Source organism: Polymorphobacter megasporae (assembly GCF_018982885.2).
GTDB classification, from domain to species: Bacteria; Pseudomonadota; Alphaproteobacteria; order Sphingomonadales; family Sphingomonadaceae; genus Polymorphobacter_B; species Polymorphobacter_B megasporae.
This window is the reverse complement of sequence record NZ_CP081848.1, coordinates 3,697,378-3,812,720: the sequence shown is the minus strand read 5'-3', so window position 1 is coordinate 3,812,720 and position 115,343 is coordinate 3,697,378. Positions and strand designations below refer to the sequence as shown.

General features: G+C 66.6%; 97 protein-coding genes, 2 tRNA genes and 3 pseudogenes (2 of these 102 only partly in view). 42 read left to right on the top strand and 60 right to left on the bottom strand.

What is annotated here, in order from left to right; translation table 11 throughout:
- Positions 1-398, top strand: the 3' end of a protein-coding gene (locus tag KTC28_RS17720) for a Na+/H+ antiporter (RefSeq protein ID WP_216709165.1). Its footprint begins 1,237 nt before the window's first position; only the last 398 of its 1,635 coding nucleotides appear in the window; its start codon lies beyond the left edge, outside the window; it ends in the stop codon at positions 396-398.
- Positions 399-699: 301 nt separating this feature from the next.
- On the opposite strand, the gene KTC28_RS17715 is transcribed toward KTC28_RS17720, so the two are convergent.
- The 3 genes from KTC28_RS17715 to KTC28_RS17705 form a co-directional block, all read right to left on the bottom strand.
- A complete protein-coding gene (locus KTC28_RS17715; RefSeq protein ID WP_216709166.1) occupies positions 700-3,003 on the bottom strand; it encodes a TonB-dependent receptor in 2,304 nt (767 codons plus the stop codon).
- A gap of 256 nt (positions 3,004-3,259) precedes the next feature.
- A complete protein-coding gene (locus tag KTC28_RS17710) occupies positions 3,260-4,567 on the bottom strand; it encodes a PepSY-associated TM helix domain-containing protein (protein ID WP_216709167.1) in 1,308 nt (435 codons plus the stop codon).
- 60 nt (positions 4,568-4,627) lie between these two features.
- Positions 4,628-6,778 carry a TonB-dependent siderophore receptor gene (locus tag KTC28_RS17705; protein ID WP_255602139.1) on the bottom strand — a complete coding sequence of 717 codons (2,151 nt, stop codon included), beginning with the start codon at positions 6,776-6,778 and terminating at the stop codon, positions 4,628-4,630.
- A gap of 241 nt (positions 6,779-7,019) precedes the next feature.
- Here KTC28_RS17705 and KTC28_RS17700 point away from each other — a divergent pair, with 241 nt between their 5' ends.
- Entirely contained in the window at positions 7,020-7,709 is a 690-nt protein-coding gene (locus KTC28_RS17700; protein ID WP_216709168.1) for a PEPxxWA-CTERM sorting domain-containing protein, read from the top strand.
- Positions 7,710-7,802: 93 nt separating this feature from the next.
- On the opposite strand, the gene KTC28_RS17695 is transcribed toward KTC28_RS17700, so the two are convergent.
- Entirely contained in the window at positions 7,803-8,666 is an 864-nt protein-coding gene (locus KTC28_RS17695) for a YihY/virulence factor BrkB family protein (protein ID WP_216709169.1), read from the bottom strand.
- 54 nt (positions 8,667-8,720) lie between these two features.
- Between KTC28_RS17695 and KTC28_RS17690 the strand changes: the two genes are divergently transcribed.
- Entirely contained in the window at positions 8,721-11,372 is a 2,652-nt protein-coding gene (locus tag KTC28_RS17690; RefSeq protein WP_216709170.1) for a DUF3772 domain-containing protein, read from the top strand.
- Positions 11,373-11,434: 62 nt separating this feature from the next.
- Here the strand turns inward: KTC28_RS17690 and katG are convergent, their stop codons facing one another.
- The 4 genes from katG to KTC28_RS17670 all read right to left on the bottom strand — a co-directional run bounded on the left by katG (position 11,435) and on the right by KTC28_RS17670 (position 16,397).
- A complete protein-coding gene (gene katG / locus KTC28_RS17685) occupies positions 11,435-13,657 on the bottom strand; it encodes a catalase/peroxidase HPI (RefSeq protein ID WP_216709171.1) in 2,223 nt (740 codons plus the stop codon).
- Between the two features lie 189 nt (positions 13,658-13,846).
- Positions 13,847-14,257 carry an HIRAN domain-containing protein gene (locus KTC28_RS17680; protein ID WP_216709172.1) on the bottom strand — a complete coding sequence of 137 codons (411 nt, stop codon included), beginning with the start codon at positions 14,255-14,257 and terminating at the stop codon, positions 13,847-13,849.
- A 46-nt stretch (positions 14,258-14,303) separates the two neighbouring features.
- Positions 14,304-15,524, bottom strand: coding sequence for an NAD(P)/FAD-dependent oxidoreductase (locus KTC28_RS17675; protein WP_216709173.1), 1,221 nt, complete (start codon positions 15,522-15,524; stop codon positions 14,304-14,306).
- A gap of 3 nt (positions 15,525-15,527) precedes the next feature.
- Complete coding sequence (locus tag KTC28_RS17670) at positions 15,528-16,397, bottom strand: isoaspartyl peptidase/L-asparaginase family protein (RefSeq protein WP_369426562.1); 870 nt, start codon at positions 16,395-16,397, stop codon at positions 15,528-15,530.
- Between the two features lie 331 nt (positions 16,398-16,728).
- Here KTC28_RS17670 and KTC28_RS17665 point away from each other — a divergent pair.
- Both KTC28_RS17665 and KTC28_RS17660 read left to right on the top strand, forming a co-directional pair.
- Positions 16,729-16,802: transfer RNA gene (locus tag KTC28_RS17665), tRNA-Met, on the top strand.
- 21 nt (positions 16,803-16,823) lie between these two features.
- On the top strand, positions 16,824-17,747 hold the full coding sequence (locus KTC28_RS17660; protein WP_216709175.1) for an isopenicillin N synthase family dioxygenase: 924 nt from the start codon (positions 16,824-16,826) through the stop codon (positions 17,745-17,747).
- 257 nt (positions 17,748-18,004) lie between these two features.
- Here the strand turns inward: KTC28_RS17660 and truA are convergent, their stop codons facing one another.
- Genes truA through KTC28_RS17645 form a run of 3 tightly spaced genes read right to left on the bottom strand, consistent with a single transcriptional unit; the run spans position 18,005 to position 20,743 of the window.
- Positions 18,005-18,775 carry a tRNA pseudouridine(38-40) synthase TruA gene (truA, locus tag KTC28_RS17655; RefSeq protein WP_216709176.1) on the bottom strand — a complete coding sequence of 257 codons (771 nt, stop codon included), beginning with the start codon at positions 18,773-18,775 and terminating at the stop codon, positions 18,005-18,007.
- On the bottom strand, positions 18,772-19,707 hold the full coding sequence (gene fmt, locus KTC28_RS17650; protein WP_216709177.1) for a methionyl-tRNA formyltransferase: 936 nt from the start codon (positions 19,705-19,707) through the stop codon (positions 18,772-18,774). The genes truA and fmt overlap by 4 nt, the downstream gene beginning before the upstream one ends.
- 10 nt (positions 19,708-19,717) lie before the next feature.
- Positions 19,718-20,743 carry a competence protein CoiA family protein gene (locus KTC28_RS17645; RefSeq protein WP_216709178.1) on the bottom strand — a complete coding sequence of 342 codons (1,026 nt, stop codon included), beginning with the start codon at positions 20,741-20,743 and terminating at the stop codon, positions 19,718-19,720.
- Positions 20,744-20,814: 71 nt separating this feature from the next.
- On the opposite strand from KTC28_RS17645, the gene recR reads away from it, so the two are divergent.
- Positions 20,815-21,411, top strand: coding sequence for a recombination mediator RecR (recR, locus tag KTC28_RS17640; protein WP_216709179.1), 597 nt, complete (start codon positions 20,815-20,817; stop codon positions 21,409-21,411).
- Between the two features lie 43 nt (positions 21,412-21,454).
- On the top strand, positions 21,455-22,003 hold the full coding sequence (gene def, locus KTC28_RS17635) for a peptide deformylase (protein WP_216709180.1): 549 nt from the start codon (positions 21,455-21,457) through the stop codon (positions 22,001-22,003).
- A 12-nt stretch (positions 22,004-22,015) separates the two neighbouring features.
- On the opposite strand, the gene KTC28_RS17630 is transcribed toward def, so the two are convergent.
- The gene (locus KTC28_RS17630) at positions 22,016-22,717 is read right to left on the bottom strand and encodes an SDR family NAD(P)-dependent oxidoreductase (protein WP_216709181.1); all 702 of its coding nucleotides are present in this window, start codon (positions 22,715-22,717) and stop codon (positions 22,016-22,018) included.
- A 151-nt stretch (positions 22,718-22,868) separates the two neighbouring features.
- Complete coding sequence (gene purF, locus KTC28_RS17625; protein ID WP_216709182.1) at positions 22,869-24,332, bottom strand: amidophosphoribosyltransferase; 1,464 nt, start codon at positions 24,330-24,332, stop codon at positions 22,869-22,871.
- A gap of 96 nt (positions 24,333-24,428) precedes the next feature.
- Between purF and hisI the strand changes: the two genes are divergently transcribed.
- Complete coding sequence (hisI, locus tag KTC28_RS17620) at positions 24,429-24,794, top strand: phosphoribosyl-AMP cyclohydrolase (RefSeq protein ID WP_216709183.1); 366 nt, start codon at positions 24,429-24,431, stop codon at positions 24,792-24,794.
- A 4-nt stretch (positions 24,795-24,798) separates the two neighbouring features.
- Here the strand turns inward: hisI and KTC28_RS17615 are convergent, their stop codons facing one another.
- Positions 24,799-25,929 carry a calcium:cation antiporter gene (locus KTC28_RS17615; protein WP_216709184.1) on the bottom strand — a complete coding sequence of 377 codons (1,131 nt, stop codon included), beginning with the start codon at positions 25,927-25,929 and terminating at the stop codon, positions 24,799-24,801.
- A gap of 93 nt (positions 25,930-26,022) precedes the next feature.
- Between KTC28_RS17615 and KTC28_RS17610 the strand changes: the two genes are divergently transcribed.
- The 5 genes from KTC28_RS17610 (at position 26,023) to KTC28_RS17590 (ending at position 32,757) form a co-directional block, all read left to right on the top strand.
- Complete coding sequence (locus KTC28_RS17610) at positions 26,023-26,487, top strand: MerR family transcriptional regulator (protein WP_216709185.1); 465 nt, start codon at positions 26,023-26,025, stop codon at positions 26,485-26,487.
- The gene (locus tag KTC28_RS17605; RefSeq protein WP_216709186.1) at positions 26,487-28,313 is read left to right on the top strand and encodes an acyl-CoA dehydrogenase C-terminal domain-containing protein; all 1,827 of its coding nucleotides are present in this window, start codon (positions 26,487-26,489) and stop codon (positions 28,311-28,313) included. Before KTC28_RS17610 ends, KTC28_RS17605 begins: the two co-directional genes overlap by 1 nt.
- A 43-nt stretch (positions 28,314-28,356) precedes the next feature.
- Positions 28,357-29,568, top strand: a complete 1,212-nt coding sequence (locus tag KTC28_RS17600; RefSeq protein WP_216709187.1) for an acetyl-CoA C-acetyltransferase — start codon at positions 28,357-28,359, stop codon at positions 29,566-29,568.
- 106 nt (positions 29,569-29,674) lie between these two features.
- Positions 29,675-31,858, top strand: a complete 2,184-nt coding sequence (locus KTC28_RS17595) for a 3-hydroxyacyl-CoA dehydrogenase NAD-binding domain-containing protein (RefSeq protein WP_216709188.1) — start codon at positions 29,675-29,677, stop codon at positions 31,856-31,858.
- 23 nt (positions 31,859-31,881) lie between these two features.
- Positions 31,882-32,757: a metallophosphoesterase gene (locus KTC28_RS17590; protein WP_216709189.1), complete on the top strand. Its 876-nt coding sequence runs from the start codon at positions 31,882-31,884 to the stop codon at positions 32,755-32,757.
- Here the strand turns inward: KTC28_RS17590 and cysK are convergent.
- Both cysK and KTC28_RS17580 read right to left on the bottom strand, forming a co-directional pair.
- Entirely contained in the window at positions 32,699-33,619 is a 921-nt protein-coding gene (gene cysK / locus KTC28_RS17585; RefSeq protein ID WP_216709190.1) for a cysteine synthase A, read from the bottom strand. The genes KTC28_RS17590 and cysK overlap by 59 nt on opposite strands.
- Positions 33,616-34,947 carry an MFS transporter gene (locus tag KTC28_RS17580; RefSeq protein ID WP_216709191.1) on the bottom strand — a complete coding sequence of 444 codons (1,332 nt, stop codon included), beginning with the start codon at positions 34,945-34,947 and terminating at the stop codon, positions 33,616-33,618. Before KTC28_RS17580 ends, cysK begins: the two co-directional genes overlap by 4 nt.
- Positions 34,948-35,028: 81 nt before the next feature.
- Between KTC28_RS17580 and tgt the strand changes: the two genes are divergently transcribed.
- Positions 35,029-36,165: a tRNA guanosine(34) transglycosylase Tgt gene (tgt, locus tag KTC28_RS17575; protein ID WP_216709192.1), complete on the top strand. Its 1,137-nt coding sequence runs from the start codon at positions 35,029-35,031 to the stop codon at positions 36,163-36,165.
- A gap of 124 nt (positions 36,166-36,289) precedes the next feature.
- On the opposite strand, the gene KTC28_RS17570 is transcribed toward tgt, so the two are convergent.
- The 4 genes from KTC28_RS17570 to KTC28_RS17555 all read right to left on the bottom strand — a co-directional run bounded on the left by KTC28_RS17570 (position 36,290) and on the right by KTC28_RS17555 (position 42,810).
- Entirely contained in the window at positions 36,290-37,090 is an 801-nt protein-coding gene (locus tag KTC28_RS17570; RefSeq protein WP_216709193.1) for an enoyl-CoA hydratase-related protein, read from the bottom strand.
- 272 nt (positions 37,091-37,362) lie between these two features.
- Entirely contained in the window at positions 37,363-38,955 is a 1,593-nt protein-coding gene (locus KTC28_RS17565; RefSeq protein ID WP_216709194.1) for a DEAD/DEAH box helicase, read from the bottom strand.
- Between the two features lie 181 nt (positions 38,956-39,136).
- A complete protein-coding gene (locus KTC28_RS17560) occupies positions 39,137-42,214 on the bottom strand; it encodes a TonB-dependent receptor (RefSeq protein ID WP_216709195.1) in 3,078 nt (1,025 codons plus the stop codon).
- 191 nt (positions 42,215-42,405) lie between these two features.
- Positions 42,406-42,810 carry a DUF6491 family protein gene (locus tag KTC28_RS17555; RefSeq protein WP_216709196.1) on the bottom strand — a complete coding sequence of 135 codons (405 nt, stop codon included), beginning with the start codon at positions 42,808-42,810 and terminating at the stop codon, positions 42,406-42,408.
- A 142-nt stretch (positions 42,811-42,952) separates the two neighbouring features.
- On the opposite strand from KTC28_RS17555, the gene KTC28_RS17550 reads away from it, so the two are divergent.
- Both KTC28_RS17550 and KTC28_RS17545 read left to right on the top strand, forming a co-directional pair.
- The gene (locus KTC28_RS17550; protein ID WP_255602138.1) at positions 42,953-44,356 is read left to right on the top strand and encodes an FAD-binding oxidoreductase; all 1,404 of its coding nucleotides are present in this window, start codon (positions 42,953-42,955) and stop codon (positions 44,354-44,356) included.
- A 99-nt stretch (positions 44,357-44,455) separates the two neighbouring features.
- Positions 44,456-45,217 (top strand): SapC family protein, encoded by a 762-nt coding sequence (locus tag KTC28_RS17545; protein WP_216709198.1) that lies wholly within the window; start codon positions 44,456-44,458, stop codon positions 45,215-45,217.
- A 514-nt stretch (positions 45,218-45,731) separates the two neighbouring features.
- Here the strand turns inward: KTC28_RS17545 and KTC28_RS17540 are convergent.
- The 9 genes from KTC28_RS17540 to KTC28_RS17500 all read right to left on the bottom strand — a co-directional run bounded on the left by KTC28_RS17540 (position 45,732) and on the right by KTC28_RS17500 (position 58,986).
- Positions 45,732-47,663 carry an AI-2E family transporter gene (locus KTC28_RS17540; RefSeq protein ID WP_216709199.1) on the bottom strand — a complete coding sequence of 644 codons (1,932 nt, stop codon included), beginning with the start codon at positions 47,661-47,663 and terminating at the stop codon, positions 45,732-45,734.
- Between the two features lie 355 nt (positions 47,664-48,018).
- Positions 48,019-49,467, bottom strand: a complete 1,449-nt coding sequence (locus KTC28_RS17535) for a hypothetical protein (protein WP_216709200.1) — start codon at positions 49,465-49,467, stop codon at positions 48,019-48,021.
- A gap of 53 nt (positions 49,468-49,520) precedes the next feature.
- Positions 49,521-50,843 (bottom strand): LlaJI family restriction endonuclease, encoded by a 1,323-nt coding sequence (locus KTC28_RS17530; protein ID WP_216709201.1) that lies wholly within the window; start codon positions 50,841-50,843, stop codon positions 49,521-49,523.
- Positions 50,821-52,446: an AAA family ATPase gene (locus KTC28_RS17525; RefSeq protein WP_216709202.1), complete on the bottom strand. Its 1,626-nt coding sequence runs from the start codon at positions 52,444-52,446 to the stop codon at positions 50,821-50,823. The genes KTC28_RS17530 and KTC28_RS17525 overlap by 23 nt, the downstream gene beginning before the upstream one ends.
- A gap of 1 nt (position 52,447) precedes the next feature.
- The gene (locus tag KTC28_RS17520; protein WP_216709203.1) at positions 52,448-53,467 is read right to left on the bottom strand and encodes a DNA cytosine methyltransferase; all 1,020 of its coding nucleotides are present in this window, start codon (positions 53,465-53,467) and stop codon (positions 52,448-52,450) included.
- A 216-nt stretch (positions 53,468-53,683) separates the two neighbouring features.
- Positions 53,684-56,422, bottom strand: a complete 2,739-nt coding sequence (mobF, locus tag KTC28_RS17515; RefSeq protein WP_216709204.1) for a MobF family relaxase — start codon at positions 56,420-56,422, stop codon at positions 53,684-53,686.
- Between the two features lie 11 nt (positions 56,423-56,433).
- A complete protein-coding gene (locus KTC28_RS17510) occupies positions 56,434-58,284 on the bottom strand; it encodes a helicase HerA-like domain-containing protein (RefSeq protein ID WP_216709205.1) in 1,851 nt (616 codons plus the stop codon).
- Positions 58,281-58,622 (bottom strand): hypothetical protein, encoded by a 342-nt coding sequence (locus KTC28_RS17505; protein ID WP_216709206.1) that lies wholly within the window; start codon positions 58,620-58,622, stop codon positions 58,281-58,283. Before KTC28_RS17505 ends, KTC28_RS17510 begins: the two co-directional genes overlap by 4 nt.
- Before the next feature lie 109 nt (positions 58,623-58,731).
- Positions 58,732-58,986, bottom strand: a complete 255-nt coding sequence (locus tag KTC28_RS17500; RefSeq protein ID WP_216709207.1) for a hypothetical protein — start codon at positions 58,984-58,986, stop codon at positions 58,732-58,734.
- Between the two features lie 65 nt (positions 58,987-59,051).
- Between KTC28_RS17500 and KTC28_RS17495 the strand changes: the two genes are divergently transcribed.
- Both KTC28_RS17495 and KTC28_RS17490 read left to right on the top strand, forming a co-directional pair.
- Complete coding sequence (locus KTC28_RS17495) at positions 59,052-59,690, top strand: hypothetical protein (RefSeq protein ID WP_216709208.1); 639 nt, start codon at positions 59,052-59,054, stop codon at positions 59,688-59,690.
- A 162-nt stretch (positions 59,691-59,852) separates the two neighbouring features.
- Positions 59,853-61,172, top strand: coding sequence for a tyrosine-type recombinase/integrase (locus tag KTC28_RS17490; protein WP_216709209.1), 1,320 nt, complete (start codon positions 59,853-59,855; stop codon positions 61,170-61,172).
- Positions 61,173-61,210: 38 nt separating this feature from the next.
- Here the strand turns inward: KTC28_RS17490 and KTC28_RS17485 are convergent.
- Positions 61,211-61,285: transfer RNA gene (locus KTC28_RS17485), tRNA-Val, on the bottom strand.
- 114 nt (positions 61,286-61,399) lie between these two features.
- Here KTC28_RS17485 and KTC28_RS17480 point away from each other — a divergent pair.
- The 3 genes from KTC28_RS17480 (at position 61,400) to KTC28_RS17470 (ending at position 64,976) form a co-directional block, all read left to right on the top strand.
- Entirely contained in the window at positions 61,400-62,275 is an 876-nt protein-coding gene (locus tag KTC28_RS17480; RefSeq protein ID WP_216709210.1) for an N-formylglutamate amidohydrolase, read from the top strand.
- 120 nt (positions 62,276-62,395) lie between these two features.
- The gene (locus KTC28_RS17475) at positions 62,396-63,313 is read left to right on the top strand and encodes an oxygenase MpaB family protein (RefSeq protein ID WP_216709211.1); all 918 of its coding nucleotides are present in this window, start codon (positions 62,396-62,398) and stop codon (positions 63,311-63,313) included.
- A 10-nt stretch (positions 63,314-63,323) separates the two neighbouring features.
- Positions 63,324-64,976, top strand: coding sequence for a thiamine pyrophosphate-binding protein (locus KTC28_RS17470; protein WP_216709212.1), 1,653 nt, complete (start codon positions 63,324-63,326; stop codon positions 64,974-64,976).
- Positions 64,977-65,378: 402 nt separating this feature from the next.
- On the opposite strand, the gene KTC28_RS17465 is transcribed toward KTC28_RS17470, so the two are convergent.
- Positions 65,379-65,969 carry a phosphatase PAP2 family protein gene (locus KTC28_RS17465; RefSeq protein ID WP_216709213.1) on the bottom strand — a complete coding sequence of 197 codons (591 nt, stop codon included), beginning with the start codon at positions 65,967-65,969 and terminating at the stop codon, positions 65,379-65,381.
- A 123-nt stretch (positions 65,970-66,092) separates the two neighbouring features.
- Between KTC28_RS17465 and KTC28_RS17460 the strand changes: the two genes are divergently transcribed.
- Positions 66,093-67,394, top strand: coding sequence for an acetamidase/formamidase family protein (locus KTC28_RS17460; RefSeq protein ID WP_216709214.1), 1,302 nt, complete (start codon positions 66,093-66,095; stop codon positions 67,392-67,394).
- Here the strand turns inward: KTC28_RS17460 and KTC28_RS17455 are convergent.
- A complete protein-coding gene (locus KTC28_RS17455; RefSeq protein WP_216709215.1) occupies positions 67,391-68,245 on the bottom strand; it encodes a helix-turn-helix transcriptional regulator in 855 nt (284 codons plus the stop codon). The two genes, KTC28_RS17460 and KTC28_RS17455, sit on opposite strands and share 4 nt — an antisense overlap.
- Positions 68,246-68,343: 98 nt before the next feature.
- Between KTC28_RS17455 and KTC28_RS17450 the strand changes: the two genes are divergently transcribed.
- On the top strand, positions 68,344-69,246 hold the full coding sequence (locus KTC28_RS17450; protein ID WP_216709216.1) for an SDR family oxidoreductase: 903 nt from the start codon (positions 68,344-68,346) through the stop codon (positions 69,244-69,246).
- 2 nt (positions 69,247-69,248) lie between these two features.
- Here the strand turns inward: KTC28_RS17450 and KTC28_RS17445 are convergent, their stop codons facing one another.
- The gene (locus KTC28_RS17445) at positions 69,249-70,037 is read right to left on the bottom strand and encodes a M15 family metallopeptidase domain-containing protein (RefSeq protein WP_216709217.1); all 789 of its coding nucleotides are present in this window, start codon (positions 70,035-70,037) and stop codon (positions 69,249-69,251) included.
- Positions 70,038-70,086: 49 nt separating this feature from the next.
- On the opposite strand from KTC28_RS17445, the gene KTC28_RS17440 reads away from it, so the two are divergent.
- The gene (locus KTC28_RS17440; RefSeq protein WP_255602134.1) at positions 70,087-71,154 is read left to right on the top strand and encodes a L,D-transpeptidase; all 1,068 of its coding nucleotides are present in this window, start codon (positions 70,087-70,089) and stop codon (positions 71,152-71,154) included.
- On the opposite strand, the gene KTC28_RS17435 is transcribed toward KTC28_RS17440, so the two are convergent.
- From KTC28_RS17435 to KTC28_RS17410, 6 genes are all read right to left on the bottom strand, one after another.
- On the bottom strand, positions 71,151-73,160 hold the full coding sequence (locus KTC28_RS17435) for a protein-disulfide reductase DsbD family protein (RefSeq protein ID WP_216709218.1): 2,010 nt from the start codon (positions 73,158-73,160) through the stop codon (positions 71,151-71,153). The genes KTC28_RS17440 and KTC28_RS17435 overlap by 4 nt on opposite strands.
- Before the next feature lie 97 nt (positions 73,161-73,257).
- The gene (locus tag KTC28_RS17430) at positions 73,258-74,124 is read right to left on the bottom strand and encodes an alpha/beta hydrolase (RefSeq protein ID WP_216709219.1); all 867 of its coding nucleotides are present in this window, start codon (positions 74,122-74,124) and stop codon (positions 73,258-73,260) included.
- A gap of 439 nt (positions 74,125-74,563) precedes the next feature.
- Entirely contained in the window at positions 74,564-75,079 is a 516-nt protein-coding gene (gene rpsI, locus KTC28_RS17425) for a 30S ribosomal protein S9 (RefSeq protein WP_216709360.1), read from the bottom strand.
- Positions 75,079-75,600 (bottom strand): 50S ribosomal protein L13, encoded by a 522-nt coding sequence (rplM, locus tag KTC28_RS17420; RefSeq protein WP_216709220.1) that lies wholly within the window; start codon positions 75,598-75,600, stop codon positions 75,079-75,081. The genes rpsI and rplM overlap by 1 nt, the downstream gene beginning before the upstream one ends.
- Before the next feature lie 84 nt (positions 75,601-75,684).
- Entirely contained in the window at positions 75,685-76,056 is a 372-nt protein-coding gene (locus tag KTC28_RS17415) for a DUF2237 family protein (RefSeq protein WP_216709221.1), read from the bottom strand.
- Complete coding sequence (locus KTC28_RS17410; protein ID WP_216709222.1) at positions 76,053-77,120, bottom strand: COX15/CtaA family protein; 1,068 nt, start codon at positions 77,118-77,120, stop codon at positions 76,053-76,055. Before KTC28_RS17410 ends, KTC28_RS17415 begins: the two co-directional genes overlap by 4 nt.
- A 119-nt stretch (positions 77,121-77,239) precedes the next feature.
- Between KTC28_RS17410 and KTC28_RS17405 the strand changes: the two genes are divergently transcribed.
- Positions 77,240-77,713: a Fur family transcriptional regulator gene (locus KTC28_RS17405; protein WP_216709223.1), complete on the top strand. Its 474-nt coding sequence runs from the start codon at positions 77,240-77,242 to the stop codon at positions 77,711-77,713.
- Between the two features lie 111 nt (positions 77,714-77,824).
- Entirely contained in the window at positions 77,825-79,753 is a 1,929-nt protein-coding gene (dxs, locus tag KTC28_RS17400) for a 1-deoxy-D-xylulose-5-phosphate synthase (protein ID WP_216709224.1), read from the top strand.
- Positions 79,754-79,800: 47 nt separating this feature from the next.
- Here the strand turns inward: dxs and KTC28_RS17395 are convergent, their stop codons facing one another.
- Together KTC28_RS17395 and KTC28_RS17390 are read right to left on the bottom strand one after the other, a co-directional pair.
- Complete coding sequence (locus KTC28_RS17395) at positions 79,801-80,901, bottom strand: histidine kinase dimerization/phosphoacceptor domain -containing protein (protein WP_216709225.1); 1,101 nt, start codon at positions 80,899-80,901, stop codon at positions 79,801-79,803.
- A 104-nt stretch (positions 80,902-81,005) separates the two neighbouring features.
- Positions 81,006-81,572: a hypothetical protein gene (locus KTC28_RS17390; RefSeq protein WP_216709226.1), complete on the bottom strand. Its 567-nt coding sequence runs from the start codon at positions 81,570-81,572 to the stop codon at positions 81,006-81,008.
- Positions 81,573-81,595: 23 nt separating this feature from the next.
- Between KTC28_RS17390 and KTC28_RS17385 the strand changes: the two genes are divergently transcribed.
- The 5 genes from KTC28_RS17385 to KTC28_RS17365 all read left to right on the top strand — a co-directional run bounded on the left by KTC28_RS17385 (position 81,596) and on the right by KTC28_RS17365 (position 84,454).
- Entirely contained in the window at positions 81,596-81,916 is a 321-nt protein-coding gene (locus KTC28_RS17385; protein WP_216709227.1) for a hypothetical protein, read from the top strand.
- A gap of 117 nt (positions 81,917-82,033) precedes the next feature.
- On the top strand, positions 82,034-82,816 hold the full coding sequence (locus KTC28_RS17380; protein WP_216709228.1) for a TlyA family RNA methyltransferase: 783 nt from the start codon (positions 82,034-82,036) through the stop codon (positions 82,814-82,816).
- Between the two features lie 11 nt (positions 82,817-82,827).
- On the top strand, positions 82,828-83,127 hold the full coding sequence (locus KTC28_RS17375; protein ID WP_216709229.1) for an accessory factor UbiK family protein: 300 nt from the start codon (positions 82,828-82,830) through the stop codon (positions 83,125-83,127).
- Between the two features lie 99 nt (positions 83,128-83,226).
- Positions 83,227-83,745 carry a type III secretion system chaperone family protein gene (locus KTC28_RS17370; RefSeq protein ID WP_216709230.1) on the top strand — a complete coding sequence of 173 codons (519 nt, stop codon included), beginning with the start codon at positions 83,227-83,229 and terminating at the stop codon, positions 83,743-83,745.
- Between the two features lie 85 nt (positions 83,746-83,830).
- Positions 83,831-84,454, top strand: a complete 624-nt coding sequence (locus tag KTC28_RS17365) for a hypothetical protein (protein ID WP_216709231.1) — start codon at positions 83,831-83,833, stop codon at positions 84,452-84,454.
- On the opposite strand, the gene KTC28_RS17360 is transcribed toward KTC28_RS17365, so the two are convergent.
- Positions 84,402-84,914 carry a MarR family winged helix-turn-helix transcriptional regulator gene (locus KTC28_RS17360; protein WP_216709232.1) on the bottom strand — a complete coding sequence of 171 codons (513 nt, stop codon included), beginning with the start codon at positions 84,912-84,914 and terminating at the stop codon, positions 84,402-84,404. The two genes, KTC28_RS17365 and KTC28_RS17360, sit on opposite strands and share 53 nt — an antisense overlap.
- 78 nt (positions 84,915-84,992) lie before the next feature.
- Between KTC28_RS17360 and KTC28_RS17355 the strand changes: the two genes are divergently transcribed.
- From KTC28_RS17355 to KTC28_RS22940, 5 genes and pseudogenes are all read left to right on the top strand, one after another.
- Positions 84,993-85,919 (top strand): branched-chain amino acid aminotransferase, encoded by a 927-nt coding sequence (locus KTC28_RS17355; RefSeq protein WP_216709233.1) that lies wholly within the window; start codon positions 84,993-84,995, stop codon positions 85,917-85,919.
- A 126-nt stretch (positions 85,920-86,045) separates the two neighbouring features.
- The gene (locus tag KTC28_RS17350) at positions 86,046-86,270 is read left to right on the top strand and encodes a hypothetical protein (protein ID WP_216709234.1); all 225 of its coding nucleotides are present in this window, start codon (positions 86,046-86,048) and stop codon (positions 86,268-86,270) included.
- Positions 86,271-86,358: 88 nt separating this feature from the next.
- Complete coding sequence (locus tag KTC28_RS17345; protein WP_216709235.1) at positions 86,359-86,742, top strand: NADH:ubiquinone oxidoreductase subunit NDUFA12; 384 nt, start codon at positions 86,359-86,361, stop codon at positions 86,740-86,742.
- Positions 86,742-87,251 (top strand): outer membrane lipid asymmetry maintenance protein MlaD, encoded by a 510-nt coding sequence (mlaD, locus tag KTC28_RS17340; protein WP_216709236.1) that lies wholly within the window; start codon positions 86,742-86,744, stop codon positions 87,249-87,251. The genes KTC28_RS17345 and mlaD overlap by 1 nt, the downstream gene beginning before the upstream one ends.
- Positions 87,251-87,622, top strand: a pseudogene (locus KTC28_RS22940) (DUF2155 domain-containing protein); the annotation flags it as partial. The gene mlaD and the pseudogene KTC28_RS22940, both read left to right, overlap by 1 nt.
- Before the next feature lie 35 nt (positions 87,623-87,657).
- Here KTC28_RS22940 and aat read toward each other — a convergent pair.
- On the bottom strand, positions 87,658-88,347 hold the full coding sequence (gene aat, locus KTC28_RS17335; protein WP_500797306.1) for a leucyl/phenylalanyl-tRNA--protein transferase: 690 nt from the start codon (positions 88,345-88,347) through the stop codon (positions 87,658-87,660).
- 13 nt (positions 88,348-88,360) lie between these two features.
- Complete coding sequence (locus KTC28_RS17330; RefSeq protein WP_216709238.1) at positions 88,361-89,842, bottom strand: amidase; 1,482 nt, start codon at positions 89,840-89,842, stop codon at positions 88,361-88,363.
- Positions 89,843-89,939: 97 nt separating this feature from the next.
- Here KTC28_RS17330 and KTC28_RS17325 point away from each other — a divergent pair, with 97 nt between their 5' ends.
- The 3 genes from KTC28_RS17325 to KTC28_RS17315 all read left to right on the top strand — a co-directional run bounded on the left by KTC28_RS17325 (position 89,940) and on the right by KTC28_RS17315 (position 92,731).
- A complete protein-coding gene (locus tag KTC28_RS17325; RefSeq protein WP_216709239.1) occupies positions 89,940-91,046 on the top strand; it encodes an NADH:flavin oxidoreductase/NADH oxidase in 1,107 nt (368 codons plus the stop codon).
- A gap of 253 nt (positions 91,047-91,299) precedes the next feature.
- Positions 91,300-91,608 carry a hypothetical protein gene (locus KTC28_RS17320; protein WP_216709240.1) on the top strand — a complete coding sequence of 103 codons (309 nt, stop codon included), beginning with the start codon at positions 91,300-91,302 and terminating at the stop codon, positions 91,606-91,608.
- Between the two features lie 190 nt (positions 91,609-91,798).
- The gene (locus KTC28_RS17315) at positions 91,799-92,731 is read left to right on the top strand and encodes an alpha/beta hydrolase (RefSeq protein WP_216709241.1); all 933 of its coding nucleotides are present in this window, start codon (positions 91,799-91,801) and stop codon (positions 92,729-92,731) included.
- Between the two features lie 3 nt (positions 92,732-92,734).
- Here KTC28_RS17315 and KTC28_RS17310 read toward each other — a convergent pair whose 3' ends face one another.
- Genes KTC28_RS17310 through aroQ form a run of 5 tightly spaced genes read right to left on the bottom strand, consistent with a single transcriptional unit; the run spans position 92,735 to position 96,535 of the window.
- Positions 92,735-93,319 carry a peptidylprolyl isomerase gene (locus tag KTC28_RS17310; RefSeq protein ID WP_216709242.1) on the bottom strand — a complete coding sequence of 195 codons (585 nt, stop codon included), beginning with the start codon at positions 93,317-93,319 and terminating at the stop codon, positions 92,735-92,737.
- Positions 93,316-94,161 (bottom strand): NAD(P)-dependent oxidoreductase, encoded by an 846-nt coding sequence (locus tag KTC28_RS17305; protein WP_216709243.1) that lies wholly within the window; start codon positions 94,159-94,161, stop codon positions 93,316-93,318. The genes KTC28_RS17310 and KTC28_RS17305 overlap by 4 nt, the downstream gene beginning before the upstream one ends.
- Positions 94,162-94,217: 56 nt before the next feature.
- Positions 94,218-95,567, bottom strand: coding sequence for an acetyl-CoA carboxylase biotin carboxylase subunit (gene accC / locus KTC28_RS17300; protein ID WP_216709244.1), 1,350 nt, complete (start codon positions 95,565-95,567; stop codon positions 94,218-94,220).
- 5 nt (positions 95,568-95,572) lie between these two features.
- Positions 95,573-96,058 carry an acetyl-CoA carboxylase biotin carboxyl carrier protein gene (accB, locus tag KTC28_RS17295; protein ID WP_216709245.1) on the bottom strand — a complete coding sequence of 162 codons (486 nt, stop codon included), beginning with the start codon at positions 96,056-96,058 and terminating at the stop codon, positions 95,573-95,575.
- A gap of 33 nt (positions 96,059-96,091) precedes the next feature.
- The gene (gene aroQ / locus KTC28_RS17290) at positions 96,092-96,535 is read right to left on the bottom strand and encodes a type II 3-dehydroquinate dehydratase (RefSeq protein ID WP_216709246.1); all 444 of its coding nucleotides are present in this window, start codon (positions 96,533-96,535) and stop codon (positions 96,092-96,094) included.
- Between the two features lie 119 nt (positions 96,536-96,654).
- Between aroQ and thiS the strand changes: the two genes are divergently transcribed.
- Complete coding sequence (gene thiS, locus KTC28_RS17285) at positions 96,655-97,641, top strand: sulfur carrier protein ThiS (protein WP_216709247.1); 987 nt, start codon at positions 96,655-96,657, stop codon at positions 97,639-97,641.
- A 50-nt stretch (positions 97,642-97,691) separates the two neighbouring features.
- Here the strand turns inward: thiS and KTC28_RS17280 are convergent, their stop codons facing one another.
- From KTC28_RS17280 to KTC28_RS17235, 11 genes and pseudogenes are all read right to left on the bottom strand, one after another.
- A complete protein-coding gene (locus KTC28_RS17280) occupies positions 97,692-98,420 on the bottom strand; it encodes a hypothetical protein (protein WP_216709248.1) in 729 nt (242 codons plus the stop codon).
- 156 nt (positions 98,421-98,576) lie between these two features.
- On the bottom strand, positions 98,577-99,989 hold the full coding sequence (glnA, locus tag KTC28_RS17275) for a type I glutamate--ammonia ligase (protein WP_216709249.1): 1,413 nt from the start codon (positions 99,987-99,989) through the stop codon (positions 98,577-98,579).
- 41 nt (positions 99,990-100,030) lie between these two features.
- Positions 100,031-100,369 carry a P-II family nitrogen regulator gene (locus tag KTC28_RS17270; protein ID WP_216709250.1) on the bottom strand — a complete coding sequence of 113 codons (339 nt, stop codon included), beginning with the start codon at positions 100,367-100,369 and terminating at the stop codon, positions 100,031-100,033.
- A gap of 162 nt (positions 100,370-100,531) precedes the next feature.
- Positions 100,532-101,308, bottom strand: a complete 777-nt coding sequence (locus KTC28_RS17265; RefSeq protein WP_216709251.1) for an SDR family oxidoreductase — start codon at positions 101,306-101,308, stop codon at positions 100,532-100,534.
- Positions 101,309-101,321: 13 nt separating this feature from the next.
- Positions 101,322-102,965 carry an MFS transporter gene (locus KTC28_RS17260; protein ID WP_216709252.1) on the bottom strand — a complete coding sequence of 548 codons (1,644 nt, stop codon included), beginning with the start codon at positions 102,963-102,965 and terminating at the stop codon, positions 101,322-101,324.
- A 107-nt stretch (positions 102,966-103,072) separates the two neighbouring features.
- The gene (locus KTC28_RS17255) at positions 103,073-103,462 is read right to left on the bottom strand and encodes an FKBP-type peptidyl-prolyl cis-trans isomerase (RefSeq protein ID WP_255602127.1); all 390 of its coding nucleotides are present in this window, start codon (positions 103,460-103,462) and stop codon (positions 103,073-103,075) included.
- Positions 103,459-103,560: pseudogene (locus KTC28_RS23490) on the bottom strand (PEPxxWA-CTERM sorting domain-containing protein); the annotation flags it as partial. The pseudogene KTC28_RS23490 and the gene KTC28_RS17255, both read right to left, overlap by 4 nt.
- Positions 103,561-103,650: 90 nt before the next feature.
- Positions 103,651-104,391, bottom strand: a pseudogene (locus KTC28_RS22930) (SGNH/GDSL hydrolase family protein); the annotation flags it as partial.
- Positions 104,392-104,495: 104 nt separating this feature from the next.
- Positions 104,496-108,164, bottom strand: coding sequence for an SDR family NAD(P)-dependent oxidoreductase (locus tag KTC28_RS17245; RefSeq protein WP_216709253.1), 3,669 nt, complete (start codon positions 108,162-108,164; stop codon positions 104,496-104,498).
- 99 nt (positions 108,165-108,263) lie between these two features.
- Positions 108,264-113,723 (bottom strand): AMP-binding protein, encoded by a 5,460-nt coding sequence (locus KTC28_RS17240; RefSeq protein WP_216709254.1) that lies wholly within the window; start codon positions 113,721-113,723, stop codon positions 108,264-108,266.
- Between the two features lie 199 nt (positions 113,724-113,922).
- A complete protein-coding gene (locus KTC28_RS17235; protein ID WP_439650106.1) occupies positions 113,923-114,588 on the bottom strand; it encodes an arylesterase in 666 nt (221 codons plus the stop codon).
- Positions 114,589-114,609: 21 nt separating this feature from the next.
- On the opposite strand from KTC28_RS17235, the gene KTC28_RS17230 reads away from it, so the two are divergent.
- A complete protein-coding gene (locus KTC28_RS17230; RefSeq protein WP_216709255.1) occupies positions 114,610-115,281 on the top strand; it encodes an ABC transporter ATP-binding protein in 672 nt (223 codons plus the stop codon).
- Positions 115,278-115,343, top strand: partial view of an ABC transporter permease gene (locus KTC28_RS17225; protein WP_216709256.1) — the beginning only. It continues 2,415 nt past the right edge of the window; the window shows 66 of its 2,481 coding nt (coding positions 1-66); it begins with the start codon at positions 115,278-115,280; the stop codon falls past the right edge of the window. Before KTC28_RS17230 ends, KTC28_RS17225 begins: the two co-directional genes overlap by 4 nt.

Sequence of the window (115,343 nt, the reverse complement as noted above, 5' to 3'; positions counted from 1 at the left end):
GCGAGGCCGCCGACGCCAAGAAGGCCGAGGTCACGGCGCGACTGGCGGCGATCGATGCGGTCCTCGCCGAGATCGATCACCTCGATGCCACCGGCGAAGACCCGGCGGCGATCGAGGCGCTACGCCGCCGCCACGGCGACCGGCGCAAGGAATATGCCGGCACTGCCGACGACGCGGTCGAAGGCAGCCCGGTCGCGGTCGATGCGCGACTCCAGGCCAGACTGATCGAGGCCGAGCGTGACGCGATCGCCATCGCCTACCGCGACGATGCGATTACCGACGACGCCCGCCGCCGCATCGAGCGCGAGCTCGACCTCGAGGATGCGCGCAACCTGCACGCGCTCGAGAGCGCGACCGGGGATCGTCTCGCCGACCCCGAGTCCGAGGTCGAGGGCTAGCAAATCCGTCATCGCGACCGGCAGGCGGTCTCGAAGCCTCCGTCAGCGGTCGAGACTGTGTCTCAGGAAGTCACCGACCAGATCGAGTGAGAACCAGCCGCCGTCGCGCCATAGAGGATCGCGCTGCCTGCCACCGCGTCAACCGGCCGGCACCACCAGCCAGGGACTGCTGCCGACCGTTGCCGCTTCGTAGGTCACGCCGTCGGCCTGGGGTGTCTTGCCCATCAGGTCGTCGAACCGGCTGCCTTCCAGTCATCCTTGTGTCCGGGCCGGAGCGGCGCGTGATCAGGCCGCAGCGCCCCTAGAAGCGCGTCCGTATCCCGGCGAGCCAGCGGCGCGGTGCGCCTGGTCCGAGACTGCGGGGGTTGGTCGCCCCGGGCGCCTCGGCGAGCGCGACCTGGCTGGTCTCGGAGAAGGTCCCGAAGCTCGCGTAGCGCTTGTCGAAGACGTTGGTCAGCTCGCCGAACACCGAGACGGGTCCGAGTACGGCAACGCTGCCGCGCAGGTTGAGCAACGCAAATGCTCCGGTGGTGGGTTGGAGATTTGCTTCATCGCCGCTCAGATACTGACCGCTTTGCGCCTGCACATCGCCACCAAGGGTGAATTTGCGCCCGGTGAAGTCAACCGACACGAGCCCGCGATGCTGCGGGATGCCGGGCAAGCGGTCGCCGCGGCGGACTTGAATCTGTCCATCATCGTCGGCCGACGGGTTGTCGGGACTGTTGAGCAGCAGCGCGGTGCGGAAGGTCGCGTCGGTCAGGGCATAGCCGGCGTGAACGGTCCAGGGACCTTGTTTCGCGGTCAGGCTGGCGTCGACGCCCTGCCGCCGGGTCTGCCCGATGTTCTGGAAATAGGCCCGGCCGCGCGTGTCGGCGGCGATGAATTGGATGTCGTCATGATTGACGCCGCGGTACGTCGACACCAGCCAGCTCAGCTGCCAGGGACCGGCATCGAACTTGCCCGACGCGCCGGCTTCCCAGGTCTTGGCGACGACCTGCTTCAGCGGCGGGTCGCCGACGAAGAAGTTGGTGAGGCTGCACGGCGCGGCGGGATCGGCGCATGACAGCTCGGCAGGCGTCGGTGCGCGGTTGGTCTCGGCATAGCCGGCGCGCACGGCAATCGCCGGCACGATCTGGTACGCGAGCTCGACGCCGGGATTGACGCGGTGGAAGCTGTGCCGGCCGTTCAGCGCCGTGCCGAGCTGGTCGTCGAGTGCGACCTCGGCAACGTTCCAGCGCACGCCGATCTCGGCAGTAAGGCCGGGCAACAGCGGCAGCCGGTCGGACAGGAACACCCCGGTGTAGCGCGTTCGTGCCAGCAGCGCGACCGGAGCAATCGAGCCGTCGGGCTGGTCGATGATCGTGCCGAGCCCCTCGACGCTGCGGTCCTGGGTCAGCGCGCCGAGCTCGGTCGCCGACTCGAAGCTGGTCCGGCTGCGGTCGTGGCTGAAGCCGATCGTCAGTTCGTTGTTGCCGCCGAGCAAAGCGCGCGTGTCGACGAGCTGGACCAGCGCACCCGCGGACGTCGTCCGGGTCGTGCTGCGATTGAGGACGCCATAGGCACCATCGAGGGTGTCGGCCACCGCGGCACCGTTCGCGCCGATCAACGGGTTCTGGTTGCCCGCGGTATCCTCGAGGCACAGCTGCCCGGCCGCGTCGTCACAGCCTTCGACATCGGCGGCATCACCGTTGACGGTGCGCTGACGCAGATGCTGGAGGTACAGGCTCGCCTCGATGCGGATGGTCGACGACAGCTTTACCCACGGATGCAGGCTCACCCGGCCATATTGGTTGCGGGTGTTATCGGGGTAGGTGAACACTGCACGTCGGTCGGCGGCAAGCAGTTCGACCGGGGCCGACCCGTTGCCGGTCAGGTCGCTGTCGGCGCCGACGAGCTTAAGGTGGATGCCGGCGTGCTCGCCGTCGAAGCCGAGGTCGGCGTAGCCATTGTATAGCGTCGAGGGCGAGTGCCGCCGCCATCCGCCGTCATGATTTCCCTCGAGCGCGACATAGGCGCTGTACGGTCCGTCATTCCAGCCGGCCTCGACCGAGCCGTTGGCACGGTCATAGCGCCCGCCCGCTCCGGACATGGCGAACCCCGGCGCCGTCCGCCCGGTCTTCGTGGCGACGATGATCGCGCCGCCGAGCGCGTTCAGGCCATAGACAGGGCTGGCATCGCGGATCGACACGCTGTCGATCGCGACTTCGGGGAGGAGGTCGAAGTTGACGGTATCGCCGAACGGCTGGTTGAAGCGCCCGCCGTCGAGGTAGACCGCGAGGCCTTGCGCATTGCCCTGCAGCGGCGAGGCGACGAAGCCGCGATAGACAAGGTTTGGTTGGTACGGGTTGCTCTGCGCCTCTGACAGCGACAGGCCCGGCAGCGATCGCGCCAATCCGCCGAGCAAGTCGGCATGCCCGGCGCGCGCCAGGTCGGTCGACGTCACCATCAATGCGTCATCGTTATAGTCGCGGCCGCCGGGGGCGGTGACGATAATGTCTGCGACAAAACCAGCCACAGGCTGCGATGACTGCGCCAGCAGCGGTGCCGAGGCGGCGATCAGGCAGCCGGATGCGAGAAACTTGAGGCACGTCACGGAGAGCCTCATCGCGACACGACCATGGCGATGTCCTGCGGTCGCTGTCTCGCGGCGCGTCGCGCCAGCAGTTTCATCAAGGCGCTGGCTGAAGCAATGTCATGGAGTGAGGCGTTAACACTGTGGCCAGTCTTCGCAAACTCGGTTGACCAGCAAGACCTGCAGTCGCCTCGGGTCTGTTCGGGCGGCACGGCACTCCGTCCTGCGACGCTCAGGTCCGCGTCGGCCTTGTGCGCGGAGCCGACGGCGGATGCTACACGACTCGGGGTTACTCAACTGTCGATCGAGCAGCGTTGATCGGTCGCCTCTGGCGCGTCTGCCATCCGAAGTGAAGCACGCGCGCAGACCGCTTCTTCATCCAGATCAGGATGCCGGTGAAACTGAGCGCGACCACGGCGAGGCCGAGCACGGCCTCGAAGATGCGATACGGCAGCCCGATAATCGCGGCGCGGTGGATCATACCGAACCAGATCGTCGCGGCGTCCGCCGTCGTCGCGCCGAGCGGCGGCACGAATCGGATGAGCCGACCGTCGATACCGCTGAACCAGACTTGGGTCGATGCGTCCTTCGTCGACACGTCGAGGCTGGTCCATGCCGAATAGAGGTAGGTGGCTGATTCCGGGATATAATAAAGGAACCCGTCGCGGCGCACAGTGAAGCTGTGCCGTCCGGACTCGGCGGCGATCAGCGCGCGACCGCGCGCCGCTGCGGCAGAGAGGCCGATCGGCGGGTCGGCGATCGGAGCCGCCAGCGGCGCGGGATTTACGTCGGGCGACGCGCCGAGTGCCGCCATAACCGGTCGATGGACCGCCGGCAGGTTGAACCCGACGCTCGACCACGCGAACACGAGGAGCAACGGCCAAAGCCACAATCCTCCGGCCCGGTGCAGGTCGAAATGGAACCGGTAGCCGCGCGATGCTCCCTTGATCCGCCATGCCGCGCTCCATTTCTTCCCCCAGCCCTTGCCCGGACCGGGAGCGGTGGAGCGGGGGCGCCGGGCGGGTAGCGTCAGGTAGAAGCCGACGACACAATCGAGCGTCCAGATCAACGCCGCGCACCCCAGCGCGAACGTGCCCCATTGGCCGAGCGCGAGGCTGTGGTGGACCTTATAGAGGAACGGCATGATGTTCTCCGGCCCGTCGGCGAGGACGCCATCACGCGCGCGGAACTGGATGCTGCCGTCGTAAGGATTGGCCCAGACCGTGTCGTAGTCGAGCGCGGGGGCACCGGGACGTGCGCCGACAAAAAGCTGTAGCGGCCGATCGGCCTCGCGATCGAGCGGCACGAACGTCACCTTGGCGCCGGTCGCCGCCTCCACCCGCTCGGCGATGATCGTCCCATCGAGCATCAGCGTGCCGGGGCGATGCAGGGCAACCCGGGCGCTCGCCCGGCTCGTGGCGCGGGTCAGCTCCTCACGGAACGTCAGCAGTGATCCCGTCGTGCCGGCGACGATCAGGAATAGGGCGATCGTCAAGCCAGCCCAGCGATGCGCGACAACCCAGAACTGGCGGCCGGTCGGCACATAGCGCTGTGCATCCTGGCGCAGCCGCCCCCCGGCGACGACCGGCGCTGTCACGACGGACGTTCGACCGGATGTCGTGGTTCGGTTAGCCGACATGGTCTCGCCGCTTCGCGGTCAGAACTTGTAGCTGACTGTTCCCTGGACCGTGCGGCGATTGCCGTACCAGCACCAATTATAATTGACGTAGCAACCGGTGAGATAGCGTTTGTCGAACAGGTTGGTCGCGTTGACGGCGACCGTCATCCCCTTGAAGCGGTCCTTGAAGCTGCCAAGGTCGAACCGCATCAATGCATCGACCAGTGTGTAAGACGGCGAATTATTGTCGCCATAGGCGTAGACCTGATCGACGTGACGGACTGCGCCGCCGAGCGTCAAGCCCTTCAACGGTCCCGCCACCGGTGCCCAATTCAGGACCGCCGACGTGCCGCCGCGGCCGACGGTCGGCGGGCCGTGACCGACGTTCTGGGGATCCTGATCCTCGAGGATCCGCACGCCTTGCCGGCTGAAGGCGACATCGACGGAGAAACCATGCGGCAGCGGCGCCTTGGCTTCGATCTCGACGCCGCGCGACCGGACCTTGCCCGATTGATAGGCGAGGAACGACACCGGATCGTAGGTCAGGACATTGGTCTGTTCGATGTCGAAATACGCGCCGGTGAGCAGGATGTCGGTGCCGGGCACCTGATATTTCACGCCGCCTTCGATCTGCCGGCCGAGCGATGGCTTCGCGAGTGATCCGTCGGTAAGCGTCGCCGCCTGCGGCTGGAACGACGTCGAATAGGTGACGTACGGCGCGATGCCGAGCGCGGTCTTGTACAATGCGCCGACGCGGTAGGTGAACTTCTGGTCATTCTGCGCGCCTGTGCCGTTGACATCCTGACGCGCCCAGTCCTGCCGTCCGCTCAGTGTCAGCCGCAGTCCCTGCCACGAGATCTGGTCCTGAACGGAAACCCCCTGCTGGCGCTGGTGAGTTACCGTCCTGGAGGGAAAACCGCCGGGCACTTCGTCGGGTGTCTGCGGCGTCGGCATCGTGCCGTAGACCGGGTTGTAGGCGTCGATCGACGTCGCCGTGCCGAACGCGGCATTTTCGTCGAAATGGAGAACCTGCCGGTCCGCGCCGATCAGCACATCATGCTCAAACGGACCGGTCGTGAACTTGCCGGCCAGCTGGGTATCGTAAACCCAGTCGTTATTACTCTCGTCGGTCGAATACGAGCCGCGTGAATAGACCGTCGACGGCGCGACGGTCGGGTCGATTGCGGCACCCGAGATGTAGACGATGCCGAGGCGGCTTTTGACATACTGATAGCGGCCGGACGCCTTGAACGACCAGTTCGCGCCGAAGTCGTGCTTGAACAGGGCCGTGGCGCTGAGCTGGTCACGTTTGAAGAAATCGTTCGGTTCGCCGTTGTAGAAATTCGTCGAAATGCCCTTGCCGCCGGCCGCGGGGTTGGAGAACAGCGTGCCGACCGCCGGAAAGACGCCGTAATTGCCGTTGCGCGGATCGTGCGAATAATTGGCGAGCAGGGTGAGGGTGGTCGCCGTGCCTGCGCCGAGCGTCGTCGCGGCGGAGATCGTCTGGCGCGCCCGCGTGCCATATTGCTGCTGGTCGTGCCCGCCGTTGACGCTGCCATAGATGCGCCACAGTGCGGTGTCGGAAAACCGCCCGCCGAGATCGGCGTCGGCCCGGTAAAGATCATAGCTGCCATAAGTGCCGGAAATCGCTCCGTAGAGATCGCGGTCGAGCGGCAGCTTGCTGTTCTGGACGACGAGGCCGCCCGGACCCGATCGGCCGTACAGCGCCGACGACGGTCCCTTGATCACCTCGACACGGTCGATCCGCGAGATGTCGGCCTGCGCGGCAGCATAGCCGGTACCATCGGTCTGATAGACATAATATAGCCCATCGAGGAACACCGGCGCAGCGAACCCGCGCAGGGTGAAGAGGTCGTAGACGTCGGCAGAGGCACCGCGCTGTTCGGGCGTGACCCCGGCGACGAAGCGCAGCGCCTGATCGAGATTCTGCAGACCGAGCGTGTTGATCTGCTCGCTCGAAATGACGCTGATCGACTGCGGTGTTTCGGCGAGCGGCGTCAGCGTCTTGGTTGCGGCGAAGGCATCGTTTGGGGGCAGACGCCCGGTAACGATGATGTCGGACATGTCGGTTGCCGCGTCGCTCGCCACGTCGCCGGCCCACGCCGGACAAGCCAACGCGACTTGTCCCAAAATCATCGCGGTTCCCACCGCCTTCAACCTGAACATCATATTGATTCCCGCTTTCAAGCGAGCGCTTAGCAATGGTGATAATGTCTCGCAATAGCTATTAGCGCGGCGCTACGCGATGCCGAAGGTCATCATCGAGTCTTGATGGCCCCTGCCAGGCAGCAAGCGCGCGTCAGTGGCCAACGCGAACATCGTCACCAAGCCGTAACCTTCATCTGCAATCGTTAACCTCGACGGGGGTCGCACTTATCGCTGCCCTCCTCGCATCTGCAGAGGATAGATCATGAATCGCATCGTCAAAGCGACCTTCGCCGCGCTCACCTGTTTTGGAGCGGTCGTCGCTGCGCCAGCGTCTGCGGACACGATCGCCAACCCAGCGAACAGCTACGGCTCGCCCTATCTTTCCGGCAGCCTCACGGGAGGAAATCAGACCCAATATTTCGGCGAAACCTTCACCGCCCCGATCAGCGGCAACCTCACCGATTTCCAGTTCACGCTGAACACGTCTACGCTGCAATCGGTCTACGGCATCGTATTCGCCTGGGACGGGACCGGCCCCACGACAGAACTTTATCGCAGCGCGGTCCGCTCGGGAGCAGCGGGCCTATTCGACTTCGCCCCAACGGGTGTGTTGCTGACTCAGGGGAAGACCTATGTCGCTTTCCTCAGCACATTTGGGCTGACCGGCAATTCCGGTCTGGCCACGGTCGGATCGTGCCTTCCGTTCGTCGGGTGCGCTTCGAACTCGATCCCCAACCTCGGCACGCTGGTCATCGGCAACGTTCTCGGCGACGGACCCGTGTTCAACTCGCTGAGCTATCTGGATGCGACTTTTTCGGCGACCATCACCGCTGCAGCCGTTCCGGAGCCCGCGACTTGGGTATTGATGATCGTTGGGATGGGCGCGGTCGGCTACGCGTTGCGTCGCCGGCAGAGGCTTGAGACGCCCCAACGCCAACCGGCAAACGGCTAGCCCCTACCAACTTACAGCGTCCGATTTCGCGAACGGCGGGCAGGTCGAGTGTCGCCCTGTCAGCCGTTCACGAAGCAACTGGCCATGACGGGCTTAGTTGGCTTCCTTCTCGAGTGCGGCGTTGAGTTCGGCCCCGAGAAGCAAGACATAGGCTGATAGGTACAGCCACAGCAGCAGCACGACGACCGCGCCGAGCGAGCCGTAGGTCGCGCCGTAATGACCGAAGCTCTTGGCGTAGAGGCCGAACCCGAACGTCACCGCAAGGAAACCGATCATCGTCAACAGCGATCCCGGCGTAATCCATTGCCAGCGCGGCTGTTGTCGGGCGGGGGCGTAGCGGTACAGGAGCGCGACCGCCGTCAAGGCGATTGCCGCCGTAGCCAGCCATGACGCACCTTTGATCAAGGCGGTTGCTAGCGGGGTCAGCCCCGCAGCCGACGCGCCGAGCGCAGCAAAGACCGATCCCGACGCCAGCGCGACGACTGCGACCAACACAGCGCCAATGGTCACGGCAGCGTTGACCAGCGTCGTGCGGACGAAGCTGCGATTCTCGGGAGCTTCATAGGCGACGTTGAGCGCGATGACGACCGCTCCCGCCCCCTTCATCGCGCCGTACAGCGCCAGCACGAGCGCCAGCGCGAGGCCGAGGCCCTTCTTGCCGGTCGCACTCGCGACCACTCCGGTCAGCTGCTCGTCGATCAACTTGGCGGCGTCGGCCGGGACATGTTGGACGATCGCGCGCATCTGGGTCGCGACCTCCCCAGGATCGGTGACGAGGCCATAGGTTAGGACCAGTGCGCCGAGTGCCGGGATCAGCGTCAGGAAACCGTAATAAGCGACGCCAGCGGAGATCAGCCCAAGATTGTCCTTGTCCGACTCCTTGTAAACGCGGAGCAGCGTCCGGCCCCAGCCAGTCAGGCGCAATTTAGTGGTGGTCGGGGGTGCGCTCGTCGACATTGGGCCATCCTGTTGTCAATGCTATCCCAACGCACAAAGGTCGGCGATTGTACGGTGAGCCTCATTTTTATGGCAATGCGCGTGGTGAGTAACGTCGGAGCACATCCGCGGTTCGATGGCTGGCGTCCGCGACTGACGGCGATCGTCGTCGCAATGCTCGTGGCGTTGGGATCGCTCGCACCGCGCGAGGCGATAGCCACGACTTCTCCAAACACCATTCCGGTTGCAGCGGTGGGCGTGGCGCCAACGCCGACCGCGGCGGGCAACGGATTGCCGGCGGTGGTCCCGGCCGGCTTTGTCGCGCCGGTGCCGGCGTCGACGGTTGATGTCGATCGCGCAAACCTTGCGACGGTGATCCGCAATGTCGCGCTGCTGCAAAACCAGGCCGTCGGCGCGAGCACCGATGCGAGCATGGCGAGGCTTCGCGAGCAGACGACGTCGGCCCAGTCGGCCGCCGACAGCTTTGCCCATGCTCGCCAAGGCGAGATCGTGCAGATCGACGTCAAACTCCGCGCGCTTGGCACGCCGAACGGCAAGGCGCGACGACGACTGGACGCCGCCGATCAACGCGAACGGCATCTCCTGATGGAACGCCGTGCGCTTCTGGTCGCCGAGCTGGCGCAGGCGCGCGCTGCCGCAGTCGCCGCCAACCGCCTCTTTACCGAAGTATCGCAGCGGCGACGGACCGCGTTCGATGCGCGAACCCTCGACCGCACCGCGTCGCCGCTCGAAGCCGACTTCTGGAGTTCGCTGACGAAAGCCCTGCCGGGTGACATGCAGCGGCTCGGCGAGCTTGGCGACGAGGCGGTTGCGACGGCGCTGGCAGCAGCTGAGCCGGCGGCGGGGCTCACAATCATCCTGTCGCTGGTCATCGCGGTCGTCCTCGCGTGGCCGCTGCGGCGCATCGCCATGCGCTTCATCTACCGCTGGACCGTTAGGCCAGGCCAATCGGCGCGGTTCCATCATTCAGCCCGTGCGCTGGTGGCAGTCGTGGTCGGCACCGTGCTGCCCGGGGTCGGAGCGGTCGCTCTCAACCTCGGCCTGCAATGGGGTGGCGTGCTGTCCAGCAAGGCCACAGCACTCGCTCAGGCGGTCGTCGTCGCGGTGGTCTGGGGGGCGCTCGTCGTCAACCTCGGCCGCCAGCTAGCCGGGGGCAAGGGCGCCGATGATCGGCTGCTGACAGCCTCGGCAGCGCTCGCCAGCCGCATCCAACCGCTGTCGTGGCTGGTCGCATTGATCACCGGTGCGGGCTTTATCGTCACCCGGGTCAATAGCGTGGTCGGTGCCAGTCTTGCTGCGACGGTTGCGGCGAACTGCGTCAGCGCGGTCGCCTACGCCGCGGTGTTCGGCCTGATCCTGCTCGCGTTGAGCGAGGATCGGCCCGCGGTCGACGATACCGAAAGTGACCTGCCACCGGCGCGGGGAGCCACGATAACGCTCGTGGCCTTGACGCTCACACTGGCGATCATCGTCACGCTTGGTGCAGTCCTGACCGGCTATACGACGCTGGCGATACTCGTAGCGAGCCAGACGTTCTGGATCAGCGTCCTGGTTGCGACGACTTATCTGCTCCTGCGCTTCACCGACGACGCTCTCACCGAACTCTACAAACCCGGCGGCTGGGTTACCCGGCTGCTGGTCAATGTCATCAATTTGAGGACATCGACCGTCGAGCAGCTCGGTGTGATCACGTCAGCAGTCGTACAGGTGCTGATCGTCCTCGGTGCGCTCAGCCTTGCATTGACGCCATTCGGCCGGAACGGCGATGTCGTGGCGTCGAGCCTCGCCGGCACCAGCCACGCGATCCATCTCGGCTCGCTCGCGGTTTCGCCGCGCTCGCTTGCTGTCGGCGTGGGGTGTTTGCTGCTCGGGCTCGGCATCGTGCACCTTACCCAGCGCTGGCTCGACCAGCGTTTCCTTCCCGTCACCGAATGGGACGTCGGTGTCCGCAATTCGGTCAGCACTGGCGTCCGGTATCTCGGTGTCGGGCTGGTCTTGCTCTGGGCGCTGACCGCGGCTGGTCTTGGGTTCGGCCAGATCGCCCTCATCGCCAGCGCCCTGTCGGTCGGGATCGGCTTCGGCCTGCAGCAGATCGTCCAGAACTTCGTCTCGGGCATCATCCTGTTGATCGAGCGGCCGATCAAGGTCGGCGACCTCGTCACTGTCGGCGGGGTCGAGGGCGATATCCGCAACATCCGCGTCCGTGCGACCGAGATCATGCAGGCCGACCGGACGACGTTGATCGTGCCCAATTCGGATCTCATCACCAAGCCGGTCCAGAACAAGACGCTCGGTGACCCGCGGGGTCGCGTCCAGCTCCAGCTTACCATTGGCAGCGCGGCAGACACGACACGGGCAATCACGATCCTGCGCGAGGCGCTGGATGCCAATGTCGATGTGATCAAGAAGCCGGGTCCGACCGTGCTCGTCGACTCGCTGACGCCAAGCGGCTCGGTAAACCTGGTCGCCTTCGCCATCGTCGCGTCGCCGCGCGTCATTCCGCGGGTCCGCAGCGATCTTTATGTTGCGGTGATAGCCGCGCTCGGAGAGGCGAAGATCGGCTTCGATGGCTCGAGTGGCCAGAAAGTCGTGGTTGAGCCTGGACCGGAATTCAAGGCATTCACAGCGGCGCTAAGCGATCAGCTACCTGCGCGGCGTGATGAGACCGATCGCCACCCGGACGATGCGGCACCTGACGTAAATTAGACGGGGCTGTGCGGTGTTAGTCGGGGCGGGCAACGCTTTCACGTGCCCGCCCCGAACTTTCCTTACGAAGCGCGATCCGACGACAGCGGCTTCTTGGTGACGTCGAAGCGGTCGGCGTTCATCACCTTTACCCAGGCGGCGACGAAGTCGCGGACGAACTTCTCCTCGTGACCGTTCTCGGCATAGACCTCGGCAGTCGCCCGCAGCTGCGAGTTCGAGCCGAAGACCAGGTCGGTGCGGGTGGCGCGCCATTTCTCGACGCGTCCGCCGCGGGTGTAGCCGATGAACTCCTCGTCGCTCGACGGGTCGACGAGCTCCCAGAAGGTTTCCATGTCGAGCAGGTTGACGAAGAAGTCCGGCGTCAGCTGCCCCGGCCGCGTCGTCAGCACACCCTCGGGGATGCTGCCGTGGTTGACGCCGAGGACACGCAGGCCGCCGACCAGAACCGTCAGTTCGGGTGCCGACAGACCGAGCAAATGCGCCTTGTCGAGCAGCAGCTCCTCGGTCTTGATCGCCTGCCGGGTCTCCAGATAGTTGCGGAAACCATCAGCCTTGGGCTCCATTGGGGCGAAGCTGTCGACGTCGGTCCAGTCCTGCGTCGCGTCACCACGACCGCCGGTGAACGGCACGGTGATGTCGACGCCGGCGTCCTTCGCCGCCTTCTCGATGCCGACCGACCCGGCCAGCACGATCGCGTCGGCAAGCGAGAGGCTGCCGCGCAGTTCGCCGAGCTTGTCGAGCACGACCTTAAGCTGCTCGGGCTCGTTGACCTTCCAGTCCTTCTGCGGAGCCAGCGCGATGCGCGCGCCGTTGGCACCGCCCCGGTGGTCGGACTTGCGGTAGCTCGACGCCGACGCCCAGGCGGTCTTGACCAGCTGGCCGACGGTCAGCCCGCTTGAACGAACCTTGTCCTTGAACGCCGAGACTTCGGCCTCGGACGGCGCGGTGCCGACGGGGATCGGATCCTGCCAGATCAGGTCTTCGGCCGGAACCTCAGGCCCCATATAACGGGTTTTCGGCCCAAGGTCGCGGTGCGTTAGCTTGAACCAGGCACGCGCGAACGCATCGTCGAGTGCCGCCTGATCGTCGCGGAAGCGCTCGGAGATTGCCCGGAATTCGGGGTCCATCTTCAACGCCATGTCCGCCGTCGTCATCATCGTCGGCACGCGCTTGTTCGGGTCGCGCGCGTCGGGAGCCATGTCCTCCGGATCGGGATTGATCGGCTGCCACTGGCGAGCGCCAGCGGGGCTTTCGACGATCTCGAAGTCGTACTTGAACAAGAGCCGGAAATAGTCGCCGGTCCACTTGGTCGGGTTCGGCGACCATGCGCCCTCGATGCCCGAGGTCGTGATGTGGCCCTTGTCGATCTCCTCGGAGTCGGTCAGCCAGCCGAGGCCCTGCATGTGCACCGCCTCGCCCTCGGGACCATTGCCGAAGTTGTCGGCAGGCTTGGCACCATGGGCCTTGCCGAAGGCATGGCCGCCAGCGGTCAGCGCGACGGTCTCCTCATGGTTCATCGCCATGCGCTCGAACGTCACCTTCATGTCGTGCGCCGACTGCAGCGGATCCATGTTGCCGCCGCGACCCTCGGGATTGACGTAAATCAAGCCCATCTGGATCGCTGCCAGCGGCATTTCGAGGTCCATGCCCTTGTCCGGCTGGATGCGCGTCTCGACGTTCTGGTTGACCCACAATTCCTCGGCACCCCAATAGGTGTCGCGCTCGGCCTCGTAGACGTCCTTGCGGCCGCCGCTGAACCCGAAGATCGGGCCGCCCATCGACTCGATCGCGACGTTGCCGGCGAGGATGAACAGGTCGGCCCAGCTCAGCTGCGAGCCATACTTCTGCTTGATCGGCCACAGCAGGCGACGCGCCTTGTCGAGGTTGCCGTTATCCGGCCACGAGTTCAGCGGCGCAAAACGCTGCTGCCCCGAAGACGAGCCGCCGCGACCGTCGGCAGTGCGGTAGGTGCCCGCCGCGTGCCATGCCATGCGGATCATGAACGGCCCATAGTGCCCGTAATCCGCCGGCCACCACGACTTGCTGTCGGTCATCAGCGCGGTCAGGTCGGCCTTCAGCCCGGCATAATCGATTTTCGAGAATGCCTCGGCATAGTTGAAATCCGGCCCCATCGGGTCCGGCGATGCGCCACCCTGATGGAGAATTTCAACCGGCAGGCTGTCGGGCCACCAATCCTTGTTGGTCCGTCCAAGCAGTGAGCGCGCGGCGCCCGGTGCACCCATCGGGCACTTGCCCGCGGATTCGCCCTCTTCATAGTCAGCCATGGTCAGCAGTCCTTTCCCAAGATCTCGCACTTATACTCGTCCCCGCGCCGATTGCCGTCCAATCGATTTATTCGACTTTAGTGATCGGAGGCGCGGCTGCTCGGTTATATCAATCGTGCGCGGCAGGTTCGTCGGCGGGCACGGTAGCCAATGATATTCGCGTCACGATCGTCGTTAGCGGCGCTGCCATCAGGCGTAATAGTCGTCGTCAGGGATATCGTCGGGATAGAAACCGCTGTCATCGGTCGCCGGCTTCGCAGGGGTGGGCGACGAAGCGGGCAGCTCCGGCAGGTCGCCACCGAAGCTCACGCGGATGACGGCAACACCGCTGCTCGCAAATTGAAACACCGCGCGGATGTCGTCCCCTTGGGCAAGGCGGGCGCCAATCCAGCCACACCGCTCCGCCGACAAATAGCCGAGCTGAATGCCGCGCGCACTCAACACGGCGACGGCGGACGGATCGATCGGATTGCGCGGCTCCCGGACAAGCTGCACCGGCTCACCCGGGAGGCACAGGGCCATCTCGAACAAGCGGTTGCTTCCGTCCTTGTTGGGATGGAGGCCGCCGACCACGGTGAGACTCATGTCTGGGCGTGCCATGCCTGCCGTCTAACCGAGACGTTCGGATCATTCCAAGCGGTCCGCGTCAGGCCGCCAGCAGTGACTTGAGCGGCACTGTATTGTCGGCCAGCGATGCCGGGTCGGCAGCCAGCCCCGCCTCGACGAGCGCCTTGCCCTGGACGAAATCGCGCGCGCTGTTGATGCAGTCGAGCGCGATGACCCGCCCGCCGCGGAGATAGATCAGGCTCCACGACCGCGACTCGGGGGTGCCGCGAACGACGGTGGCGTCGTGGCCGGCGCTCAGCCCGACGGTCTGAAGCTTGAGGTCATACTGGTTCGACCAAAACCACGGCACCGCATGATATGGGCGCGGTGTACCAAGGATCACCCCGGCAACGACCTTCGCCTGGTCGATCGCGTTCTGCACCGATTCGAGCCGAATGCCGGCGCCGTCGGCGAAGGCGTTGGCGTGATGGGCACAGTCGCCGATCGCGAAGATGTCGGGCAGCGAGGTGCGGTTATGGTCGTCGACCTCGACGCCGTTGTGCGTCACCGCCCCGGCGGCAGCGAGCGCCGCGACCGATGGGACGAGGCCGATGCCGACGATGACGACACCGGCCGGAATCGTGCCGCCGGTCGTGCGGACCCCGGTGACGTGCGCGGTCCCCTCAAACGCCTCGATCCCCGCGCCGAGGCGGACGTCGACGCCGTGGGCGCGGTGCTCGGCCTCGTAGAAGCGCGACACGGGTTCGCCGGCGACGCGCGCAAGGACGCGGTCGAGCGCCTCGAGGATCGTCACGCGCTTGCGCGTCTTCGACAGCACCGCGGCGGCTTCGAGGCCGATATAGCCGCCGCCGACGATGACGACGTCGTCGGTCCGCGCGAGATCGGCGGTCAGCGCGTCGACGTCGGCGCGGCTTCGGATCGAGTGCACGCCCGCGAGCGTGCCGCCCGGGACCGGCAGCGCGCGGGCATGGCCCCCCGCCGCCCAGATGAGTTTGCCGTAGCCCATCGTCGAGCCCGATGCTGTCGCCACGCAATGTCGAACAGGGTCGACCGCGGTGACGTGCTGGCCGGGGAGGAGGGTGACGTTGCGCTCGCGCCAGAATGCCTGCGGGCGGAGCGCGAGGCGGTCGGCGGTCTTGTCGCCGGCGAGATAGTCCTTGCTCAGCGGCGGGCGTTCGTACGGCGGGTCGATCTCCTCGCCGACGATGGTGATCGAGCCTGTGAAGCCGCCTTGCCGCAGCGAGATCGCCGCCTGCGCCCCCGCTTGTCCGCCGCCGACGATCAGGACGTCATGGACCAACGGCTAGGCCTCGTCGGCGTAGATGGCGACGCGCGGCGGGGTCGTCGACGTGACCGAGCCGCGGTACATGCCGCTGGTGTTGCACGTCCAGGTCGCGTCGCCGGCGGGGGACATGGCGATGACCCCGCCGGCGCCGCCGACCGCGCCGACCTCGGCGATCAGCGTCCGCGCTGCATCGGCGACGCTCTCGCCGAGCAGCCGGACGCGGGCGCAAAGCTCGTGGGCGACGCCGAGGCGGATGAAGTCCTCGCCCGACCCGGTCGCCGATACCGCGGCGGCGCGGTCGTCGGCGTAGGTGCCCGCGCCGATCAGTGGCGAATCGCCGATCCGGCCCCAGCGCTTGCCAGTGACGCCGCCGGTCGAGGTTGCGGCGGCGACGTGGCCGTGAATGTCGCGGGCGACCGCGCCGACGGTGCCGTATTTCATCGCGCGGTCGAACGTCGTGCCCGCCTCGGCGAACTGGCGCGCGCGTTCAGGGGTGCGGAACCACGCCGGGTCGACCTGCTCAAGCCCGGTGGTCAGCGCGAACGCGTCGGCGCCGATCCCGGCGAGCATGACGTGCGGGGTCTGCTCCATCACCGCGCGGGCGAGCGCGACCGGCGAGCGCGTGCGTGTCACCCGCGCCACCGCCCCGGCGTGGCGGGTGGTGCCCTCCATGATCGCGGCGTCGAGCTCGACCGTGCCGTCGGCGGTGAACACCGCGCCGCGCCCGGCGTTGAATTCGGGCGCATCCTCAAGCGACTGGACCGCCGCCGCGACCGCATCGAGCGCCGTGCCACCGGCAGCGAGGACCGCCGCCCCGGCGTCGAGGGCGGCCGATAGCGCGGCGCGCGCGGCGGCATCAGCCTCGGGTGTCAGGTTGTCGCGGCTCATGCCGCCGGCCCCGCCGTGGATTGCGAGCGACCAGTCGGAGTGAGGAGCAGCGGACATCGGAAAGGGTGGTAGCGGCTGCATCCGGCGGCGGCAATCGGCGACGTATTCGCTGTCCTACAGGCGGCGGTTTACGATACGTTTGCCGAGTCGCCACTGGGCGGCACCTGTTCTTTCTCATCGGTGCACAATCGTCTCGCGTCCTGCAGAAAGGGCGACGCGAAAACACATGCTTTTGTGTGAACTTATTTTGAACTTAGCGCTCCGCGACCCGGCATTGACCCGCAGGGGCTCTCGCGACTATATCGCGCCTCCCGCACGTCGGGTCGGGCCGGGCGGGGTAGCTCAGCTGGTTAGAGCACGGGAATCATAATCCTGGGGTCGGGGGTTCAAGTCCCTCTCCCGCTACCGCCCGACAGGAACGCCGCCGTGACCCCTGGAACGACCGCCGACATCGCGCCGATCCCGCTCAGCCTCGTCGAGACCGACCCGGCAGCGGCCGCAGCGGCATTCGGCGACGCCTTCGGTCGGACCGGGTTCGCGGTCGTGTCCGACCACGGCATCGATGCCGCGCTGATCGACCGCGCGCTTGCCGCTACCAAGGCGTTCTTCGCACTGCCCGAGCCGGTCAAGCGGCGCTACCACATCCCCGGCGGCGGCGGGCAGCGCGGCCTGACGCCGTTCGGCATCGAGACCGCCAAGGGCGCGAGCGCCTCGGATCTCAAGGAATTCTGGCACATGGGGCGCGACCTGCCCCCCGGCGACCCGCTCCGGGCGACGATGCCCGATAACGTCTGGCCGAGCGAGGTCCCCGACTTCCACCCCGCCGTCGCTGCGCTGTTCGCCGCTCTCGACACCGCTGGCGGCCGCGTCCTCCGCGCGATCGCGCTCCACCTCGGGCTCGCGGCGGACTTCTTCGAAGGTCCGACCCATGATGGCAATTCGATCCTGCGGCTGCTGCATTATCCGCCGGTGACCGGCACCCCGGCGGCGGTCCGCGCGGGGGCGCACGAGGATATCAACGTCATCACGCTGTTGCTCGGAGCCGACGAGGCTGGGCTGCAACTGCTCGACCGCACGGGGGTGTGGCGCGACATCGAGGCTCCCGCGGGGACTCTGGTCTGCAACATCGGCGACATGCTCGACCGGCTGACCGGCGGGGCGCTGCCGTCGACGACGCACCGGGTGGTCAATCCAGCTCCCGAGCGGGCCCGCGTCGCGCGCTATTCGACGCCGTTCTTCCTGCACTTCCGGCCCGACTATCTGATCGAGCCGCTGGGTGGGGAGGGGGTTGAGCCGATCACTGCCGACGCCTTCCTGCGGCAGCGGCTTCGCGAAATCGGGTTGATCTAGCGCGAGGACGCGACCTCGGCGTTGCTGCTCATTACGCCGTACGCGACGACCCCACCGGCGACGACACCCGCTGCGATCCCCAGAACCCACACGAGGTTCATTCGGGCGAAACCGCGGCTCGGTCGGTTATGCAACACGGGTCTCCCAAGGACATGGACCCATCGGCGGAGCGGCTCCATCGTTAACCATCAAGCAAAGGTCATGCCAGTTGTTGACTGGTGGGTAAGTCACTGGAGTCGTGCAATGGCGTTCGAACTTTACCGCTCGGGTGTAAAGTCAGCCGACACTTTGGCGTAGGTGGCGGCGACGAAAGTTAGCCCTTCGGGGGGCGCGTTAACCCCAAGTGCGAGGCGGTTGCGTGCCGCCAATGCCGCAGCAAGGTCGCCCGCCGACCAGCGGCCTTCGCCAACGAGCCGCAGGCATCCGACCATTGACCGGACCTGATGGTGGAGGAAAGACCGCGCCGCCGCCGCGATCGTGATGACCGGTCCGTCGCGTTCGACCATCAGCAGGTCGAGCGTCTTGACCGGTGACCGCGCCTGGCAGCGGACCGAGCGGAAGGTGGTGAAGTCATGCCGCCCGACGAGCAGTTGTGCCGCGTCGTGCATCGCCGCCGCGTCGAGCGGGACCGCGACCTGCCACGCCCGCCCGCGGTCGAGCACCAGCGGCGCGCGGCGGTTGACGATACGGTAGCGGTAGCTGCGCCCGATGCAGTCGAAGCGCGCGTGGAACGCGGGGTCGGCGACTTCGCACGCGACGATCGCGACGGGCAGCGGCCGGAGGTGGGCGTTCACTGCCTCCATCAACCGGAAGGCGTCGATCGCCCGCTCGACATCGACATGCGCGACCTGGCCTTCGGCATGGACGCCGGCGTCGGTCCGGCCGCAGCCGGTAACGACGACGGTCTCGCCCGTCGTCTTGAGGATTGCCGCCTCTATCGCGCCCTGGACGCTCGGGCCGTGGTGCTGGCGCTGCCAGCCCATGAACGGGGCGCCGTCATATTCGACGGTCAGCCGGAAGCGGGTCATCCGAGCCGGGTGCCGGTGGGGAGCGGCCAGCCCCCAAGCGCCGTTCCCGGCGCGACTGGCCAACCGTTGAGCAGCGCCGCCGCCGCCATCGCCGGCTTGCCCGCGCGTTGAACAAGAGTCGGGCGGATCGCCCCGGTGCCGCAGGCGATCGTTAGCCGGTCGTCGAGGATCGTACCGGGAGGGCCGTCGCCGTGGACCACGTCCGCCGCAAGGAGCTTGAGCCGCTCGCCGCCGATCTCGATGAACGCGCCGGGGAAGGGGTTGAATGCTCGGATGCCGCGCTCGACTGCGGCGGCGGGGAGCGTCAGGTCGAGTCGCGCCTCGGCCTTGTCGATCTTGGCGGCGTAGGTCGCGCCCTCGGGCTGGACGATCGGCGCCAGCGCATCGAGCCGGGCGAGCGCGTCGACGATCAGCCGGGCACCGATCGCGGCAAGCTCGGCGGTCAGCTCGCCGGCGGTCTTGCGGTCGACCGGGGTCGCCTCGACGAGGAGCATCGGCCCGGTGTCGAGCCCGCGCTCCATGCCCATGATCGTCACGCCGGTCGCCTCGTCACCGGCGAGGATCGCGCGTTGGATCGGCGCGGCACCCCGCCAGCGCGGCAGCAGCGATGCATGGATGTTGAGGCATCCACAGCGCGGCGCATCGAGAACCGCCTGCGGCAGGATCAACCCGTAGGCGGCGACCACGGCGAGGTCGAGATCGAGCGCCGCGAACGCTGCACGGTCGGCATCGTCCTTGAAGTTGACCGGGGTCAGGACCGGAATCCCCAGCGCCTCGGCTCGGAGGTGGACCGGCGAGCGCGTCACCGCCCTGCCGCGCTGCGCCGGGCGCGGCGGCTGAGTATAGACCGCAACGACGTCGTGCCCCGCCGCAACGAGCGCGTCGAGCGCGGGCACGGCGAACGCCGGGGTTCCCATGAAAGCGATCCGCATCGGCGTGGGGCTAGGCGAAGGCGGGGTCGCGCGCAACCACCGACCAGACGGGATCGAACTCATGGACCGCAGCGATGGATGCCGCCCAAGCCTTGTCGATAACGATCGTCGTACTGGCGATCGTCCAGCGGCTGTTGAGATCGGTGAGATAGGCCTCGCCGAATGGCAGGCCGCAGGAGAAGCAAGTGTTGGCGAGATAGGTCCGCCCCTGCAATGTCCTCAATCGGATCGGCCCGCGCTGCTTGTCGCGGGGCAGAGTCGCGAGAACGGCCGCTCTCGGGCCTAAATGGTCACTAAGGTGCGACAGCGCCATGTGGCAGTCGTTGGTCCCGGCGCTGACGACGACGCGCTCGACCGCGCGGTTGAACGCGCCGCATCGCAGGCCGTAACAAGTGACGACGATCCCGCCGACCACGATCTTCGCGGCGACCCTGCTCGGGATGCCGAACTTGAGCCGCCGGTCGAACACCGCCGCGAGGAAGTCCGCAACTGGCAAGCCCTGTACCGTCAGTCCCGCCGCCAGCGTGCCGCGAACCCGAACCGCGGGGACGTCGGGGTCGATCGCGAAGCCAGGTCGCCGGAACAGCCACAAGGCGCGGACCCCGCTCGCGGCGTAGCGCGCCTGTCGTCGCGCGGTCTCGTCGTCGGCCTGCCCCGACCATTGGACCTCGACTGCGACGCGATGCTTCCCCCGCGTCGCCAGCACGTCGGCGCGCCACGGCTCACCGCCGGAAGTGGTTCCCGAAACCTCGGCTTCAGCGGTCCACCCGGCAGCGCGCGCAGCGGTGATCGCCAGCGCCTTGAGGTGAAGATGTTCGGGCGACTCGTCCCCCGAAGCGCAGCCGCCAAGTGCGAAATGCGCAAAGAAGCGCGTGCCGAGGCGCGACGTCTTCAGCGCAACCGGCGACCCGCAACAGTGCATCCGCAGGTGCCGGACATGGCGGTTGGTTGCGGTCAGCGCCGCCCACTCCAGGGGGGACAACGCCACTGCATCGAGGCTGCGATCGGCATCGTCGAGGCAGCGGAGCGGCATCATGCCACCGTAACGACCTGCGGCGCGACGTCGAGAGTTGCCGGACCGCACGTCCCCCGCCATATCGGTTAGCGATGGCCGCTCCCGAAATCGACGCGTTGACTCAGGCGCTCGCCCGCCTGCCGGGGCTCGGCCCGCGTTCGGCTCGGCGCGCGGTGCTCCACCTGCTGAAGCGCCGCGAAACCGCGCTGGTCCCGCTGATCGCCGCGCTGACGACGGTCGAGGCGCGGCTGGCGACGTGCTCGATCTGCGGCAACGTCGACACGCGCGACCCGTGCTCGGTCTGCACCGACCCGCGCCGCGACCAGACCAGCCTGTGCGTCGTCGAGGAGGTTGCCGACCTGTGGGCGCTCGACCGGGCGCGGCTGTTCCCGGGGCGTTACCACGTCCTCGGCGGCCGGCTGTCGGCGCTCGACGGCGTGCGCCCCGAGGACCTCAGCATCGACGCGCTCGTCGGGCGGGTCGCCGGCGGCGGGATCGACGAGGTCGTGCTGGCGATGAACGTCACGCTCGAGGGGCAGACGACGATGCACTTCATCGCCGACCGGCTCGCCAGCCTGCCGGTGCGGGTGACGCAGTTGGCCCACGGCATGCCGGTCGGCGGTGAGCTCGATTATCTCGACGAGGGGACGCTGGCGCAGGCGTTGCGGGCGCGGCGTCCGGTGCAATAGCGCGATTCTTGACCGGCTGGCCGCTCGATCCTATTTCAGCGCCATGACAATCATGCCGATCATCGAAGCCCCCGACCCGCGCCTCCGCGTCATCTCCGAACCTGTCGCCGTGGTCGACGATGCCTTGCGCGCTCTGATGGATGACATGCTCGAGACGATGTACGACGCGCCGGGTATCGGGCTCGCCGCAATTCAGGTCGGCGTGCCGAAGCGCGTGCTGGTGATCGACCTCCAGCGGCCCGGCGAAGTCGTCGAGGAGGGTGTCGAGCCTGCCGACGTCCGCAGCCCGCAATATTTCGTCAATCCCGAGATCGTCTGGGAGTCCGACGAGATCGGCCTGTACAACGAGGGCTGCCTGTCGGTGCCCGAGCTGTACGGCGATGTCGCGCGTCCGCTGCAGGTTCGCGTAAAGTGGCTCGATTACGACGGCGTCGCGCACGAGGAGGAACTCGACGGGCTGATGGCGACGTGCCTCCAGCACGAGATGGATCACCTCGAGGGCATCCTGTTCTTCGACCATCTGTCGAAGCTCAAGCGCGACATGATCGTCAAGAAGCTGACCAAGGCGAAGCGCGGCAAGATCGCGGCTTAGTCGCTCTCGATCCTAAGCCCGGTGGCGGCTGCCGGTGGCGAAGTCGGTCGCGAGCAGCCCGACGAGCATATCCGCGACCGCTGAGGGCGGCTTGAGCGTCGTCTGGTCCTCGCCCGGGAAGGCGCGCGCCCGCATCGTCGTCGCCGTCGCGCCGGGGTCGACGATCGCGACACGCACCGCGCTGACGTTGCGGACTTCCTCGCCATACGTCAGCACGAGGCTATCGAGCGCGGCCTTGGTCGCGGCATAGGTGCCCCAATAGGCGCGCGGAGTCGTCGCCACCGACGAGGTCAACGTCACCAGCCGCCCGGCATCGCTCGCGCGGAGCAACGGGTCGAACGCCCGGATCAGCCGCCAGTTTGCGGTGAGGTTGATCGCGACGACGAAGTCGAAATCCTTGGGCGAAATATGCGGCACCGGGGTTAGGGTGCCGAGGGTCGCCGCGTTGAGGATGAGCATATCGAGCTTGCCCCACCGCGCGTGGAGCGCCGCCGCGAGCCGGTCGACCGCATCGCCATCGGTCAGGTCGAACGGGGCGATCGTCGCGCTTCCGCCTGCCGCGTGGATCCGGTCGTCGACCTCGATCAACCCAGCTTCGGTCCGCGCGGTCAGGATCACATGCGCGCCCGCGGCCGCGAGTGCCTCGGCGGTGGCGGCGCCGATCCCGCGCGATGCGCCGGTGACAAGCGCGAGTTTGCCGGTGAGGGTGGTCATTTAGCTTTCTCCTCCCCTCCCCTTCAGGGGAGGGGCCGGGGGTGGGGAACGAGGGCGCGGCCGATTTCGTCTGCAGCAACGAAGGCCCCACCCCCGGGCCGTCGCAAGCGCGACGTCTCTCGCCCCTCCCCTGAAGGGGAGGGGAAGACGGTCAGATCATCCGCTCCGCCAGCATCGAGAGTTGGTCGGGCACCTCGATGTCCTCCTGGTCGGTCAGCCGGGTCGGGTAATCGCCGGTGAAACACGCGTCGCAGTGCTGCGGGGCCGAGTCGTCGCGCATGTCTTCGCCGAGCGCGCGGTACAGCCCGTCGATCGACAGGAAGGCGAGGCTGTCGACCTTGATGTATTCACGCATCCGCTCGACGTCCATGTTGGCGGCGAGCAGCTTCGAGCGTTCGGGGGTGTCGACGCCGTAATAGCAGCTGTGCCGCGTCGGCGGCGAAGCGATCCGCATATGGACTTCCTCGGCCCCGGCATCGCGGAGCATCTGGACGATCTTGAGGCTGGTCGTGCCGCGGACGATCGAGTCGTCGATCAGGACGATCTTCTTGCCGTCGATCAGCGCGCGGTTGGCATTATGCTTGAGCTTGACGCCGAGGTTGCGGATCTGGTCGCCGGGCTGAATGAATGTCCGCCCGACGTAGTGCGAGCGGATGATACCGAGCTCGAACGGGATGCCCGCTGCCTGGGCAAATCCAATTGCCGCGGGAGTTCCCGAGTCGGGGACGGGGACGACCATGTCGGCGACGCACGGGCTTTCGCGCGCCAGCTCGACGCCAATCTGCTTGCGGACCTGATAGACGCTGCGCCCGTCGACGACCGAATCGGGGCGCGAGAAATAGACGTGCTCGAAAATGCACGGGCGGGGGCGGGTGACACCGAACGGGCGGAGCGAGCGCAGGCCGCGCGCGGTGATGACGATCAGCTCGCCGGGTTCGACCGAGCGCAGGAAGGTCGCGCCAACGACATCGAGCGCGACGGTCTCCGAGGCGAGGATGTACGCGTCGTTGAGCCGGCCGAGGACGAGCGGGCGGACGCCGAGGGGGTCGCGGCAGGCGATCATGCCCTCGCCGGTCAGGCACAGCAGCGAGTAGGCACCCTCGACCTGCTTCAATGCGTCGATGAACTTGTCGAGCAGCGTACGGTAGGTGCTGGTGGCGACGAGGTGAATGATGACCTCGGTGTCGCTCGTCGACTGGAAGATCGACCCGCGCCGGACGAGGTCCTTGCGCAGCTTGACCGCGTTCGAGATGTTGCCGTTGTGACAGATCGCGAACCCGCCCGAGGCGAGTTCAGCGAACAGCGGCTGGACGTTGCGCAGCGCAGTCTCGCCGGTCGTGGCGTAGCGGTTGTGGCCGATCGCGACCTCACCCTTGAGCCGGGCGATGACGTCGTCGGAGTCGAAGTTGCCGGCGACATGCCCCATCGCGCGATGGGTGTGGAAGTCCTTGCTGTCGAAGCTGGTGATGCCGGCGGCTTCCTGCCCGCGATGCTGGAGCGCATGGAGGCCCAGCGCGCACAACGCCGCCGCGCCCTCGGCGCCATAAACGCCGATAACCCCGCATTCCTCGTGGAGATGGTCACCGTCGAAAGGGTCGGTCGTAAAGTCGTCCATCGGGACTCCCCAGGGCGGCAACTTGCGGCGCATATAGGACCGAGTGGCGCATCTGTCTCCCCTTCGCCGTCACTAAAGTGCCACAGGAGCAACGAATTGAGCGACGCGAGCCGCGAAACCGGAACAACCCTCGATCCGCGATGGGACGATCGCGGGCTGATCCAGACGGTGACGACCGACGCCGCGACGGGTGAAGTCCTGATGGTCGCGCATATGAACGCGACCGCGCTCGCCGCGACGCTCGCCACGGGAGAGGCGCATTACTGGAGCCGGTCGCGGCAGGAGATCTGGCACAAGGGCGCGACGTCGGGCAACACGCAGGCGGTGGTCGAGCTGCGGATCGACTGCGACCAGGACGCCTTGTGGCTGCGCGTGACCCCGGCAGGACCGGCGTGCCATACCGGGGAGCGGTCGTGCTTCTACCGCGCCGTGACCGGCGACGGGTCGCTGGCGCGAGACTGAGGCGTCAGGGGACGATCACGAGGAACAGGAACAGCGCGAGGATTGTCAGGTGGACCGCGCCCTGCAGGACCGTCGCCCGGCCGCTGCTCAGCGTCATCGTCGTCACGACGAAGGTCAGCGCGAGGAACACCAGCCCGGTGTCGCCGAGCCCGAGTTCGAGCGGCTGTCCCGTCCATAAGGCGACAGCGGCGACCGCCGGGATCGTCAGCGCGATCGATGCCAGCGCCGAGCCGAGCGCGAGATTGACGCTCGTCTGGAGCCGGTTGATCCGCGCCGCGCGGATCGCCGACACTGCCTCGGGCAGCAGGACGAGCGCGGCGACGATGACGCCAACCGCTGCGGCGGGCTGGGCGACATGCGCCGCGCGCATCGCCGCCTCGAGCTCGGGCGACAGTTTCTTCGCGAGGAGGACGACCGCGCCGAGCGCCACGACCAGGAGCAGTGCGGCAACGCCGGTCGCGGCACCCGATGGCGGCGGCGCGTGCGCGTCGGGGGTGACGTTGCCGCCGACGGGGAGGAAATAATCGCGGTGGCGAACGGTCTGGACGAACAGGAAGACGCCGTAGAGGACGACCGCGACAATCGCGACGAACACCAATTGCGCGGGTGAGTAGACCGGACCTGGCGCGGTGTGGGTGAACTCCGGCAGGACCAGCGCGGCGGTCGCGAGGACGGCGAGCACCGCGAGATACGACGACGCGGCGCGGGCGCGGAACAGCGGTTCACCGAAGCGGATGCCTGCGACGAGCAGGCAGATGCCGAGCACCCCGTTGCACGCCAGCATGACCGCCGCGAACACCGTGTCGCGCGCTAGGCTCGATTCCGCGCCTTTCGCCGACAGCATGATCGAGACGATTAGCGCGACCTCGATCACCGTCACCGCGAGCGCGAGGACAAGGGTACCGAATGGCTCGCCGATCCGGTGCGCGATGACCTCGGCGTGATGAACCGCGGCGAACACCGTTGCGAAAAGGACCGCGCCAAGCACCGCGACCCCCCAGCCCGCGAAGGCGGCCGGCGTGATGAGGGAAAGGCAGAGCCACGCCGTCGCCGGGACCGCCCACGACCAGATCGGGATGACACGCCTCAGGTCGGATGGAACGATCAGGTCGGGCAGGTCGGCATCGGTTGGCATGCCCGCCAGCCTATCCGCGTAAGACACGGCAGCGCAACTCGACGATGACGATATCGCCTTGCGGTTGACGCGCACGTCAACTACATCAAGGCCATGATCGAACCGCCGGTTTTCGCCCATGTCGTCGTGCCGCCGCCGCCGTGCGGAGCGGAGACGTTTACCATCACCGACCTTAGCACGGGGTTCAATGTCACGCCCCGGGCGATCCGCTTCTACGAGGATCAGGGGCTGATCGCGCCGACACGGAATGGCCAGAACCGCGTCTATTCGCGGCGCGACCGCAACCGGCTGGCGTGGATCCTGCGCGCGAAGAACGTCGGCTTCAGCCTTGCCGAAATCCGCGAGATGATCGACCTGTACGACCTTGGCGACGGGCGGGTGCAGCAGCGGCGGGTGACGCTCGAGAAATGCCGTAACCGGATCGCGCTGCTCGCCGAACAAAAGGCAGACATCGACGCGACGATCGACGAACTGCAATCATTTTGTGCGCTGGTCGAAGACGAGCTCGCCAATCCATCCGGCGAGCGCGAGCTCGGCAACCACGAGAACCACATTTAATGCCTAGCTATCGCGCCCCGGTCAAAGACACGCAGTTCGTGCTGAGCGCGGTCGTTGGCCTCGAGAAATACTCGAACCTGCCGGGCTTTGCCGACGCCACCCCCGACGTCGTCCAGGCGATCCTCGAGGAAGGGGCGAAGTTCTGCGAGGGCGTCCTCCAGCCGCTCAATCTCAGCGGTGATCAACAGGGCTGCACGCGCAACGCCGACGGATCGGTGACGACGCCCGCCGGGTTCAAGGCGGCGTACGACCAGTTCGTCGAGGCCGGGTGGGGGACATTGGTCGCCTCGCCCGAATACGGCGGGCAGGGGCTGCCGCATGTCGTTGGCACCGCGATCGCCGAATATCTGTCGAGCGCGAACATGGCGTTCTCGATGTACCCCGGACTCAACGACGGCGCGCAGGCGGCGATCGCCGCGGTCGGGTCCGACGAGCAGAAGCGCAAATATCTGCCGAAGATGGTCGAGGGCCGCTGGACCGGCACGATGAACCTGACCGAGCCGCAGTGCGGAACCGACCTCGGGCTGATCCGCACCCGCGCCGCGCCGCAGGCCGACGGCACCTACGCCGTCACCGGCACCAAGATCTTCATCTCGGCGGGCGAGCACGACCTGTCGGACAATATCATCCACCTCGTGCTGGCGAAGACGACCGGCGCGCCCGACAACGTCAAGGGCATCAGCCTGTTCATCGTGCCCAAGTTCATTGTCGGCGACGACGGCGCACTCGGCGCGCGTAACGGCGTCAAGTGCGGCTCGATCGAGCACAAGATGGGCATCCACGCCAACTCGACGTGCGTGATGAATTACGACGGCGCGACCGGCTATCTGATCGGCGAGGAGAACAAGGGCCTCCGCGCGATGTTCATCATGATGAATGCCGCGCGGCTCGGCGTCGGCGTGCAGGGGCTCGCGCAGGGCGAAGTCGCTTACCAGAACGCCGCGATCTATGCCCGCGACCGCGTTCAGGGCAAGGCGCTGACCGTCGCGGGTTCAGCGACCGTCGCACCGGCTCCCGGCCCCGTCGTCGTCGCGAGCAAGGCCGATCCGATCATCGTCCACGCCGACGTCCGCCGGATGCTGATGGACGGCCGTGCGTTCAACGAGGGCGCGCGTGCGCTGATCCTGTGGGGGGCGCTCCAGGTCGACCTCGCACACAAGGCGGCGACCCCCGACGAACGGCAGGTCGCCGACGACCTGATCGGGCTGCTGACGCCGGTGATCAAGGGCTATTGCACCGACAAGGGCTATGACATCGCAACTGCGTCGCAGCAGGTCTATGGCGGCCACGGCTACATCGCCGAATGGGGCATGGAGCAGTTCGTCCGTGACGCCCGCATCGCCCAGATCTACGAAGGCACCAACGGTATCCAGGCGATGGACCTCGTCGGGCGCAAGCTCGGGATGAACGGCGGCCGGGCGCTGCGGACTTATCTGGGCCTGCTGGCAGAGACCATCACCGACGCCAAGGGCGACGAGCGGCTGGCAAAAATTGCGGGCGGGCTCGAGAAGGCCAGCGGCGAGCTCCAGGCCTCGACGATGTGGCTGATGCAGAATGGGCTGTCGAACCCCGACAACGCCGGGGCGGCGGCGACCGCGTATCTCCACCTGATGGGCATCGTCGCGCTCGGCCAGATGTGGCTGATCATGGCGAAGGCAAGCCACGCAGCGCTCGACGCGGGCGCGAGCGACGCCGCCTTCTACGAGAACAAGCTGATCACCGCGCGCTATTTCGCCGAGCGCTTCTTCCCCGACGCGGGCGCGCTGCGGCGCAAGCTCGAGGCGGGGTCGGAGAGCCTGATGGCGCTGCCCGCCGAAGCTTTCTGATCGACCCACTAGACGCTGCGACAAAATCCTTGGGAGACGAGCCATGGCCGAAGCACTGATTTACGACGCGGTCCGTACCCCGCGCGGCAAGGGCCGCAAGGACGGCAAGCTCCACGAGATCACCCCGATCCAGCTCGCGACGCAGGTGCTCCAGAGCGTCCGCGACCGTACCGGCATCGACACCGCCGACGTCGACGACGTCGTTCTCGGTTGCGTCGCCCCGGTCGGCGAGCAGGGCAGCGACATCGCGCGCGCCGCAGTCCTCAACGCCGATTATGCCGAGTCGGTCGCGGGGGTCCAGATCAACCGCTTCTGCGCGAGCGGGCTCGAAGCGGTCAACATGGCCGCCGCCAAGGTCATCTCGGGCGAGGCGATGTTCGCGATCGGCGGCGGCGTCGAGAGCATGTCGCGCGTGCCGATGGGGGCCGACGGCGGCGCATGGCCGATGGATCCGGCGGTCGCCTACAAGACCTATTTTATGCCGCAGGGCATTGGTGCCGACCTGATCGCGACGAAGTATGGCTTCAGCCGCGCCGACGTCGACGCCTATGCGGTCGAAAGCCAGAAGCGCGCTGCCCGCGCATGGAGCGAAGGCCGCTTCAAGAACTCGGTGATCGGCGTCAAGGACGTGATCGGCGAGATCGTCCTCGACCGCGACGAACATATGCGCCCCGGCACCGACATGCAGTCGCTCGGCGGCCTCAACCCGGCATTCGAGGCGATCGGCGAGGGCATGCCCGGCTTCGACGCGATCGCGCTGCAGAAGTACCCCGAGGTCGAGAAGATCTTCCACGTCCACCACGGCGGCAATTCGAGCGGCATCGTCGACGGTGCGGCAGCGGTCCTCGTCGGCAACCGCGACATGGGCGCGAAATACGGCATCAAGCCGCGCGCGAAGATCCTCGGCATGGCGTCGATCGGATCGGAGCCCGCGATCATGCTGACCGGCCCGACGCCGGTGACCGAGAAATTGCTCAAGCGCCTCGGCATGACCGTCGCCGACATCGACCTGTTTGAGCTGAACGAGGCGTTCGCGAGCGTCGTCCTGCGCTACATGCAGGCGCTCAACATCGATCACGACAAGATAAACGTCAACGGCGGCGCGATCGCGATGGGGCACCCGCTGGGCGCGACCGGGGCGATGATCCTTGGGACGGTGCTCGACGAGCTCGAGCGGACGGGCAAGTCGACCGCGCTGGTGACGCTGTGCGTCGGGGCCGGGATGGGCACCGCGACGGTGATCGAGCGGATTTGATTTAGGTGCGTGTCATCCCCGCGAAGGCGAGGACCCAAAGTCACTGTCGGTGATCTTGGGTCTCCGCTTTCGCGGAGCTGACAGCAGAAATTTGGGGACTATCGCCATGACCACGCTCCACCACGACCTCGACGCCGACGGCATCCTGACCCTGACGATCGACCTGCCCGGCCAGTCGATGAACGTCATTAACGCCGATTTCACCACCGACCTCGCCGCCGCGATCGAGACGATCAAGTCCGATGCGGCGATCAAGGGCGTCGTCATCACCAGCGGCAAGGCATCGGGCTTCATGGCCGGGGCCGACCTCAAGGGGATGGGCGGGCTTGTCGGCGGTGCCCGTTCCGACGGCGGCAAATCGCGGATGGCCAAGCTGTTCGACAATGTCTTCCGCTTGAACCAGCTGTTCCGCAGCCTCGAAACATGCGGCAAGCCGGTCGCAGCGGCGATCAACGGTCTCGCGCTCGGCGGCGGGCTCGAACTGACGCTCGCGTGCCACTACCGCGTCTGCAGCGACAACCCGAAGGTCCAGCTCGGCCTGCCCGAAGTCCTCGTCGGGCTGTTCCCCGGCGCGGGCGGAACCCAGCGGCTGCCGCGCTTGATGGGCGTCCAGCCGGCGTTGATGTATTTGCTCCAGGGCAAGTCGATGAGCCCCCAAGAGGCGCTCGGCTTCGGTGTGGTCCACGCCCTTGCCCCCGCTGCCGACGTGGTTGCCAACGCGAAGGCGTGGGTCATGGCGAACCCGACCAAGTTCACCCAGCCGTGGGACGAGAAGAGCTTCAAGTTCCCCGGCGGCGTCGGCGCGATGAACCCGAACTTCGCCCAGACTTTCATGGCGGGCAATGCGATGGTGGCCAAGCAGACCAATCACAATATGAACGCCCCGATCGCGATGCTGTCGGCGGTGTACGAGGGCACGCAGTTGCCGATGGACACCGCGCTTCGCGTCGAGTCCAAATACATGGCGAAGGTCGTTTCCGACCCGCAGGCAGGAAACATGATCCGCTCGCTGTTCGTCTCGAAGCAGGCGGCTGAAAAGGGTGCGCGCCGCCCGAAGAACGTGGCCGCAATGCCGCCGAAGAAGATCGCGATGCTCGGTGCCGGGCTGATGGGCGCGGGCGTGGCGATGGTCGCCGCGCAGGCCGGGATCGACGTGGTCCTGCTCGACCGCGACATAGCGGCTGCCGAGAAGGGCAAGCAGTACACCGCCGACCGGCTGGCGAAGAAGCGCACCGACCCGGCCAAGATGGAGGCGTTGCTCGCGCGGATCCACCCGACCGCCGATTACGCCAACCTCGCGGGTTGCGACCTGATCATCGAGGCGGTGTTCGAGGATCGCGGGATCAAGGCCGAGGTGACCAAGCACGTCGAGGCGGTCGTCGGTGCCGACACGATCTTCGGTTCGAACACCTCGACGCTGCCGATCACCGGCCTCGCCGAGGCTTGGTCGAAGCCGGCGAACTTCATCGGGATCCACTTCTTCTCGCCGGTCGAGAAGATGCCGCTCGTCGAGATCATCGTCGGCAAGGAAACCGGCCCCGAGGCGATCGCTAAGGCGCTCGATTTCGTCGCGGCGATCCGCAAGACGCCGATCGTCGTCAACGATAGCCGCGGCTTCTACACCTCGCGCTGCTTTGGCACCTATGTGCAGGAAGGGCTGGCATTGCTCGCCGAGGGCGTTGGTCCGGCGCTGATCGAGAACGTCGGCAAGCACATGGGAATGCCGGTCGGCCCGCTCGCGGTCAACGACGAGGTCGGACTCGACCTGTCTTTGAAGGTCGCCAAGCAGACCCGCGCCGATCTCGGCGACGCCTACAAGTCGAGCCCGAGCGAGGAGGTCATCGCGACGATGAACGAGCTCGGCCGCTTCGGGCGCAAGAACGGCAAGGGCTTCTATGTTTATCCCGAAGCGCCGGCGAAGAAGTATCTGTGGCCCGAACTGTCGGCCACCGTCGCAACGCCAGGCGAGCATAGCGACGCGACCCCTGAGGCGATCCGCGAGCGACTGTTGTATCGCCAGATGGTCGAATGCGCACGGTGCTTCGCCGAGGGCGTGCTCGAGACGCCCGAGGACGGCGACCTCGGTGCGATCTTCGGCTGGGGCTTCGCGCCGTTCACCGGCGGTCCGTTCAGCCACATGGACACGCTCGGGCTGGAGACCGTCGTCGCGATCCTCGACGGGCTGACGCAGCGCCACGGCGACCGCTTCACCCCGCCGCAATTGCTCCGCGATATGGCGGCGAAGGGCGAAACATTCTACGGACGCGCGGCAGCGAAGCTTGCGGCGTAGCATCTGATCGGCGAGGAGGTGGCGTGCGCCGCCTCCTTGCCTGCCTCCTTCTCGCCATCCTGCTGCTCGCCGCGTTCGTCATTGCCGGATGGCACGAAGCGACGCGCGTGCCGGTCGTCGTCCGCTACGACGTCGCGGTTCCGAAATGGCCGGTCGGGCAAGCCCCGCTCCGCATCGTCCAGCTCAGCGACACCCACGCCGGGCTGCCCGACATGCCGATCGACCGGCTGTATGCGATCATCGCGCAGGCGAACGCGCTCAAGCCCGACCTGATCGTGCTGACCGGCGACTATCAGGGCGAGAAGCTGTTCGTCAGTACGCCGACCAACCTCGACAAGGTCGTCAAGCCGTTCCGCGCGCTGCGGTCGCGGCTTGGGACATTCGCGGTGCGCGGCAATCATGACGACGCCTTCTGGTCGCCGATCGTCCTGCCGCGCTATCGGATGACGTACCTCCGGAACCGCTGGGCCGATGCCGGTCCGATCATCATCGCGGGGGTCGACGACCTGACGACCGGCAGCCCGAACGTCGCCGCCGCGCTCGCGGGCATCCCGCCGGGCAAGCCGGTGATCCTGCTGATGCACGAGCCCGACAATTTCGTTCAGGTTCCAGCGTCGGTCGCGCTGACGCTTGCCGGGCACACCCACGGCGGCCAGATGAGCTGGCCGTTGATCGGCGCGCCGTGGATCGGGACCGAGTTCGGCCGGGAGCACCGCCGCGGACTATTCGTCGAGGGCGGACGGCGGCTGATCGTCTCGTCGGGCGTCGGCACGACGACGGTGCCGATCCGCCTCGGTGTACCCCCCGAGATCGTCCTCATCACCCTCCACGGGTGGAGCCTTACTCGGTCGGCAGGAAGTCCGGGACCGACAGATAACGCTCGCCGGTATCGTAATTGAAGCCGAGGACGCGCGACCCCGCCGGCAGTTCGGGGAGCTTCTGCGCGATCGCGCACAAGGTCGCCCCCGACGAGATGCCGACGAGCATGCCCTCTTCCTTCGCCGCCCGGACCGCCCACGCCTTCGCATCGTTAGGGTCGACCTGGATGACGCCGTCGAGGATCTGCGTGTGCAAATTCTCCGGGATGAAGCCCGCGCCGATGCCCTGGATCGCGTGCGGCCCCGGCTGGCCGCCCGAGATCACCGGCGACGTCGTCGGCTCGACCGCGAACACCTTGAGCTTCGGCCAGATCGGCTTGAGTGCCTCGGCAACGCCGGTGATGTGGCCGCCGGTGCCGACGCCGGTGATCATCGCGTCGATCGGCATTTCGTCGAAATCCTCGAGGATCTCGCGCGCGGTGGTGCGGACGTGGACCGCGACGTTCGCCGGGTTCTCGAACTGCCCCGGCATCCAGCTGTTCGGAGTCGAGGCGACGATCTCGTGCGCGCGTTCGATCGCGGCTTTTACGCCGCCCGCGCGCGGCGTCAGGTCGAAGGTCGCGCCGTACGCGAGCATCAGCCGCCGCCGCTCGATCGACATCGAATCGGGCATGACGAGGATGACCTTGTAGCCCTTGATCGCGCCGACGAGCGCGAGGCCGATGCCGGTGTTGCCGCTGGTCGGCTCGACGATCGTCCCGCCCGGCTTGAGCGAGCCGTCGGCTTCGGCGGCCTCGACCATCGCCAGTGCGATGCGGTCCTTGATCGACCCGCCGGGGTTCGACCGCTCGGACTTGATCCAGACTTCGTGGTCGGGAAACAGCCGCGCCATGCGGATGTGCGGCGTGTTGCCGATCGTGGCGAGGATCGAATCTGCTTTCATCGCGCTGTCTCCGCTTGCTCGGTTTCAATAGCAATTTCGATCGCCGCGGGCGAGGACGTTTCGGGGGCGACGAAGCGGTCGGCGCGGCGAAGCGCCGGGAATTGCCACGCCCAGATCAGCGTCACCGCGACCGCACCGACGCCGCCGGCAACGACCGCCTCGACCGGGCCGAGCCACGCCGCGGTCAGCCCGCTCTCGAACTCGCCAAGCTCGTTCGATGCCGAGATGAAGACCGACGACACCGCCGACACCCGCCCGCGCATCGCGTCGGGGGTGTGGAGCTGGATCAGCGACGAGCGGACATAGACCGAGATCATGTCGGCCGCACCGAGCACCGCCAGCGCGCCGAGCGATAGGTACAGGTCCTTCGACAGGCCGAAGACGATCGTCGAGATGCCGAAAAGCGCGACGCAGGCGAACATCTTGACCCCGACATGGCGCGTGATTGGCAGCCGCGTCAGCAGCAGCGCGGTGATCGCCGCGCCCGCCGCCGGGGCGGCGCGCAACGGCCCCAGCCCGGCGACACCGACATGGAGGACGTCGCGGGCATAAACCGGCAGCATCGCGGTCGCGCCGCCAAGCAGCACCGCGAACAGGTCGAGGCTGATCGCCCCGAGGACGATCTGGTTATGGCGGACATAGCCGAGCCCCTCGAGCGTCGCGCGCCACGGGCTCAGCAGCGACCGCGCAGGGCGCGGGACGGGGGTGATCATGAACAGCGCCACGAGCGCGATCGCGAATAGGACCGTGGCGAGAAGATATGGCGCGGCGGGGGAGGCCGCATACAGGAACGCGCCAAGCGGCGGCCCGACGACCCCGCCGCCCTGCCAGCCGATCGAATTCCACGCGATTGCGGTCGGCAGCATCTCGCGCGGGACCAAATTGGGGGCGAGCGCCGACAGCGCCGGGCCGATAAATGCGCGCCCAACGCCGAGCAGGACCGCGACGACGAACAACGCCGTCAGCGTGACGTTGTGCGCGAGTGCGAGCCCGCCGAGCAGCGCCGCACAGAACAACACCAGCGCGGTCGCGGCACGCGCGATGTACCGCCGGTCTACCCGGTCGGCGACGTAGCCGACGACGAGCGTCAAGGCGAACAGCGGCAGGAACTGCGCGAGCCCGATCATGCCGAGCAGGAACGCCGCGTCCTTGGTCGACATCGTCAGCCGCGCGATGTCGTAGACCTGCCAGCCGATGACGATGACGAGCATCGCGCTGGCGACGTTGGCGGCGACCCGCGCGGCGAAGAAGGCGCGGAAGTTGGGGATGGCGAAGGGGTTCACGCGGAGGGTGTTAAGGTAGCGACGGGCGATAGGGCAAGAAACCATTGCGTCCCGAACTCTCGTTCTCGTCCGAGCCCGATGGGCAGAGGAAGTGACGGACGCGCGCAACCTCGCTATCTCCCCGCAATGACTCCCCCTCGCTTCGCCTTCACCATTGCTGCAACCGACGGCGCGGCGCGCACCGGCTCGATCGCCCTGCGCCGCGGTACGGTCCGCACCCCTGCCTTCATGCCGGTCGGGACCGCTGCCACCGTCAAGGCGATGCGCCCGGCGGAGGTGCGCGCGTCGGGGGCCGACATCATCCTCGGCAACACCTATCACCTGATGCTTCGCCCGACCGCCGAGCGGATCGCGCGGCTCGGCGGCCTCCACAAGTTCATGGGCTGGGAGCACCCGATCCTGACCGACAGCGGCGGCTATCAGGTGATGAGCCTTGGGAGCCTGACCAAGATTACCGAGGAGGGGGTGACCTTCGCCTCGCACCGCGACGGATCGAAGCATGCGGTCACGCCTGAACGCTCGATCGAGATCCAGCGGCTGCTCGGCTCCGACATCGTCATGGCGTTCGACGAGCTAGTCGCGCTGCCCGGCACGCCCGAGGCGGTTGCTAACGCGATGCGGCGGTCGATGCGCTGGGCGAGACGCTCGCGCGACGGCTTCGATAGCGGCGGCGCGCACGCCGAGGCATCGGCGATCTTCGGCATCCAGCAAGGCGGACTCGACGAGGCGCTGCGCGGCGAGTCGGCGGCGGCGCTGACCGAGATCGGCTTCGATGGTTATGCGATTGGCGGGCTCGCGGTCGGGGAGGGGCAGGCGGCGATGCTCGGCGTGCTCGACTTCGCCTGCGCGCAGCTCCCCGCCGACCGCCCGCGCTATCTGATGGGCGTCGGCAAACCCGACGACATCGTCGGCGCGGTGCTACGCGGGGTCGACATGTTCGACTGCGTCCTGCCGACGCGCTCGGGGCGGACGGGGCAGGCGTTCACCCGCGACGGACCGCTCAACTTGCGGAACGCAAAGTATGTCGAGGATCAGGCGCCGCTCGACGCCGATTGCCCGTGCCCGGTGTGTGCGAGCGCGAGCCGGGCGTATCTGAGCCATTTAGTGCGAAGCGACGAGATCCTCGGGGCGATGCTGATGACCGAGCATAATATTTGGTTTTACGAGACGCTGATGGCGGATTTGCGGGGGGCGATCGGGGAGGAGCGGGTGAAGGCGTTCGCCGCTAAGTTTCTCGCGCGCTACTCTTCCCTCTCCCCTTGAGGGAGAGGGACGGCGCGCTTGCGCCAGGGTGAGGGTGAGTGGCTCGTAATACGGAGACCTCACCCTCACCCTGGTTGCGCGAAGGGCGCAACCGTCCCTCTCCCTCGAGGGGAGAGGGAGTAGTCTACTTCCCGCCGAAAACGGCTTTCCGCTTCTGCAGGAACGCCGCCACCCCCTCGCCGAAATCGGTCGACCGCCCGGCACTCCGCTGATTGCGCCGCTCGATCGCCAGCGCCCCGGTCAGCGATGCATCGAGGCTGTCGCGAATACCCTGCCGGATCAGCGCGTACGTCTTCGTCGGCCCTGCCGCGAGGCGCGTCGCCAGCGCGTTCGCCGTCGCCATCAGGTCGGCGTCGGGAACGACCTGCCAGATCATCCCCCAGTCGAGCGCGGTCGCTGCCGGGATTTTCTCGCCGAGCATCATCATCCCCTGCGCGCGCGCCTTGCCCGCGAGCCGCGGCAGCAGCCACGTCGAGCCGACGTCGGGAACGAGGCCGATGTTGACGAAGGCCTGGAGGAAATACGCGCTGTCCCCCGCAACGACGATGTCGCCCGCGAGCGCGAACGAGCAGCCCGCCCCCGCCGCCGGGCCGTTGATCGCGGTGACGAACGGGACCGGAAGCGCGAACAGCCGTTCGAGCAACGGATTGAAATGAGTTTCGAGGCGGTGACCGGCGTCGATCGGGCCGCGCCCCTGCGCCGATCCGGTTGCGCCGCCGGTGGCGAGGTCGGCGCCACTGCAAAACGCGCGGCCCGCGCCGGTCAGCAGCAACGCCCGCGCGGTCCCCTCGTCGCGGACGCGGTCGACCGCGTCGATCATCTCGGCGATCAGGTCGGTCGTCAGCGCGTTGAGCGCAGCAGGGCGGTTGAGCGTCAGCGTCGCGACGCCGTCGGCTTCGGTGAACAGGATATGCTCGTAGTCCATGGTCGCTCCCCGTGATTTTGTCGCGATCCTAGCCGCGAATCATCGCGCGAGAAACCGCTGTCCTACAGGGGGCGGACGCGACTAGCGTCCCGCCCCGAACGTCGACCGAAGGAGAGTTATGAATTCACCGCCGCTCACTACTCTCAATCGTCGCGCCGGGCGGCGGCGCGGACCTGCAGCTTTTCTACGGAATCGCCGAAGTCGCAAAACATCGACTTTAGTGTGAACTTAATTTGAACTTAGCGACCGAAGCGGCCTATTTGGTTAGCTGCTCAGCCGCGCGCCTTGACCAACATGAACGCCGGGACGTCGTTACCGAAGCCGATCTCGCTCGGGCCGTCGTCGTTCGAGTGGCGGCGGCCCTCATCACGGCGGCCCTCATCGCGACGTTTGTCGTCGCGGCGGGGTTCGCGAGACTGGCGCGGCTGCTCGCGGGGTGCGGTCGCGCGGGTGGGTTCGGCAGCGCGGGCAGGTTCGGCGCTACGGGGTTCGTTCGCACGCGGCTCGGCGGCCTTCGGTGCGGCGCTCGTCGGCTCGTTCGCCTCGGTCTCGGAGCGCTGGCCCTCGGGCTTGCGGCCTCGTCCGCCACGGCGGCGGCGCGGGCGTGGGGCGTCGCTGCTGCTTGGCACCGCGGCCTCGCCGGCAGCGTGTTCGGCTCCATCGACGTCGTGAGCGGCCTCGGCGACCGGGAGCGCGTCGACCGGGACCGCGATCGTCTCGGCGGCATCTTCGACCTCGTCGGGGACAGCGGCGTTGGCAGCATGACGCGGGACCTTGTGCCCGATCAGTTTCTCGACCTCGTGGAGATTATCGGCCTCCTCAGGTGTCGCGAGCGTATAGGCAATGCCGGTCAGCCCGGCGCGCCCGGTCCGCCCGATGCGGTGGACATAATCCTCGGCATGGTGCGGCACGTCGTAGTTGATGACGTGGCTGACGCCGGGCACATCGAGCCCGCGCGCGGCGACGTCGGAGGCGACGAGGACAAGGATCGCGCCCGACTTGAAGCGGTCGAGTTCGCGAATGCGGTCGCCCTGATCCATGTCGCCGTGGATCTGCCCAGCCGACAGCCCGGCCTTCTTGAGCACGTCGGCGAGCTCGCGAACGTCCTTCTTGCGGTTGCAGAAGACGATGGCATTCTTGACCTCGGGGTCGCTGAGCAGCTTGCGCAGCGCCGCGCGCTTACCGCGCGAACTCGTCTCGACGATGAACTGCGCGATCGAGGCATTGGTCGACGCGGGGCGAGCGACTTCGATCGTCTTCGGGTCCGACATGAAGCGGTCGGCGAGCTTCTTGATCGGCCCCGGCATCGTTGCCGAGAACAACAGCGTCTGGCGCACGGCGGGAAGCTTGGTGCAGATTTCCTCGATGTCGGGGATGAACCCCATGTCGAGCATCCGGTCGGCCTCGTCGATGACGAGCAAACCGCAGTTGTTGAGCATGATCTTGCCGCGGCCGAACAGATCCATCAGGCGGCCCGGGGTCGCGATCAGGACGTCGACGCCCTTCTCGAGCGCGGCGAGTTGGTCGCCCATCGACACGCCGCCAATGAGCAGCGCCATGTTGAGCTTGTGGTACTTTCCGTACTTGACGAAATTCTCGCTGACCTGCTGCGCCAGCTCGCGGGTCGGCTCAAGGATCAGCGATCGCGGCATCCGCGCGCGGCCGCGGCCCTGCGCAAGAATATCGATCATCGGCAGAACGAACGAGGCGGTCTTGCCGGTACCGGTCTGGGCGACACCTATGATGTCGCGCCCCATCAGCACGCTCGGAATCGCGCTCGCCTGAATCGGCGACGGGGTCGTATACCCGCTATCGCCGACCGCGCGGAGCAACTCCTCCGACAAGCCCAGTGCTTCGAAACTCATGCGGGTCCTTGGGATCCAGGGGGCGGTCCAACCGCGATCGCCCACGCTTCGCCCCGCGCTTGGCGCGCTTTTGCGTCGAAAGTCAATGAATGACGCGCGAATCTGGTAGGAAGCGATGATGAGCGCGCAAAATAAAGGGCGGGGATTGCTCCCCGCCCTTTATCGTCCGGCGCGTTGGATACTAGAACTTGATACCGCCGGCGATGCCGTAGCGCCGCGGCTCGAGGGTGAAGATGTTGGTGAACAGGCCCGACGACTGGTCGGTCACATACAGGCCGGTCGTCGCATTGTTGTTGGCGATGTTCTGGATGAAGCCACGAACGAACCAGCGGTCGTCCTTGCCGTTCACCTGAACCTGCGCGTTCATGATGTAGTACGACGGGATGCGGTCAGCATTGTCGTTGAAGATGCTTCCCGTGCTTTCACCGGTCAGGGCGATATCGAACCGCGGAACCACGTTGATGCCGCCGGTGCCGAGATCGATAGTGTACTGCGCGCCTGCCGAAGCCTTGAACTTAGGCGACTGTGGCAGCTGGTTGCCACGAACATTGACCTGCACACCATCGTTGGCGACGTTGACGCCACCGAACAGCGTGCCCACCGTCGCCGCGTTTGCAGCAAGCGCACTGCAGATGCCGAACGCGCCGGTGGTGTTGCCCTGGATACCGCTGCCCGTCGGGAACGGTGTCGGACCGTTGAGGCCGATCCCGCTGTTGATCGCGGTGACATATCCCTGTGCGCCAGCCGCGTTGCCGGCGACCTTCGGGACGACGGCGCAGTTGGCGGCGGTGGTGATGTCCTTGATGATCACCGCGTCGCCACGACCGCCCGACGGGTCGCGGGGATTGGCGAAGAACGAGTCGCCGACGACCTTGGTCTTCAGGTAGCTGAAGCCGAGGTTGACCGCGAAGGCACGGATCGGCTCGATGATCGCATCGGCTTCGACACCGTAGATGTCGGCGTTGATGTTGTCGTTGACCGCGGTCCGCTGAACGATGCGGCTGATCTGCAGGTTCTTGTACTTATAGTAGAACGCCGCGAGGTTCAGGCGAACCGTACCGTCGAGGAAGGTGTTCTTCGATCCGATCTCGAACGAGTCGATAAACTCGGGGCTGAAGGCGACCGGCACGCCGGCCCCCGGCGACAGCGGCGGGTTGATGCCGCCCGACTTGTAGCCGCGCGAGTAAGACGCATACAGCAGGTTCTGGTCGGTGATCTTATAGTCGAGGACGGCGCGTCCGGTGACCTCGGAGAAGCCCACCTTCGCGGTCTGGAAGAGCTGGTTGCCAGCGTTGACCGCATCATAGTCCAGGTTGCCGTAGTTGAAGGCCTGGGTGATGTTCGAGGAGCCGTATGGCACGAGGACCGCGGTCCCAGCCGAATCCGAGAAGAGCGTCGTACGCGCGCTGACCGTCTTCTGGTCGTTGTTGTAGCGCAAACCGACAGTCAGCTTGAGGCGATCAGTCGCCTGCAAATAGGCCTCACCGAACAGACCGTACGACGTCAGCTTATAATAATTGGTATTGTTCCGATAATAAGGCGACGCTTCGTAGCTGCTCGGAAAGGTCGTCTGTCCCGCCAACTGCCTGCCGATTGTATTCGCCAGGCCGAGGACAGCCGAACCGTAGTCGAGCCCGAAAGCGTTGACGTAATAGCTGTTCTCGCTGGTCTTAAAGCTGTTGTAGATGCCGCCGAACAAGAAGTTGAGCTTGCCGTCGAACTGCGTCGTCAGGATCGCTTCGCCGGTATAGCCCTCGTCGCGCTGCACCGAGCGGTCGGCGTTGAGCGGGACGGCCCCGCAGACCGAATGGCCGCCGAAAGCGCCGGTCCCGGTCGTATCGAACGGGGTCGAGGTACAATATGGCCCGCCGACGCCATTCGGGATCAACGCCGACAGAGCGGGCTTGATCTGCGACAAAGCAGCGGCAAACGGGGCCAGCGCGGGCGACAATGCACCGGCACCTCCGGCACCGTAGATCGACGCGACGGTCAGGCCCTGCGCGGCAAGCGTGCCGCTGTTGAGCGCGAGGTCATAGTCCTGGCTCGAGTCGACCGAGTTGCGCTGGTAGAGGCCCGAGACGTCGAGCTTAACCTTGCCGAAATCGTGCTCAATCTTGATCGTCGCGTTGATCTCGTCGGAGAAATAGCTCGGCTGGTAAGCGGTATAGACCTGCCGAGGATCCTGCGGGTTTATCGCGGCCCCATAGGCATCGGGGCCGTAGAGGTTGGCGATCGCCAGCGGCTTGAGCGCGGGGGCCAACGCGCCGAAGATCGCCGGCGAACCGAGGAACTGCTGCGACACGAAGAGGCTCGCGATCGTCGCATTGGCGTTGGTCACGCCGTTCTGTCCAGAAGCCGTCGTCAGCCCGCCGGGCAAGCAGCCGAGGACGCCGGTCGGGTCGCGCAGGCACTGCTGCTTCTGGTTGCGCAGGCGGCTATCGTTCTCGTGGAAGTAATAGCCCATCAGGTCGATCGTGGTGTTCGGCTCGGGGCGCCAGCGCACCGAGCCGCGCAGCGCATATTCGTCGCGGCCGTCGATGCCCGTGTTGTTATAGAGGTTCTGGGTATAGCCGTCGCGCTTGAGATAAGTACCGGCAAAGCGGACACCCAGCGTGTCGGTAAGCGGCACGTTGATCATGCCCTTGATGCGGATGTCGTTGTAATTCCCGTACTCACCCTCGACCGAGGCGTGGAGCGCCTTCAAGTCGGGCTTGACGGTAATGAAGTTCACGACGCCGGCGGTGGCGTTGCGGCCGTACAAAGTGCCCTGCGGGCCGCGCAGCACCTCTACCCGCTCGAGGTCGAAGTAGTCGGTTTCGAAGATGCGCGTGTTGAACAGCGGCAGGTCGTTGACGTGGATCGCAGTCGCCGAATCGCAGGTGACGCCGACGCACAGGTCGCCGACGCCGCGGATGGTGAACACGCCGGTGGTGAAGTTGCCTTTGGTGAAGGTGATGTTCGGCAGCGTCAGCTGGAGATCCGACGAGTTGTTGATCTGCTGGGCGGCGAGACTTTGCGCGGTGAAAGCGGTCACGGCAATCGGCACGTCCTGCAGGCTTTGCGAGGTGCGCTGCGCGGTGACGACGATCTCGTCGATGGCGTTGTATCCGCCCGAACTGGTCGGCGCGGTGGCAGTTTGTCCGGGATTGGCGGGGGCGCTTGCGGCGCTTTGGGCTAGTCCCGCGCCCGCGTTGAACAAAGCCAGCAGCGATACGCCGGAAACCAAAACGGTCCGCGACGCGACAGCGATCGAGCGCATGATTTTCTCCCCAAAGTTATGTCCTTCGCCGCCGGCGGTTGTTCCCGCCGATCAGCGTCCCCACGGCATAAGACTGCGCGGGTTGGTGATCATCTGAACAGGCGAAGCGCGGCTTGTCCACACCGCGATGGTGATTTCTGCGCCCGGCCGACAAGTCTATTTCGGCGTGGCGTATTTGTCACAGTCGAGCCCTATCGGCGGGCTGCGGCGACCTTAACGATCGTATCGATCGGGCATTCCCCGCCCGACCGGGCAATGACGGCGTCGCGCCCGGCGCACAACTGGCCAGCGACCGCGCGACGGTAATAAAAACCCTGGTAGAAGCTTAGCGCCGGGCAGGCCTGGGCGAAGGTCATGCGCCAGCGGGTACCGCCGTTCATCGATAACTCGACGGCTCGGTCGCCGAAGACGACCGCGCCGGCAACGTGGTCGACCCCGATGCACCGCGTTTTCGCAGCACGCACGGCGGCTTTCGCGGCGGCATTGCCATGATCGGCTTGCGCGCGAGCGCGGGCGGCGTGCGCCGGCTGGCTCGCCTCGGCGCTCACACCGAGCGCAGCAACGCCCAGCGTAACGTACAGAACACGCAGGAACATCAGACTGATACAATTATAGCTTGTCACGAATCAGCGCGTTGCCTGTTTCCGTTAAACTCGGTGTCAACCTGACGATCGATCCCGGGAGGGTCAATGTCCAGCGATGCTTTCGCGTCGGCACCGTCAGGCTTATGGTCCTGGTGTGGTAAACCAGTCTCACCCGTTCGACGCGATCAAGCAGGCTGCGGGCGACGGTGCGTGGAGCGACGATCCGGCGGTGCTCGCCCCGCACCTGGTCGACTGGCGGGGGCGCGTCCACGGCACCGCCGGGCTGATCGTCTGGCCGCGAACGACGGCGGCGACCAAGGCGATCGTCCGCGCGGCGGCGGCGGGCGGCATCGCGATCGTCCCGCAGGGCGGTAATACCGGCCTTGTCGGCGGTGGGATTCCCCGCGCGACCGGCGATAGCGTCATCGTCTCGCTCGCCCGGATGGACACGATCGACCCGCCCGACCGCGCCGGGTTGACGATGGTGACCGGCGCCGGCGCGATCCTCGAGCACGTCCATGCCGCTGCGCGCGCCGCGGGGTTAGTCTTCCCGCTGAGCATCGCCGCGAAGGGCAGCGCGACGATCGGCGGGCTCGTCGCGACGAATGCGGGCGGGGTGCAGGTCCTGCGTCACGGGACGATGCGCGCGCTCGTCGCGGGGATTGAAGCGGTGCTGCCGTCGGGGGCGGTGCTCGCCCAGCTCGATCCATTGATAAAGGACAATAGCGGCTATGACATCAAGCAGCTGCTCATCGGAGCGGAGGGGACGCTCGGCATCGTCACCCGCATCGCCCTGCGGCTGGTCCCGGCGCCGCGCGATACCGCAGTCGCTTGGGCCGGGGTGGCGAGCCCGGCGGCGGCGCTGGCGCTGCTTGCGATGCTGCGCGACCGTCTCGGCGACGTCGTCGAAAGCTTCGAGCTGATCCCGCAGGCGGGAGTCGACCTGCTCGTCGCGAACGGCCTGCGCGCGCCGCTCACCGAGGCGCACGACTGGCAGGTGCTGATCGAGCTGACCTCGGTCCGCGCCGACGCTGGACTGGCGGCGGCGTTAACGGACGTCCTTGCTGAGGCGGGCGTCGCCGACGCGGTCATTGCTCAGTCCGAAGCTCAGGCCGCGGCCCTGTGGCGGCTCCGCGAAACCCTGCCCGAGGCCGAGCGGCGCGACGGGGTGGCGGTCAAGCACGACATCGCGGTGCCGGTCGCCCGGATGCCTGGCTTCATCGTCGAGGCGACGCCGATCATCGAGGCGCGCTGGCCCGGCAGCCGCGTCCTCGCCTTCGGTCATCTCGGCGACGGCAACGTCCACTTCAATGCCCGCGCGCCCGCAGGGAGCGACAGCGCGGCATGGGCCGATGCGCACGGCCCCGCGATCACGGCAGCAGTCAACGACCTCGTCATGTCGCACCATGGATCGATCGCCGCCGAACACGGCATCGGCAGTGTCAAGCTGGCGGAACTGGCGCGTGTCGCCGACCCGGGCAAGCTCGCCGCGATGCGCGCGATCAAGGCGGCGCTCGATCCGCTCGGTATCATGAACCCGGGCAAGATCGTCGGCTAGGGCGCGGCCCGCGCTTGCACCCGCGCGCGTCGCTCCGTACAGCGGCGTCCTTACGCGGACCCGTGGGGGGTGCCGCCGTCCCTCGCGAAAGTCTTGTTCATGGCTTCCATGCCCGCGTCGCAATTGCCGCTGTTCTACAATTCGCTCGTGCCGGTCTCGACCCAGTTCCATCAGGACTATGGCCTCGCGGTGCAGACCAGCCTGGCCTGGACCTCGATTACCCACGCGATTCCGCTGACTGTCGACGAGTTCTCGGTCGCCCAGCGGAGCTTCCCGATCATCTTCGGCATGGGCGAGAACCCCGCGCCGCTCGCATTGCTCAGCCTGACCGACGGCCTCAACCTGTACGTCGACCGCGACGGCAAGTGGGAGGACGGCGCGTATCTTCCGGCGATCGTCCGCCGCTATCCGTTCATGCTGGCCAAGCTCGGCCCCGACGCCACCGAATTGTCGCTCTGCTTCGACGACACGACCGGCATCGTCAGCCCCGACGCCGAGGACAAATTGTTCGACGGCGACCAGCCGACGGCGACGACCAAGCGCATCCTCGAGTTCTGCGAGCAGTTCGAGCAGTCGGTCGCGCGGACCCGCGGCTTCATGGAGGAGCTTGAGAAGCTCAACCTGCTGACCGACGGCGAAGTCACGATCCAGCAGCCCGACATGCCCGAGCCGAGCGTCTATCGTGGTTTCCGCATGGTCGCCGAGGAGAAGCTGCAGACCCTGCGCGGCGACCAGGCGCGCAAGATGATCCAGAACGGGATGATGGGCCTGATCTACGCGCACCTGTTCTCGCTGTCGCAGATCACGCATCTGTTCGAGCGCCAGCGCATCGTGATGTCGATCGCACCCGCGCAGTCATAAGGTCTCACGCGTCACGCCTGTCTGTTGATGCTCCCTTTCCCCTGAAGGGGGATGGGGAGAATTGCAGCGCGCTTGCGCCCGCTCGGGGGGCTTCCCGGGCAAAAGTGTCGCGCCGGCTCGCCTATCCCCGGCCGCTGCCCTGAACGGGAGGGGATGAGCAAATTCAGTGACTTGGGCGTATAGCAGATGCTAAGTTCAAAATAAGTTCACACAAACGCATGTGCTTTGACGTTTGATCGCTCCCGGATTTCGTGGGACTTTCCGTTAGAGCAACGCCCGTAAACTCAAGAGATTACGATCGCGCACAGCCGCTATCACCCACACGATTCAAGAAAGATCGCTTCGCCTCGCATCTTAACGAGCTGAGGAAAAAGACCGGCCAACAATGAGAAAGAGCACGGCACGCAGCGTCTGGCCAACGTGACCCGACTCGAAGTCGGACAGTAACCCATTCACGGCCGTGTAGGACAGCGTGACGCGCGGCTAGGCCGTGGAGGGTAACGTCCGGCTCCGCCTACGCGAACGCCGCCATCAGATCGCGGTCTGCGGCACCACCCGCTTCGGCGATGTCGCGGCAGTGAATGACCATCTCGCGCAGATTGCCTGCAACCTGATCGGCGTCGGGTGACTCCTGCTCGTTCTCGCCGCGCCGCCACAACCCGACCGTCACCGGTACGCCGGGGAGCCGATCGTGGAGCCGCCGGAGCAGCGTCCGCAGGTGCGCTGGGTTGCCGTCGAGATCGAGGTACGTCACCGCGACGGCGAGGACGCCCGACACGTCGAGTTCGGCGATGCGGTCGCGCGAGACCTCGGCGTAGGTTGCCGTCCGCGAGCCGAGGTCGTGCTTGTCGAGCAGCTGCGCGAGGATCGATGACCCGACCTCGTCGAGCGGCCCACGACCCGCGACGCACAGGATCGCGCCATTGGCTTGCCATGCCGCGGTCAACGGATGCACGGCGGCGATTGGTGCCGCGGTCGCGGGCAAGGCCTTTTCGGCGAGCGTCCGGACGTTCGGCGCGGTGCCGCGCGCCGGGGGCGGATTGCTGTCGTCGTGTCCGGCGAGGTCGGCGATCAACGCGCGCGCGGCACGGCGCACCCGGTCGAGCCGTGCGTCGTCGAGCACGCCGCGCAGGCAATCAGCAGCCGCCATCTGCAGCCCCTTGACCACGACCTCGTCGTAATAGCTCGACAGCGACCGGTCGCGGAGCAGCGCCTCGGCCTGATCGAGCGCCTCGTCGGGGTCGCCGGCGAGCATCCGCTGGTAGAAGCTCTCGACCGGGGTCAGCGCCGGGCGGTCGCCGAGCATGACGTCGAGGAATTCGAGCCGTTTGACGTGGCGCCCGAGGACGACGAGGCACAAGGTCAGCGGGGTCGACAGGATCAGCCCGATCGGCCCCCACAACCATGTCCAGAAGATCGCCGAGACGATCACCGCGACCGGCGAAAGTCCGGTCGAATGGCCATAGACCATCGGCTCGACGACATAGCCCATGATCGGCTCGACGACGAGGAACAAGCCGATAACCCAGAACGACATCGCCCAGTCGGGGCCGACCGCGGCGGCGAGGATCAGCGGCGGGATCGCGGCGAGCACCGGGCCAATGTACGGCAGGAAGCGGAGCAGCCCGGCGAGCACTCCCCACAAGGCGGGAGAGGGCACGCCGATGAAATACAGCCCGCTGCCGATGATCGTGCCGAACAGCGCATTGATCGCGACCTGCGTCAGGAAATAGCGGCTCAGTCGCGACGCGGCATCGTCCATCGCCGTCGTCGTCCTGTGGAGGTCGGTCGCGCCGAAGATGCGGATCAACCGGTCGCGCAGATCCTCGCGCTGGAGCAGGATGAAGATCGCGACGATGACAACGATGCCCGTCGTTTCGAGCGGCCCGATGACCGGGGCGAGAACCGCACGCATCAGCGCGATCGGCGACAAGGGCGGGGTGCGCACCTCGACCGGCAGCGGCGGCGGTGCCGTCCGCAGCGCGCGCGGGCCGCTGACGACACGGACCGGGTTGGCAAGCCCGCCGCTGGCGCGATCGAATTGCCGCCCGAGCGCGCCGATCATCGCCGGCAGCTGGCCGATCGTCGACGACTGCGCCTCGCGGACCTTGTGGCGGATCGTCACCGCATAGCGCGGTGCATCGGTCGCAAGGCTCGCAACTTGCGTCCCCATCACCGTCGCGAGGACCCCGGCGACGCTCAGCGCGATGACGACGGCGAGGACGACCGACGGAACGCGCGGCAACCGCAGCCGCTGGAGCAGTTCGACCACCGGCGACAGGATGAACGACAGCAGGATCGCAAGCATGATCGGCACGAGGACGTCGCGCGCGAGATACAGCGCGGCAACCGACACCACCCCGACCGCGAGCGACAGCAGCGCCGCGAGGCCGGGAACCTCGGCGGGCACGACCTGGGCGCGCGCAGGCGGGTCGATCTCGATCATCTCCAGCGTACCTCCCGTGGCCAGCGCGCCCCGCGCCAGCCTGCATGCCCCTCCGGATGTACGCTAACGTTTCTTGCGCGAAACCGACACCATCAATCGGCGGGTATTTCTGCGTGCTGCCGGGCAAGGGTCGAGTGAACCGGGGAGCGCTGTGCAGCTCCCCGGAAGGCTCGGTCTAAGACTTTGGATCAAATGGTGGGCACGGCTGGTATCGAACCAGCGACCCCTGCGATGTCAACACAGTGGGACGGAGCATCAACGACGGAAAACTGCGGTTTTAGTCGTTCCAACGACGAGAACATCAATCGAACATACGTCGAACTTCGGTCATTTTCACCCGAGTTTCACCCGAGTATCAGCGGAACGCACCACGAAAATCGTATGAGCGAACAATGCGACCTGAGTTGAGCTTCTCCTTCGCATACGCGGCACGGTGGTCCCAAACCCGACGCGCAATCGCCTCTGTGCTGCGATACCGAGAAACCATGCTTTCGCTTAGTGGGAAGCGTTCGATTAGTTCGACAGTGACGTGGAATCCATCGCCATAAGTTCGCCAATAATCGAAAAAGAGTTCGGACGAGAGAGCCTGGAGGACCAGACCGCGATCCTGCTCGGACGCGACTTTGATAGGAATAGTGCCGGGACCGGCAGCCTCATAGTCTCTGATACCGATGTAGTTGCGGGCGACGCCACCAACGGAGAACACCGGCCGCCCTAACTTGGACAGCAACGTGCGAAGCGGGCGAGCGCTGCCGGCCTCCAACATATGATTGGCAAGCACGTCCGACGCTGGCCGGGGTATCTGCCCACTGGGATCGTCCTCCCTAAACGCGCGAAACTTCGGGACCGTTGAAAGCAGTTCTACCCGCCCGCCAGCCGGCCAGCTTAGCAAGGCGGACGCTTCCCGCGCCGCCGGGTCGGAGCCGCCGATGTTGAGAATGGTGCAACGCTGGCTGTTCGCCCGGTTGGTGTTGGTGCTGTCAGGTTTGCCGACCTTGAAGAGACAATCTGGAATGTTGTCGTAGCTGGACGCGCTAATACCCATTCCTGCTGATCGTATCGCGGACCGCAAGTCCGCATAATCACGGCTGAAACAAACCGAGAGGGGCAGAATGAGACTAACGCCCTTACAGGTGGGATAGGTGAGCATCGCTTCCACGAAATCCGCATACAAATTGCGCCAGCGAGCACCGCGAATATTAGCAATGAATGGAGGGTTGCCCACGAAAACAGCGTTCGGGATGGCGCTTGCCCTCGACCATTCAAGGAAGTCACTTTGAGCAGGACCGATGTAGTCGAAGCGTGCTCCAGTCACATGCTCGACAGTACGCAGGCGCTCGGAGAAGAACCTGAGCGCAGCTAAGTTGATATCCACAACGTGGAAGCGCACGCTGTTGAGGTTTTCAGGCGTAGCCCCGAGCAGAGCGGCCTTCCTCAGGAAGCTAAACACGAACATGCCCGAGCCGGCCGATGGTTCTACTAGTTCGTGAGATGCCGTAAAAGCCAGAAGCGAACGAACATCCGAAATCCGGTGATGTCGGAAGAACAAGTCCCAAAAATGAGAAGCAACATCCGCTGGAGTATAAAACGAGCCGCTTGCTTTACGCTGCTCGGAAGGGTCATTCTCCCCTTGCCTGGACAGTTCCATCTCAGCTGCCTCAGCCGATGATATCGTTTGGTCGAGAACGGCCAACCAATCGCATTGCGCAACCTGCTGAAAGCTGTGCGCGGCGGATACCGTCACATTCATGCTGGCCTCCCTAATCCGCCCTTCGGGGGCGAGTTCACTCGTGCTTGCTGCCATATGTTCCGCCTTTGTTCAACGAACATACGTCCTGATAGCGGTAGTCGTTTCCATTATGGAGCAAATATCACTGCCCTTACCCGCGCTTGATCAAGAGCGGCCCCATCCGCATACCGTTCGAGCGCAAGCAATCCCGACAGTCGTTTCACCTTCACCGTCGTTTCGGGCAAGCCGGCAAGGTCCACCTGGCCGTCCGACCAGAAACCCTCCTCATGCTCGGGGCCGGGGACCACGAATATGTTGTAAGTCCGGTCGAGGCCACGGTCGCGTGCGGCATCTGCAAGGCATCGCTGATACCAGAGCTGCTTGGCCACGTCGTTCACGCCGGGCTGGCCCTGAAGGAGGGGAGGCATGGCTAGCCTGTAGTATTTAGCATCGGCTATCAGCAGATGCTCTCCAAAGTCGTCCTTAATGCGGGTCACGATGTCGGGCTCGAAGGTGTCAGCCTCCTGCTCGCGTCCATCGGCGGAGCGCCACTTAGGACGGGGGATATGGATTTGCCACTGATCCCGTTCGTTGCCGAGCGCCAGCGCACACGCTTTCTCCCAAACGTCATAGAACGAAGTCGTGCCGTAGAGTGCAAGGCCGGCGCTCTCGGCCTTGTCGATTGCGGTCAACCACGCAAGCAACATGGGCAGAAGCTGCATCGCACGGTCGGAAAAGGCTTCGCGCATTTCCTGCCGGATACGAGCCTGACACAACGACAGCGCCGGCATCTCTCCGAACGGCTCGAAAGGTTCATGGCCGAGGTTGAGCGGCGCGTAGCCTAGAAGGTGCCCGAACGACCGTGCGCTGCTTTCCACGATCTGCCGGTGCAACCGGCTGACAAAGTAATCACGATCCCGAGCGATCGAGCGTGTAACGGTATCTACATAGACGGGCCTTCCGGCCGACATAATGGGGGTCATGCGCTCGATCGTGCGACGCCAGCTAATTTGCCCCGAACCGCTAATCTCCTCGCGATCACGAAGGCGTCGATAGATGCCGGCGCTTAAATAGTCTCGTATCAGCCAATCGGCGATCGCGAGCGCGTTAAGTTCAGTATTGGTTGCGGTCGGATCGAGGAAGGGAACTTCGTCCTGGCGCTGGGGCTGCCATCGCGCGTGGCGGCGCAACGCGCGAACGACCTGGCGCATCGTGGTGGCGACATTTGTAGATGACACCGAGAAAATTTTCGGCAGAACCTGGAAGCTGCGTCCCCCGGCGACCGCCACGCCGACGAAGCGCACGCGCAACGCGCCGTTCTTGTCGGGAACAAGCACACCGTTTCGAAGCAGCGTGTCTCTTAACTCCGCAGCGGGGAACAACGCCGCTAGGCGAGCCGGCGGGAGGACCTCCTCTTCGGTGAGCAGTTCAGCTTCCTTGGTCGACTGCACCGAAGTCTATCCCTTCGGCAAAAATTGCCTCGCCGCGTTCATAGGCATCAGCGAGCGCACCATAGCTAAGCGATGCGCCCCTAAACAGGGCTTCAGGATTGTGGCGAACGACGTCGTCGCGAAGGTATAGGAGCAACTTGTTCCTGAACGCCTGCCCGCTCTCCAATTCCTCCTTACGCATGAAGAACGGGCCAAGAAGTCGGTCTTCAGGAACCTCTCGGGTGCGCAGGTGATCATTGATCGCGGCTCGAAAAGCGTTCCACGGCACACTACCGCCAAGGAAGGTCAGCTGAATCATCCAACCAGCGGTCACGGCCTGAGACTCGTTCAGAGGCACATATTCGAAGGTCCAACGCCGCTTGAACGCTGCATCCAGGGGCATGACGCCCTGATCTGCGCTGTTCATCGTGGCCCATAGGTAGAGGTTGGCAGGAAGGCGGACCGACACCGGCAATCCGTGTGACCTCAGGTAATCACGCGCCTCGGTCGGCATCGTAACCGGGAACTTGCCAAGACCTTGATTATCGCGGTCGAGAAGCTGAAACACCTCCCCGAATACGGCTGGCGCGTTCGCCCGGTTCAGTTCCTCGATGACGAGCACGAACTTGTGGTCCGGATTTTTCATCGCGCGGACCAGCAAGCGAAGGAAGGGACCAGGAACAAAGGTATAGTCGATTAAAGGCTCGTGCTTGCCCGCGTCGGTCACCTTGTCCGCCGCGACAAGCGAACCTGAACTCTCGCGGTAGATCGGCACCGGCCGGTAGGCGCCGACGAACTGGCCGTATGTATAATCCGGGTGGAACGTAACCCGCTCATGCAACGATTCATCGCCGAAATATGCACCCACCTCGCCGTCGAGGCGGTGGCTCTTGCCGGTGCCCGGCGCACCGTAGAGTATCCGGTTGCGAGGGAGATTGGCTGGAACGGCATTCGCGGGCACGTCCACCCTGTCGGCTGTCTCGCCTCCTCCACGCGCCGTAGACTCCTCCGGCTCCCCATCCAAGGATGCCTTGATCAAATCCTGGTTGACGACAACACGATCGTGAAGGTCGCGCATGTTCTCGACATAATAGGCAATTAGGTCGGCCTGAAAGCAACAGACCAGCCGGCCCTTGCCGTCAATCGACTGGCCGAAGCCATTCCTCATGGCGTCCGCCAATGCCGGCACACGCACGTAGCAACTGCTGGGCTGTGCGTGATTGCGATAAGCGGCAGCATCCCATGCCGAAACGATTGTCTTGTCGTCGCGGGTGTACATACCGAGCAATAAACACCGCTCAGGTCCATCGTTGGACAGTTCGAACTCGCGCTTGTGCTCGGAATAGTCACGGCTGAGCTGAATGCGCTTCTCCTCGTCGGACCGGCTTGCGTAGGCGAGGTTGGGGAAGACGAACACATTCAGCTTGTAGGTCCGGCCCCCGCGCGAGACCTGCATAACGGTCCGTCTTTTGGACTCGTCGGACGCCATGTTGTCGATCTTCCAGCCGCGCGCTGCGAAGCCGTCGCGAAGCACAGCCTCTCGCTGCTGCATCGTAGGGTGGGCGGGGTCGAAGTCATCGACCATGCGTCCGTCCGCCGTAGCCTGCTTGCTGATCTTCGCCATACTATAGCTGCTCGATCAGGTGACGGACCATCGCTTCGCCCAATAGGCAGGGCACGGCGTTCCCAATCTGCTTTTGAACCGAGCGACGGCTGCCAACAAACTTATAATCCTTCGGGAACGTCTGAATGCCAGCGATCTCTGGCACGCGCAGACGCCTGCTAGTCCAATGAAATGGGCCGACCCAAGGCCCGGGCTGAGCGGCGATGGTGATCGAAGGCTCGTCGGGGTGGAGTTTCTGGAGAAAGTTCCAGAATCGACCACCCGCTCTAAAGGTGCGGCCGCGATATCCCTCAAGCTGGGCAAGGGCGATATAATTGCGACCTGGCGGCACACTCGCCAGTTCATGCGCGTAGGTCCCTTCCGTAGTGACCTCACTAGGCTCAAAATACTTCTTGGCCTCGAAACCTTTAATAAACTTCTTAACGCCCTGATGCGGCTTCAATCCGTCCAATTCAGGCGTAGCGGAATGGGTTGGTTTCGGGGCAGGCGGCGTGGCCCGCCCATACTTGCGGACGCCGAAGATGAACACTCGCTTGCGCTTCTGGGGAATACCGTAATCGGCCGAATTGGCTCGATGCAGGGTGCAGCGGTAGCCGAGCGCATCAGCCGTAGTGAGGAACGCCTCAACGACATGCTTGTTGGTGGGATGCATCAAGCTGTCGACATTCTCGAATAAGAAGCCGGTTGGCTTGGCGTCCTCTACAGCGCGAAGAAACTCTGACAGCATGTTTCGCGGATCATGCCCGATTAGACGATTGACGTTCTTCACCCAGTAACCGTTCTTCGAGAATGGCTGACAGGGCGGTCCGCCGATAATGATCTTGGGCGTTCGACCCTGATGCTCGCGGAAATCAAGGGTAGCGATGTCGGCATGATCTATACGCAATTCAGGGAAATTGGCGCGCAGCGTCAGCACCGAGTCTCGATCGAAATCGACGCAGCGGATGACGCGTGCTCCCGCCTGCTTCGCGCCAACATCAAGCCCGCCGGCTCCAGAAAAAAGTCCAATACAATCAACCACTAAGTTCTTACCCTATCGCTTGTCAGCCCGCAGCCGAGGCGAAGCCGGACCTCGAAGCTACAGACGTGCAAGCCCCAGGACAGAAGGTCAAGTTCATAGGGCACCAAGCTCGAGGTCCAACCAGCCTCCCATGTCTCCTTCCAGGGCGGCGGACTTCATCTCAAAAAAATTTCGACCGAACATTCGAGTGGGCATGGGCAGACGCCTGGCTCATCATCAGTTCATGCCGAACCCCAGGTCGATTTCTTCGTCGAGCGCCGCGGTCTGAAAGCCGTTGCGCAGGTCGGTTGCGATAGTAAGCCGGATGCGATTATCGGTGTAGAGACGGGCCTGATCGCGGGCGCGAGACACTGCGACATAGAGCAACCGGGCGTCGATGCCCTGTCGGAAGCTCTCAAGGTGGGCGAGCACGGTATTGGCTGTAGCCCCTTGGGCGCTATGCACGGTCTGGACCCAGCCCTGGCGGACGTGCCGATCGCCAATCCGCCGCAGATCGAGCGCCTGTTCGGTGCCGTTGGGCATAGCGACCATGACCCCGGCGCGAGCTGGATCAACGCCTGTCACCATCGCTACCATGCCGTTGCGGCGATCCTGATGGCGATCGTTGCGAGCAAACATGAGGCGGTCACCGACGCGGAACTCGGCCTCGACCTCGGCGAACACCTCGGCCGAGGTGGATCCCCAGCTCCCCGGCGTCCAGGCGATGGCCTTGCCAATGGGGTCGATAAGCCGGACGGTCTTGCCGTCCACCTCAGCAACCATGTAGCCGGTGCCGGTGGCGACACCCTTCTTAGGGTAACCGCGGCGGAACGTGATCACGTCGCCGTGTCGGTAGTTGAGCGCGCGCTTGCGGTCGGTGGGGCCGAGGTCGCGGCTCTCCAGGACAGTGGCGGCAACCGCTTCGGCCCCGAGAGCCCCTTCGCGGATTAGGCCGGAGCGAATGGTCTTGGCGAGTTGCCGCCGGCCATCGCGGGTCGGGTCGAGCACGATCGTCTCAGCTCGCTCGCCGGGGCTGAGCTTTAGGAAGTCCCGCGCCAGCAGGACGCGGCGGATTTCGGCCTTGTCATGCTCGACGATCGCGGTGCCCCCGGCTGCTGTGTCGAGACTGGCGAACGCCTTAGTCGCATTGCCGGCGATCAGCGCCTCGACGGCCTTGCGGGTATGCGGGTTGGTCTGGCGGACGATCGTGTCGAGCGTGAACGTTGCCATGCCGTGCTGCTGGAGCTGGTGGAACGCGCGCCCCGCCTCGACGCTGCCGAGCTGCGCCACGTCACCTACCAAGAACAGGCGGTTGCCGGTGCGGCGCGCGTGCTCGAGCAACTTTGCCGTGTCGATGGTCGAGAGCATAGACGCCTCGTCGACGATCTCGACGACCTTCTCGCCTGGGGCCTGATTGAACCCGTGCATCAGAGCATGGGCGACGGTGGTCCCCTCCACTCCGATCGCGTCGGCCAGCGTCGCGGCGGCGGTGGACGTGGGGGCGAGCGCGCGCACTGTATAGCCTTGGGCGCGGGCCGCATCGGCGACGACCTGGATGACGGTGGAGGTCTTCGCGGTGCCGGCATAGCCCTGCAAGCCGGTGATGCGCGACCTAGACTGCAGCAGCCCCTTCGCGGCACTGCGCTGCCCGTCATTCCACTCATGACCGAGATTCTTAGCCCCGATCGCGGCCGCCTCGACGATGCGCGCCGACCCGATCGGATCGAGCAGTGGCGCGATGCGGTTGCGCCCTTCGGCCTCGATCGCGAGCATGGTGCGTTCGCACTCGACGGCTTCGCGGGTCGTGAACCCGGCGCTGCCGGAGGCGGCCCGGGGGGCTCGGCGGCGGAGCAGCGCCCCTTGCGTGGTGGCGCGCATGACGGCGTTCCGCACATCCTGATGGGTGGCCTCGCCCGCCACCATCACGGCGGCCTCGCCTTCGAGATGGGCTGCAGAGAACGTTGCGTCGCGTTCGGCGAGTTTAGCGGCGGCGGTGGCGACGGCCTGGTCAGCGGCGCGTGCCCGTCCCCGGAGACGGAGACGCTTCGATCGGGTGCGGGCCTCTGCCTCGGCAACGGCGCCGTGGCGTGCTTCCGAGTCGAATCCCAGCGCGTCGGCGGTGGTGCGCCATGCAGCGGCCAGCTCCGCGCCATCACTCTTCAACTTAGCGCTGCGAGTCTTGCGCGCGATCATGGTCTTATGTGCGACGGTGGCGCTGTCTCGGGTGTGGCCCTGAGCCTTCAGGTCGGCTTCGATCTGGGCTGAGCGATGCGAGAAGGCATCGACGACGACCTGGGGGACGGCATCAAGCCTGAATGTGCCGTCCTGGTTGAACGTCACCGAATAGCCCAATCGCCCCGCCTCGGCCGCCAGCTCCTGGAGATAGACGCTGCCGATCTGCCGACGCAGCTTCAGCAGATGGTAGTTCTCGGTGCTGCGCCACTCCCCATCAGCGCGCCGGCTCATATTCAGCACGATATTGTGACTGTGGAGCATGGGGTCGGCCGGGGCACTGGGAGTCGGCCGGGCCGTGGTATGAAGGTAGCTGGCGGTAACAGCATTTTCCGTGACTACATGCTCTACCGTGGCCCTGTCGCGTCGGATGCGGACCACGGCGGCGTGCCGTTCGGCATAGCCCATCGCCTGCGTGACGGCGCTCAGATGCGCCTCGATCAGCCGCTGGTCGCCCGCGACCAGGGCCATCACTGACACCGACTTCGGCGCGTTGAGCACCACGTCGGTTCCGGGCTTGTGTTCCCGGACGTCGCCACGGACGGTGCCGAGCACCGTGTCGTCAACATGGCCATCGAGCAGGCGGGCGAAGGCGGTGGAATCGACCTCGCCGCGAAGCCCCAGCTCCTCAGCCCCTTGGCCGAGCCAACGGGTCTGCCGGTTGGCGTCGGCCTCCCAATAATCCAGATTAGCATCTTCGGAGAGATACTCGATTACGCCGTCGGCATGGGTGAGCACGAACATGCTAGCGACCATCAGAATGCTCCCACCTTGGGAAGCCAGTCGTCGCCGTCCTCGATGCGGGGCGAAACAGGAAGAGCTTCGGCGATCCTGATTTTGGCGGTGGCCTCCGGGGCGTCGACGAAGGCGGGTGCCATGAAGACGGCGTCAGCTTCGACAGGGGGTGGTAGCTGGATGCGCGCTACCGGATAGCCGGCTATCCGCAGAAACGCCGCTCCGGTCGGCAGCATGGTGAGGTCGCTGTCCATCAGCAGCGTCTCGCGGTGGCGATCGGGAGCGATTGAACCCCGGTCGCCCTTGGCCTGCGTGTCCAGGCTTATGGTGGGGCGCATTCCTTCGACCTCGGCCTGGCCAACAAGCCTGGCCGCCCATTCTGCAGACGGCGAATCGCCGAGCCGCATTAGGAGCTGGGTTGAGGTCTGGCCGGTGATGACTTGGGCGGCCGCCTCGCCATATGCGATGTTGAGCTGGGCCAGCGACTGGAACGCGATCGTCACGCAGGCGCGATACTTGCGCCCCTCGGGCATGAGGTTGCTCAAACTCTGGACAGGCGGCAGCGAAGCCAGCTCGTCGATGATCATCCAGACGTTGGTGCCGCGATCGGGGGGGCGCTGGAGGATCGCGCTGGCGGCGGCATCGAGCCACGCCGCGACGATGGGAGTGCCGAGGTCGCGGTTGCGGCGCGGGCAGCATAGGAACACGAACGGCTTGGGACCGTGAGCCTGGTCGAGCGCCACGATGAACCTGTCGAATGAGAAGGCGGCGGCATTGCGCGACACGGCTGCGAGAGTATGGACGCTGCGCGCCGCGATGCCGATCATGAACACGACCGATGCGGTCGCCTTGTCGCCACCTGCAGTGAAGATGGTCGCGGCCGGCGTGCCCCGCACGATCGCGCGCAGCCGGTCGAGATAATTTTCGTTCAAGTCGACACTGCCGCCGTTGAGTAGGTCGGCGAGGTCGTCGAGCGTACCCCCGGTGGTGGCGAGATGGTAGAGGATATGGGCGAGCAACAGCCGGGCCTCGTCCCACCAGAAGGCGGACTCGCCAGCGTTCGCGGGCTTGGGGAGTAGGATCGCGGCAACGCGGTGGGCGTCGGCGAGCGTAGCGATGTCGTCGATGAGGGCCCAGCGGGCGGTGCGCCGATCCCAGCAGTTAAGGATCACGTCGCCGCGATCGGGGTCGTAAAATCGGGAAACGTAGCTGCCATCGGGATCGTAGAGGAACACCGCTTCACCGCGTTTCGCGATTTGGTGGACGAGGTCGATCAGGAAGCTGGTCTTGCCGGTGCCGGTCGCGCCGATCGCGAGCAGATGGCGGTTCTCGATCCCGGCCGGAAGGGCCACGCCTCCGATCATAATCGGAGGCGCGCCCGTCACTCGCTTCCCGGCCGGGGCGAGCATCGCGGCGAGCTGTTTGGGGGTGGCGCGGCGCGCGCCTCGGCGGACCTCATCCATGGCCGCCTTCTCGGCGATCGAAATCCAATTGCGGCGCTGCAAGGTAGTGAGGCCGCCGGCGAACAGGATGGCGAGGCAACCGCCGCTGATCGCCATCCGGCGGGCGAGCAGGATCATGGCGGCATGGCCAGGGTCTTCGACGATCGCCCACCCGTCCACTTCCATCAGCTGGGACTGGACCTGCGCACCGGGGATGATGGCGGTGCGGATGGTCTGTTTGGCCTGGGTCAGCACGTAGCGGATGGCGATTTGGTGAACGTCGGGCGCGACGGTGGTCCAGGCCAGCGCTATGCCTGCCGCGGCTCCGAGCAAGCCGGTGGCGCCGGCGACCTTCGCCAGCGCAAAGCGCGACTGATAGCGGTGAGCCTCGATGGCGCGTCCGCGTGCGGCCTGGTCCGTGCGGCTCATGACAGCTTGCCCTGAACCTTAGCGACGAAAGCCTCCTGCTGGGCCGCAGGCAGCACAGTCAGCGCGTGCAGATGGGCGGTGACGTAAGCGGCGCGAGCCAGCTGCCGGGTGCTCTGGCTGACCTCCAACAGGTTGTCGGTGCGGGCGAGCAGCATCCCCAACGTTTCGCCGATCTTGACGAGTAGCGGATCTTGGTCGGGCACCTGCGTGCCGGCGAGCGCCGCTTCGAGGAGGCCCCGCAGGGCCTCAGCGCGCGTGATGTTTGCGGCACTGGCGCGCTGGTCGATGGCCTCGACAAGGGCGGTGGTGAGGCGGGTCTGGACGTGGGTCGTGGACATCAATGCTACTCGACGAATACGCTGGTGATCAGCGGCTGCAGATACGAGGCGATACGGGTTTTCACCTAGGGCACTGAGGTGCGTTCCGTGTCTTACCTAACTACTCTTCCTACGCGGGGGCCTGTGCCTTGCGACGCCGACGCGGCATTGGAGCCGACCGGTCATCAGCCGCCGGCAGCCACTGCCTACCGATCTCGGCTGCGTAGTCGAAAATGCTCATCTGGATCGGGCGCTTGAGCACGTCGACGTGAGGTGGCTCCTTATGCGCCTGGGCAAGAGGTGAGCCGCCCGCCGCGTTCGCTGCCACCTCGACGATTGTGGCCTCGGAGGTGGCGGTGTCGATCAGATTATTCCGGGGTTTCATTTTCAACTCTCCTTGGATGATGCTAGGGCTAGCATAACCATAAATATGATGATAGGGCTAGCCTTATGTTGCATGTACCTACCCACTTTGGATCACGAGATGTCGAGGCAATCCTCGGCAAGTTCCTCGGCATCTCTGAGGAGGGCTCGAAGGCATTTGCTGGCCGAATGAAACATCTGATCCGGCAAAAATTCCCGGACGGTGTGGACACCGGACGCGGCGTGCCGGCGCGATATTATGCCGATCAGTTCTTTCAGGTCGTTGTCGTCGTCGAACTTTGGCAGTGGGGTGTTCCACCAGCACGCGCAACGCGGATGGTGACAGAGGCTTGGCCTGTCCTTCGCAAGAGCGTTCGAACGGTCTGGCGCGCAGTCGAGTGGGCAGAGCGCAACAATAAACCAGAAATTGAGGTCGAGCCCATATTTTGGCGCGTTCCTGTGGAAGCGTTGGCTTACCTAACAAGAGAGCGCCGTCCGTGGCGGGGCCCTGATGCAGACAAACTACTCGTCTTGACCACCGAAGAACGCGAAGCCGTTGAACAGGAAATGGACGGTCGTGATTGGCGAGTCGCCTATATTGAGGCGCACAAAATGCTTGAACTGTTGTTCAGATATCTAAAGTTGGGGGAATTGATGCCCTTTGAAAAGGTCACATCATTAATGAACACCTTCCCACCCATGCTCGACGATGAGCGTGCAACGTAGTCCGGCAAGATTGTTGATCGATCTGGACCGCAAGGTTTCCAGTGCGATGCAATGCGGTCGCGGGATCAAGCTGTCGTCTGAACAGCTCGATGCCCTCGCAGTTATCGGCCTCGTAGCGATGTTGGCGGAAGCTAAAGCGACGATTTTGATGGAGGAAGCTCGATGCCGGCAGACAAGGGTGGGGTCTACCAACGTGGCGGCTACTGGCTCGACCTTGATAGAGGTGCCGGCGGCAAACCCAATAGCCGTAACTGGTACATCTTCTGGTATGACTCTTCAACGGGACACCAGCGCCGAACGAGCACGCGCACGAGCGATGTTCGACTAGCCTGTAGCAAGCTGGACGAGCACTATCTTGCTGTCCACAAACCAACCGTCGCCGATCAAGATCACTATGCCGTACCAAGCGCACTTGCCGATTACTGGCAAGAGCACGGCTCAAAGCAGGCCAGCTCGGAAGCCATCAAGGCACGTTTGAAGTTGCTGACGCGGTTTCTTGACGTCCAGGTGCACACAGGTCGCCTCGTCGACCCCATCCTCCCAGACGATATCGACGAAAGTGTCTTGGGCCGCTTTCGATCCTGGGCTCAAATCGATCCTATCGTTGCCAGGAAAAAGGACGACGACGGTAATTGGATAGACGGCGCGTCGCGCACTCGATCCGCGTCCACGGCCGAAGAGAGCATCATCGCGCTAAAGGCTGCCCTCAACCACGCCGTTGGTAAGCGCCGCATCCGTTACGCACCTGCACTGAAGCACAAGACTCGAGATCAGGTCACCCCGGCCCGGTCCTATCGCCTCTCCGTTGAAGGTATAGGGGAACTGCTTGACTTCACGATGCGAGGATCAGGCAAATCCGCTGGCCACCCGGCCCGCCTGATGCCGCTGCGCCGCTACCTCATCGGTGCGATCTGCACGCTGGGTCGACCAGACGCCATTCTGGACATGAGCGTCTCTCCCAAACGCGGTCAGTGGATGCAGGACGCTCATTGCTTCGCCCTAAATCCGGAAGGCCGGCTACAAACCAATAAGGTGCGGCCTGTGATTCCCGTAGTGGGAGCCCTAGAGGCGTGGCTTACAGCAAGCGACGAGTGGCTTGTGTGCCGCGAGACAAGTTCATCAGACGAGGATCAGCAGATCGAAGTCGTAGAGCAGATCCGCGTCGCCAGCGTACGGTCGGCTTGGGACAGTGCCCGCGAAGCACTTGGTATCCCGGACGGCTGGGGCCCCAAACTGATCCGCCACAGCATGTCGACTATCCTGGCAACGCGAAGAGTCGACCTTGTCGAATTGGAGATGGCCCTCGGCCACCGGGTACTTGGCAAAACAAGTAGTCGCTATGTGATCTTCGATCCGCGCTACCTCGGTACAATCCGCAGCGGGTTGGAAGACGTTGTCGGGGATCTCGCGAAGCGATCAGGGAATGCCCTTCACCCGAAACTCACCCGAGATCATATCAACGTTGTGCCGATGCGAGCATAAAAAAGCCCTCCTAAGCCATTGGCCTAGCAGGGCTTTTGTGGTGGGCACGGCTGGTATCGAACCAGCGACCCCTGCGATGTCAACACAGTGCTCTACCACTGAGCTACGCGCCCACGTCAGAGCGTGTTAGGCGAGGGCGCGGCGCGGCGCAAGCCCGAACGCGAGGCACCGGCGGTGACGCTCGAAATCCGCTGGCGGGTTGCCGGACGACACCATAAAGCCGGACGATGGCCGATGCGCTGCTGCCCGGATTCACGATCACGCCCGCGACCGGCCCGACGCCGCCGATCGTGCTCGCCTCGCCGCACAGCGGGCGCGATTACCCCGCGGCGTTCCTCGCGCAGACCCGGCTGACGCTGGCGCAGTTGCGGCGGGCGGAAGATGCCTTCGTCGCCGAGATGCTGGTCGGAGCCGCCGGGCTCGGAGTGCCGTTGATCGCGGCGCGCTACGGGCGGGCATGGCTCGACCTCAACCGCGACGAGGCCGAACTCGACCCCGCGATGTTCGTCGACCCGCTCGAGTCGCATCCCGCGCAGTCGAGCGACCGCGTTATCGCCGGGCTCGGGGTCGTCCCCCGAATCGCTGCAGCGGGCCTCGAGATCTATCCGGCCCGGGTGCGCAGTGCCGACGCGGCGGCGCGAATCGAAGCGGTCCATCGCCCGTATCATGCGGCGCTTTCGGCGCTGCTCGACGATGCCTTCGCCGCGAATGGCTTTGCGGTGCTGCTCGACTGCCACTCGATGCCGACCCCGCCGCCGGTCCAGGGCGGCGCGCCGCAGATCGTCATCGGCGATCTGTTCGGCGCCGCCGCCGCCTCGCCGCTGGTCGGCGCGATCGAGCGCTATTTCCGCGCCGCGGGGTTTCGGGTCGCCCGCAATGCTCCCTACGCCGGCGGGTACACGACGGCCCGGCATGGGCGGCCTGCCGAGGGCGTTCATGCCGTCCAGATCGAGATCGACCGCGCCTTGTACATGGATCCGGCGCGGCTGGTCCGGCACACCGGGTTCGACCGGATCGAGACCGCGCTCACCCGGCTGGTCGCGCACCTGAAGGCGGAGGTGGGCACGATGGACCTAGGGCCCTTCGCGATCGCCGCCGAATAAAAAAGGGCCACGCCCGTGGGCGTGGCCAGAGTTCAGGGAGCGCGGCGGCGTAAGGGGGGAACGCCGCCGGCAAAACTACAAATAGTGCGCTGCAGCACCGGTTCAAGCGTTATCGCTACCATGACCGTGTCTATTCTCTCGCGCCTCACTGAAAAACGCCTCGAAAGCCTCGTCCGGGGGCTGGCGGCGGGCGATGCGCTGATCGATTTCGCCACCCCGCCGGGCGAAGCGGCGGTCGTCTCACCCGAGTCGGTGTCGTGGCAGGTCTTCCGCAACCCGCTGACGATGGTCATCGGCGGCATCGCGGCGGTCCTTCTCGAACTTGGCGAGCCGCGGGTGCGCAGTGGCGTTTGGACGCACTCGAGTTTCCGCGCCGATCCCGCGCGGCGGCTCCGCCGGACCGGGCTCGCGGCGATGGTGACCGTTTACGGCGCGCGCAGCCGCTTCGAAGCGCTCGCGACTCGGGTGCGGGGGATGCACGCGCGGGTCGCGGGAACGACGCGCGGCGGGGAAGGGTATCGTGCCGACGATCCCGACCTGCTCCGCTGGGTCCACGGTACCGCCGCCTTCGCCTTCCTCGAAGCCTATCGCATCTACGTCCGCCCGGTCGCTCCCGCCGACCGCGAGCGTTACTATGCCGAGGGCGGGGCGGGGTCGCGGCTTTACGGCGTCGTCGAGGCCCCGGCTTCGGAGGCTGCAACCGCGGCGCTGTTCGACGCGATGCGCCCCCGCCTCGAACCCTCGCCCGAGCTCGACGAGCTGATCGCGATCCTCCGCGCCGCGCCGATCCTGCCGCCGCTGCTCCGCCCGCTCCAGCACAGCCTGATCCGCGCCGCGGTCGACCTCCTCCCCGCCGCCGAGCGCGAGCGGTTGCAGCTCGGCCGGCACGGGGGATTGCGCTTCGGCGAGGCGGCGCTGCTGCGCTCGGCGGCGCGGATGCTCGACGGGATCGCGGTGCCGTCGTCGCCGTCGGCGCAGGCGTGCGTCCGCGTCGGCCTGCCGCACGACTGGCTGGTGCGGCACCCGCTCCCCGGCTAGACGCGCAGCCATGATCGCCGGTGCCCCCCTGTTCCTCGACCTGCTGCGTGCCAACGGGGTCGACTTCGTCTTCGGCAATCCGGGCACGACCGAGCTGCCGCTGGTCGACGCCTTCGCCGCCGAAACCGGCATCCGCTATATCCTCGGGCTCAACGAAGTCGTCGTGATGGGCATGGCCGACGGCTATGCGCAGGCGACCGGGCGGCTCGCAGTCGCCAATCTCCACGCCGCGCCGGGCCTCGGGAACGCGATGGGGATGCTGTACAATGCGGCGAAGGCGGGGGCGCCGATCCTCGTCACCGCCGGGCAACAGGACACGACGATCGCGCTGACCGAGCCGCTGCTGTGGGCCGATCTCGCGACGATGGCGCGCCCGCTGGTCAAATGGTCGACCGAGGTGACGCGGATCGACGACCTGCCGCGCACCGTCCACCGCGCGATCAAGGTCGCGCTGACCGCCCCGACCGGCCCGGTGTTCCTGTCGATCCCCGGTGACGTGCTGACCGCGTCGGTCGAGGCGATCGACGCGATGGCTCCGACCCGGATCGGGCCGCGGCTGCGTGGAGACCTCGACGCGATCGCGGCGGCGGCGGAGCTGATCGCAGCGTCGGTGAGCCCGGTGATCTTCGCCGGTGATGCGGTGCCGCGTTCCGGGGCATACGCCGAACTCGCCGCGCTGGCCGAGGCGATCGGCGCGCCGGTCTATCTCGAGGGCATGGCGAACACCGCCGCCTTCCCGTCGAACCACCCGCTGTATGCCGGGTCGGTGGCGCGGATGACCCCGGCGGTGCGCGCGCTGACCGATGGCCACGACCTCGTCATCTCGATCGGCGCCGACCTGTTGACCCAGTCGCAGGCGGCGGGGGTCGAGGCGCTCGCGCCGGGGAAGCCGTTGATCCACCTCGACGACGATGCGTGGGAGATCGGCAAGAACTTCCCCGCGACCGCTGCGATCCTCGGCGACCCCAAGGCGACGCTGCCCGACCTGATCGCCGCGGTCCTGCACCGGATGCCGGTCGCGTCGGCGCGGCGCGCGGCGACCGAGGCGAACATCGCCGGACGCCAGGCGGCGCTGATCGCCCGCGCCGAGGCCGAGGCCGACACCCTGCCGCTGCGCCCGCTCGCCGTCCTCCACGCGATCGCCCAACTGTTGCCCGACGACGCGATCGTCATCGAGGAGACGCTGTCGACCGGCATGAACACCGTCCGCCAGTTGATGCCCGCGACGCGCCCCGACAGCTGGTTCGGGATGCGCGGCGGCGGCATCGGCGTCGCACTGCCGCAGGCGATCGGGATCAAGCTCGCCCACCCCGACCGACCGGTGATCGCGCTGAGCGGCGACGGCAGCGCGATGTATTCGATCCAGGCGCTGTGGACCGCGGCGCATTACCGGCTCGGCATCGTCGCGATCATCGTCAACAATCGCTCGTACCGCATCCTCAAGCAGCGGACCCGCGCGCTCGGCGGCCCGTCGGCGGCGAGCGGTTCGTATGTCGGCATGGACCTGACCGACCCGGCGATCGACTTCGTCGCGCTGAGCGAGGCGCAGGGCGTCCCCGCGATCCGGGTGTCGACGCTGTCCGACCTGCGCGATGCGGTCGCCCGGGGACTGGCCGGGCCGGGGACGTTGCTGATCGAGGTCGAGATCGACACCGAGGTCTGAGCGAGTCGAATTTGGGCCGAGTGTCAGGCTGGCTTGACGAAGTTGATGAACCTGACGCCACGCTGGAATGGAACGCTTACCGTATCGGTGATATTGGTTCTGGATCGCGAACCGGGGCGTCGGACAAGGCAGCGTCATCGTCATCAACGGGAAGGCTAGGCCGGTCGCGAGGGTGTAGGACAGCGGTTTCTGATCGCTGCTGCTGCAGCGCCTGCACACTGCTCAACGGCTCCGACACTTGTTTCTAAAACCGTCATCCCCGCGAAGGCGGGGACCCATCACCACGGACGGTTGGGGTAATGGGTCCCCGCCTTCGCGGGGATGACGACCTAAAACCGGTGTTCCGCTCGACGCCAGCGCATCACGCACCCGGCCCCGCTCCCAGCCACCGACACTGCACTCCTACCGCAGCGCCCACGTCACCGGCAGCGCGATCCCCACCCCGAGCAACGTCCCGCCGAGCAGGTCGCTCGGATAATGATGCGCCGTCGCCACCCGCGACCACGCCAGCGCCAGCCACAACGCGAGCGCGACGAGCCACAGCGACGGCCATGCGAACAGCACCGGGGTCATCGTCGCGCTGAGCGTCATCAAATGCCCGCTCGGGAAGCTGAACACGTCGAGAGGGGCCGATGGCGGGACGAGGCCGGGACGGTGCTCGAACGGGCGCGGCCGCCCGGCGACGCGCTTGATCGCCGGATAGACGATGTGGCTGATCGCCCCGCACAGCGCCGCCACCCCAAGCTCGTGCCACGCCGCATCCCCGGCGAAGCCGACGAGCGCCAGCGCGAGGATCAGATAGATCGTCCCGTTGCCGAGCCAGCTGACGACGACCGCGGTCCGTTCGAGATGCGCACGGCGCGCGGCGGCGGCAGTCCGCCCGACGAGCGCGATCTCCCGGTCCGACAGCCGCAGCAGCCCCGCCCGCGCCGCCGCCATCGCCTCTGCCCATCCCATACGCGCATCGTGCCCGAGATTGGCAGGCGGGTCCATCGGGGCAGCTGGTCGAGACGAAAACCGACGACCGTCGGCACCGTTCGGGCTGGTGACATCGACGCGAACCGGTCATGGCATATGGGTGCGACGAAATTGCACATCCCGACACTGCGGAGCGTCATGAAGCACCATATCCTTGCCAGTCTCGCCGTCGTTTTCGCCGCCGGACCGGCGCTTTCCCGCGAGACGTGGATCGTGCGGACCGACCTGTGGGGCAATCCGGCGTTTTCGACCCTGACGATCGATGGGTCCGGTCAGCTTACCGGCGACCTCGACGGCGACCGGCTCACCGGGCGGCTGGCGAAGCGGAGCATCGTCTTCGACACGACCGACAGCGACCATCGCGTGTCGCATTATACCGGACGGGTCGACCACGATCGCATCGCCGGCACCGTCGCCGAGCCCGATACCAATCATCCCGACACGCAGGTCTCGCACCGCTTCACGGCATGGCGTATTGTCGAACGCCCCGCCGGGGGGCCGCGAACCCTCGACTTCCACCCGGTCGATTACTCGAACACATGGAATGCCGATCGGGCTCCGGTGCTGACGATCTGGCCCGGCGACGTCGTCCATACGACGACGATTGATTCAGGCGGCGTCGACGAGCATGGCGTCACCCGCGCGTTGTTCGGCAATCCCCAGACCGGTCCGTTCTTCGTCGCTGGCGCGGTGGCGGGCGACACGCTGGCAGTCCACCTCAACCGGGTCAGGTTGAACCGCGACTATGCCGACAGCCTCGACACCGTCGTCGCGCGCGCGCTCGGCAATCCGCTCGTGGCTAAGGCGGGTGACCTCGGCAAGCCGGTGCGGTGGAAGCTCGGCCTCGCCAGCGGGCGCGCGAGCCCCGACGGTGCGACCGGCGCGCTCGCGGCGTATTCGGTCGCCGTCCGGCCAATGCTCGACGGGCTCGCGGTCGCCCCGGGGTTTGGCTCGCCGCCGGTCTCGACCGGCGACACCGGGCGCTTTGGCGGAAACATGGATTTCAACGAAGTCGTCGAGGGCAACACCGTCTACCTGCCCGTCCAGCAGCCCGGCGCGCTGCTGTATATGGGCGACGCGCACGCGCTCCAGGGCGACGGCGAGACGTCGCAATACGCGCTCGAAACGTCGATGGACGTGACCTTCTCGGTCGAGCTGATCAAGGGCAAGACGATCAACCTGCCGCGCGTCGAGTCGCCGGCGCAGATCATGGTGCTCGGCCAGGCGGGGTCGCTCGACGACGCGCTCAAGGCGGCGAGCACGGGCATGATCCAGTGGCTACAGCAGGACTACGATATGACCCTGTCGCAGGCGGCGCAGGTCCTCGGCACGGCGCTGCATTATAGCGTCCCCAATCTTGCCGGACGGAGCGTCGGCGTTGCGGCAAAGATCGACAAGGCGGTCCTGCCCGCGTCACACCACGTCGTCAGCACGCCTTAAGCCGCGCTCGCCTCCCGCATCTCCGCCAGATGGCGGCGGATGCGGTCGGCACCCTCGTCGGTCGCGGGGTTGTAGACGATCATGCCGAGGTCGGGGCGGCCGTCGACGGCGAAGGCGGAGAATTCGAGTTCGATCAGCCCGAGGATCGGATGGTGGAGGCGTTTGCGCCCTTCGCCATGCTCGGCGACCTGGTTGTCGCGCCACATTGCCGCGAACTCGGGGCTGGTCCGCGACAGTTCCTCGACGAGCCCGGTGATCTCGGCGTTGGCCCCGGCGCGCGCTGCGTCGGCCCGGAACGCACCGACGACATAGCGCGCGACGGTCTGCCAATCCTCCTGCGCGGCGCGGATGTGCGAATTGCCGAACATCAGCCGCAGGATGTTGCGCCCGTTCGGCGGCAGTTTCGAGTAATCGGTCAGCAGCATCGCGGCGGCGGTGTTCCACGCGACGATGTCCCACGTCGCGGTCTTGATGATCGCCGGGCTGGCATCGAACGCATCGAGGACGCGCTGGAGGCGGGGGGTGACACCGTTGATCGGGGTGTAATGGACCTCGGGCGGGCGGCCGAGACCGAGCATGAACAGGTGCTGGCGCTCGGTCTCGGTGAGCATCAGCCCGGTGGCGATGCGGTTGAGGACGTCGGCCGACGGCGCGCCGCCGCGCCCCTGCTCGAGCCATGTGTACCACGTCGCGCTGATGTTCGAGCGTTGAGCGACCTCCTCACGGCGCAGGCCCGGCGTCCGTCGACGGCCCGGCGCGAAGCCGAAGGTCGCCGGATCGAGCCGCGCGCGGCGGTCACGGAGATAGCTGCCGAGGCTGTTGGCAAGCGCGTGCGCGGCGAGGGTGGCCATATCCATCCTGTTGATCGTTATACCGGGATAAGGTCACTACTTTAACAGCAAGCGACCTAGGTCGATACCCCGTTTCACACCACCACGGAGATCGACCCATGCGCGTATTTCTTACCGGCGCGACCGGCTTTATCGGCTCGCACGTCATTCCCGAACTGATCGACGCCGGGCATCACGTCGTCGGCCTGACCCGCTCCGATGCCGGCGCGCGAAAGCTCGAAGCGGCGGGGGTCGAGGTGCATCGCGGGACGCTCGAGGACCCCGCCAGCGTCGCCGCCGGTGCGGAGACCGCCGATGCCGTCGTCCACGCGGCCTTCGACCACGACTTTAATAATTTCATCGCGAACTGCGAGAAGGACCGGCGCGTCATCGAGGCGATCGGCGACGTCCTCGCGGGGTCCGATCGGCCGTTTCTCATCACGTCGGGGGTCGGTCTCGGTTCCTCCGGGCCGGGGCAGCTCGCCACCGAGGACGTCATGAACCGCAATTATGCCAACCCGCGGCGCGTATCCGAAGTGACCGGCGAGGCGGTGGCGCAGCGCGGCGTCTCGGTCGCGGCCGTTCGCCTGCCGCAGGTCCACGACCCGGTGAAGCAGGGGCTGATCACCTGGGCAATCGACATCGCGCGCGACAAGGGCGTCTCGGCATATGTCGGCGATGGGACCAACCGCTTCGCGGCGGCGCACGTCAGCGACGTCGCGCGGCTGTACCGGCTCGCGCTCGATCACCACCGCGCCGGTGCCCGCTGGCATGCGGTTGCCGAGGAAGGCGTCGCGATGCGCGATGTTGCCGAGGCAGTCGGCGCGGGGCTCGGTGTGCCGGTCAAGTCGCTGACCCCCGACGAGGCGATGGCGCATTTCGGCTGGTTCGGGGCGTTTGTCGGAATGGACATGTCGGCGTCGAGCGCATTGACCCGCGAGCGGCTCGGCTGGAACCCGACCGGCCCGGGCCTGATCGCCGACCTGCACGCGATGGACTACGGGCTCGCCGCCGCGGCGTAGCGTCAGATCGGCTCCCCGGTCCACTCCCAGTGCCACGGCTCGAAAACGTAATTGACGAAGCCATATTGCTTGGCGTGGACCAGCAGCCAGCGGTACGCCGGGGAGGCGACCATCGCCGCGCGGTTGGCGTCGGCGGTCGAATCGGGGCCGTAGCCCGGGGCCTGTCCGACCCACATGTCGAGCGCGAGCCCGGTGCGGTGCGCCGAGCATGTCGCGCGGACGATGCCGTTGCAATTGCCCTCGGCGGTGCAGCGCGCAGCGTCGGCGTCGGGGTCGCGGTAGGCTGAAAAGATCGTCAACGACCTCCGCTCGGCGGCGATCGCGGGATCGTGGCGGGCATCGGCGACCATCGCCCGGTATGCGGCGAGCGCGGCGGTGCGGAGCTGGATCGTCTTGCCGACGAAGCTTTCGCGCGGTGCAGCCGTCGCGAGCGCTTCGGGCGGTGGCGGCGGCGGGCAGTTGGTCTTGCCGTTGATATGCGCGAACGGCCGCGCCGCCTGCCACTTCGCCTTCATCGCAGGGAAGGTCAGCAGGTCGAACACCCCCGTCGGCGCGAGGTGATGGCTCGCCTGCCAGCCCGCGAGCTTCGCCGCGAAGCCCTCGCTCGCCACCGGGCAGGTCGTGCCGATGTCGACCGCGACGCGCGGATAATAAACCGTCCACCCAGTTTCGGGCCGCCCGAACGGGGCCCACGCCATCGTGCCGAGCGAGGCGACGTTCGCCGCCAGCGCTCCGGCGGGAGCCGATATTGTGCAGTTTTCGGGCATTGCCGCGACGACCATCGGAACCATTACCCTGCCGAAACCTTGAGCGCTCGACACAACATAACAGGCGGTTCCGATGTTCCAACGCTGCGTTCTCGCCGTCCTGCTATCGACCGCGAGCGCGGCGGTGGCCGTCGTCCCGGTCAAGCCAGCGCCCGCTGCTCCCGCTGCCGCGCCGCCCGCCGCCGCTCCTGCCGCCGCCCCGGAAGCTGCCGCGCCCGCTGTACCCGCTGCCGCGAGCGAGGCCGCGCCGATCGTCATTCCCGCCGCAATCGCCGCCCCGCAGCGCGCGCTGATCCGCCTCCAGGTCCTGCTCGACCGCGCGCATTTCTCGCCGGGCGTGATCGACGGCAAGGACGGCGGTAACCTCAAGCTCGCCGAGGAAGCATACCGCAAGGCGAACGACGCGAGCGGCACCGACACCGCCGCGCTGACCGACAAGCTCGCCGCCGCCGATGCCGAGCCGACCGTCGAGCATTATACGATCACCGATACCGACGTCGCCGGGCCTTTCGTCGAGCACCTGCCGACCGACATGGCCGAGCTCGCCAAGCTCGACTCGCCCGCCTACGCCAACCCGGTCGAGGAACTCGCCGAGCGCTTCCATATGGACGACGCGCTGCTCAAGGCGCTCAACCCCGGGGCCGACTTCACCAAGGCCGGGACCGTCATCACCGTCGCCTCGGTCACCGCCGAGAAACTTGGCGGCGTGGTGACGCGGATCGAGGTCGACAAGAGCGCCAATTCGGTCCGCGCGATGGGTGCCGGGGGGAAATTGCTCGCGGTCTATCCGGCGACCGTCGGCAGCACCGAACGCCCCGCGCCGTCGGGAACGTGGAAGGTGCGGACCGTGGCGATGAAGGCGACCTATACCTTCGACCCGAAGCGGCTGACCTTCGGCAAGAAGGCCGAGGGCAAGCTGACGATCAAGCCGGGGCCGAACAACCCGGTCGGGACGACGTGGATCGACCTGACCAAGGACACCTACGGCATCCACGGCACCCCCGACCCGCGCCTCGTCGGCAAGCGCGCGTCGCACGGCTGCGTCCGCCTGACCAACTGGGACATCCAGCAGCTCGCGAAATCGGTCAAGGCGGGGGCGGTCGTGGTGTTCAAGGGGACCGAGACGCGCGCGAAGACCTAGACCGCCAACCCCGTCAGCGTCGCCACTGTCAGCACCTGCGGCAAAACCTCGACCCGCCCATCGCGGTGGTAGAACAGATACAGCGGCACCCCGGCGCGGTTATGCGCCTCGATGAAGCGCCCGAGCACCGGGTCGCCGTTCGTCCAGTCGCCGACAAGCGTCTTGACGCCGCCGCGCTTGAACGCCGCCGCGACATCGGACGAGGCGATTGCGCCGCGCTCGTTGACCTTGCACGTCAGGCACCAGTCGGCGGTGAAATAGACGAAAGCCGGGGTATGCACGGCGGTCAATGCGGCGAGCGCGGGCTCGCTGAACTTTGCCGCCGCAAGCCCGGCGGGCGCGTCGACCGTCGTTGCGGTCGAGGTCTGCGGCACCACCAGCGCGACGGCGGCGACGGCGGCAACCGCGGCGGCGAGCAACGGCGGCCAGCCGCTGACGAACGCGCGCTGGCGGCTACCGTACCACCATAAAGCCAGCCCGATCAGCATGGCGCCGCCGATTCCGAGCGTCATCCCGCCCACCCCGGCCTGCCGCCCGAGCACCCACGCCAGCGCGAGCGCGGTCAGGAACATCGGGATGCTGAGGATCGAGCGGAACGTCGCCATCCATGCGCCCGGCTTGGGCAGGCGGCGGCGCAGCGCGGGGACGAAGCCGATCGCGATGAACGGCAGCGCCAGTCCAAGGCCGAGGCCCGCGAAGACCAGCAACCCCGCCGCCGGCGGCAGGACCAGCGCCGCGCCGAGCGCTCCCGCCATGAACGGCCCGGTGCACGGCGTCGCAACGAACGCGGCGAGCGCGCCGGTCCAGAAGCTCCCCGCCGCCCCCGGCTTCGACGCGAGGCTCTGCCCGCCGCCGAAATTGCCGAGCTCGAACAGTCCGGCGAGGTTGAGCGCGATCGCCGTCGTCAGCAGCAGCAGCCCGGCGATGACGCGCGGGTCCTGCAACTGGAACGCCCAGCCGACCTGTGTCCCCGCCGCACGAAGCCCGAGGATCAGCGCGCCGAGCCCGGTGCAGACCACGATCACCCCGGCGGCGTAGGCGAGCGCGTCGCGCCGCGCGTCGGCGGGCGAGCTTCCGCCCTTGGCAAGGCTCAGCGCCTTCAGGCTGAGGATCGGAAAGACGCACGGCATGATGTTGAGGATGACTCCCCCGGCGATCGCGAGGAGAAGTGCAGTGGCGAAGACGGTGGCGGTGCCGTCGCGCTTCCCCGCCGCGCCCGCCGCCGGGACCGAACCGGGGCTAGCTGACAGCGCGAAGCCCTCGGCCTTGCCGCCGCGCTCGATGCGCAGGACGCCATCGATCGACCCGCGCGCCTTGGGGTCGGCCTTGGTCTCGATCCGCAGCAGCTTGCCCGCAACGCTGACGACCTGCGGGCTGGAGTAGTCGACCGCACCGTCGGCGGCGGGAAAGAAATAGGCGGCGGTCACCCCGGCAGGGTCGGCGACCGGCACCCCGAGCGCGAACCGCCCCTTGTCGAGCGCATAATGTGCGCCCGCGAGCGGCACCGGCAGCGCGGCGCGCGCGGCGGCGAAGCGCGCAGCGACGGCAGGGTCGGGCGCGCCGTCGCCGGGATGGAGCGCGACGCTCGCCTCGGCGGACTCGGGGACGCAGATCTCGGTCGTGCAGACGAGGTAGTTGAGCTTAACGCTCACCGGCCCGGTCGCGCCGGTGACGTCGACGAGCAGCGTCGCAGGCGCTTCATAGACGTAGTTCATCAACCCCGACACGAGCAACGTCACCGGCACTGGAAAGCGCAATGATCCCGCAGTCGCCCCGGTCCACGTCGCCTTAGGCGCAAAGCCCGCCTCGCCGGGGTTCGACCAGTAGGTGTGCCAGCCGGGCTTCGGCGTCAGCACGATCGCCAGCGTCACCGGCTTGCCGGGGGCGGGGGCGGCGCTTTCGGCGATGAGCTCGACGCGGACATTGTTGCCGCCGCTCGGAAGCACATCGGCCACCGCCGCGATGGGGGCGAGGAGTGCGAGGAGGAGGCTGAGGAAACGGATCATGGCAGCACCCTATGCGCGTGGGGGAGGGGTCGCGCCAAGGGGAGGTTCGTCGCGGACGGGGTGCGGGTTACGCACCGATTGCACGCTACACATCATGCTACACATGTAGTGGCACCGCGGTTGATAAGCCGAGGTCCGGCGCAAATTGGCCAGTGACTGCGGACATGATCGTTCCCCGTGGGTCTGACAAATCATCAAGTATCGAAAAGTGGGAATGGCCCGCGAGACTCAGGAACATGGCCTCCTGCGCGTGCAGTCCAAGCGCATCTGCATAGTCGCGCGACTGGCGTTTGAGCTCGGGGAGCTCGGCGTCGCCGACGGCCACGATCGCGCTAGCCCCGGCGCCAATCTTATACATCGGACTGAACGACTCAACTTCCGCCGGGGAAAGGCGCAGCTTTTCATTCAGCCAGGAAAGAGCGATCGGCTCCAGCTCGAATAACCCGCTGATCGAAAGCGTGCGTGTCACCGCTGGATGCTCGCGGTGAAGCGCAGCCAGTTGGCCACCGGCAGAATGTCCGCAGAGGCAGACCGGCTTTGCGCGAAACCCGATGTCGCCCTTGCCATCGCTGAGGAAGTCGAGCAGCAACCGGATCTCGCCGACGATGCCAGTCATCGATGCCTCTGGTGCAAGCGTATATTCGACGAGCGCAACATTGAAGCCGCTCGCCAGGGGACCAGCGGCAACGAAGGCCAAGTCGTCCTTTGCGTAATTTTGCCAATAACCGCCGTGGATGAAGACGAAGGTTGGAGCCTCCGCTCTACCGCACGACATCCAATCGAAGCGCTGGCGCGGTTGGGTGCCATAAGCAATGTCGCGCCTCACGGCCGCATCACGATAAAGCGCGTTGCTCCGTGCCTTGAAGTCGGCCAATCTCGCTTGGTAGTCCAGGTCGGCCCTGACATTGTTATAGGCGGTGTCGAGTGCAGCTCGATCCATTCCGCGGTAGGACGCTATCGTCATCGATCCGACTCCAGTTTGGACGACGAAGCGGGGAGCCCTTTTTCGGTCTCTGCGAGCATCGACTGGGAGGCGGCAGGGGCATCTTTGACGGTTGGGGTGTGGATAAGGGACATTGCGCCTGCTCTTGGTCGGGGTGAGCCATTGCTGACCCGGCACAAGCAGTTAGGCCCTTCCGTGAATCGTCGGGAGAGTGTGTTCGTGAAACCCAGGCTTACATAAATCGAGAGGCTGCATTGCCTGACTGTCGCCCTTTACGGTGCAAGGCCGCCGTGGGGTAGGTTTGGAAAGCATAGCGAGGGTCGCGGCAAAGCCGCGCCCTTCGTCGGACGGGTTCGGCGGGGGAGACCCGCCGCCCCGCCGGCCGGCTCGCCGGGAGTCGCGAAAAAGGGCACGAACGCGAGGTGCGTTCGTGCCCTATTTTCGTCGCCGCGGCTTCGCGTTACCGCTTCGAGAACTGGAAGCTCTTACGCGCCTTCGCCTTACCGTACTTCTTCCGCTCGACGACGCGCGGGTCGCGCGTCAGGAAGCCGGCGTGCTTGACGACCGACCGGAGCGAGGGTTCGAAGCGGGTGAGCGCCTGCGAGATGCCGTGCTTGACCGCGCCGGCCTGGCCCGACAGGCCGCCGCCCTTGACGGTGCAGGTGACGTCGTACTGGTCGCGGCGCTCGGCGACGTCGAACGGCTGGTTGATCACGAGGCGGAGCGTCGGACGCGCGAAATATTCGGTCTGGTCGCGGCCGTTGACGAGAATCTTGCCCGAACCCGGCTTGATCCAGACGCGCGCGATCGCGTTCTTGCGCTTGCCGGTGGCGTAGGCGCGGCCCTGCGCGTCGATGATCTGCTCGCGCAGCGGCGCGGCGGAAACACCGTCGTTATGCAGCGCGGCGGCAGCGGTCGTCGCGTCGTGGACCTGAAGATTGCCCAAATCGGCGAGCGACTGGCGGTTGTCGTCGATCATGCTTCACCCGTGGTGCTGGTTGCGGCGGGGGTCATCGTGGACCCGGTCCGGCCGATGGTGTTCTTGAGGTTCATGCCCGCGACGTCGAGGACTTCGGGGGACTGTGCGGTGTGCGGATGCTCCGAGCCCTTGAAGATGCGCAGGTTACGCATCTGCTGGCGGCCGAGCGGGCCGCGCGGGACCATCCGCTCGACGGCCTTTTCGAGCACACGCTCGGGGAAGCGGCCGTCCAGAATCTTGTCGGCGGTAATTTCCTTGATGCCGCCGATATAGCCGGTGTGGCGGTAATAGATCTTCTTCTTCGCCTTGTTGCCGGTGAAGCGGACCTTCTCGGCGTTGATGACGATGATGTTGTCGCCACAATCGACGTGCGGGGTGAAGCTCGCCTTGTGCTTGCCGCGCAGGCGGTTGGCGATCAGCGACGCGAGACGGCCGACGACGAGGCCATCGGCGTCGATCAGCAGCCACTTCTTGTCGACTTCGGCGGGCTTCGCCGAGGCGGTCATCCGGGAGAGCATGGGGGTGTCCGATAATTAAGGTGCGCGGTCTATCGGTGAAACGGTCCCGGAATGCAAGGAAATTGGCGCGTTTAGCCGGTGGTATTATGATACCGCAGGTTCGGCATGCGCCTGGAGGTGCCCGAGCAGGATGACTTCGAGCGCGCGTTCGTGGGTCGCTTCGAGGATCACGCCGGGGGCGAAACCGGCGACGCGCGCCTCCTCCCACCGTGCCGCGCACAGGCACCAGCGGTCGCCGTCGTGGAGTCCGGCGAAATTATATTCGGGGCGCGGGGTCGACAGGTCGTTGCCCGCATCCTTCGAGAACGACAGGAAATCGTTGGTCACGACCGCGCAGACGACGTGGAGCCCGCGGTCGGCGGCGTCGGTGTCGCAGCAGCCGTCGCGCTTCCACCCGGTCAGCGGATCGGTCGAGCAGACCTCGAGCGGGCCACCGAGAACATTGCGCGCGGTCATCGGCGCGCGCCCCGCAGCGACCGGTGCCCGCCGCGCAGCGACCAGTGAGCGGTCCAGATCGTGCTCGCCAGCAGCAACGCGGCGCACGCCTGGTGCGCGGCGGCGAGGGCGATCGGGACGCCGTGGACGATCGTTGCGATGCCGAGCGCGACTTGCAGGACGATCAGCACGCCCATCGCCATCGCGCGGCGTCCCGCCCCGGCGCGGAAGGTGACGGTGGCCACCGCGAGCGCGGCGAGCGCGACGGCGTAGGCGAGGGTGCGGTGGACGAACTGGACCGAGACGGGGTCGTCGATGATGCTCGCGAGGGGAGGGACCCACTGGTCGAACATCAGCGGCCAGGTGTCGGAGGCGTGTCCCGCACGGAGGCCGGCGGTGAAGGCGCCCCAGACGATCTGCACGGTAAGGAGTGCGAGGAAGGGAACGATCCAGACGGTTGGACGGGCTGCAACCGGGTGCCGTTTGACGGGCACCTCAAGTACGCTCTCCCGCAGGCTCAGCGCGGTCCAGATACACCCCGACATCAGGATCAGCGCGTTGACCAGATGCACCGCGAGCCGCTCGTGTGTGACCGACGGCCGGTCGACCAGCCCGCTCGCGACCATCCACCAGCCGACCGCGCCCTGCAGCCCGCCGAGCGCGAGCAACGCGACCAGTCGCCAGCCATAGCCGCGCGGAATCCAGCGCAGCGCGGCGAAGGTCGCCAGCGGTACGGCGAAGACAATGCCGATCGACATGCCGAGCAGCCGGTGGAGCCACTCCCAGAAAAAGATGCCCTTGAACGCCGACAGCGTCATGCCGCTGTTGACCAGCTGATACTGCGGGCTCGCCTTGTACAGCGCGAACATCGCGTCCCATTCGGTGCGGCTCAGCGGCGGGACCATGCCGCCGATCGGGTTCCATTTGACGATCGAAAGTCCCGACTCGGTCAGGCGGGTGATGCCGCCGACGACGACCATCGCGAACACGAGCGCGGCAACCGCAAATAGCCATGCGGCAATGGCTTTCGGGTGCGCGCGCGTCGCGGGTGCGGTCGCGGGGAAGGGCAGTGCAACAGTAGCCATGCGCGCCCTATGCCCCCGCCGCCGCGCGCCGCCAAGCCGTCACCGCGTCGCGGTTCGGCTTGTGGGTGAGTTGCGGAAGCGCTGCGGAAGGCCGATATCGTGGGTAACAGGATCCTGCCATGCTCACGACCGTCACCACCGCCGAAGCTCATCACGACCACGCCGGCCCGGAACTCGCCGCCGCCGCCGCTGCCGCCGTCATCAAGGGCGGCGAGCAATGGACCGATATGCGCGCGACGGTGTTCGAAATTCTCGCGCGGTTCGATCAGCCCGCGAGCGCGTACGACATCGCCGATGCGGTTTCGGTCGCGCTCGGGCGGCGGATCGCGGCGAACAGCGTCTACCGGATCCTCGATCTCTTCGTCGCGACCAACGTCGCGAGGCGGGTCGAAAGCCGCAACGCCTATCTCGCCAACGCCCACCCCGATTGCCGCCACGACTGCATTTTCCTTGTCTGCGATACCTGCGGCCGGACGACGCACATCGACGACGACCGCGCTGCCGACCAGGTTCGCGGCGCAGCGTCGGCGGCGGGGTTCACGCCCACGCGGCCAGTCATCGAGGTGCGCGGAACTTGCGCTGCATGTGGCTGAGTCGCATCGGATCGCGGTGAATCCGCGGAGCCGCGACCCGATCGGGTTCGACATTGCGGCCGCGAGGCGCTACCCGGAAATTTACCTTGGACCTTTTCGCAGGTGCCCCGCGTGAGCCAACGCCCGATTACACCGCTTCTCGATACCGTCGACACGCCTGCCGATCTTCGCCGTCTCGACAGCGCCGACCTGACTCAATTTGCCGCTGAACTGCGGGCCGAACTCGTCGACGCGGTCAGCGTTACCGGCGGGCATCTCGGAGCCGGACTCGGCGTCGTCGAACTCACCGTCGCGCTGCATTATGTCTTCAACACGCCCGAGGACACGCTGATCTGGGACGTCGGCCACCAGGCGTATCCGCACAAGATCCTGACCGGCCGCCGCGACCGTATCCGTACGCTCCGCGCGCCGCAGGGCCTGTCGGGCTTCACCAAGCGGTCGGAGAGCGAGTACGACCCGTTCGGCGCGGCGCATTCGTCGACCTCGATCTCGGCGGCGATCGGCTTCGCCGTGGCGAACAAGCTCGCCGATCGCCCGGGCAAGGCGATCGCGGTGATCGGCGACGGCGCGATGTCGGCGGGCATGGCGTATGAGGCGATGAACAACGCCGAAGCCGCGGGCAACCGGCTCGTCGTCATCCTGAACGACAACGACATGTCGATCGCGCCGCCGGTCGGCGCGCTGTCGGCGTATCTCGCCCGCATCTATTCGTCGCGCCCGTTCCTCGAGCTCCGCGACCTTGCCAAGCTGCTCGCCAAGCGTACGCTCGGGCCGAACATGCAGCGCACCGCGAAGCGCGCCGAGGAATATGTCCGCACGCTCGCGAGCGGCGGATCGCTGTTCGAGGAGCTCGGCTTCTATTACGTCGGGCCGATCGACGGGCATAACCTCGACCACCTGATCCCGGTGCTCGAGAATGTCCGCGACGCCGCCGAAGGGCCGATCCTCGTCCATGTCGTGACGCAGAAGGGCAAGGGCTATGCTCCGGCCGAGGCGGCGGCGGACAAGTATCACGGCGTCCAGAAGTTCGACGTCATCACCGGCGCGCAGGTCAAGTCGAAGCCGAAGGCGCCGCAGTACCAGAACGTCTTCGCCCAGCAGCTGATCGCAGAGGCCGAGGTCGATCCGATGATCGTCGCGATCACCGCGGCGATGCCGTCGGGAACCGGGCTCGACAAGTTCGAGGCGAAGTTCCCCGACCGAACCTTCGACGTCGGCATCGCCGAACAGCACGCGGTGACCTTTGCCGCGGGCATGGCGGCGAAGGGGATGCGCCCGTTCGCGGCGATCTACTCGACCTTCCTTCAGCGCGCGTACGACCAGGTCGTCCACGACGTCGCGATCCAGAACCTGCCGGTCCGCTTCGCGATCGACCGCGCCGGCTTGGTCGGGGCCGACGGCGCGACCCACGCCGGGTCGTTCGACGTGACGTATCTGTCGACGCTGCCGAATTTCGTCGTCATGGCGCCGTCGGACGAGGCCGAACTCGTCAACATGGTCCACACGATGGCGCGCCACGACAGCGGCCCGTCGGCGGTCCGCTATCCGCGCGGCGAGGGCACCGGCATCGCCTTGCCCAACCCGCCGGTCGAACTCGAGATTGGCAAGGGTCGGATCGTCCGCGAGGGCAAGACCGTCGCCATCCTGTCGCTCGGCTGCCGCTTGCAGGAAGCGATGGCCGCTGCCGACGACCTCGACGGGCGCGGCTTGTCAACCACCGTCGCCGACATGCGCTTTGCCAAGCCGCTCGACGAAGCACTGATCCGCAAGCTCGCGCTGAGCCACGACGTCCTCGTCACGATCGAAGAGGGCGCGATCGGCGGCTTCGGCGCGCACGTCCTGACGTTTGCCAGCGACGAAGGCCTGACCGACGGCGACCTCAAGATCCGCACGATGCGCCTGCCCGACGTGTTCCAGGACCAGGACGGTCCGGTGGCGCAGTATGCGACTGCGGGGCTCGATGCCGAGCACATCGTCAGCACGGTGTTGTCGGCGTTGCGCCACAACAGCGTCGGCGTGGTCGAGGGCGTTCGGGCTTAAGGGTCGACGTCGCGCAGCGGGATCGCGATCATCTTGGTGCGCGGTCGCTAGTCGCTGGCGATCTGCGCATCGCGCAGCGGAAACCTCAGCCGCGTGATCGTCCCGGCGTTGCTGGTCATGCTGATCTGTCCGCCGAGTTGCGTCGCCAGGCCCTTGAGGATGCGCGTGCCGAGTCCGGCTTTGGGCGACTGATCGCCAGCGGCGATCCCGCAGCCGTCGTCTGTAATCGTCAGCTCGAGTTCGGTCGCGCCGAGCCGATGCAGCCCGATCAAGATCGTGCCATCGCTCCGGCCGCCGAACGCGTGCTTGAGACAGTTGGTCACGACTTCGGTGGTGATCAGCGACAACAGCATCAGCCGATCGATATCGAAGCGGACGGGAAGAACATCGAACTTGCAGGTGATGCCCGTAACGCCTGAGGCGTCGATGACCTCGCCGAGAACTTCGGCGAGATATGCGCCGAGCAGCGTATCGGCGGCGGTGGCGTCGTAGAGGCGGCGATGGACGCGGGCCATGACCTGAATACGGCGCGAGGCCTCGTCGAGTGCTCGGGCGGCATCCGTAGCATCGTCCGGCATGTGCTGCCGTTGTAGATGGAGCAGGCTGGCAACGAATTGCATGTTGTTCGCGACCCGATGCTGCAGTTCCTGGAACAGCACGCGTTCACGTTCATAAAGCTGCGTCGACTTTCGCCGCTCGGTGTCGAGGCGCTCGCTGACGACCCGCATGTGGCTGAGAACCAGCACGATCAGACCCGCCACCAGCACGAACAACACCAGCGCCAGCGCGGTGCCGGTGTCGAGCGCGAAGCTATTGTACGGTTGCGTGAACAGGTACCAGACCGCGACGGTACATAGCCCGGTGCACGCCAATCCCGGCAGGGTGCCGGCAAAATATGTCGTGACCATCACCGACGGGAAAAACATCATGAACGGAAAGCCGACCGGGAAAATCCGGTCGAGCAGGCGTCGGAGCGCGATCGACAGCAGGCATGATGCGAGTGCGAGGATCAGCCCCGCCCAGACACGACTCCGCAATGCCGGGATCAAACCGGCAAGGACTGCTGGATTTGTGATCGGCCCGTCCCCCGCCGGCTTAGCTCTCGAGAAATAGCCGTCTTCATTGTCGCGATCGGTCCAATACCGCACCCCGCGCGGTCGGGTATCTGCTAGCCGGGCACCGTGTTTCGACCTGGCGATTTCGGGATCGGTCTGACTGGACCGGCCCGAACCGCTATTTCCGGGTCGACTACTCAGTACATGCCCTCACCGTGCGCCGGCATGATCTTCTTCAATTCCTTCTGCGCCCACACCGAATTATGCCCGCCCGCCTTGTGCTCGTTGAGCGGGACGGCAACCTCGTAGAAGGTGTTGAGGCCGGGATGGGCGACGGCGAGGACGAAGACTTTCTTCGAGATCAGCCCGGCAGTGTAAAGCCGGGTCGTGTCGATGAAATACGACGATACCCGCCGGCAATGACTGAACAGCGTGTCGGCGACGATCTTGTCGGCGTCGAGCAGGTGCAGATAGGTCCGGAGCACGGTCTCGTTGCGCGCCTGCGCGACGCGCCACAGCTTCGCCAGCGCGACGATCGATTCGCGCATTTCGGGCGCGGAATAGCGGTCCATCAGCTGGAGATACGCGTTCGCCTCGCTGCCCTGCGCCGACTTGCGGACCTGGCCGAGCGCGCCGAACGCCGCCGTCGCCGATGCGGCGGCCGAAACGGCAGCGGCGACGGTGGCGAGGTTCGCGATCATGGCGGCAGTGTAGCGCAGGATTTTCGGCGCTGCACAGCCCTGTGCGGTCGCTGGCAGAACCACCCCCGACCGGCTATCAAACGTCCATGACCCACGAAACCCCCGCCGAGCGCGGCCGCCGCAAGTTCGTCTTCGGCGTGCTCGAACAGATTTCGAGCATCCTTGGGGCAATGGCTGCGAGCGTCCTTGGTGTCGGGCTCGTGCTTCCGATGATCGCCGCCTTCGCCGGGACCGGAAATCTGCCGCGCGCCGCGCTCGTGCAGGTCGCGGCCCTCGTGATCGGCTTTGCCGTTTTCGCCGCGGTCACCGCTGCAATCGTCCGCGGTCTCGCGCGCGGCATCGACGACGACTCGCGTCCGCTTCTCCGCCGCGCCCGCCGCGACGAAATATTGAGCGGCGACGTTTGATGCCGATGATGGTCGCGACGCATGTCGCGTTTGGCCTTGCCAGCGGCTTCGTCGTCGTCGCGCTTGCCGCCGCGATCGGCCTTTATTTCTGGGCGCGGCCGCGGCGTTGAGCCGGCGATGAGCAAGACCCGCGCCGATCAGTTGCTCGTCACCCTCGGCCTTGCCGAATCGCGGACGCGCGCGCAGGCGCTGATTCTTGCCGGGCTGGTCTTCGCCGGGGACCGCAAGGTCGACAAGGCGGGGCAGGTGGTCGCCGACGACGTCGTGCTGACGGTCAAGGGGCGCGATCATCCTTGGGTGTCGCGCGGCGGGGTCAAGCTCGCACACGCGCTCGACCATTTCGGCTGGGATGTCGCGGGGGTCACCGCGATCGACGTCGGCTCGTCGACAGGGGGGTTCACCGATGTGCTGCTGACGCGCGGCGCGCGCCACGTCTTCGCGGTCGACAGCGGGACCAACCAGCTCGCGTGGAAATTGCGCGACGACGCGCGCGTCACGGTGCTCGAACAAACCAGCGCGCGCATCCTGACGGCCGAGCATATCCCGGTGGCGGTGGACCTGATCGTCTGCGACGCGAGCTTCATCGGACTGGCGAAGGTGCTTGGCGTACCGCTGACCTTCGCCGCTCCCGCCGCGCGACTGATGGCGCTGATCAAGCCGCAGTTCGAGGCGGGGCGCGGCGAGATCGGCAAGGGCGGGGTGGTCCGCGATCCCGCGATCCACGAGCGGGTCTGCGCCGAGGTCGCGGCGTGGGTTGCGGGGCAGGGCTGGCACGTCGATGGCATCGTCCCGAGCCCGATCACCGGGCCCGAGGGCAACGTCGAATTCCTGATCGCCGCACAGCGTGCACCGCACAACGTTGACGATGGCACCTCGGACGCCCAAATACCCGACGAATGAGGAGTGACGAGATGCAGTCGCAAAACCGGGTTTTCGAGGATCTGTCGAAGGTCGCCACCTCGGCGATGGGAACGATGGCGGGCGTCGGCCGCGAGGTCGAGACGATGATCCGCGGTCGTGTGCGCGAACTTGTCGGCGGCTTCGACATGGTCGACCGCGACGAGTTCGAAGCGGTCAAGGCGATGGCGGCGACCGCGCGCGCCGATGCCGAGGCGCTCAAGGCCGAACTCGCCGAGCTTCGCGCCGCGATGGGGTCGGCGAACCCGTCGCCGGCAGCCGCTCCCGCCGGGGGCAGCGCGCCGATTGTCTAGTTACCCACATCATTTGGTGGGTCGCCGCGATTCATTGCTTGCATCATGTGGCGGGCCCCGCCAGCGTGCCGGCACGGCGGCGAGCAGGAGCTGGGGCGCATGACGCAACTCGATGTCAGCTTTGAATCCGCGCCCGCCGCGCCGATCGACATGCTCGAACATTATTTCAACGCGCACGGCTGGGCGTTCGAGCGGACCGGTGACGAGGAAATCACTGCATCGGTCGCCGCGAGCTGGGCCAATTTCCAGCTGCGCGCACTGTGGCGCGAGGACGAGCGTGTCCTTCAGTTCATCGCGATGCCCGACATCCGCGTCCCCGAAGCCAAGCGCGCGGTGATGTACGAGACGCTCGGGCTGATCAACGAGCAGCTGTGGATCGGCCATTTCGAGATGTGGGCGGCCGACGGCACCGTGCTGTTCCGCCACGCGACGCTGCTCGACAGCCTCGAGGACGACGAGGACGTCGACCTAACGATCGGGCAGGCCGAGATGCTCGTCGACGCTGCGATCGACGAGTGCGAGCGCTTTTACCCCGTGTTCCAGTTCGTCCTGTGGGCGGGTAAGTCTCCCGCCGAGGCGATCGAAGCGGCGCTGCTCGACACCGTCGGCGAGGCGTAACGCCGCTGGTTGGCGCGGACGCGGACCTGTCGCGTTCGTGATTGCCGCATTCGCAGCGGTAATGATCAAGTGTAGGACCGACTCCATGGACATTCTCGACGCCTGGATGACGGTGATCGCTCGCGACGGTTGGGCGGGCGCGCGGATCGATGCGGTCGCGCTCGTAGCCGGGGTGTCGACCGGCGCGGTTGCCGCGGTCGCTGCCGACCGGTGGGAGGCGCTGCGCCATTACGGCCGAGGCCTCGACAACGCCGCGCTCGGCGAGGCCGGAGCCGATTCGGGAGCAAGCGTCCGCGACCGGCTGTTCACGCTGCTGATGGAGCGCTTCGACGCGGCACAGCCGCAGCGCGCGGGTGCGATCGAGCTGGCCGACGCCGCCCGGCGCGACCCGGGCCTCGCCGCGTTCATGCTGCTGTCGCTCCCGGTATCGATCGCGCGGATCGCCGATGCCGCCGGAGTCGCGACGGGCGGGCTGCTCGGGCCGTTGCGCGTCCAGGCGCTGACGGCGATGTATCTGACGGTCGCGCGGGTCTGGCTCGCCGACGACAGCGCCGATCTGTCGGCAACGATGAAAGAGCTCGATACGCGGCTCGCGCAGGCAGAGACATGGGCGCGGCGGCTACCGTATCGCGCCGCGCCGGTCGTCGGCGAACCGGCTATTCCGCTACTTGCAGCGCCTCGATCAGCGGTCGATCTCCCGGCGGTATAAGCCCGGTCAGCACCGTCCAGAAGCCGCTGACCGCCGCCTGGCCGGCGTGGCCATAGGCCCGCGTGACACCGTCGCGCAGACATTCGAATAGCTCGGTTTCGAGCGCGATTCCGGCCGGGGTCAGCCGCAGCATCCGCTGGCGACGATCGCGCGTGCCGACCGTCTGGGCGACGAGTTCGCGCATCTGCAGGTCGGCGAGAACCCGGCTTAGCGACTGCTTGGTGATATTGAGCAGGTCGAGCAGGTCGCCGACCGGCATCCCCGGGCGCCGGGCGATGAAATAAAGCGCGCGATGGTGTGCGCGGCCAAGGCCGAGTTCGGCGAGCCGAGCATCGGCGCCTTTGACCATGTTGGTGTAGCCGAAGTAGAGCAGTTCGATGCCGCGGCGGATTTCTGCCTCGCGCAGGAACAAAGGGGACGCCCCGACCGGCGCTGCCCGAACAAAGTTTACGTCAGCCATCTTGACGTATATGGCACTGAATGTTACGCACCACAACGAATAATTGTAATAATATGCGCCGGGGAGGCGTTATCCGCGATGCTTGAACCCACTTTCGATGACCGTGACGGCTGGATCTGGTTCGACGGCAAGCTCGTCCCGTGGCGCGACGCCAAAGTCCATGTCCTGACCCACGCGCTGCATTATGCGAGTTCGGTGTTCGAAGGCGCGCGCTGTTACGATGGTAACGTCTTCGCGCTGTCGCAACACAGCCAGCGGCTGATCGACTCGGCGAAGATGCTCGGATTCGACCTGCCGTGGTCGCGCGCCGAGATCGACGCGGCGGTCAACGAGACTGTCGCTGCGAACAATCTCACCGATTGCTACGTCCGCCCGGTCGCGTGGCGCGGGTCGGAGCAGATGGGCGTCGCGGCGCAAAAGACCAAGCCGCACATGGCCGTCGCGGTGTGGCAGTGGGGCACCTATTACGGCGACGAGGCGCTGACCAAGGGTCTCCGGCTCAACATCGCGCCGTGGCGGCGTCCCGCGCCGTACACGGCACCGGTCCACGCCAAGGCGGCGGGGCTGTACATGATCTGCACGATGTCGAAGCACGCCGCGTCGGACGCGGGCTACGACGACGCGTTGATGCTCGACTGGCGCGGGCAGGTAGCGGAAGCGACCGGGGCGAACATCTTCTTCCTGCGCGACGGCGTCCTCCACACCCCGACCCCCGATTGCTTCCTCGACGGCATCACCCGGCGGACGGTGATCGGGCTGGCGCGGGCGCGCGGAATCGAAGTCGTCGAGCGCGCGATCTGGCCCGAGGAACTCGAGAGTTTCGAACAGGCGTTCCTCACCGGCAGCGCCGCCGAGGTCACGCCGCTCGCCGAAATTGGGCCGTGGCGCTTCGAGGTCGGGGCACTGGTCCGCGGCATCGCGGCGGACTATCGCGACCATGTTCGCGGCATCGGTCCGGCGCAGCGCGGCGTCGTCCAGCCGATTGCCGCCGAACGCCGGGGTTGATCGGAGCGCCTCGCGGCGGTACTATTCTTTTGCGTGTTCACTAGGTTGCAACATCTTTTTGGCATGAGTGTTTACGAATGTTGCAGTGGTGCCGGGGGGAGGCCGCTGCGAATTAGATGGATTCGCATGAAGCAACGACTGTCTTCGAGTGCAGCGATCGCCGGCCTTGCGGCGGTGATGTGGATCGTTCCGTCGGTCGGAACCCAGGGCATGGGCACGATCGGCCAGCGGTTTATCCACCCCGACACCGTTCTCGTCGATCCCGTGGCTGACACCGACACCGCACGCCAGTCGGCCCGTATCACGCTGCAGGCTGCCGATTCGGCGACCGAGACGGCACTGGGCTATTAGCCCGCACGACACGCACGTCGCGGTCGCTGGCTGCCGCGCGGTCGATATGGGTTGCGCCGCACGGCGCTTTGGGTTGTAACGCCGCCGCATGGGCATCCTGTCGATCTTCACCTGGTGGCACGGTCCGGGACTTGGGACGCGGCTCGTCGGCTGGCGCACCGGGATCGAGGTCGGCCGCGACGACCAGGGCAACGTCTATTATATGTCGAAGCCCGGCCGCCGCGAGCGCCGCTGGGTGATCTACAACGGCATGCCCGAAGCAAGCCGGATCCCGCCCGAATGGCACATCTGGCTCCACAAGACGATCGCGACGACGCCCGCCGAAGCGCCGCTGAAGGCGCGCGTGTGGGAGAAGCCGTGGATCCCCAACGCGACCGGAACCCCGCTGGCGCATCGCCCGTCGGGCAGCCTCGCGGTCGCCGCGACGCGCGCGAAGACGACCGGTGATTACGAAGCGTGGAGCCCCGACTGATGCGCGCGTTGTTTAAGGAAAACGTCGTCGAATCGATCGTCGGGCTGGTCGTCGTCCTTGTGGCGATCTGGTTTGTCACGACCGCTTATGCGCGGACGTCGGGCGGCGGCGGTTCGGGCTATCTCGTCACCGCGCGCTTCCCGAACTCGACCGGCGTGTCGGTCGGCACCGATGTCCGCGTTTCGGGGATCAAGATCGGGACGGTCGCGACGCAGCGGCTCGACCCCAAGACGTTCCAGGCGGTGCTCCAGCTTCGCGTTGCCAACGACGTCAAGTTCCCGACCGATTCGAGCGCGGCGATCACGTCGGAGGGGATCCTCGGCGGCAGCTATATTTCTCTGCTCCCCGGTGGCGACACGACGATGCTCAAGCCCGGTGACGAGATCACCGATACGCAAGGTGCGCAGGACCTGATGGGCCTGATGGGGTCGTTCATCAACCGCAGCGGCGATGCGTCGAAGGCGGCTCCGGCGGCAGCACCGGCAGACAGCGCGGCTCCGGCGAAGTGATGATTGCGCTTGCGGCGGCGGCGGTCGTCGCGGCTGCGTCGCCCGCCGCTCCGGTGCCAAAGCCTTCCGCACCCGCGGCGCGCCCGGCGAAAGCACCCGAGGCCGCCACCGCTGTCACGCCGATGGCAGAGCGCGTCGTTGTTCTCGCCGCGCTCAACAAACGCAACGGCACGACGCAGGACTTTACCGCGCACCCCGGCGACACGCTCAAGTTTGCCACGCTGACGATCCGCGTCCGCGCGTGTGAAACGACCCCGCCGTGGGAAGCGAAGCAGACCGCGGCGTATCTTCAGGTCGATGATGCCCCGGCGCAGGTTCGGACAGCGACCGCGGTCAAGGTCAAGCGCGTCTTCTCAGGCTGGATGTTCGCCGAAAGCCCGTCGCTTAACCCGCTCCAGCACCCGCTCTACGATGTCTGGGTCAAAAGCTGCACGATGCGTTTTCCCGATACGGGTCCGGATACCTTGGTCGTCGGTCGCGCGGTGACGTCCCAGTCCAAGGCGGCGAAATCTCCGGATGTCCCCAAGGCCCCTTCGAGCAAGACCTTATAGGCGGCGCGCGGCACTTCGACGGTGCCGAAGCGCGCGAGATGTTCGGTCAGGAACTGGGTGTCGAGCAGGCGGAAGCTGCCCACGCGCAGCCGAGCGACCAGCGCCGCGAGCGCGCATTTTGAGGCGTCGGTGACGCGGGTGAACATGCTCTCGCCAAAGAATGCTGCGCCGAGCTTGACCCCGTACAGCCCGCCGACGAGCTTGCCGTTCTGCCAGCATTCGATCGAATGGGCGTTGCCGCGCGCGTGCAGGCCGCGATACGCGGCGACGATGTCGGCGTTGATCCACGTGTCGGGGCGGCCGGGGACCGGCGCGGCGCACTCCGCCATGACATCGGCAAAGGCGCGGTCGGCGGTGATGCCGAAGCGTTCGGACTTGAGCACGCGCGCCAGCCGGGCGGGCAGATGGAAGCCATCGAGCGGCAGCACCCCGCGCTTTTGCGGCTCGACCCAGAAGACGTCGGCGGCATCGCGATTGTCGGCCATCGGGAACACCCCTGCGGCGTAAGCGCGGAGCAGGAGGTCGGGGTCGAGCCGTCGTGTCACTGGGTTCCCCCTGTCAAAGCGCGCCGCCGACCCAGATCGGCGGACGCCGGTGGTGCCAGTCGATCTCGCGCTCGAGTTCATAGGCGAGTTCGAGCAATTTGCGCTCGCCCCCCGGCTCGGCGGTGAATTGCATTCCGATCGGCATCCCGTCGCGCGAGAAACCCATCGGCAGCGCGATCGCCGCCGCGCCCGCCGCATTTTCGATCGGCGTATACGCAACGTACGTCCGCAATGTATCGGCGAGATCGGCGTAACGCCTGGTCGGATCGAGCACCCCGATCGCGAGCGGCGGCGACCCGAGGACCGGGGTCAGCAGCATGTCGTAGTTGGCGAACTGCGCCGCATATTGCCGTTCGAGGAGCTGCAGCGCCGCCGTCGCACGAGCGATGTCGGCGTCGCCGTAGCGAGCCCCTGCCGCCGCCCAGCTCAGCGTCAGCGGTTCGATATCGCGCGCGGTCGGCTTGTGGTGGATGAACGCCTCCGCCGCCTTGATCCGCCCGGCCGCTCCCGCGCTCCACAGCGTTTCGAACGCCGCTGCCACCGCCGAGCCGTCGTAAACTGGCGGCGCATCTACCATGCGGTGGCCGCGTTTCTTCAACTCGTGGACGGTGAGCTCGAACACCGCGGCGACATCGGGATGCGGCTCGTGTCCGGTCGCCGATGCGCGCTGGAGCCCGATCCGAAGGTGCCGCCCCTCGAACCCGGTGACCAGCCCGACCGGGGGGTAGACCGCGTCGCCGGCGGGGCGCTCCATCGCCGCGAACCACGCCGCAGTGTCGCGGACCGTCCGGCTGAGGCACGACTGGACGGTGAAATCGGTGACGGCGCGCCCGGTGTCGCCGATCATCCGCGCGCGGCTCGGCTTCAATCCGACGAGCCCGCAACACGAAGCCGGGATACGGATCGAGCCGCCGCCGTCGTTGCCGTGCGCGACCGCGACGACCCCCGCCGCGACTGCCGCCGCCGACCCGCCCGATGATCCGCCCGCCGATCGGTCGAGCCGCCACGGATTGCGCGTTGGTCCGGTCAGCAGCGCCTCGGTTGTCGGCAGCAGGCCGAATTCGGGGAGGTTCGACCGCCCGATCGAGACCAGTCCGGCGCGCGCGATCGCGGCGACACCGGGGGCGTCGGTGACGCCGACGCGGTCGCGCAGCGCGCGGCAGCCGCTCGTCCACGGCAGGCCTGCCTGCTCGATATTGTCCTTGATCAGCGTCGGGATGCCCGCGAGCGGCCCGTCGGGGTTCTTGGCCGCGGCGGCGCGGGCGCGGTCGTAGTTCGGATGCGACACCGCGTTGATCAGCGGGTTGGCGCGGTCGAGGCGGGTGATTGCCGCCTCGGTCAGCGCAGCTGGCGTCGTCCGCCCGCGGTCGAGCGCCGACGCCGCCCCGACCGCATCGCGCGGCGGTTTGCGCTTGCCCTCGACGCCGGTCAGCGGCGCGAGCGCGGCGAGCACCGCTCCCGCTTCGAGAAAGCGCCGTCGTGTGACCGTTGTCATGCTGGTCCTCCCGCCTCCAGACTAATAGACCACCCGCGCCGTGCAACCTATCGCCGTGCGTGACGCTTGGTGCCCGCCAATCGCGAAGGACCTATCGATGCCCGACTCCCGCCTGTTCGCCCCGCTGCACCTCGGCGGCCTGACGCTGCCCAACCGCATCGTTATCGCGCCGATGTGCCAGTATTCGGCCGACGGCGAGGGCAGCGCGACCGACTGGCACACGACGCATCTCGGCAGCCTCGCGCAATCGGGCGCAGGGCTGCTGATCCTCGAAGCGAGCGCGGTGGTTCCCGAAGGGCGGATCAGCCCCGACGACCTCGGCCTATGGTCCGACGCCAACGAGGCCGCCCTTGTTCCGGTACTCGCAGCGATCCGCCGCTGGTCGCCGATGCCGGTCGGCATCCAGCTTGCCCATGCCGGACGCAAGGCGTCGACCAAATTGCCGTGGCAGGGCGGCGCGCAGCTCACCCCGGGCGAGCCCGACGGCTGGCAGACCGTCGCGCCGTCGGCGCTGACCTATTCGCCGACCGAGCACCCGCCGGTCGCGCTCGACGCCGCCGGGCTGGCGCGGGTCAAGGACGGATTTGTCGAAGCGGCGCGGCGGGCCGATCGGCTCGGGATCGACCTGATCGAGCTCCACGGCGCGCACGGTTACCTGCTCCACCAGTTCCTGTCGCCGCTGTCGAATGTTCGCGAGGATGAGTATGGCGGCAGCCTCGAAAACCGGATGCGCTTCCCGCTCGAGGTGTTCGACGCGGTCCGCGCCGCGTTCCCGGCGCACAAGCCGGTCGGGATCCGCGTCTCGGCGACCGACTGGGCTCCCGGCGGCTGGAACGTCGAGCAGACGATCGCGTTTGCGAAGGCGATCGAGGCACGCGGCTGCGATTATATCCATGTCTCGAGCGCCGGGCTGACGTCGGTCCAGAAGATCACCGCTGGGCCAGGCTATCAGGTGCCGTTCGCGCGCGCGATCAAGGCGGCGGTGTCGATGCCGGTGATTGCGGTTGGGATGATCACCGAGCCCGAGCATGCCGAGGCGATTGTCGCAACCGGCGATGCCGACGCGGTCGCGCTCGCTCGCGGGATCCTGTTCGATCCGCGCTGGCCGTGGCACGCGGCGGCGCACCTCGGGGCGAAGGTCCACGCCGCGCCGCAGTACCTGCGCTCGCAGCCGTCGCGGTTTCGGACGCTGTTCGACTCCTGACGACAAGTAGAGCCGCGTGGCGAGGGACATCGTGGAATCCCTCGCTGCTGGTAACATAATTACCCGATTTTAGGATGAACCGGACTCGAAACGCGGTCATCGGAATAGATTGTCGCATCTGCTCGAGAGTGTTTCATGTATTATGAGGTACTGCCGGGGAAGATCGAATGATTTTCCCCAAACCGGACTGCCGCGTACCAGTATCGATAATGACACTGTTAATGTCGCGGCCATCTTTTCGAGGAGTATGACGATGAAAGCCAATCTTATTATTGCCGGTATCTTGATTGCCGGCGGCACGATTGCCCACGCCCAGTCGACTGCACCGATGACCGCCGTCGCCCCCGCCGAGCAGGCCCCGCCTCCGAGCGTGACCGCGGTCCCGGCAGAATCCGCGGCGCAGGCTCCGGCCCCCCTTGCCGCCGAGGCGGCGAGCACGACGACGGCGAGTGCGTCTGACGGCGTCACCAAGGAGGGCGGGAAGTACGTCAAGGACGGCCGCCCGGCGACGAAGGTCGAAATCGCCAGCTATAAGAACGCTGGCAAATCGCGCCACGAATAAACCGACGATCGGCCCCCTCCCAATAGAGGGAGGGGGCGTTTCCAGCAGAACTCTGCCCGCAAAACGCGATTTAGGACTGTTCGACGAGGCCGCCGGTCGCTAATTTCACTGCATGAGCCAGCCCCAGCCGAACCCCCGTTTTCGCTCTCGCGGAGGACGCCGGTTTGACATCACGGGAATCGCGATCATCATGGCTTCACTGCTGGCGTCGTCGGCCATCGCCGCGACGCCGCGCGAGGTGACGATCGTCGATGGCGCGGTGACGCTCCACGGCACGATTCTGCTGCCCGACGGCGATGCGAAAGTCCCGGGCGTCGTTCTCATTGCCGGGTCGGGACCGACCGATCGCGACGGCAACAGCCACATCCGCAGCCAGACGCTCCAGAATAACAGTCTCAAGTTGCTCGCCGAAGGGCTGGCAGCGCGGGGCATCGCTTCGCTGCGCTACGACAAGCGCGGGATCGGCGAGAGCAAGGTCGTCAACCTTGACGAGTCGACACTGCGCTTCGGGACCTATGTCGCCGACGCTGCCAAGTGGGCCGCAACCCTTGCCGCCGACCCCCGGATTAGCCGGGTCGTTCTGATCGGGCACAGCGAGGGCGCGCTGATCGCGACGATGGCAGCGGAGAAGGCCACGGTTGCGGGTGTCGTGTCGATTTCGGGGGCGGGCGAGCCTGCATCTGCCGTCTTGCGCCGCCAGTTTCATGCGGGTGCGATGCCCGCGGCGCTGATCGCCCCCGCCGAAGCGACGCTCGACAGCCTATCTGCTGGCAAGCTCGTCGCCGCGCCGCCCCCCGAGCTGCTCGTGCTGTTCCGGCCGAGCGTCCAGCCGTACCTGATTTCATGGCTGCCGCTCGATCCGGCGGCGGAGCTGGCGAAGCTGAACGTGCCGGTCCTGATCGTTCAGGGCGCGACCGACCTCCAGATCAGCAAGCGCGACGCCGGTCTGCTTGCGGCGGCGAAGCCCGATGCCAAGCTCGTCATCGTGCCCGGTATGAACCATGTGCTCAAGACTGCGCCGCTCGACCGCGCTGCCAACGTCGCGACGTATAGCGACCCGTCGTTGCCGCTCGCGCCGGGGCTGCTTGACGCCGTCGCCGGGTTCGTCGAGGCGACTAAGTAAGCCTTACTCGCGGCGGACGCTGACGATCTTGACCGGCTTGACCAGCATCTGGCCGCGCATCACGCCGACGCCGGTATCGCCGACCGGCTCGTCGAGGATCTGCCGGACGACGTCCATGCCATCGGTGACATGCCCGAACGCGGCGAAGCCAGCGTTGTCTCCGGTGTCCTGCGGGTGCGCGTCGAGCGACGACAGCGGGCCGGTGGTGATGAAGAAGTCGCCGCGTGCCGACCCGGGAGTCGTCCGTGCCATCGAGATCGTTCCCTCGCCATGCGCCAGCCCGGTGGTCGTGGTCGGCTCGTGCGCGACCGGCGGCAGGACGCGCTTGGGGTCGCCACGCACGCCGCCCTGAACGAGCCCGATGCCGGGGGCGACCTTCGTCGCGCGGTAGAAGGTCGTGCCGTCGAAGCGCTTCTGGTCGACGTAGCGGAGGAAGTTTGCCGTCGTCAGCGGAGCATCCTTGCGGTCGAGCTCGACGACGATCGCACCGTCGCTTGTCGTGATGCGGACGGTCGTCGTGTCGGGCGTCGACGCGGCACCTGCGGGAGCGGCGGCGAGCAGTGCCAGTGCGAGGGCAAAGCGGATCATGCCAGCGGTCCGCCGAGCGATGCCCAGTCGCGGTCCCCGCCGCCGTCGGCGATGATCTTGTCCATCCGCGCGATCAACATTCGGGCAAGCGGCAGTTCGGCGTCAGGGGCGGCGGCGATCCCGAACGCGACGTCCTTGCGGCCGAGGCGCATCGCGAAGCCGACCGGCTCGAACTTCTGCGCGGCGATCATTGCACCGTATGCCCCGATGATCCGGCTGCCGAAGTTGGTCTCGTTGAACAGGTCGAGCATCGCGTCGCGCTCGACCCCGCGCGCACCTGCGATCGCCATCGCCTCGGTGACCAGCTCGGTCAGCGCGGCGATGCCGAAGTTCGCCGCGAGCTTCGCCGCCGCCGCCATACCGGGCTCGGCACCCATGATCAGCAGCTTCGGCCCGAGCGCTTCAAACACCGGGCGTGCGGTGTCAATGTCGGCATCGGCCCCGGCGGCGAAGACCACCAGCTTGCCTGCCGCCGCCGCATCGGGCCGTCCAAGGACCTGCGCCGAGACGAAGCGCTGCCCGGCCTCGCGGTGCGCTGCGTCGAGCCGGTCGGTCAACGCGACGCTGACGGTGCTGCACGAGATGTGGAGGACGTCAGGCCTCGCCGATAGGATGCCGTCCGCGCCGAAGGTCACCGCCTCGACCGCGTGGTCGTCGGCGAGCATCGACACGACGATCCCGGCCTTCGCTGCTTCGGCCGGGGACGCAGCGATGGTCGCGCCTTCGATCGCCTCGGCTTTCGCGACGTCGCGGTTCCACACTGTCACCGCATGTCCCGCCGCGATCAGCGACTTCGCCATGCCCGAGCCCATTTGCCCAAGGCCGATAAACCCGACGTGCATGTGCTGTGTCCTGCGGTGATGCCGAGCGGTAACCGACAGCCGGGCGCGGGCGTTCCCTACCCCTCCGCGCGCTGCGCCAGCCAGCGTTCGAGCCACTTGATCGAATAATCCCCGGCGATGAAGTCGGGATCGTCGAGCAACGCCTGGTGGAGCGGGATCGTCGTCTTGACCCCAGTGATGACATATTCCTCGAGCGCGCGCTTCAGCCGCATCCGGCACTGCTCGCGGTCGTCGCCGAAGACGATCAGTTTGGCGATCAGGCTGTCGTAGTGCGGCGGGATGCGGTAGCCGGCATACAGCGCGCTATCGACGCGGACGCCCGGGCCGCCGGGGGCGTGATAGTCGATCACCCGGCCCGGCGACGGCGCGAAGGTCGCGGGGTCCTCGGCGTTGATCCGGCACTCGATCGCATGCCCGGCAAAGCGGATCTTGTCCTGCGTCACCGACAGCGGCATGCCCGCCGCGACTCGGATCTGCTCGCGAACGAGGTCGATGCCCGTAATCGCCTCGGTCACCGGATGCTCGACCTGGAGGCGGGTGTTCATCTCGATGAAGTAGAATTTCCCATCCTCGTACAGGAACTCCATCGTCCCCGCGCCGCGGTACTTGAGCTTGGCGACGGCGGCGCGGACGACTTCGCCCATCTCGGCGCGCTGCGTCGCGGTGAGTGCGGGGGAGGGGGCCTCCTCCAGCATCTTCTGATGGCGCCGCTGGAGCGAGCAGTCGCGCTCGCCGAGGTGGATCGCGCCGCCCAGCCCATCGCCGAACACCTGGAATTCGATATGGCGCGGCTCGCTGAGGTATTTCTCGATGTAGACGGTGTCGTCGCCGAACGCGGCCTTCGCCTCGGCCTTGGCCTGCGCCATCAGGCTGGCGAGCGAGGCGGCATCGGGGACGACCTTCATGCCGCGTCCACCGCCGCCGCTCGCTGCCTTGACCAGCACCGGGTAGCCGATCTTGTTCGCCACCGCGATGCCCTCGGAGGCGTCGGCGACCGCGCCGTCGGAGCCGGGAACTAGCGGCAGGCCGATCGCGGCGGCGGTGCGCTTCGCTTCGACCTTGTCGCCCATCTGGCGGATGTGGTCGGGCGACGGCCCGATCCAGACGATGTTGTGCTCCTCGACGATCCCGGCAAAGCGCGCGTTCTCGCTGAGGAAACCGTAGCCGGGGTGGATCGCGTCGGCCTGCGCGACTTCGGCGGCCGAGATGATGTTGGGGATGTTGAGGTAGCTGTCGGTCGCCGATGGCGGTCCGATGCAGATCGCCTCGTCGGCGAGGCGGACGTGCATCGCGTCGGCGTCGGCGGTCGAATGGACCGCGACGGTCTTGATGCCCATGTCGTGCGCCGCGCGGTGGACGCGGAGTGCGATTTCGCCGCGGTTGGCGATCAGGATCTTCTTGAACACCGCGGTTACTCGATCACGATCAGCGGCTCGTCGTATTCGACCGGCTGTTCGTTGGTGATGAGGATGCGCGCGACGGTCCCAGCCTTGGGCGCGGTGATCGGGTTCATCACCTTCATCGCCTCGATGATCAGGAGCGTCTGGCCCGCCTTCACGGTCGCGCCGACGGTGACGTACGGCGGGCTGGCGGGGTCGGGGGTGAGGTAGGCGGTGCCGACGATCGGCGAGCGGACGAGGCCGGGATGCTTGCGGACATCGTCGACCGCAGGGGCTTCGGGTGCGGCGGACGCGGCTGCGGCAGGAGCGGCGGCGGTTGCTGCCGGAGCTTGGGCATACATGGGCGCGGCCGCGACCGGCGCGGGAGTGCGGGCGACGCGAATCTTGCGTTCGCCGTCCTGGACCTCGATCTCGGTCAGCCGTGTCGAGTCGAGTAATTCGGCAAGCTCGCGAACCAGCTTGGTGTCGACCTGCATCGGTCCGGTGGAATCGGTCATGGTTACCCTCGGTCTACCCCGAAGGCTTAAGTGTCAGAACGTCGCCGCCGCGTCCAGCGCAAGCACGTAACCGAGCGGTCCAAGCCCGGCGATCGTCGCGCGCGCGACCGGGGCAATCCAACTTTTGTGGCGGAATTCCTCGCGCGCGTGCGGGTTCGACAGATGGACCTCGATCACCGGCACCGGCACGCCCTTGATCGCATCGTGGAGCGCGATCGAGGTGTGCGTCAGCGCGCCCGCGTTGAGGATCACCGCACGAATTTCGCGGCTCCCCGCCTCATGGAGCCAGTCGATCAGGTGCCCCTCGTGGTTCGACTGGCGCAGGTCGATGGTGAGACCAAGCGTCGCTGCACGGTCCTCCAGCATCATCGCGATGTCGTCGAGCGTATCGTGCCCGTACACCTCGGGCTCGCGGCTGCCGAGCAGGTTGAGGTTCGGGCCGTTGAGAACATAGACGAGGGTGCTGGCATCGGTCATGCCCGGGACTATATGACCTCCCATTCAACCCGTCATCCCCGCGACGGCGGGGACCCATCACCCCGGCTATGTGGGTGGGTCCCCGCCGTCGCGGGGATGACGATCAACGAGTGACACCGATGATCGACATCACCCTCAACGGCGACCCCCGCCACGTCGCCCCCGGCACGACGATCGCCGGCCTGCTCGCCGACCTGTCGCTCGATGCCGCCAAGGTCGCAGTCGAGCGCAACCTCGTCATCGTCCCGCGCTCGACCTTCGCGAGCCAAGCGCTCGGGGCCGGGGACAAGCTCGAAGTCGTCCACTTTGTCGGCGGCGGCTCGGATGGCGGCGAACCCGACGATGGCTGGACGGTCGCGGGCCGCCGCTTCACCTCGCGGCTGATCGTCGGCACCGGCAAGTACAAGGACTATGCCCAGAACGCCGCCGCCGTCGCCGCGTCGGGGGCGGAGATCGTCACCGTCGCGGTCCGCCGGGTCAACGTCACCGATCGCGGCAAGCCGATGCTGACCGACTTCATCGACCCGAAGAAGGTGACGTATCTCCCCAACACCGCGGGCTGCTTCACCGGCGACGAGGCGGTGCGGACGCTGCGGCTGGCGCGCGAGGCGGGCGGCTGGAACCTCGTCAAGCTCGAGGTGCTGGGGGAGGCGCGGACGCTGTATCCCGACATGGCCGAGACGCTCATCGCGACCGCGACCCTGGTCAAGGAGGGTTTCGACGTCATGGTCTACTGCGCCGATGACCCGATCGCGGCGAAGAAGCTCGAGGACCTCGGCGCGTGCGCGATCATGCCGCTGGGTGCGCCGATCGGCTCGGGGCTGGGCTTGCAGAACCCGGTGATGATCCGGCTGATCGTCGAGGGCGCGAAGGTCCCCGTCCTCGTCGACGCCGGGGTCGGCACCGCGTCCGACGCCGCGATCGCGATGGAGCTCGGCTGCGACGGCGTCCTGATGAACACCGCGATCGCCGAGGCGAAGGACCCTGTCGCGATGGCGCGCGCGATGAAGCTCGCGGTCGAGGCGGGGCGGCTGGCGTATGGTGCGGGGCGGATGGGTCGGCGGCGGTATGCAGATCCGAGTTCGCCGCTGGCGGGGTTGATTTGAGGGGCGAGGCGGGCGTTGAGCGATAGAGCGCTTGACGACTGGATCAGCCGTTAGCTCGTCAGTCCTCGCGAGAACCCGAAAGGTAGCCCGGCGACTGCATCGAGCACGTTCTGCCTAGACCCGAAAAATGCAATCGGATCGATCAGATTTTTGGCCAGAGTTTGCGATGTCACCGGGTTTTGACTTAAAACTACAGTAACTCGATCCAGATGCTTTCGACAAAGATCAGAAATAATATCAATAGCAATCGGCAGCTGACGGTATAATCGATCGAGCGTGGGCTTGTGAAATTGAACTCTTTTTGTCGCAGCACCTATTTTCCAGCCATCTTCTATCTCGACTAGAAAAAGATTCTCATGATGCCAGATAGCGTCCGCCACATCCTCTTCTAAATAGACGTGAGCAATCGCTCTATTCCTGATTTTTAACAATATCTGATGATCATCTCTCTGATTATCATCAAGCTTGGAATTTATATCTATAGGCCCGCGTTCGCTCATTTTTCCACTGGTCGAAGTGCCGCGAGCGTAGAGCGTTATCGCATTAAAAAGGAGCGAGCTTTCTATTGACGACCGCTCGATCGTTCCTCTTTTGCGTGGGCTTAAGAGCAATTGTTTCAATGCGTCGCAGCAGCTAAGTGCTTGAGACAGATCGCTTTGACATGATTGTGCCTGCGCTGCTTTTCTTAAGGTTGTGAGCAGTCGAGCATAGCGGATATCGTCACCGACATCACGCGCAACACCGCGTAGGTCGACAAATCTTCTTTGTCCATTCTTCATGCTCGGAACATAGCGCTAAGCTAGCGGTCGGCAAAGCCGCCGCTGTCGTCGGACGGGTTCGGCGGAGAAGCTCCGCCGCCCCGCCGGCCGGGCTCGACGCGAGTCCGCGATAAGCGCGGGATTGCAAAGGGCAATCCCACGCTTATCGCAGGCCGCTTACGAGCTGTAATACATATCGAACTCGACCGCGCTCGGCGTCATTTCCCAGCGCATCACGTCCTGCATCTTCAGCTCGATATACGAATCGATCTGGTCATCGGTGAACACCCCGCCCTTGGTGAAGATCGCGCGCGAGCGATCCAAAGCCCCCAACGCCTCACGCAGCGACGCGCACACCGTCGGGACCTTTTTCAGTTCACGCGGCGGCAGGTCGTACAGGTTCTTGTCCATCGGCTGGCCGGGGTGGATCTTGTTCTCGATGCCGTCGAGGCCCGCCATCAGCAGCGCGGTGTAGCAGAGGTACGGGTTCGCCATTGCGTCGGGGAAGCGGACTTCGACGCGCTTTGACTTGCCGCCGGTGCCGTACGGAATGCGGCACGACGCCGAGCGGTTGCGGCTCGAGTAAGCGAGCAGCACCGGCGCTTCGAAGCCCGGGACCAGCCGCTTGTAGCTGTTGGTCGATGGGTTGGTGAAAGCGTTGCAAGCCTTGGCGTGCTTGATGATGCCACCGATGAAGTACAGCGCCATCTCCGACAGGCCGGCGTAACCGTCGCCGGCGAACAACGGGGTCTTGCCGTTCCAGATCGACAGGTGGGTGTGCATGCCGCTGCCGTTGTCGTCCTTGATCGGCTTCGGCATGAACGTCGCGGTCTTGCCGTAGGCGTGCGCGACCTGGTGGACGACGTACTTGTACACCTGCATCCGGTCGGCGGTCGTCGTCAGCGTGCCGAAGGTCAGGCCGAGTTCATGCTGCGCGGCGGCGACCTCGTGGTGGTGCTTGTCGCACGGCAGGCCCATTTCGAGCATCGTCGAGACCATCTCGGCGCGAAGGTCGACCGCGCTGTCGACCGGCGCGACGGGGAAATAGCCGCCCTTGACGCGCGGGCGGTGGCCCATGTTGCCTTCGTCATACTTGGTGCCGGTGTTGGTCGGCAGTTCGATGTCGTCGAGCTCGTAGCTGCCGACGTTGTAGCCGAGCTTCCAGCGGACGTCGTCGAAGACGAAGAATTCGGCTTCCGGCCCGATATAGATCGTGTCCCCGATGCCGGTCGACTTGAGATACGCCTCGCCGCGCTTGGCGGTCGAGCGCGGGTCGCGGCCGTACAGCTGGCCGGTCGACGGCTCGACGATGTCACAGATCAGGATGAGCATCGGGGTGGCGGAGAACGGGTCGATGTACGTCGCGTCGAGGTCGGGCATGAGTATCATGTCCGACTCGTTGATCGCCTTCCAGCCGTCGATCGACGAGCCGTCGAACATGAAGCCGTCCGACAGCATGTCCTCGTCGACGACGCCCGCGACCATCGTCAGGTGCTGCCACTTGCCCTTGGGGTCGGTGAAGCGAAGATCGACCCACTCGATCTCCTTTTCCTTGATCATGTCGAGGACGGATGCTGCGGTTTCGGCCATGGTGTTCCCTCGCTCAGGTGTGGTGTTTGACGGATGAAAGATTAGATCGCGTCGGAGTCGCGCTCTCCGGTGCGGATGCGAACGGCGGCGTCGATCGTCGAGACGAAGATCTTGCCGTCGCCGATGCGCCCGGTGCGCGCCGCGTTGGCGATCGCTTCGACGACGCGGTCGGCCTGGTCGTCATCGACGACGACTTCGAGGCGAACCTTCGGCAGAAAGTCGACGACATATTCGGCGCCGCGATAGAGCTCGGTGTGGCCCTTCTGGCGGCCGAAGCCCTTGGCTTCGGTGACAGTGATGCCGCTGACGCCGACCTCGTGGAGCGCCTCCTTAACCTCGTCGAGCTTGAACGGCTTGATGACGGCTTCGATTTTTTTCACGCGCGCGGGTCCACCCTTTACCATAGCCTAGCACAGGCCGTGCCAGCCGGTGAACGGGGGATTTCGCGGGTGCAGCACGATTTTTCAGCGCGATATCATGCCTAACGCGGCGGCATGTGCCTGATTTTCGGGCTTATGATCGCCGAAGCCGGGGACGATCGATCAGACCGTCGTCGCGTACCCGCCGTCGACCGCGATGATGCTGCCGCAGACGAAGCCGCTCGCCTTCGAGCCGAGGTAGAGCGCAACGCCGGCCATGTCGGTGGGATTGCCGATCCGCTTCATCGGGGTCGCCGCGACCGAGGCAGCGGCCCACTCCTCGGGGATCGCGGCGGTCATCTTCGACGGGAAATAGCCCGGGGCGATCGCGTTCACGGCGATATGGCGGCTCGCGAGGTTCTTCGCCATCATCTTGGTCAGATGGAGGACGGCGGCCTTCGACGCGGCATAGCTGTACGTCTCGATATTGCTGACGTGCATCCCGTCGATCGAGCCGATGTTGATGACGCGGGCGAAGTCGTCGACGCTCCCGGCGGCTTCAAGCAGTTTGACGAGGCGTTGGGTGAGGAAGAACAGCGACTTGACGTTCAGGTCGACGATCTTGTCCCAGCCGCTTTCGGGGAACGAATCGAACGGCGCGCCCCAGCTCGCCCCGGCATTGTTGAACAGCACGTCGATCCTGCTTTCGCGGGCTTCGAGCGCGGTGGCGAAGCGCTCGATCTCGTCCATCTTCGATAGGTCGGCGGGGATCGAGATGCACTCGCCCGACTTCGACAGCTCGGCGGCGAGCCCGTCGCACACCGCCGCGTTGCGCGCGGTGATGTAGACCTTGGCACCGTTCTCGACATAGGCGCGGGCGATCATCTCGCCGATGCCGCGGCTGCCGCCGGTGATGACGACGACCTTGCCGGCAACGGAAAACAGGTCTGCGATCTTCATGGTCTTGGGTCCTTTAAATCGGTTCGCCGGCGGCGCGGGCGCGCTCGACGCGGCTTGCCTCGGCAGCAGGAAGCCAGCGGATTGCGAGTACGATGCACAGCCAGACGATCGGCGCGCCGCCAAGCGAGCATAGGATGGCGAAGCGCAGGTCGCCGGTCGCGTCGCTGATCAGGCCGACCATGTACGGGCCGTTGCCGAGCCCGAGCAGCGTCGTGCCCATGAAGAACATCGCTCCCGCCGTCCCGCGCATCCGCGGCAGGACGAGGTCCTGCATCGTCGTCGTGATCCCACCGAGCCAGAAGGTCCCGATCAGCCCATAGAGCGCGTAGCAGACGTAGAACACCGGCAGCGACGTCGTGAAAAAGGCGTAGGCGACGATCGGCAGCGGCACGATCGAGGCGAGCAGCGACACCTTGAGCCGGCCTGCGGGATCGCGCTTGCGCCACGCATCACCGACGATTCCGCCCATCGACGTCCCGATCAGCCCGCCGAGCGCGCCGCCGAGGCCGAGCGCGATGCCTGCCGCCGCCGGGGTCGCGTGGAGCATGCGGAAGGCGTAAATGTAAACCCATGCCCCGATCGCATAGCTGCCGAACGAGATCAGCGTCCCCGCAAGCGCGGCCAGCAGTAAGGTGGGCGTCTTCCAGACGAGCGTATAGAGCGGCTTGTCGCGCACGCTGAGCGACTGCGACCAAGCGAAGACGCCGTAGACGCCGAGCGCCATTGCCGCCCACTGGACCGCGTTCGAGGTGATCGCGGTGCCGCCGACGCTAAACAAGATCTTGAGCTTGGCGGCGGGAACGAGGCTGTCGGTCCAGCGCGTTAGGACGATCGCCGCCGCGATGGCGAAGACGATGGCGAGGAAGTTGGCACCGACGACGCGGCCCGTCGCCCCGTCGCGGCGGAGCGTGAACAGCGTGAACGGCGGCAGGATCGTGCCGAGTTCGGCGAACATCTTGAGGAACGGATGCGGCTCGCGCGGGCCCTTGGTCAGGATCCCGTCGGCGAGCCCGCGTGGCGGCTCGCGCAGCGTCATCACCAGCGCGGCGAGGAGCAGGCCGGGGATGCCGATGATGAGGAACGCCGCCTGCCACCCCGACAGGCCGAGCGGGGCGGCCCCGCCGGCATACGCCTTGTTCCACCCGGCGACGACGACGCCGCTGATCGCGAAGCTGAGGCCCGCGCCGATGAAAATGCCGCTCGAATAGATCGACAGCGCGGTCGCGCGCTTCTCACGCGGGAACCAGTCGCCGATCAGCGAATAGGCGGCGGGCGACGCGCTCGCCTCGCCGACGCCGACGCCGACGCGCGCGGCGGCGAGTGCGCCGAAGCTCGTCGCGAAGCCCGACAGCGCGGTCATCCCCGACCAGATCGACAGGCCGAGCGCAATCGTCCACGTCCGTACCCACGTATCCGCCAGCCGCCCGAGCGCGAGGCCGAATAGCCCGTAGAACAGCGCGAACACCGTCCCCGACAACAGCCCGATCTGGCCATCGCTCAGCCCAAGGTCTTTCTGGATGTACGGCCCAAGGATGGTGAGGATCGAGCGATCGATGAAGTTGAAGACGTAGACGACCATCAAAACGATGAGGACGTACCAGGCATAGGGTCCGCCGACGCGCTCGGTGCGATCGGCGATCCGTGCGGATTCCGGCATTCGTCTCTCCCCGAGGACCGCCGTCGTCGCGGCGTTGCCCTTGGCTAGCAGGGGTGGGGCGGAACGGGAAGGGTTGATCCTCCCCGAAGCCGGGGAGGATCGGAAGGCTATTCGACTCCGAGCAGCTCGACGTCGAAGATCAGGGTCGCCCCCGGCGGGATGTCGTCGCCCGCGCCGCGCTCGCCGTAGCCCTGGGCTGCCGGGATGATGAGGACGCGCTTGCCGCCGACCTTCATCCCCGCGACGCCTGCGTCCCAGCCGGGGATGACCTGCCCGCCGCCGAGGGGGAAGCTGAACGGCTGGCCGTGGTCGCGCGACGAGTCGAACTTCTTGCCGCGCTTGCCGGCGACGTCGAGCCAGCCGGTGTAATGGACGGTGACGGTCTTGCCCGGCACCGCGAGCGCGCCGGTCCCGACCTTGACGTCGGTCGCGACGGTGCCGCCGGGAAGGGTGACTGCGGCGGTCGCAGCGGCGACGAGAACGACGGCGGCGATCACGCTGCGGCCATCGTCGAGGTTGCCGGACGGCGGCGGAGCGCGGTGCCGACCAGCCCGAAGCCGGCGATCATCAGCGCCCAGTTCGCGGGCTCGGGAACGGTGCCGATGCCGGTGATGTGCGCGACCTCGCGGAAGATCGCCGCTTGGATCGGCGCGATCGGATGGATGCCGTCGACCGAGAAATACCCGCTGCAGTCCTGGGTTGCGGGCGGCGACAGGTGGTTGAAGCAGCCATCGGTCGGGAGGTGCGTGAACGGCGCGACACCGAACTTCTTGGGATCGGCCTGAAGCTGCGTGAAGAAGCTGTTGTAGCTGAATCGTTCGAGCGTCGTGCCGGTCAAGCCCGGCTCGATCGCGTCGAGACGCGCCTGGACGAGGGCGTCGAGGGCGAAGGCGGTCGCGTCGTCGTTCGGGATCCCGGTGACGAGGATGTGCGTCGCGCCCGTCGCGCTCAGCGTCGCGATGCTTCCCGCGAGCGTGTCGAGCAGCGCATTGGTGTAGTCGGTGACGTTGGCATAACCGCCGATGTTGCCCGCCTCGATGCCATAGACGTCGTTGCCGCCGTCATTGATGATGTAGAGCGCGTTCGGATCGGCAACATGCCCAGCGGCCGCGAGATAGCCGCCGACCTGCAAGGCCAGGTCGGGAATCGCGTCGCCGTCGTTGACGATGCGCGCGCCGCCGAACGCATAATTGGTGCCACCGCGCAGCGACGGCTTCGACAGGCTGCCGTAAAGCCGCTGGCTCAGCAGGTCGGTGTAGTCGGGGCCGTTGGTGAAGCGACCCGGGAAGTAACCCTTCGACGGCGGATCATACGCCCCGTTGGTCAGAAACGAGATGTTGCCGGCATCGACAAGGCTGTCGCCGAAGACAAATATCTTGTCGGGCTGCTGCGTGGCGATCGCCGGCGCGGCGGCTCCGGCAAGCATGGCGGCAGCAAGCAAAGCATGGCGTAGCGACATCAGGCGACTCCCCAAGATTATGATTGTCTTGGTTAATGCCGGAGCTACTGCCGTTTGGCCACTGCCAAATGTCACACGGTAATCGAGGTCCCGCGGTAAATTCGCGCTCGGTAGCGGCTGTCCTCGGCGTCGGGCAGCGGAGCCCCCGCGAGCAGCACCGCGCGGGCGAAGCGCCGGACCTCCTCGAGATGCTCCTCAAGGTTGCGCGGCTCCTCCGACCGCACGCGGCGGGTGAGGTTGATCTGGTTGACCGGCACGTCGTGGACCAGCCGCTCGTTCTCCACGGCCAAGGTGGCCGTGAACGCGTGGAGCGTCGTCTTGAAAAAATTGGCGAGTGCGAACGCCGGGCCCTTCTGCTCCATCGGCACGTCGGGAGAGACGAGGACGAGCTGGGCGTGGTCGATCAGCGACGCCTTGCGCGCGACGCGGAAGTGATGGGTCAGATTGCCCTCAACCAGTTCGGAAAAGGCTTCGGGAGGCAATGAATTGCCGAGCTCGAAAAGATAGTCGGGCAGTCCGGCAAACGGGGTCGAGACGATCGTCGTCGGCGCGCCCCACACCGTCCGCGCGTCGTCGAGGCACACCTCGATCTCGCCGTCGCAGATTTGGCTGACGATCGACCCCTGCGGCAGGTCGGCGAGGTGTGCCGTGATCGCCGCCGCGCCCGCCGCCGTCCGCGTCACGAGCACGACCTTGGCGACGCCGCATTGTTCGACGAAGGCGCGCGCGGTCTCGGCGAGATAGTCGACGAGGTGCTCGCCGATCAGCCACACCGTCCGCCCGCGCATCTGGTCGAGGCGCTCCTGCTTCGGTGAGCCGAACAATTCACGCTCGGTATTTGAGCGTTCGACGTTGAGGCCCCCCGACGGCATGAAGGTCTCGCCGCTGACCGCGCGGTCGGCGAGGAAGAATACCGTGGCCTGCGCGACTTCTGACTCGGTCGGCATCTTGCCGAGGTGGAGGAGCGACAGCACGCCGTTGCCGACCTTCGCCGCCTCGACCGCGATCTGCTTCGGCGGCAGGAAGGCAATATCGTCGGGGGGTACGCGGAGCAGCCAGCCGTCGTCGGGCTTGCCCGCGAGCAGCGGCGAGTCGAGGAAATGGCTGCCGAGCCGGAGCCGCGCGACGAGGCGCCTGGCCATGCTTTCGGTCATCAGGAAGCGGCCCCATGTGCAGTCGTCGGTCCCGGCGCGGGCGCAGTCGAGCGCGAGATCGCGGAGTTCGCGCGGGTTGTTGGTGTCGTGCGCCATCTGGGCGATGTCGTTGCGCGCGAGCCGCGACAGCACCGCCTCGACCCGGACGCCGCGGCGGATCGCCTTGACCGTCGCGGCGTGGACCGAATTCAACCGCTTGTTCTCGAGGATCAATTTGCCGCGCCGGTCGAACAGCCCCGGACGCCCGCCGACCCCGGCGAGCCGGTCGCCGTCGACCGGTCCGGGGGCGATCGCGTTGATCTGGACCTCGGGGCCGAGGAAGCGCCCCATCGTCTCGGCCATCGCCCGCTGCCCCGACTTCGACACGGCGTAGTCGGCGCGGTTGGGATAGGCGACCGCGAGATACTTCTCGCCGCCGAAGTAGCTCGAAACGTTGAGGATATAGCCGTTGCCCTGCGCCTTCATGCCGGGCACGACCATGTGCATCAGCGCATAGTTCGAGATGAGATTGGCGTTTAATGTGTACCGCCACGCATCGACGCTCATGTCGACGACCATCTCCTCGGCCCCCGACACCCCGGCGTTGTTGATGAGGTAGTCGATCCGCCCGAACGCCTTGATCGTCTCGTCGACCGCGCGCTGCAGCGTCTTGAGATCGCCGACATCGATCCCGCTGAGCGTCCGCACCCGGCGTTCGACGCCCGAGAAACCGACGTCCTCGAGCTCGCCGACGATCCGCGCGCGGGTGGTCGCCAGTTCACTCTCGCGGCGGGCGACGATCATCACCTTCGCTCCCGCCAGCGCGAGGAGGCGTGCGACCTGCCCGCCGATGCCGGCCGAGCCGCCCGTAATCAGCGCGACCTTGCCGAGGTGGAGCCCCGTGATGTTCTCGCTGAACCCGACCATCGCCTTGCGCGCGCCGGTCGCGTCGCCGATCGACGGCGGCAGGTACAGGTTGACCGAATGAATCTTGCGCTCCTTGAGCAGGGTCCGCGCCGCCTGTCCCGCCGCGAACGGCAGGTTCTCGGGCTCGGTGTTGCCGAAGCGGACGATCTGGTTACCCCATTCGAGCTGACGGCGGCGACCGTGGCTGACGTCGACCTCGCTCTCGTCGCGCCAGACGCGGACCAATTGCTCGATCATCGCGCGGTGGAAGTTGGTCCAGATGTCGTCCGCGCCGTCGCTGCCGTTGCCCATGAAGATGAAGCGCGGGTCGTGGACGAGGCTGTCGTGGCGCTTCCAGTAACGGCTCAACGTCCGCGCGACCGCGATCGACCCGACCAGTTCGTCGTCGACGAACGCGTCGACCGCCGCGTCGCTGGCGTCGGCGAGGGTCCCGGTGAAGTGGTCGGCGCCGTACGCCGGGAGGACTATCGCGCCGGTGATCGCGCAAGCGCGCTCCGTGAAGGCGTCGAGTTCGCGGTCCATCATGTCGTGGTCGGCGCGGTCGAACTGGACGACGGTGATCTTCGCCGCATCGCCGAGCATCCGGCGCGCATCGATCGCCTCGACCTCGCGAATGAAGCCGAGCAGGACGTCGGCCCCGCAATCGGCGTGAACGCGGGCGACCGCGACCGCTTCGGCGACCTGCGTCCCCGCGGTGACGACGACGCCTAAGCCGCCGCCGTCGATCGAGCGCATCGTCGGGCGCGACAGGTACGTCGAGCGTGATTCCTTGCGGACGGTCATGCCGTGAGTGACCTCGAAGTCGTGGCCATTGAACGCCGCGCTCTCGTCGGAGCCGAGGAAGACGCACGTCATCGCGATGTCGCGCGGGGTGGGGAAGGTCTTGGCGCGGGGGGCACCCTCGACGCTGCGCTCGAAGCTCATCAGGTCGAAAAACTGGCTGGCGGTGGTCCCGGCATCGTCGCCGCGCATCGTGTCCATCGCGGCAAAGACCGTGCGGATGCGCTCGCTCGCGATCGGCCCGGGGAACACGAGGTTGACGCGAATGCCGCGCGGCCCGAGCTCGAGGCTCAGCTCGCGTGACAGGGCGTTGAGCGCCGCCTTGGGCACGGTGTACGCGGTCCGCCCGTAATAATGCGTCCGGCTGAATATCGTCGAGACGTTGATGATCGACCCGCCCTCGGCCATCGCGCCCGCCGCGGCGCGGACCATGTTCCACGCGACGCCGAGGATGTTGCGCGCGGCGTCGCCGACCGTCTCGGTGTCGGTCGACCCCTCGGCCTGAAGCGCTTCCAAGTCGGCGCGGCTCAGCGGCAGGCGTTCGAGCGGCTGCTTCGGTCCTGCCGACCCGGCGTTGTTGACGAGGATGTCGATCCGGCCGTGGCGCTCGAGAATCTCGGCGATCCCGGCACGGCACGATGCGGCATCGGCCCCGTCCATGACGATGGTCGAGGTCGCGCTCTCGTCGGCCCCGGTGTCGGCACGTGCGGCGGCGGCGGCGGCGTCGATCCGCGCCTGCGTCCGCCCGGTGAACACCACCGTCGCGCCCTCGTTGAGGTAATGCCGCGCGATCTCCCCGCCGAGGTTTCCGGCTGCCCCGGTGACGAGTGCGACCTTGCCGGCGAGGCGGCCGACGCGGAGGGGCATCGTGGTGGGGGCGGTGGTGGTCTTCGTGGCCATCGGACAATCCTCCAAACTTCGTTCGTCATCCCCGCGAAGGCGGGGACCCATCGCCCCAACCGTTCGTGGTGAGGGTCCCCGCCTTCGCGGGGGTGACGGCTATTGAGCGAGCTGCGCCGCCCACGCTTCGAGCAGCGCATCTTTCCCGCGCAGCCCCGCCTCGGGCAGTGCGTGGTTGACGACGTACGTCGCGCCGCTGTGCTTATTGTCCCACATCGCCTGATGCGCGGCGGGGAGCCCCTCCCACGGCACCATCGTCGGCTCGGTGACGTCGAGCAGCCCGGCGGCGATCATGTCGTTCATCCGCGTCACCTCATAGGCATTGCACAGATGCGTCCCGCGGATTTCGGCCGACGGCATCACGATCCGCCGCTGCCGCGTCCACACCTGCGGCGCGTAGAAGGTGTAGCGCCTGTGCGCCATGTCTTCGGCATAGACGACGCGCCCGGTAAACGGCTTGACCAGCGCGGTCGTCACCCCGAGCGTATCCTGCCCCGCGCGCTCCATTACCAGATCGGGGGCACCGCGCGGATTGTCGGGCGAGCGCAGCAGCTTGCCGACCGCCGATCCGAACGGCTTCAACGTCTTGTCCTGATAGTCGCGAACGGCGGCGCGGAACGCCTCGATGTCGTCGCGCGCCTGCGGCAGGCGCGGCATCGCGTCGGGCCACGCGAAATTGCCGCCCTCGCGCCGCTTGATGTCCTCAAGGCTGACGACCCCGGCGAGCGCGTCCTCGAAGCCAAGCGACTGGATGAACTCGCGCTGCCCGTCGGTGGTGGTGACGACGACGGTGCGCGCCTGCACCGTCCGAGCCGCCTCGATCATCTCGAGCCCGACCTCGTCGAGCAAGGCGGTCGAGCGCGGGCCGTAGAACAGCAGCACCGCCTCGCCCGCGCGGATCTTCGCGCGGTGCAACGCCGCCTCAGGAGCGATGCTGCCCGACTTGCCGACGAAGCTGAAATGGTAGCCCGACGACGCGCCGTAGAATGCGAGTACGCCGCCCTCGGCGAGGAGCTGGAACGAGCGCGGGAAGGCGGTTTCGCCGGCGTGGCTGACGACGTAATCGGCGAGCTTGCCGTCGTTCTGCGCGCGATACTCGTCGACCAGCGGCTGGCCGGCGGCCTCCCACGCGACGGGGTCGTCCTCCGGCACCATCGTGTAAAGCGCGGCGAAGCGCGGGTCGGTGCGGTTAAGCGCGGCGGTCGCGCCCGCGCTGCGGACGTAATCAGCGCGGGCCTCGGACGAGACGAGGCCGGTCACCGCCAGCCCCGACTTGACTGCGGTCTTCATCGCGTCGTGCCCGGTCCCGGTCGCCGCGCCCTCGACGAACAAGGTCTTGCCCGGCGCGATATCGAGCGTCGTGAACAGCGCGCGATACACCGTGCCGAGGTTGAGGATGTACGACCCCGCCTGTTCGAGCGTCAGGTCGCCGGGGACGGAGTGGAGCTGCGGTGCCTGCACCGTGAGGAACTGCGCATGGCTCCCGGTCGGCGTCTCGTACCCCTGGATCGCGAAGTCGGCGAACATCGGATCGCGCCCGACCTGGGGGCTGAGCAGGTCGTTGGTCCCCGAATAGACCGCGACGAGGTCGCCAACCTTCAACCGCCCCTCGGCGCGCGCCTCGGAGCCGAGCGCCGCGACGAGCCCGACGCCGCCCGATCCGGTGGTCTGGTAGTCGTTCTCATGCCCCTCGAACGGCGACACCGGAATGCCGGTCAACGCCCAGATATCGTTGAAATTGACCTCCGAGCTCAGCATGTAGACGAGCGCGTCGTTGGGCGCGGGGCGGTCGACCGGGACGATGAGTTCGCGCTCATGGCTCGCGGGGTGGCCGAAGCGCGGTGCGCCGGTGTCGGCGTCGCGGGCGATGCCGAAGGCGTATTGGTGGCTAGGGATTGCCTGCACCCCGGGGAAGAACGCCGCGCCGACGGGGAGCAACTGGTTCATCGCCTCGAGCGCGCTGCCACGGCCCATATGCTCGCCGTCGACGAAGACGCCGTCGCGGCGGATCGGGAGGGGCGGCGATTTCTTCTCGAGGAATTCGCGGATTCCGGTCTTGCCGCCGTCCGGGTCGACGACCGCGGTGGCGAAAGCGTCGCGCTCGGCGGCGAGCCCTGCGGCGATGCCGTGCGTCAGCCCGGTGCGGATCGCGTGGATCGCTGCGTCACGCGCCGCGCCGCGCCCGGCCCAGTCGAGTTGGCGAGCGATGCGCTCGACGAAGGGGTCGGCGAGGGCGGTGTCGAGGTCGAGGTCCGACGGCTTGGCCCAAGCAGTGCGGGCCTCGATCCGCGTGGCGTGAGCCTCCGCGACCGCGCCGCCGCTCCCCTGCACGAATTCCCGCACCAGCGCGTGCGCCCGGCTGAGCGCGCTGTCGCTGCCGTCGGTTACCTTGTCGATCGCTCCGATCGCCAGTGCCGCCGCGGCGTCGATACTCCGCCCCCCAAGGATGAGGTCGAGCGCATCGCGCAGCCCCTCGGTCCCGCGCCGGTCGCCGAGCAACCGCGGCAGGCGCTGCGTCCCGCCATACCCCGGGATCAGCCGCAGCCGTATCTCGGGCTGGCCGAAGCGCGCGGTCGGCTCGGCGATCCGGTAATGGCACGCGAGCGCGAACTCCATGCCGCCGCCGAGCGCGACGCCCTGGATCGCGGCGATGCACGGCTTACCCATCGCCTCGATCTTGTTGAATGCGAGTTGGGCGTTGTTCGGCAGGACGCGGGCCTCCTCGACGGTGTGGATTTCGTCGAGGAACTGGCGGATGTCGGCCCCGGCGACGAAGCTCGCGGTGCCGTCGCCGGTAAATATCACCGCGACGACGTCGTCGCGCCGCGACAGGTGCTCCACGACGATGTTGAGCTCGTCGAGCGCGCGTTCGTTGAGCGCGTTGACCGGGGGGTTGGTGACGAACACCGTCGCCACCTTCTTGCCCGGCGCCACCGTGTTGTACTGGATGCGGAAATAACGGTAGCGCTCGAACAGTTGCTGGTCCTCGGACAGCTTCTGCTTGCGCTGCCACGCGTCGATCACGGTTTTCAGCGCGACGAGGCTGCCGGGGTTCTTGAGCGTCGAGGTGTCGCCGACGTCGGTCCCCTCGACCAATGCCCGGACCATCCGGCGGACGTATTTGCCCGAGCGTGTCTCGGGGAACTCGGCGACCTCGAGGAAATCCTGCGGCACCGCGACCGCGCCTTTCTCGGTGCGGACGAGGTCGGTCAGGCGGCGGCGGTCGTCCTGGGTGATCTTGCGACCGGGCGACGGCACGACGAAGGCGATCGGGGTCAGGCCTTTCTCGCGGTGCGGCGCGCCGACGACGAGGACGTTGCCGACCGGCGAGTCGGGGTCGAGCGCCTTGTCGCGGAGGATCGCGCCCTCGATCTCCTCGGTTCCCATGCGGTGGCCGCTGACGTTGATGACGTCGTCCGACCGCCCGTGGAGCGAGAACGAGCCGTCGGCGTGGCGCATCGCGAAGTCGCCCTGGGTGTACGCCCACGCCCCCGCCCAGCGGGTCCAGTAGCCGTTCTCCCAGCGGTCGGCATCGCCGCGCCAGCCGGGGGCAACGGTGTTGTCGGTGACGCTGAAGCTGTCCGAGCTCCACACGGTGCGCGCGAGATAGGGGTAGGGGGCGGCGATGACGACCTCGCCCTTTTCACCGGTTTCGGCGGGGCGGTGGGGGGCTCCGCCGAGGGTGGTGCGGGGGAAGGGGATAGCAGAGTTGGACTCGCCCTCGACCCAGACGTCGCCGACGATCCACGGCAGTGGGTAGGTGTGCGCATCGGGGCGGAGCGGGAAGTCGGCGTTGCCGTAGAAATGCGTCCACGCGATCCCGCCGTGCTCGGTCGCCCAGTACGAATTGATATACTGCGGCGTGACGTTGGCCATGCCGAACGCCTGCACCGCGGGGCTGGTCGGCTCGGCGCAGAAGGTCGCGACGCGCAAGCTACCCATGTCATAGGCGCGGATGTCGTTTAGATTCTGCGCGTCGGACATGACAAACTTGAGGAAGGTCACTCCCGCCTTGAAGATCGTCACCTTGTGGCGCTCGATCGATGCGGCGAAGCGCCCGGCGTGCGGGAAGACCGGCGCGCCCTCGCAGATGACGGTCGTGACCCGCGTCGTCAGCGCCGCCGAGATCAGGTAACTCTGTCCGGTAATCCAGCCGGGGTCGGCGACGACGTAGATGACGTCGCCGGGGCGCGCGTCGAACGCGACCGGCATCGTCGCGGCGATCCCGGCGGTATAGCCGCCGTGGACGTGGACGACGCCCTTCGGCTTGCCGGTCGAGCCGCTGGTGTAAATGAAGAACATCGGGAATTCGGCGTCGAGCGGGGTGACCGGCGCAAGGCTCCAGATCGCGGCGACGAAGTCCTGCGCCGGGAGCGTGAGCATCTCGGCCTCGGTCGCGACGCCTGCCGCGGCGAACAGCTTCGCCGCCGCCGGGTCGGTCAGCGCGTGGCTCCAGACGTCGCGTTCCGCGCGCCAGACGAGGTCGGGTTGCGCGGTGTGGCGGACGACGACGACTCGGTCGACGCGCGGTGGGGTGGCGACGAGCGCCTCGGCGACGGCGATGCGGACCCTGGCGGCGGCGGCGGCGTCGAGCTTGCCCGATTTGCCGAGTTCGGCGAGCGCGCGCCCGACGCCGCGCATGACGTCGCTGCGCTCGACGGTGACCTCGCCCTTGAGCGTGTCGGCGACGGCGGCGTCGATCGTCGCGGCGTCATCGGCGTCAAGGTCGAGCGAGGCGAGGCGTTCGGACACGATCGCCTTCGCCGCCGCGACCGGTGTGTAATTGTCGAGCGCGGGGTCGGTGTAGGCGGTCTTGAACGGGATGACCTGCGCGTTGCGGTAGCCGCCGTCGGCGGTGATGACGACGCGCGCACCGGCGTCATGGATACGGTCGCTCAGCGTCTTGTCGCTGAACCCGCCGAACACCGGGGTGTAGAGGATGCCGAGGCGCTTCGCCGCTTCGGTCCAGTAAATCTGCGCCGGGATCGACGGCATGTTGAGCGCGATGCGATCGCCGGGCTTGAGCCCGAGTTCCTGCAGCGCCAGCGCGCACTTCGCGGTTTCGAGGAGCAGCTTCTTGCGCGACACGGGATAGCAGTCAACCGGCGCGCCGCGGCCGTTGTCCGCCGCCATATCCCAGCGGTCACCCTCGAAGATCAGCGCCGCCTCGTCGCCATGGCCGGCCAGCACGTGGCGGTCGACCTCGGCGAAGCAGGCGTTCGTCAGCCCGCCCGAAAACCATTTGAAGAACGGCGCGTCGCTCGCGTCGAACGCGGTCGTCCACGGCGCGAAGTCGGCGGGAAGGTCGGCGGTCACAGGGGCGGCGGTGACCGCGTCCCACCCGCTCCATACGCCGTCGGCGTAGTTGAGCCATGCGTTGACGGAGGGGACGAACCAGTGGAGCGTCTCGCGCGCCATGTTGCCGTGGAACTTGCCCGGGTCGGCGAGGACCGCGGCGCGCATCGCCTCCCAGTCGGCGCGGGTGCGGACCGGATTGCTGACCGGGCGCGGCGCGACGATAGTCGCGGGCGAGGCTACGGGGTCGGCAAGCTCGATCATCACGCCTCGCTAGAATTGTACGGTATGGTTCGTTTGTGAGGGTCTATGGTAATTTAGTTCTCTTATCGAGCATTTTGAACATATATTATTACGCCGTGCAAGCGCTGCGGGCCGAAATTCCGTTGTGGTAGCGCAACCAAACAGGGTATTTATTAACCCGACGCTCTGCCGATTGCGACAAACCGTCCCATGTCAGAGGTCAGCGGGTGGCGGTTAGCGCAGTCACCACAATCGGAGAGATACCCCGGACGATCACCGCGACCCCGCCCGGAGTCGGATGCAGTCCGTCGCCGAGCTGCATCCCGCGCACCCCGGCGACCCCGTCCATGAAGAACGGATACAGGGGAACCCGATGCGCCTTCGCGAGCGCCGGGTACATCGCATCGAACGCGCGGACATAATCGCGCCCAAGATTCGGCGACGCGCGCATTCCGGCGAGGACGACCGGGATGCCGCGGCGCGCGAACTCGGTAAGCATCGCATCGAGATTGGCCTTCGCCGTCGCCACCGGCTCCCCGCGCAGCATGTCGTTCGCGCCGAGCTCGAGGACGACGAGGTCGGGTTTTGCCTTGAGCCCCGTCAGAACCCAGTTGAGCCGTGCGCGTCCCTGCGTTGTCGTATCGCCCGACACCCCGGCATTATGGACGCGGACGTCGTGCCCCTTCGCGCGCAACGCCGCCTCGAGCTGCGGCGCGAAACCTTCGCCGGGCTTGAGCTGGTAGCCCGCAGTCAGCGAATCGCCGAACGCGAGGATCAACTTGGCCGGGGCCGCGCTCGCCGCCGCGCCGGTCATCGCCAGCATAGCGGCGACGCACAGGTAGCAAAACGCGCGCCACGCGCCATATCGTGTCGTGCCAGTCCGCATCTATCGTTTCCCGGGAATTGCATGACCGACCATATCGTCATCGCCGCGCGCGATGTCACCCTGCGGCTCGGGAGCGGCGATGCCGCGGTCGAGGTGCTGCGCGGGATCGACCTCGAAGTTGTGCAGGGTGAGCGGCTGGCGATCCTCGGCGCGTCGGGATCGGGCAAGTCGTCGCTGATGGCGGTGCTGAGCGGGCTCGAACGCGCGACCTCGGGGTCTGTCCGAGTCGCCGGAGCTGATTTCTCCGCGCTCGACGAGGACGGGCTGGCCCGGGCGCGGCGCGGGCGCATCGGCATCGTCCTGCAGGCGTTCCATCTGATCCCAACAATGACCGCGCTCGAGAATGTCGCGGTGCCGCTCGAACTCGCGGGCATCGCCGACCCATTCGGGCGCGCGCGGGCCGAGCTGACCGGCGTCGGCCTCGGCCACCGTCTGTCGCATTACCCTACGCAGCTTTCGGGTGGCGAGCAGCAGCGCGTCGGCATCGCGCGCGCCACCGCATGCCGCCCGGTCCTGCTGTTCGCCGACGAGCCGACCGGCAACCTCGACGCGACGACGGGCGCCGCGATCGTCGACCTGTTGTTCGCTCAAGCCGCGGAAACCGGGGCGACGCTGGTTCTCATCACCCACGATGTGTCGCTCGCGGCGCGGTGCAGCCGGGTGATCGAGATGAAGGATGGGCGGATCGTATGATCGCCCTCCGCCTCGCCTTGCGTGAACTTCGCGGCGGCCTCGCCGGGCTGCGGCTGCTTGGC

Coding starts and splice junctions, on each gene's coding strand:
- KTC28_RS17245 (WP_216709253.1), bottom strand. CDS start 108,164: ATGGCCACGAAGACCACCACCGCCCCCACCACGATGCCCCTCCGCGTC.
- KTC28_RS17355 (WP_216709233.1), top strand. CDS start 84,993: ATGCTTGAACCCACTTTCGATGACCGTGACGGCTGGATCTGGTTCGAC.
- KTC28_RS17525 (WP_216709202.1), bottom strand. CDS start 52,446: ATGGCGAAGATCAGCAAGCAGGCTACGGCGGACGGACGCATGGTCGAT.
- KTC28_RS17615 (WP_216709184.1), bottom strand. CDS start 25,929: ATGCCAACCGATGCCGACCTGCCCGACCTGATCGTTCCATCCGACCTG.
- KTC28_RS17445 (WP_216709217.1), bottom strand. CDS start 70,037: ATGGTTCCGATGGTCGTCGCGGCAATGCCCGAAAACTGCACAATATCG.
- KTC28_RS17560 (WP_216709195.1), bottom strand. CDS start 42,214: ATGCGCTCGATCGCTGTCGCGTCGCGGACCGTTTTGGTTTCCGGCGTA.
- KTC28_RS17415 (WP_216709221.1), bottom strand. CDS start 76,056: ATGACCGCGCGCAATGTTCTCGGTGGCCCGCTCGAGGTCTGCTCGACC.
- accB (WP_216709245.1), bottom strand. CDS start 96,058: ATGACCGATTCCACCGGACCGATGCAGGTCGACACCAAGCTGGTTCGC.
- fmt (WP_216709177.1), bottom strand. CDS start 19,707: ATGCGGATCGCTTTCATGGGAACCCCGGCGTTCGCCGTGCCCGCGCTC.
- KTC28_RS17480 (WP_216709210.1), top strand. CDS start 61,400: ATGGCCGATGCGCTGCTGCCCGGATTCACGATCACGCCCGCGACCGGC.
- mobF (WP_216709204.1), bottom strand. CDS start 56,422: ATGTTCGTGCTCACCCATGCCGACGGCGTAATCGAGTATCTCTCCGAA.
- KTC28_RS17595 (WP_216709188.1), top strand. CDS start 29,675: ATGACCACGCTCCACCACGACCTCGACGCCGACGGCATCCTGACCCTG.
- KTC28_RS17630 (WP_216709181.1), bottom strand. CDS start 22,717: ATGACCACCCTCACCGGCAAACTCGCGCTTGTCACCGGCGCATCGCGC.
- KTC28_RS17455 (WP_216709215.1), bottom strand. CDS start 68,245: ATGGCCACCCTCGCCGCGCACGCGCTTGCCAACAGCCTCGGCAGCTAT.
- katG (WP_216709171.1), bottom strand. CDS start 13,657: ATGGCTGACTATGAAGAGGGCGAATCCGCGGGCAAGTGCCCGATGGGT.
- KTC28_RS17535 (WP_216709200.1), bottom strand. CDS start 49,467: ATGGCAGCAAGCACGAGTGAACTCGCCCCCGAAGGGCGGATTAGGGAG.
- KTC28_RS17375 (WP_216709229.1), top strand. CDS start 82,828: ATGCAGTCGCAAAACCGGGTTTTCGAGGATCTGTCGAAGGTCGCCACC.
- KTC28_RS17230 (WP_216709255.1), top strand. CDS start 114,610: ATGACCGACCATATCGTCATCGCCGCGCGCGATGTCACCCTGCGGCTC.
- mlaD (WP_216709236.1), top strand. CDS start 86,742: ATGCGCGCGTTGTTTAAGGAAAACGTCGTCGAATCGATCGTCGGGCTG.
- KTC28_RS17565 (WP_216709194.1), bottom strand. CDS start 38,955: ATGAGTTTCGAAGCACTGGGCTTGTCGGAGGAGTTGCTCCGCGCGGTC.
- KTC28_RS17475 (WP_216709211.1), top strand. CDS start 62,396: ATGACCGTGTCTATTCTCTCGCGCCTCACTGAAAAACGCCTCGAAAGC.
- KTC28_RS17680 (WP_216709172.1), bottom strand. CDS start 14,257: ATGGCACGCCCAGACATGAGTCTCACCGTGGTCGGCGGCCTCCATCCC.
- KTC28_RS17555 (WP_216709196.1), bottom strand. CDS start 42,810: ATGTTCCTGCGTGTTCTGTACGTTACGCTGGGCGTTGCTGCGCTCGGT.
- KTC28_RS17715 (WP_216709166.1), bottom strand. CDS start 3,003: ATGAGGCTCTCCGTGACGTGCCTCAAGTTTCTCGCATCCGGCTGCCTG.
- KTC28_RS17570 (WP_216709193.1), bottom strand. CDS start 37,090: ATGGACTACGAGCATATCCTGTTCACCGAAGCCGACGGCGTCGCGACG.
- KTC28_RS17235 (WP_439650106.1), bottom strand. CDS start 114,588: ATGCGGACTGGCACGACACGATATGGCGCGTGGCGCGCGTTTTGCTAC.
- purF (WP_216709182.1), bottom strand. CDS start 24,332: ATGGACGACTTTACGACCGACCCTTTCGACGGTGACCATCTCCACGAG.
- KTC28_RS17490 (WP_216709209.1), top strand. CDS start 59,853: ATGCCGGCAGACAAGGGTGGGGTCTACCAACGTGGCGGCTACTGGCTC.
- KTC28_RS17265 (WP_216709251.1), bottom strand. CDS start 101,308: ATGAAGATCGCAGACCTGTTTTCCGTTGCCGGCAAGGTCGTCGTCATC.
- KTC28_RS17545 (WP_216709198.1), top strand. CDS start 44,456: ATGGCTTCCATGCCCGCGTCGCAATTGCCGCTGTTCTACAATTCGCTC.
- KTC28_RS17325 (WP_216709239.1), top strand. CDS start 89,940: ATGCCCGACTCCCGCCTGTTCGCCCCGCTGCACCTCGGCGGCCTGACG.
- KTC28_RS17450 (WP_216709216.1), top strand. CDS start 68,344: ATGCGCGTATTTCTTACCGGCGCGACCGGCTTTATCGGCTCGCACGTC.
- tgt (WP_216709192.1), top strand. CDS start 35,029: ATGACTCCCCCTCGCTTCGCCTTCACCATTGCTGCAACCGACGGCGCG.
- KTC28_RS17320 (WP_216709240.1), top strand. CDS start 91,300: ATGAAAGCCAATCTTATTATTGCCGGTATCTTGATTGCCGGCGGCACG.
- KTC28_RS17385 (WP_216709227.1), top strand. CDS start 81,596: ATGACCCACGAAACCCCCGCCGAGCGCGGCCGCCGCAAGTTCGTCTTC.
- KTC28_RS17540 (WP_216709199.1), bottom strand. CDS start 47,663: ATGATCGAGATCGACCCGCCTGCGCGCGCCCAGGTCGTGCCCGCCGAG.
- KTC28_RS17645 (WP_216709178.1), bottom strand. CDS start 20,743: ATGATGCCGCTCCGCTGCCTCGACGATGCCGATCGCAGCCTCGATGCA.
- def (WP_216709180.1), top strand. CDS start 21,455: ATGACAATCATGCCGATCATCGAAGCCCCCGACCCGCGCCTCCGCGTC.
- KTC28_RS17360 (WP_216709232.1), bottom strand. CDS start 84,914: ATGGCTGACGTAAACTTTGTTCGGGCAGCGCCGGTCGGGGCGTCCCCT.
- KTC28_RS17330 (WP_216709238.1), bottom strand. CDS start 89,842: ATGACAACGGTCACACGACGGCGCTTTCTCGAAGCGGGAGCGGTGCTC.
- KTC28_RS17700 (WP_216709168.1), top strand. CDS start 7,020: ATGAATCGCATCGTCAAAGCGACCTTCGCCGCGCTCACCTGTTTTGGA.
- KTC28_RS17315 (WP_216709241.1), top strand. CDS start 91,799: ATGGCTTCACTGCTGGCGTCGTCGGCCATCGCCGCGACGCCGCGCGAG.
- KTC28_RS17705 (WP_255602139.1), bottom strand. CDS start 6,778: ATGATGTTCAGGTTGAAGGCGGTGGGAACCGCGATGATTTTGGGACAA.
- KTC28_RS17580 (WP_216709191.1), bottom strand. CDS start 34,947: ATGGTTTCTTGCCCTATCGCCCGTCGCTACCTTAACACCCTCCGCGTG.
- KTC28_RS17670 (WP_369426562.1), bottom strand. CDS start 16,397: ATGAGCCGCGACAACCTGACACCCGAGGCTGATGCCGCCGCGCGCGCC.
- KTC28_RS17260 (WP_216709252.1), bottom strand. CDS start 102,965: ATGCCGGAATCCGCACGGATCGCCGATCGCACCGAGCGCGTCGGCGGA.
- thiS (WP_216709247.1), top strand. CDS start 96,655: ATGATCGACATCACCCTCAACGGCGACCCCCGCCACGTCGCCCCCGGC.
- KTC28_RS17380 (WP_216709228.1), top strand. CDS start 82,034: ATGAGCAAGACCCGCGCCGATCAGTTGCTCGTCACCCTCGGCCTTGCC.
- KTC28_RS17350 (WP_216709234.1), top strand. CDS start 86,046: ATGAAGCAACGACTGTCTTCGAGTGCAGCGATCGCCGGCCTTGCGGCG.
- KTC28_RS17505 (WP_216709206.1), bottom strand. CDS start 58,622: ATGTCCACGACCCACGTCCAGACCCGCCTCACCACCGCCCTTGTCGAG.
- KTC28_RS17610 (WP_216709185.1), top strand. CDS start 26,023: ATGATCGAACCGCCGGTTTTCGCCCATGTCGTCGTGCCGCCGCCGCCG.
- cysK (WP_216709190.1), bottom strand. CDS start 33,619: ATGAAAGCAGATTCGATCCTCGCCACGATCGGCAACACGCCGCACATC.
- KTC28_RS17240 (WP_216709254.1), bottom strand. CDS start 113,723: ATGATCGAGCTTGCCGACCCCGTAGCCTCGCCCGCGACTATCGTCGCG.
- KTC28_RS17695 (WP_216709169.1), bottom strand. CDS start 8,666: ATGTCGACGAGCGCACCCCCGACCACCACTAAATTGCGCCTGACTGGC.
- KTC28_RS17495 (WP_216709208.1), top strand. CDS start 59,052: ATGTTGCATGTACCTACCCACTTTGGATCACGAGATGTCGAGGCAATC.
- KTC28_RS17600 (WP_216709187.1), top strand. CDS start 28,357: ATGGCCGAAGCACTGATTTACGACGCGGTCCGTACCCCGCGCGGCAAG.
- KTC28_RS17305 (WP_216709243.1), bottom strand. CDS start 94,161: ATGCACGTCGGGTTTATCGGCCTTGGGCAAATGGGCTCGGGCATGGCG.
- KTC28_RS17510 (WP_216709205.1), bottom strand. CDS start 58,284: ATGAGCCGCACGGACCAGGCCGCACGCGGACGCGCCATCGAGGCTCAC.
- KTC28_RS17345 (WP_216709235.1), top strand. CDS start 86,359: ATGGGCATCCTGTCGATCTTCACCTGGTGGCACGGTCCGGGACTTGGG.
- recR (WP_216709179.1), top strand. CDS start 20,815: ATGGCCGCTCCCGAAATCGACGCGTTGACTCAGGCGCTCGCCCGCCTG.
- KTC28_RS17405 (WP_216709223.1), top strand. CDS start 77,240: ATGCTCACGACCGTCACCACCGCCGAAGCTCATCACGACCACGCCGGC.
- aroQ (WP_216709246.1), bottom strand. CDS start 96,535: ATGACCGATGCCAGCACCCTCGTCTATGTTCTCAACGGCCCGAACCTC.
- KTC28_RS17310 (WP_216709242.1), bottom strand. CDS start 93,319: ATGATCCGCTTTGCCCTCGCACTGGCACTGCTCGCCGCCGCTCCCGCA.
- glnA (WP_216709249.1), bottom strand. CDS start 99,989: ATGGCCGAAACCGCAGCATCCGTCCTCGACATGATCAAGGAAAAGGAG.
- KTC28_RS17365 (WP_216709231.1), top strand. CDS start 83,831: ATGGACATTCTCGACGCCTGGATGACGGTGATCGCTCGCGACGGTTGG.
- truA (WP_216709176.1), bottom strand. CDS start 18,775: ATGACCCGCTTCCGGCTGACCGTCGAATATGACGGCGCCCCGTTCATG.
- KTC28_RS17440 (WP_255602134.1), top strand. CDS start 70,087: ATGTTCCAACGCTGCGTTCTCGCCGTCCTGCTATCGACCGCGAGCGCG.
- rplM (WP_216709220.1), bottom strand. CDS start 75,600: ATGCTCTCCCGGATGACCGCCTCGGCGAAGCCCGCCGAAGTCGACAAG.
- KTC28_RS17465 (WP_216709213.1), bottom strand. CDS start 65,969: ATGGACCCGCCTGCCAATCTCGGGCACGATGCGCGTATGGGATGGGCA.
- KTC28_RS17460 (WP_216709214.1), top strand. CDS start 66,093: ATGAAGCACCATATCCTTGCCAGTCTCGCCGTCGTTTTCGCCGCCGGA.
- KTC28_RS17605 (WP_216709186.1), top strand. CDS start 26,487: ATGCCTAGCTATCGCGCCCCGGTCAAAGACACGCAGTTCGTGCTGAGC.
- KTC28_RS17280 (WP_216709248.1), bottom strand. CDS start 98,420: ATGAAGAATGGACAAAGAAGATTTGTCGACCTACGCGGTGTTGCGCGT.
- KTC28_RS17500 (WP_216709207.1), bottom strand. CDS start 58,986: ATGAAACCCCGGAATAATCTGATCGACACCGCCACCTCCGAGGCCACA.
- KTC28_RS17370 (WP_216709230.1), top strand. CDS start 83,227: ATGACGCAACTCGATGTCAGCTTTGAATCCGCGCCCGCCGCGCCGATC.
- KTC28_RS17410 (WP_216709222.1), bottom strand. CDS start 77,120: ATGGCTACTGTTGCACTGCCCTTCCCCGCGACCGCACCCGCGACGCGC.
- KTC28_RS17430 (WP_216709219.1), bottom strand. CDS start 74,124: ATGACGATAGCGTCCTACCGCGGAATGGATCGAGCTGCACTCGACACC.
- KTC28_RS17435 (WP_216709218.1), bottom strand. CDS start 73,160: ATGATCCGTTTCCTCAGCCTCCTCCTCGCACTCCTCGCCCCCATCGCG.
- KTC28_RS17470 (WP_216709212.1), top strand. CDS start 63,324: ATGATCGCCGGTGCCCCCCTGTTCCTCGACCTGCTGCGTGCCAACGGG.